Source organism: Candidatus Lernaella stagnicola (genome assembly GCA_030765525.1).
Lineage (GTDB): Bacteria > Lernaellota > Lernaellaia > Lernaellales > Lernaellaceae > Lernaella > Lernaella stagnicola.
In genome coordinates this window covers 1-115,343 of record JAVCCK010000044.1, presented here as the reverse complement: position 1 = coordinate 115,343, position 115,343 = coordinate 1, and the positions used below count along the sequence as shown (strand labels likewise).

The following is a 115,343-nucleotide window of genomic DNA, read 5'->3' as shown; positions in this document are numbered from 1 at the left end:
CACGCAAAATGGGCCGGGCGATCTAACGCGGGGCGGGGACGAGCATATGTCCACGATATTGAATTTGCCGGCCGGGCGCGCGGTGATCGGCGACGGCGCGATGGGTACCGAGCTGCTGCGGCGCGGGGCTGCGGTCAACAAACCGTTGAGCTTGCTCAATTTGGACAAGCCGGAATGGGTTCATGAAATCCATCTTGCCTACGCGCAGGCCGGCAGCGATTTGGTGATCACCAACACTTTCGGCGCATCCGACTTTACGCTGGCGAAACGAGGATTCGCCGGAAAAGCGAGGGCCGTCAACGAGGCCGCGGTTCGTATTGCGCGCGACGCGGTTGGTCCGAACATTATTGTGTTGGGCGGATTGGCGCCCGCGGGGCTAACTGTAGAGCCGTTGCGCGACGAGGAACTGTCGCTCGTGCGTGCCGGGTTCGAGGAACAGGTTGACGCGCTGGTCGCGGCGGGCGTGGACGGCCTCATTCTCGAAAGCTTCTTCGATCTGCGCGAAGCCCTGATGGCAACGGCCGTTGCAGTGGCGACGGGTTTGCCGGTGGTCGCGTCGATGACTTTCGGAATTCAAGAGGGCGAAGCGGTTACGCTCCGAGGTGAGTTCGCCGCCGATTGTGCGCGCGCCTTGACCGACGCGGGCGCGGCTCTGGTGGGCGCCAACTGCACGGTTACGGTGAACGAAATGCCGATCGTCGCCCAGGCGCTGCGGCGGGGCAGCGACCTGCCTTTGATGATGCAACCCAACGGCGGTCAACCCACAGGCATCGACGCGCGGCCCGGCTACGAGGAAACGCCGGAGCATTTCGCCGCGGGTTGCCGGACGCTCGTGGAGCAAGGTGCGCGGGTCGTGGGCGGCTGCTGCGGCATCGGGCCGTCGTTCATCCGCGAACTGAGCCGGTTGATGTTGGGCGACTAGCGACTAGTTCCGCGCCGCTTCCTTTTTTAACACCATATCCGCCGCTGCGACGCCGGAGGAAATCACCGCCGACTGCCCGCCGCCGGGGAAGGTCCAGGCACCGGCCAAAAGCAGGTTGTCGATCGGCGTTTGCTGCTTCATGCGGCGCAGGGTGCCCTGTTCGGGCGTGTTGCGCCAGCCGAAGATCGTGCCGCCCGGGTTGCCCGAGAAGGCCCAGTTGGTGACCGGCGAGCCGACTTCCAAGACTTCAATGTGGTCGCTCAATCCGGGAAGGTACTTCTCGGCGCGATCGATGAGGATCCACGCGACTTCTTCTTTGTAGTCGACGTAGTCGTCATACCCCAGCGACCATTTCCACGTGTCGCCCATGTCGAAGGGCAGGTAAGTGGTCAGCGAGATCACGTTTTTGCCTTCGGGCGCGACGGTGGGGTCGGCGGCGGAGTAGTCGGTGATGATGTACGCCGCGTTTTCGACGTCGCCGTCGTTCATCCACGCGAAGTTTTCGTCCATGTCGAAGGAGTCGTTGACCATCAATTCGTGGAAGCCTTCGAACAGGTAGGTGTAATCGTGGTCGACACCCAAAAAGACCTGCAACGTCGCGACGCCGATTTCCATGTTCTCGACGTCAGCCACGTAGTCGGCGGGCAGGTTCTCAGGCCCGACCATCTCCAGAAGCGTTTCGGGCGCGTTGGCGTTGGAGACGACGTAGCGCGTGTTGAGGCAGACGTCGTTTTCGGTTTGCACCTGCACGGCCAAGCCGTCTTCAATGACGATGCCGGTCGCCTTCGTGTTAAGCATCAACGTACCGCCGGCCGCGACGAAAGCATCCGCCAGGGATTGGGTAATCGCCTGCGAGCCACCGGTGAGGTAATAGAAACCCTCCTCGTGGTAGTTGCTCCACATGGCCTGGAAGTACACGGCCTGCAATTCCGACGGCCCATCGCCGATATAAGTGACCAGTTGCGAGAAAATGCCCATCAACTCGGGATCGCTGATGAAGCGCGTGAGCATCGTGTTCAAATCGATGAACAGGTAGGAGATCAGCCGCGCCGCTTCGGGAACATGACCCAGGATGAAGAGCAAGTCCTGCGTGTTGAATTCATCGGCGATGCGCGTTACCGCGGCGAGCAATTCGTAATCGACGTGCATCTCGGCGAAAAGCGCGTCGATGCCGTCGGCCTCTTCGGGGTAGAGTTCCTTGAGCACCGCGATGTACGCGTCTTGATCCTGCGGCACGTCAATGACGAGGCCGGGAAAGAACGAACGGTACATGGGGTCGGCGGGCAGGGGATCGATCTTGTCAATAATGCCCAACCGGCTCAGATCGTCGTAAGCACCTTTGACGCTGTCCTTCGATTGAGGCTCCAAACCGCCGATGGCGTGCAGCGACGCTTCGAATTCGTAATCGCCGCGCCGGAAGCGCGTCATGTAGCCGCCGACTTTGTAGTGCATCTCGACCAGCGCGGTCTTCAAGCCGGCCTGCTGCAACGCCGTGGCCGCCGCCACACCACCGCCCCCGGCGCCGATCACGACCGCGTCGTAGGTTTCGGTGGCGGGACAGGTCGAGCCGGGTTCGTATTTGTGGCAGGCCGTGCAATGTTTCGGTGCGACGAAGCCGACGCCCTCGTGTGATTCGGCGTGGCAGGAGAGGCAGTCGTTCGTGGCGTGGCCGGCGGCGCGTTGCGGTGCGCCGTTGTTGCCGTGACAGGTGGCGCATTCGCCGATTTGGAAAGCTTGGCGGTGCACGTCGTTGTGGCAGGCGTAGCAATCGGCCTGGGCGAAGCCGGGGTGCGAGTTGGTCAGCACTGTGTCATCGCGCGAGGGACTGGCCGAGGAGACGGCGTCGGGGGCCGTATCGTCGTCGTCACTTGGGCTTTCGTCGTCGTTGTCGTCGTCGTCGGCTGCGTCGTCGTTGTTGTCGTCGTTGTCATCATCGTCGTCATCGCCGCCGCATGCGACGCAAAGGAAGGCTGAGATCAAGATCAAAAGCAAAAGCAAAAGCGGCAACCACCAGCGTTTCATCGATACCACCTCTTATGGCGAGTGATTAATGAGAAAAACCCTAGCATGAGCCGGATAACAGTTCAAAGCTGTTGAGACCGCCGGCTGCGACACCGATTCACGTTGTATTTGTGCGCGGAACAGACGCGGACGCACCTGTCTTTAATTGACGGGACGACTCGTGCGGCGGGCAATGAACCCGAGTATCTCTACGCTTCGTTGACGACGATTACCTGTGTGTAATGAAGATAGATATCCATGTCCGTATCTTCGCCGTTATCTTCACCGCTGGCGTGGAGTTTAACCAAGTCGCCCGCCGCCGCCAAAACCTTCACCACCAGGCGTTTTTCGAAGCCCGGAATATAGGCGAGGAACTTTGCCTCCGCGGATTTGAGCGCTTGTAACCTGCCCATTAATTCACTCATCAGCTTACTCCTCCCCATCATCCGTTTCGTCGTCATCGCCGGCAGGCGTTTTGCCGGTGTCGACGCCGGTTTTCGGTGTTGGTGTTTACGGGTCCTCTGTGAAAGCGCCGTCCATAATCTCGCCGATTTTTTTACTGTCCACCCCGGCCGCCTTTGCTGCTTCAAACATCTCTTTCCACTTGTCGATCTTTTTGACTTCTTCGGCCTTTTGCTTGGTTATCTCGGCTTCGATCACCATTTTAGCGTCTTCGGCTTTTTGCGCGGTTATCTGGGCTTGGAATTCCACTTTGAGCATTTCGAGCGCGACTTGGAACATCTTATGATAAAGCTCAACGAATTCGTCGTCCGAGATACGCTTGCCCGCGGGCAACGACATGTTGTTAACGAACAGTTCGCAAAGGCCGAAGCGGGCGTCGCGCAGGAAAAGAATGGCTTGCCGTTTCTCAGCCAGTTGTTGAATCGTGGTGGAGTAGTCGACGTTGGTATTCACTTTCGTTTTCTTGGCCTCCACTTCCAGGGCGGCAGTTAAGGCTTCTTCAATCGCCGTGTCCGGCACCGGTTCGGCGCAGAACGCAAACATTGGGTCGCCCTCGTTATGGCTAGCCAAGTAAGCGCCCCGGTAGCTGGAACTATAGGTAACCAATATGCCGACATCCCTCCCGTTGAGTCTCAACGTTTTCGTACGAGGACGAGAACTCGCGCAGCCGATCGAAAGCGTCAGCAAAATCGCCAGCGCAAGTAAGAGAAGTGTCATCTTTCGCATCGTTTCACCCCTTTCCTTCTTTATTGCCGGTCTGTTGCGTTGGCACACCCACAGACGCACGCCCCCGCCGTCTCCATACGGGTGTACGTAACTAAGCGCCGTAAAATCTTGGAAGTGTTTAAGAAATAGTATTAAATTGAGATATCGTCAAGTCATAAAACGCCGATAACGACGATGTTTTGCTAGGGCGTTTTGCGCCCTTATCGGCCCAATTTGCGCAGCGTGGCGAGTTTGAAAAGCGACGGATTGACGCCGGTGTTTTGCTTTTGCGAGTGCCAGAAAAATGCCGTGGCGTGTTCGGCCTGCACGTCCACCACAAGCGACAGCGCGACCGTGGGCGGCAGGCGCGCCGGATCGCTGGAGCGGTTGGCGGCGTTGATGAGCACTTTCCACAATTGGTTTTTGCGGTCGTAGGCTTCCTTGGTCAGGATGTAGGAGGATTCGGCGTCGACCGTGAACACCATGCGGCTGTAGGGATAGCGCTTGAAGCGCGGCGTGGCTTCGAGCACGTACACCGGTCGCGGTTCCCACACGCAGCGCGGGTTCCAATGCGGGGCGCTGTCGAAATCGAAAGCCGCCTTTTCCTTGCCTTTGCCTTGTTCGATGCCCGCGTTCAGGGGCGCGAGCATGGTCGCTTTCTTGATGATCTTCCAATCCATCCACTCGGGGCTGCCGGTGTAGCCGCGCACATCTTCGTAGAGCAAATCGGTGTTGTTCCACGACTCGCCGCGCGTGCCGAAAGCGAGGCGGATCGAGCGGCGCTGGTCGGGCAGGTAAATCCACCCTTCCGGCTCTTTGGGTTCCAGGTAACCGAAATAAAGCGAACTGAATCCTTTTTTGTCCAAGGGCTGCAATGCGGTCGTCAGTGTGGCGGCGATGACGCCCTGGTTCGCCAGCGTCGGCTCGATCGGCTTGGGATCGACATCGGTGCGAAACTTCGCCCGATGAATGGAAATCGTTTTCCAGGTTTCCGTGCGTTCGACACCACGCCGCGCCGAAATCCAAAACACCTTGAATACGCTTTCGCTATCGTCGCCGTGGTAAGCCAGCGTGTAGTTCCACGCCACTTCGCGCCCGTTTTGCGGGGCGGGGAAGGGCATGCCGCCCTCGTAGTTCTCCAATTCCCGCTCATTCGCGGCGTCCCCGATAGCGCGCAAGCGGGCCGCGCCTCGGTAGCGATTTGTGGCATCGATGTAGCCGTCGCTGGGGGCGTAGGGCTCAAAATTCTTTGTCGGGAGTTGCATGCCGAATTTACTGATCATCACCTTCGCCGCGCCCGGAACCAGCGCCGCCACGGTAGACAGGTTCTCGGCGTTTATCGTCATGCCGGGCGTAAAACCGGGGATCTCCTTGACCGGCGCGAAGCCGACTGAGGCGCCCCAGTTGGCACGGGTTAATTTGTCGGCCGCCGCCGGGCCGGATCCCGGAAGGATCCACGCGAACCCGAGGCAAGCGATCAAGGCGACGATGCACGTTACGCGGCGAATCATCCAAACCTCCCGATCGACATGACAATACTTGACTATACCCTCGCGCAATCGCAACGTAGGAGCAAGCCGACGTTTCCGACAGCCGCAAGGAGAAAACATGCAAAAACAACCCAGCGGAATGCGGCCCCACATCTTGCTGCTCGGGCGGCGCAATGTGGGTAAGTCATCGCTGGTCAACGCCTTGACCGATCAACCCCTGGCGCTGGTTTCCGACGTGCCCGGCACGACCACCGATCCCGTGCGCAAAGCCTTTGAGCTCTTGCCTTTCGGCCCGGTGGTGTTTGTGGATACGGGCGGCATCGACGATGTGGGCGAACTCGGCGACTTGCGCGTGGCGCGCACGCGGCAGGAATTGGCCGTGGCCGATTTCGTGGTGTTGGTGGCCGAGGCCGGCGCGTGGACCGAGCACGAACAGACGCTGTATGACGAACTCACGCAGCGTCGCGCCGATTTTCTCGTCGTAAACAACAAAAGCGATCTCGAACCGGAATGGGAGCCGCCTGTCGAGGCTTTCCGGGTCAGCGCCCTGACCGGTGAGGGCGTCAGGGAACTGCGTGAGACGCTGGCCGAGCGCTTGCAGAAAGTTACGCGGCAGAATTTCTCGGTGATCGGCGACCTCGTGCAGGCCGGTGCGCTGGCGGTGCTCGTGGTGCCGATCGATTTGGAAGCGCCTCGGGGGAGGTTGATCCTGCCGCAGGTGATCACCATCCGCGACCTGCTGGACAATGACGCTGCCGCGCTGGTGGTCAAGGAGCGGGAGTTGCTGGCGATCCTGCGCCGCTTGGACCGCGCGCCCGATTTGGTCGTGTGCGACAGCCAGGTAATTTTGAAAGTCGCGGCCGACGTGCCGCCCGAAGTGCCGCTCACGACGTTTTCCATTTTGTTTGCCCGCTTGAAGGGCGACCTGGCGACCTTCGTACGCGGCGTGATGCAAATCGACAAACTGCGCAACGGCGACCGTATTCTGATCGCCGAAGCCTGCTCGCACCATCCGGTCGCCGACGATATCGGGCGCGTAAAGATCCCGCGATGGATTCGGCAATACACGGGCCTCGACCTGCATTTCGACAACATGCAGGGCCGTAACTACCCTGAGAACCTCGACGAATACGCGCTCGTAGTGCATTGCGGCGGGTGCATGGTCACGCCCAAGGTGATGCGCGGGCGGATGGATCAAGCCCTGTCGCACGATGTGCCGATCAGCAACTACGGCGTGACGATCTCCTTTGTGCAGGGCGTTTTGTCGCGCGTGCTGGAACCCTTCGGTGGTCTGGACAGCATGTTATGATCGCCGGGGAGGCGTGAGATGGCTCGGATCGAACACGATTTGCTCGGTGATATCCAGGTGCCCGACGGGTCGTATTACGGGGCGCACACGCAGCGCGCCGTGCTCAATTTTCCATCGACCGGACGCGACCAAGCGCCAAGCCTCGTGCGCGCACTCGCCGTAGTGAAGAAGGCCGCGGCCGCCGCCAACCTCGAAATAGGGGCGGTGGAAGAAGGCGTTGCGACCGCTTTACTGCAGGCCTGTGACGAACTCGCGGCGGGGCAATGGCGCGAGCAGATCCTCGTCGACCCGCTTGCCGGGGGTGCGGGCACGTCGCTGAACATGAACGTCAACGAGGTACTCGCCAACCGCGCGAACGAAATTCTCGGCGGCGCTCTGGGCGCCTACGCGCCGGTGCATCCCCTCGATACGGTCAACCTGCATCAATCCACCAACGACGCCTATGCGACGGCCGTGCGCGTGGCGGCGCTGTGGGAGTTGGGTAAGCTGGAAGCGTCGCTCGTGACGTTGCAGGCAGCGCTGCAGCACCTCGAGGGGGAATTTGCCGACGTGGTGATGGTTGGGCGCACGCAATTGCAGGATGCCGTGCCGATGACCGCCGGGCAGCTTTTTGGTACCTATGCCGAGGCGACGGCCCGCGATCGCTGGCGCGTTTTCAAGAGCACCGAGCGGCTGAAGGTGGTCAACCTGGGCGGCACGGCCGTGGGCACGGGGATCGGCGCACCGAAGAAGTACATTTTCCAAGTGATCGAAAACTTGCGTCGTGAGACTTCGCTGCCGCTCTCCCGCGCTGAAAACCCCGTCGAAGCGACCGCCAACCAGGACGCCTTGGTGGAAGTGGACGGCATCCTGACGGCCATGGCGGCGAACATTCTTAAAATGAGTACCGATTTGCGGATTCTCTCGGTGCCCGCGGTAGGGGAAGTCAGGCTGCCGCCGCGTCAGGCGGGGTCGTCGATCATGCCCGGGAAAGTGAACCCGGTGATCGCCGAATATGCCTCGCAGATGGCGCTGGCGACGCTGGCCGGGCACGCGGCGCTCAGTACCGCGGTGGCGTCGGGCAACCTCCAACTCTCGCAATTCTTGCCCTTGGCGGCGTGGTATCTGCTTGATAATTTGCGGCTTTTGCGCAACGCGGCGGAAGTGTTGGCGTCGAAGTGCTTCACCGGCCTGGAGGTCGATGCGGGCCGTGCCGCCGCCCACTTGGAGAAATCGCTTTCCGTGGCCGCAGCCCTCGTGCCGGTAATCGGCTACGAAAAAGCGGAGGCCGCGGTTGCCAAGGCGCAGGCCGAAGACATCTCCTTGCGGGAGGCATTGACGGCGCTCGGCGTGACGCCGTCGACCATCGACGAGGCGCTTTCGCCGTCGCGCCTGCGTCGTTTGGGCCACTAACCGGCGACTTTTCCTTACATCAACCATTTTTCGCCTCGGCATTGCCTGTGAAGCCCGACGTGTCCACGTTTAACGTCGAAAGGGCGGCAAGCCGGTAAACGTGTTCGTTGAAAGGAAACTTCGGCGTTGGCGAGCGGTATAAGATGCGCCCCTGGGTGGCGCACAATAAGGGAGCTTAGATGAGAAAAGAACTTCTTGAAGTATTAGATATCTGTCGCTCGGTTTTTGAGGTATCGGGTGTTTTTTACGATCGCTTCGCCAAATCCGTAGAGGAACCGGGCGAGGGCGAGTTCTGGGAGGCGATGGCCGCCGAGCATCGCGACCAGATGGACCGCTGGAATGAGTTGTATACCCTCGCCGAGTTCGGGATGGTGCCGGAATTGTTGGAGAATGTCACCGAAGTCAAGCGGGATTTGCGGGGCACGTTGAACGAGGCGGTGAAGCTTTTCAAACGGCACCAGCAGCGTCCGGATACGGTGGCGGCGTTTACGGCGGCGGGCAATATCACGTTGCAAATGACCGGGACCGCCACGTTGCGGCTTATTTCGTACTACAACGAGCACTTCGGCCCAGAGAACCCGTGGGATTACGGCGCCTACCTGGAGTTCCTGTTGACGGGTATGCAGCACTTCGGCGGTCGCGGCCCGGAACTTGCCTCGCTGGCCACGGCCATTCGTCGGATTGACCGCGAGGCGAGTGCGAGCGTCGCCCAAGATGTCACCGATCCGCTGACCGGGTTACGAAATCGAGCCAGCTTTGAGCGCGGCATGACCGGCGTGCTGCATTCGGCGAAGCGCGAGGGGCAACGTGTGGCGCTTTTGTTGATCGGCTTGGACGGCGTGGAGTCTTTCAACCGGCAGTTCGGGGACGCGGCGGGCGACGAGTTGCTAAAGAAAATCGCTGCCGAACTGCGGAAGCGCGCGCAGCCATCTGATTTGGTGGCGCGCTACGGTGGCGTGGCGTTCGCCATCGGGTTGCGCGACGTGTTCGTCGGTGCGCTGCCGGAAATCGCCGACAACCTACACCAGCCGATTCGGGCGTTGCTCGCCGAGAACGAGTTCGTCAAACAGGCCCTGGGTGGAAGCCATATGTTGGTGACAGGCGATGTTACGGCGTCCTGGGACGAGTTGCGCCGCAAGGCTGAACACAATATGCACCGCGCTCGGGATGAGCGAAGCGATTCGGTGGTGATGTAGGCGAGCGCCCAGCCGCTATTTCAGTTTTTCCCGCAATAGAGTCAGCAGCCAATTCGGATCGATGGGCTTTTGCAGGATGCCGTCGAGTCCCAGCGACTGTGCGTCGATGATCTGACTCATGGCGTTACCGACCGAACTGAGCATGTACAGCGGCGCGTTGTTGTCCAAGACAATCAGTTCCTTGGCGAACGCTCGTCCGGCGTCAATGGATTCCATCATCAAATCGACGATAACGAAATCGGGGCGGACCTGTTTGTACTTCTTCAAGCCCTCTTCGGCGCTGTATGCCTCTTCCATCGCGTAGCCGTTGGCTTCGATGGTCAAGCGCAGCACGTTAAGCACATCCGGATCGTCGTCGATGCACAAAATGACGTATTTGCCGTCGCGCATAGGTTCCTCCGGTACAAAACCGCCGTTCGGGTGGAGGTGGACTGTACGACGCCTTCGAACGGCGGTCAAGAGCGATGTGCCCAATGGCGGCGACGGGGCCCGGCGGAATATTTCGTCCTGTCGCGGACAGTACAATATTGAGTGAAACCGGTAAGGCGTGTGCTGTGAAATGGAAAACAGCTCCTTGAACTTTACGAAATGAAATGAAATTGGGGTTTAAACGGCAAAACGATCTCAATAATCGGCCTTTTTTGCTTGACGGCCTTCCGCAGCTTGACGTAAAATACGCTGTGAAAAAAGTAACGGTGATAATTAAGTAACGATATAACGTGTTTTCCGCCGGATTGAAGAGGTAGGAAACGGTGAAAAAGGTATCGAACAGAACCATTGGCAGACTCAGTCTCTATCGGCTGACTCTAGATAACCTATGCCAGGATGGCGCGGATCGAGTGTTCTCACACCAATTGGCAGCAGCCGCCGGGTGCAGTGCGGCCCAGGTCCGTCGGGACCTGATGGCCATCAATTACAGCGGCAGTCCGGCCCATGGCTACAACGTTGCCGAGCTCACCGAAAGCATTGACAACTTTCTCGATCACCCTGGCGGCACCCCAGTCGCCCTGGTGGGTATCGGCAACCTCGGCCGCGCCATCCTCGATTTTTTCCGGGCTCGACGACCCAAACTTTCTATCGTCGCGGCATTTGACACCAACAAGAATAAGACCGGCCGTGTGATACACGGCACCTGGTGTTATCACGTCGATCAAATGGCCGACATCGTGCGCGACAAGCACATTACCGTCGCGGTTATCACGGTGCCGGCCGCATCGGCGCAGGAAGTCGCCGACAAGCTTGTCGACGCCGGAGTGACTGGTTTGCTCAATTTCGCGCCGGTTCGATTGCGAGTACCGCGTCATGTGTACGTCGAAGACGTGGACATCACGATCAGTTTAGAAAAAGTTGCGTTTTTTTCACGGTCCAGCGGCTAGATCTGAGGAGTTAGCGCATGAACGATGATGTAGCAAAGGTTTTGGAGCGCTATCCGGACGCGGGCCGGGATTCCCTAATCCCGATCCTGCAGGAAGTACAAGAAGCGCTCGGGTATTTGTCGAAGGATGCTGTTCTTGAAATCGCTCGTCACTTGAACCTGCCGGCCAGCAAGATTTACGGCGTCGCTACTTTTTACAATCAATTTCGATTTCGGGCACCCGGGAAGCACGTGGTTCAGGTCTGCCGTGGGACGGCCTGTCACGTTAAGGGTTCGGCCAAGGTGCTAACCGCCGTGGAGCGGGCACTGGGCATCGAGGCGGGACAAACCACCCGTGACGGTATGTTCAGTTTGGAGGTCGTAGTGTGCATCGGGGTCTGCGGATTGGCGCCGGTTATCCGCGTGGATGACGACTACCACGCCCAAGTAACCCCGGACAGCATTCGAAAGATCCTGGCCGCCTATCGCCGGATGGACAAGGAAGTGGCCAATGGCTGAAGCGTTGTATCATTACTTTGGTGACAAATGTTGGCACCAGCCGGAGAAACCCTGCCCCGATTTCGTCGATTGCCTGCATCATGGGCCGGCCTGCGCCGACGAGGCCGCGCGCGAGGAATATGCCAAGCTGTTGGCTGCCCAGCGGCGGGAAGACGTAGCCAAACCAACGATTTTTGTGGGTATGGGCACCTGCGGATTAGGTGCCGGCGCGAACAAGACAGTTGCCGCGGTCAAAGCCTACGTCGACGAAAAGGGTCTCGACGTCGATCTGGTTGAGGTCGGTTGCATCGGCATGTGCAGTTCCGAGCCGATTCTCGAAGTGCAACTCCCGGAGAAAGCCCGCGTGGCCTTCGCGCACGTCACGGGCGATAAGGTTCCCGCCCTGCTCGACGAAGCCCTCGACGGCATTTTCGAGCCTAAGATGGTTATCGGCCAGCATCGCCAAGCAGGCGACGGCGAGGCGGCTTGGTCCGACACGCCGTATCTTGACGAACACGAATTTTTCGGCGGGCAGACCCGTTGGGTGCTGGCCAACTGCGGCATCATCGATCCAACCCACATCGAGGAATACGTGGCCCGCGGCGGTTATGCGGCCATGGCGAAAGTGCTTAAGGGCATGACGCCCCCCGAGGTGTGCGACGTGGTCGAAAAGAGCGGGCTGCGCGGCCGAGGCGGCGGCGGATTCCCCACCGGTACCAAGTGGAAATTCGCCATGAAAGCCAAAGGCACGCAGAAATACATCGTGTGCAATGCCGACGAAGGCGACCCCGGCGCGTTCATGGACCGGGCCGTCGTCGAGGGTGACGTACACCGCGTGCTCGAGGGCATCGTGATTGCGGCCTACGCGATCGGCGCGTCCAAGGCGTATATTTACATTCGCGCCGAGTATCCGCTGGCCATTAAGCGGCTCAAACAGGCCATCGCGCAGGCGAAGGATTACGGCCTGCTGGGCCACAACATGTTGGACAGCGGTTTTAATCTGGAAATCGTCATCAAGATGGGCGCGGGCGCTTTCGTCTGTGGAGAAGAAACAGCGTTGATACATAGCATCGAAGGCAAACGCGGTATGCCGCGTCCGCGCCCACCGTTCCCGGCGGTGCAGGGTTTGTTCGACAAGCCGACGATCATCAACAATGTGGAGACGATGGCCAATTTGGCCAACATTATCAACAACGGCGCCGACTGGTTCGCGTCGGTGGGCACTGAGGGCAGCAAGGGAACGAAGGTTTTCGCGTTGTCGGGCAAAGTGTCGCGCACCGGCCTGGTCGAGGTCGCGATGGGCACCACGATGCGTCGTATCGTAATGGACATCGGCGGCGGCTGCCCCAACGACAAGAAATTCAAGGCCGTGCAGATCGGCGGTCCTTCCGGCGGCTGCATTCCCGACAGCCAACTGGATATCGAGGTGGACTACGAGTCGCTCAAGACCGTGAGCGCGATGATGGGCTCGGGCGGCCTAGTGGTCATGGACGAAGACAACTGCATGGTCAACGTCGCCAAGTTCTTCATGGAATTCGTCCAAGCCGAAAGCTGTGGCAAATGCATCCCGTGCCGTGAGGGTACGCGGCGCATGTTGGAGATCCTCGACAGCATCACCCGGGGGCGGCGTTCGGAAAGCGGCATTCAAGCCCTGGAGCGCTTCAAAGGCGTGATGCATTTGGAAAAGCTGGCCGGAGTGATCAAAGACACGAGCTTGTGCGGCTTGGGGCAAACAGCGCCCAACCCCGTGCTCAGCACGTTGCGGTGGTTCCGCGACGAATACGAGGACCACATTTTCGAGCGGCATTGTGCCGCCGGCGTTTGCGCCGAATTGCTGACCTATACGATTGACGCCGATGCCTGCAAGGGCTGCACATTGTGCGCCGCGCAGTGCCCGGCCGAGGCGATCATGGGCAACAAGAAGGCGCCCCATTACATCTTGCAAGAAAAATGCATCGGCTGCGGCAGTTGCGTGGACGTTTGCCGCTTTAACGCCATCGTGGCGCGGTAAGGAGGCCGGACATGGTACAAATAGAAGTCAACGGAAAAACCATCGAAGCCAAGCCCGGCGAAATGCTGCTGACGACTTTGCGGCGCAACGGCATCAACGTTCCAACCCTGTGCCACATAGAAGGGTTGTTTCCCAGCGGCTCATGCCGCATGTGTGTTGTGGAAGTGGAAGGTCGGCCGGGTCTGGTGCCCAGTTGCGCGTTTCCGGTTTCGCCGGGGCTGAAGGTTAAGACTCACTCGCCCCGCGCGGTCACGGCCCGCAAGACGATCATCGAACTTTTGCTGGCCAATCACCCGGACGATTGCTTGTATTGCGCCCGTAACAACACGTGCGAACTGCAGAAGCTGGCGGCCGATCTCGGGGTGCGGCATCGGGTTTATCACGGCACGAAAAGCGAATATCACATTGATGCGTCGAGCCCGGCAATCGTGCGCGATCCGGCCAAGTGCATTCTGTGCGGCAAGTGCGTGCGGGTATGCGAGGAAGTGCAGGGCGTCTCGGCGATCGAGTTCACCCATCGCGGTTCAAAGACCATCGTCAGCACCGCTTTCGGCGAGGGGCTCAACGTGAGCGCCTGCGTCAATTGCGGCCAGTGCGTGATGGTATGCCCCACCGGCGCATTGCGCGAAAAGAGTTCCATTCGCGAAGTGCTGGCGGCGTTGGCCGACCCGGACAAGCATGTGGTTGTGCAGCATGCCCCGGCGGTTTCGGTCACCGTGGGCGAGTTGCTGGGCGTCAAGCCCGGTCGCGATATCATGGGGTTGATGACGGCTGCGTTCCGGCAGATGGGATTCGATACGGTGTTTGACACTGCCTTCGCGGCGGACCTGACAATCATGGAGGAAGGTTCGGAGCTGGTGCATCGCCTGCAAAACAATGGTCCGCTGCCGATGTTCACTTCGTGTTCGCCGGGGTGGGTTAAATTCGCCGAGCAATTCTATCCGGAATTCCTGCCGAATGTATCCACATGTAAAAGCCCCCAGCAGATGATGGGCGCGATTATCAAGTCCTTCTTCGCCGAAAAGATAGACGTGGATCCCAGCAAGATCTATTCGGTGTCGATCATGCCGTGCACCGCGAAGAAATTCGAAGCCAATCGACCCGAGATGACGCAAAGCGGTCTCTCGGATATCGACGCGGTATTAACGACGCGTGAATTGGGTGAACTGATCACGATGCAGGGCGTTGATATTCACGCGCTGGATCCGCAGAGCGCCGACACCCCGTTCGGCGAGCGCAGCAGCGCCGGCAAGCTATTCGGCGCCAGCGGCGGTGTGATGGAGGCGGCGATCCGCTCGGCACATTACTTGATTACAGGCCGCGAGTTGGAGAACTTGAAAGTGACCGCCGTGCGCGGCATGAAGGGCGTCAAGGAAGCGAAGGTAGAGATCGACGGTCTGGTTGTCGGCGTGGCGGTGGTCAGCGGATTGGGTAATGCGAGGCGGCTGCTGGACGAAATCCGCGCCGGGCGCGACGACCTGCACTTTGTGGAAATCATGACCTGCCCCGGCGGTTGCATTGGCGGCGGCGGGCAGCCCTACCACACGGACGAAGGCTCCGTGCGGGCGCGCATGAAAGCCTTGTACGATATCGATCGCGACGCCGATATGCGGGTATCGCATGGCAACAAATGGATACAGCGCCTGTATGACGAATTCCTGGGCAAGCCCCTGGGGCATAAGAGTCACGAGTTGTTGCATACGAAATACGAAAAGCGGGACGTAATCTGATAATAGGAGCGTAGAACGCGCCATGCATCAAGACGTACCGATTCCGTTGGTCACCACGATCCGCGAACGCTGCCGGAGGTGCTACACCTGCGTTCGCGAATGCCCAGCCAAGGCGATTTGCGTCTCCGACGGGCAAGCCGAGGTGATCCCGGACCGCTGCATCGGATGCGGCAATTGCGTGCGGGTATGCAGTCAGCAAGCCAAGCGCATGCTGCGATCGACCAACCGAGTCAACAATCTGCTTAGTCGCAATGAACCCGTGGTGGCCATCATTGCCCCCAGCTTCCCCGTCGATTTCAGCCATATCGAATACGAACGCTTTGTGGGTATGGTGCGCGCCCTCGGCTTTACCTACGTCAATGAAGTGGCTTTCGGCGCCGATCTGGTAGCCGATCGCTATTCCAAGTTGCTCGACGAGCGTCCGGACGAACGATTCATCGCCATCAATTGCCCGGCGGTTCTTAGCTTCGTCGAGAAGTATTACCCGGGATCGATCGGGAACTTAGCGCCAATCGTTTCGCCGATGGTTGCGACCGCGCGGGTCGTGCGGCGTTTATACGGCGAGAAATTGAGCGTCGTATTCATCGGGCCGTGTCTGGCAAAGAAAGCCGAGGCTTGGGGCGACTATTCGCCCGGGGAAGTCGACGCGGTGCTGACCTTCGGTGAGCTTGTCGAGATGTTCGAGGAACACGGCATCGAACCCGAAGGCGTCGAACCCAGCGATTTCGATGCGCCGCGCGGTGGTGTGGGCATGCTGTTTCCGATCAGTCGTGGTTTCTTGCAGGCTGCGGAAATCTCGGAAGATTTGCTGACCGGGGAAATCGTCGCGGTAGATGGGCGGCGCGATTTTGTCGAGGCGATTCGCGAGTTCGATTCAGGCGACTTGGATGTGCGCTTGTTGGAGGTGTTGGCCTGCAACGGCTGCATCATGGGTCCGGGAACCGTGACCGATGCACCGCTGTTTCGGCGTCGCGCGCGGGTCAGTCGCTATGCGCGTGCCAAACTCGAACGCACCGACATGGAGGAATGGAAAGCGGACATGGAAACGTTCGCCGACCTCAGCCTGCGACGGGAGTTCACCCAATTTTTCCGCAGCTACAATTTGTACAGCATGTTCTACAGCCCGGCGTTTTCCGATCGGGATCTACGCGGGCAATTTTCGGTGGACGACCAGGCCTCGCCGATGCCCTCCACGGATGAGATATCGAAGATCTTGGCGTCGATGGGCAAATTCGAACCCGAGGACGAACTCAATTGTGGAGCTTGTGGTTACGACACGTGCCGGCAACACGCGATTGCGATTCACAAAGGCTTGGCCGAATCGGAAATGTGTTTGCCGTATACGATCGAACAGTTGCGCAAGACAATTAAGGAACTGGACGATTCGCACGAGCAACTCGCCGATACACAGCAGATGCTGATTCAATCCGAAAAGCTGGCGAGCATGGGACAGCTTGCCGCGGGCGTGGCGCACGAGGTGAACAATCCGTTGGGCGTCGTACTGATGTACGCGCACATTTTGCTTGAGGAATGCTCGCAAGAGTCCAAGCTGTATTCGGATCTGAGTTTAATCGTGGAGCAAGCCGACCGGTGCAAGAAAATCGTGGCGAACCTGCTCGATTTCGCGCGGCAAAACCGCGTCGTGTTGTTGCCGACAGATTTGAACGCGCTGATCGAGGCAAGCTTGAAAACCTTGCGTCCGCCGGAGAACGTGAGGATTGAACTTAGGAAGGACCTGAGCGACCCGGAAGTGGAACTCGACAAGGATCAAATCAGCCAGGTTGTTACCAATTTGGTCAGCAATGCGTTCGCCGCGATGGACGCCAACGGCGGCTCGTTGGTCGTGCGCACTTGGGGCGACGATTCACGGGTGCTGATTTCGGTGAGCGACACAGGAATGGGCATTCCCAAAGGCAGTTTGCACAAAATCTTTGAGCCTTTTTATACGACCAAAAAGATGGGCAAGGGAACCGGTTTAGGACTTGCCGTCACCTACGGAATTGTCAAGATGCATCGTGGTGACATTAGGGTTGAGTCCAACAACGACCGCGAAGCCGGCCCGACCGGCACGACGATCACGGTTACTTTGCCGCGACAGCCTACCGCCGCGTAAAGCCTTCGGGCTGCGGTGTGAAATGAGAACCGAACCCGGCGAGAAAAATCGCCGTTGCAGAAGGCAGGTGGATAATGGATCGCAAAACCGTATTGATTGTTGACGACGATGTGGATTATTTGACCCAGATGAGGATCCAGCTTGAGGCGGCCGGATTTACGGTCATTGAAGCCGAGAGCGAAGCTGAAGCAAGCAAAATTCTTGCCGAACAAACGCCCGACATCGCCATCGTGGACTTGATGATGGAGAATATGGACGGCGGATTCGTGTTGTGCCACCGCATCAAAAAGCGCACTCCGCACGTGCCCGTGATTATGGTGACGGCCGTAACAAGCGAAACCGGCATGGAATTCGATACCACCGCCGAGGGTAGCGAAACGTGGCTGAAAGCTGACGCCGTGCTGACCAAGCCGGCGCGTTTTGAGCAACTCAAGCGGGAAATCGACCGACTCTTGACGAACGGGTAGGCATGGAATCACTTCACCTCCTGGTTGTGGACGACGAACTCGGCATGCGCATGGCGGTCTGCCGTGCGTTGGAAGGCTTTACCGTACACATGCCCGAGTTTCAGGGGGTGGCGACGGTCAATATCGATACGGCGGCCAGCGGTGAAGAGGCCGTCGAGAAGTTGCAGTCGCAGGCCGTGGACATCTTGTTGCTTGATTACAAGCTGCCCGGCATTTCGGGTTTGGATGTGTTGGAGAGAATCGGCAAAACCGAGATCGACTGCTTGACCGTCATGATTACCGCGTACGCGTCGTTGGAAACCGCGGTGACCGCCACCAAACGCGGCGCCTACGACTTTTTAGCCAAGCCCTTTACGCCCGGGGAATTGAAATCCGTCGTTCACAAGGCGGCTAAGCACCTTCTGCTGCGTCGCCAGGCGCGCAAGCTGGCTGAGGAAAAACGCCGCGTGCGTTTCGAGTTGACCAGTGTCGTGGCGCACGAACTCAAAGCGCCCCTCGGCGCCATTGAGGGATACCTCTACCTGTTGCGGGACCGCCCGGCGGGTAACGATATCAGTGCCTACGAGACGGCCGTCGAGCGCTCGATCGTGCGTTTGGGCGGGATGCGCAAGCTGATCAACGATCTACTGGATCTGACGCGTTTGGAATCGGGGCAAAAGAAACGCGAGTTGGTGGACGTGGACCTGGCTGAGATTGCCGAGCAAGCCATCGAAACCGTGACGCCCGAAGCGCAGCAGCGGGATATTGCCGTCGAGCTGCAGGCGTCCGGCGATCTGTCGGTCGTGGCCGATCCGGGCGAAATGGAGATTATCTTCAACAACCTGCTGACCAATGCCGTCAAATACAATCGCGACGGCGGGCGGGTCGACGTGCGGGTCGATGGCAGTGGCAAGCGTATCGTGATCGCCGTTCAAGATACGGGCATCGGCATGAGCGAGGACGAAGTGGCCAAGCTGTTCGGCGAATTCGTCCGAATCAAGAACCCCAAAACCCGCAATATCATGGGCACCGGCTTGGGCCTTTCCATCCTTAAAAAAATCGCGGCGCTCTACGGCGGACAGGTGCGTGTCGAGAGTCAGGAGAATATCGGCAGCACCTTCCACGTCACGTTGGACCGCAAGACGCGCCCGCCGGAAAGCGAACCACAGCCCGCCGAGTAGCTGGCGGCTTGCCAACCTCCGGAAAATCCCGCATCGTAAAAACCTGAATTTGGTAGCCTCCTAATAATTGTTTTTTGGACTGGTCCGTGGGGAGAGACCGGTAATGTCGGACGCCAGGAAACTAGCTTCGTTTTTGCAGGGTTTCAATTTCATCGACGACGCCGTACTCGTTTCGATGGACGAAACCGGTGTGGTTTTTTGCAACGAAGCCGCCGAAGGAATGTTGGAACGGAAGGCGGCGGACATGATCGGCCTCGGCATGCCCGAAGTCGTTCCGCTGGCCGGCGTCGACGAGTGGCAAAAAATACTGCGGCGCGTGGAGCGCACGGGGAAGTGGACCGGCGAGTATTATCTCCCGAACGGAAACGGCGCCCGTATTGCCGTGGAATGGTCCGTGAAACGGCTGTCGCCGGTCGGCTTCGAAGGGCGCGGCCATATCGTCATAGCGCGCGACATCACGACAAGAAAAAAAATCGAGCAAGCGCTGCGGGAAAGTGAATCGCGGTGCCGCTTGGTTGCCGACAAAGTCCCCGACATCATCTGGCAGGTCGATACCGACTTAAACCTCACGTTTTGCAGCCCTTCGGCAAGAAGGATGCTCGGATACACGGAGGCGGAGATCGTCGCCGGTGGGCTCGGGCTGTTCATGTCCGAGGAAGCGATCGGTGAAATGCGGCGGCACGCCGATGCGGTCATTCCGGGGACCGGAGAATCACGAAGGCGGCGAAAGGGATGGCGGGCCGAAGTCCTCCATCAGTGCAAAGACGGCCGCGTCATCCAAGTGGAACTGACCGCCAACCCGCTCTTCGATAATGAGGGCAATGTGGTCGGCGCCGTGGGTATTACGCGAGATATCACGGATCGAAAAGAGAAAGAGTCCGAACTGCGCGCGAGTGAAGAGCGTTTTCGGCAGGTCGTCGAAAGCCCAGTCGCAGGGATCGCCGTGCTCGATGACCGAGGAGATTTGATATACGCGAACGGCCGCATGGCGGAGGTGCTCGGATACGAGGTTCGGGAAATGATCGGCCGCCATCTGACCGAGTTTATTGCACCGGCTGCCCGCGAGGAGTTGTTGGAACTCTTTGGGCTGCGACACGAAGGTATCGACCCGACCGAGCGGCATGCTGCGGACGTGTTGTGCCGGGACGGCGAGATTCGCACGCTGGAATTCAGCGCAACCGAGTACAGCGAGGCCGGCGGCGACCCGTACACGCTGGTGCACACGATCGACGTCACCGAACGCCGTCGCGCCGTCTCCGCCTTGCGAGAAAGCGAATCGGCCCTGCGCACGCTACTAAACGCCACCCACGATATCGCGCTGCTGGTCGATCGCGGCGGGGCGATTGAGGCGGTCAATCGGCAATTCCTGCAACAACAAGGGGGCGACGCCAACACATACTTCGGCCGAAACCTGTTCGACTTGACACCCGCTCCGGTTGTCAAATCGCGCCGCAAGCATTTTGCCGAAGTGCTCGAAACAGGGCGACCGGTTTATTACCAAGACGAGGTCAACGGCCATTTCTACTCGCACTCCGTATATCCAGTGCGGGACGAGAAAGGCGGCGTGGTCAAAGTCGGGGTGTTCTCGCACGACGAAACCGAGCGACGCGAGGCCGAGCGCGCCATGGCGTTGAGCGAAAGACGTTTCCGCAGCATCGCCGAAAACGCCCCGGTGGGAATTATCCTCGTGTCGAACGGCGAAGTCGTATACACCAACCGCGAAGTGCAGCAGATTTCCGGCCGCACGCACGAAGAGTTGCGCGGGTTCGGCGTTCTGGCGGCGATGGTGCCCGAAGAGCACGAACGGCTCATACAATTCGTTCGGCAGGTGCGCGAAAAAGGCGAACTGCCCGCGCAATTGCTGCTTTGGGTGGAACGTAAAGACGGGGAAAAGCGATTTGTGCGATGCCAGTTCGTCTCGATGGCCGACCCCCCGGATTTGCTCAACCGCCTCGTCGTCGTTACGGATCTGACCGATATCCACCATGCGCGGCGCGCCTTGGAAGAAAGCGAAGAACGCTATCGCATGCTGATCGAGTGGTCGCCCGAGGCGATCATCGTGCACCGAAACGGCGAATTTTTGTTCGTCAATCCCGCGGCCGCAAAGCTGTACGGCGCCGAGAAGCCGCGAGATTTGTTGGGGCACAACGTGATGGACGTCGTTCATCCGGAGGATCGGGAGATCATCGCCCAACGCTGGTCCGTCATTTTCAATGAGCGCCGCAAGGTACTGCCGACCGAGACGCGGGGTGTGCGCTTGGATGGCTCGGTGATCGACGTCGAGGCCGTCGTTGTGCCGATCGACTACGAAGGCGAACCGGCGGCGCTGGCGTTGATCCGCGACATCAGCGAACGAAAATGGGCCGGCAACGAGATACGCCGCAGCCAGGAAAGGCTGCAGGCGATTTTCAACAACGCGGCCACCGCGATCTGCGTTATCGATCACGAACAGCGTTTCGTGCAGGTCAATAACAAGTGGTTGGAGGTGATGCAATACTCGCGGGATGATGTACTGCGGTTACTAATCGAAGACGTGCTGCCCGCCGAAGACCGTGAACTGGGCCGCGAGCGGGCGCAGCAACTACTGGACGGCGTGCTCGCCGATATGCGCTTAGAGCTCCGTTTCGTGCGGCGTGACGGCTGCGCGATTTGGGCTGATTTGTCAATTAACACACTGCGGAACGAACGCGGAGAGGTCGAGGCGCTCATCGGTGTCGCGGTGGATATCACCGAACGAAAGCGGGCCGAACAAGCGTTACAGCTTAGCGAAGAGCGGTACCGCATCATTTCCGAAATGACCTCCGATTACGCCTATTCTTTGCGGATTTCCGACGATGGTGAACCAGTCTTTGAATGGGTCACCGAAGCCTTCTACCGCACGACCGGCTACGCGCCGGAAGACATCTCGTTTACCGCGTCGTGGCAACGTATCGTTCACCCCGACGACGCCCACTTAGCGGTGGCCCATGCCGAGCGCTTGATGTCCGGCAACGCGGACACGACCGAATTACGCATCAAAACGAAGACGGGCGAAGTACGCTGGCTGCGATTGACCGGCCGGCCGATCATCGAGCAGAAAGAGGGGCGTGCGGTGCGCATGTACGGCGCGGCGGAGGACATCACCACACGCCGGCGTTTCGAGCAGGCGCTTCGCGATTCCGAAGCGGAGAAAGCGCTGATCCTCAGTTCGGTGTCCGAAGAGATCGTCCACTTGGACGGCGATTTGCGCGTCGTGTGGGCCAATCAAGCGGCCTTGGACCGCAATGGAATGCCGGCCGACGAGATGGTGGGCCGCCAGTGCAGTGAAATCTGGTTGGAACGCCGACATGTCTGTGATTGCTGCCCGACACGCCTGGCGCTATCGACCGGGAGGCCGCAGCGAGCCGATGTCTATTCGATGGGCGACTCCCGTGTGTGGCGTATTGAATCGAACCCGGTACTGGACGAAACGGGGGCCGTGGTGGGCGTGGTAGAGGTCGGCGACGAAATCACGCAACAACATCGCGCGGAGGAAGCGGCGCGTATGCACGAGCAGCAGATGATCCAGGCCGACAAAATGATCACCCTGGGCCATCTTGTCTCCGGCGTGGCGCACGAAATCAACAATCCGAACCAGTTTATCGTGGCCAACGTCGGCCCCTTGCGGACCATCTGTCACGATGTGCTGCCGCTGCTGGATCGCTACTGTGAAGAACACGGCGATTTTTTACTGGCGGGTCGCAACTACTCGGTGCGACGCGAACAGATGGCGATCATGTTCGTCAACATTATTGAAGGGAGCAAGCGCATCAAGGCGATTGTCGATGAATTGCGCGACTACGCCGGCGGTCGACCGAGTCAGGTCAAACAGCCGGTGGAGGTCAACGAGGTCGTCCGCTCGGCCATCGAATTGCTGCAAAACATGATCAAGAACGCCACGCACGAATTTCGCGTGGAGTACGGCGACGATTTGCCGTCGGTCCAAGGCAGTTTTCAGCGTTTGGAGCAGGTCGTGATCAATCTGCTGCAAAACGCGTGTCAGGCGGTCGCCGACGACGAAACGCCCATCGTCCTATCAACGCACGAGAATCCGAAAGGCGATATTACGATTGAAGTCAAAGACGGCGGCGTCGGCATCGCCGAGGAAGATCTGGTCCACATCATCGATCCCTTCTTCACGACCAAACGCAGCGCCGGCGGCACCGGCTTGGGGCTGTCGATCAGTGCCAAGATCGTCGCCGATCACAACGGCCGGTTGGAATTCGAAAGCAAACCGATGCGGGGGACCGTGGCGACCGTCACGCTGCCGCCGATGAAACCGGCCCACCGGAAGGGGGAAGCGTAGATGCCGCATACGGCGTATCCAAGCCTGCCGATTCTGATCGTGGATGACGAGATCGCCGCGATTAACGGATTCACATTCACGCTGGAAACAGCAGGTCTCACGCGAACGGTAGGCTGCCAAAACAGCGCCGAGGTGATGGGCCTACTGGCCGAACAGGAATACAGCGTCGTGTTGTTGGATTTGTCGATGCCGGGAAAATCGGGCGAGAAACTATTGCACGAAATCGTCGCGCAGTATGCGGACCTGCCGGTGATCGTCGTCACGGGCGTCGATGATGTCGACACGGCCGTGAAGTGCATCAAAGCCGGGGCTTTCGACTACATGGTCAAACCCGTGGAAGAGGGCCGGCTGGTCACCGGCGTGAAACGCGCCATCGAACTAAGGGAATTGCGCCGCGAATACTTGTCTTTTCGTAAGCGCGTGTTGGCCGGTGATTTGGAAAATCCAGAAGCCTTTGCCGGAATTATCTGCCGAAACGCACAGATGCAATCAATCTTCCAGTACGTGGAGACCATCGCGCAATCCTCGATGCCGGTTCTTATCACCGGCGAGACGGGCGTCGGCAAGGAACTGATCGCACGGGCCCTTCACCGGTGCAGCAAAGCCACCGGCGAGATGATTACGGTGAACGTTTCGGGTCTGGACGACAACATGTTCTCCGACACGTTATTCGGACATTTGCGGGGCTCGTATACCGGCGCCGACCGCGCCCGTGACGGCCTCGTGCAAGCGGCTGCCAAGGGCACGCTCTTCCTGGACGAGATCGGCGAATTGCGGCCGGAAAGCCAGGTCAAGTTGCTGCGCCTATTGCAGGAGCGCGAATTCTTCCCGCTGGGCGCCGACGTGCCGCGGCAGTCCAACGCCCGAATCATCGTGGCCACCAATCGCGACTTGGAGAAAATGAAAGCCGAAGGCGCGTTTCGTAGCGATCTCTTCTACCGCCTACAAACGCATCACGTTCATATCCCGCCCCTGATCGACCGGCTCGACGACCTGCCGTTGCTGGTCGACCATTTTCTCCAGAAAGCGGCGGACGAATTGAACAAACCCAAGCCGACACCGCCGCGCGAACTGAATTCACTTCTGGCCACATACCATTTTCCCGGGAATGTTCGCGAACTTGAATCGATGATCCTGGATGCCGTGAGCCGCCATAAATCGCGCATGCTGTCGATGAAACAAATCAGCGAATACATTGATAAAAGACGTAGCGCCCAAGGTGAAATGCCGCCGCCGGAAGTCGCTCAGGGGCAGAGTCCCTTCGCGCTTTTTGAACAGCTACCCACCCTTAAAAAGGCGCAGCAATTACTCATCGACGAAGCCATGCGGCGTGCCGGACAGAACCAGACTCTCGCCGCGAAATTGTTGGGAATCTCGCAACCCGGGCTGAGCAAAGCGATCAAGCGCCAGCTGGACTAGCCGCAATACTACGTGTCAAAAGGGATATGACAAAAGTTATACCTCTGCTTTCGCAATAAAAAATAACTATTGAGAACAAAATCGAATCTTGGCCACAGCTCGAGATCAATCACTTTTGTTATGAGGGTTTGATTCGAGCCGGCGTTCGCACAATCAAGAAAATAACAGGAATTATCCGACAGTTATTCTTTTGTCCCGGAACGTGGAACGGTGATTGCACAAAAAACGAGTAAATCGTATCGGACACGCGACGGCGAATTGGATTCCTGCGGTAGGAAGGCGGGGAGCAGGCGGTTACCCGTCTGCTCCCAGTTGGTCGTGGCGACACGGTCGAACGCTCTTAAAAAGAGATTCGTTTTTTGGAGAATGGGTAGAGAAGATAGGATCTTTCCCTCCATTGGACCGGTAACGGTTACCCTTTAGGAGTCAGGGGCGGGCGCGGCGTATGTCGCGTCCGTTCTGTTTTTTAAACGCGAACGAAGGCGGTACGGGGCGACCGACTCCCGCAAGAATCCCATTATCAACCATGCTGTGGAACGACCGTGAAATCGACGGCGAAATTGTGTTATCAATAGGCGGTTTGTTGGGACTCCATCCGGCACCGAAATCAGCAGAAAGGAAACGAGCTGTGCAAATCTCCGGAACCTTTACCATCGATGCCCCGGTCGAAGCCGTTATGGCCGCGATTCGCAACCCGGAAATGATCGAGGAAAGCGAAAAAAGCCGTGACGCGCTGAACGTGGAAATCAGGGATCTGATCCAAACCGACGCCGAACACGACTTCGAAATCCACGTCGACGCGTATGCCATCGGCTTGACCGGCGTGGATAAAAGCACTGTGGAACACAACCTGACCATCGTTCAGTGGAACCTGGCGACGCGTGTCGGAACCTGGGTATGGAAGGGCGGCGGCAAGCACGCGAAGCGCGTTACAATTTCCGGCGCCTATCGTCTGACCGAGAAGGGCGGCAAAACCGACATGGATCTGACCGTCGACATCGAGATTCCGATTCCGGTCGTCGGGAAAAGGATAGCGGGCAAAGTGGCCTCCGAGTTCGAAAAGCAATGGCTGCCCTACGCGGCCCGCGTCGAGCGTTGGGCGAAGAAGGCTTAGTCCGCTACACTGCATTCCGCGCCGCGAAGTGAATCGCCGACTAACGGAGGAACGACATGAACCCGATGCCTGCCGATCTAAGAGAACTCGCCGAACTCGTCGCGCCGACGCGTTCGGTGCTGACGGTGTACCTGAGCCCCGAGGGGCAGCGACGCGACCTGGAAAAGCGTCTGGCTGCCTACCGCGAACTACTGGCCGGCGAACGGCCTGAAAGCCAAGACCTAGCGGCGAACGTTGCGCGACTCGCTTCGTTCCTGGATGAACGCGCCGCCGGCACCGCGGTGCTGTTCGTGGCCGCCGCGTCCCTCGACTACTTTCGCGGCTGGACGCTTCCCCGGTTGCGGGTCCCCATGGTATGCCACGTCGATTCCACGCCGCTTATTTCCCCGCTGGCCGAGACCTTCGATGAATTCGAAAATTACGCCGTGGTCGTTGCCGATAACCGCGTCGCGCGAATTTTCCTCGTCGCCGGCGGACGTCACGTCGATGAAAGCCGCGTGCGGGGCGACATCAAAAACCACGTGCGCAAGGGCGGGTGGTCGCAGCAGCGGTACGAACGCCGCCGCGACAAGCAGATCGGCCGGTATGCCGACGAGGTCGTCGAGCATTTGCGCGCGTTGGCGCAGGCGCAGGAGTTTTCCCGTCTCGTGCTGGTGGGCGGCAAGGAAGCGGTCGCGGAAATCGACGCCGCTTTGCCCCATGAACTCGCCGGCATGGTCGTAGGCGAAAAGGCGCTTGATTTGCGCCAAAACGAAACCGTCATGGAACGCGAAATATTCGATTTGGTCACCGCCGCCGAACGAAGCGATGAAGCGGACCTATGGCGCCGCATCAAGGGCGAATACCTGCGCGGCGGTTTGGCCGTCGCGGGCGGGCGCGATGTCCTGGACGTCTTGCGCCAAGGGCGGGCGGCGGCGTTGATCGTGAATCGGGATTCTCAGCAACAAGTCAGCCGTTGCGGAGATTGCGGTGCGACTTTCTTGCCGATCGGCGAGGGGTGTCCAGCCTGCAATTCGAGCGAGGCCTTCGATGTGCCGCTGATCGAGGCCGTCACCGAACTGGCCGTGCAAACCGGCGCCGAAGTGGAATACGCCGATCCCATTCCCGCCTTGGCGAAGCTCGGCGAAGTCGCTGCCTTGCTCCGGTGGTGAGGGCCGGCGACGTTGACCGCTCACGATTGAGAAACGCCCAACGAGCCCGTATACTAGGCAAAATTCATCGCGACCGAGCCCACAAACAGAGGATACCATGCAACGAAGTGCCGCAATCGTCGTTTGTTTTGTCCTGCTCGCCGCGGGCTTTGCGGCGGCCGAACCCGACCCGCCGATCAACGGTTACTTGCACGAGGTGGACGGCACCGAGGTCCTCCACGTGTGGGGAAGCCACTACGAAATGGGGTACGCCTACGGGCACATCAAGGGCGATGAAATCATCGAGTTAATGCACGGCTACATTCTGCACCTGCTGCCGCCGATGCTATATGACATCGTCCATGAAATCGTGCCGCTGCTGTTCGTCATGCCGCAACCTTATGCCGAAGAAGTGACCGGCATGATCGATGGCATGCACGACGCCGGGGCCGACACCTTCATCCCCTCGTTGGGCAGGCAATTCGATGCCGCGGACCTGCTTTTGTGCAACGCCGTGGGCGATATCGGCGCGATGGGCTGCAGTACTCAGGTGGCTTGGGGAGACGCGACCGCCGCCGAGCCGCTGGCCGGGGGAGAAACCGTCGCGGTGCGCAACCTCGATTGGACAACCGCCGGTCCCAATCCTTTTCTGCTTCCCGAACGCACGTTGGTGGTCGTCTATTCGCCGACCGACCCGCCGGGTCAAAGCGTGGCCAGCGTTACGTTTCCAGGTTATTTCGCGTGTCTCTCCTGCATGAATGAAAGCGGCGTGACGGCCTTGGTCAATATCGCGCACAACGGCGTGCCGCTGTGGGAAAACAATTTCACGCCATGGTTCGTGCCGGTCGGCATCGCGTTGCGTGAAGCCATGCACGCCGACACCGGCGACGCCACAGAGTTGGACGAGTTGATCGCCCACGTGTCGCGTCGCCGACGCAGCGGCGCCGTGGCGATCAACCTGGCGTTTCCCTTCGATGGCGAAAACGATCCCGGTCTCGTGCTGGAAGTCGACAACGGTGGGGCGACGCCGCGTTGGGCGAGTGACGAACCGCGCCTGCCGCCCGACGTAGTGATCTCGACCAACCATTTGCGCAAACTGCGTGAAGCGGAAAAATGCCGACGCTACGAAACGATGATCGACGGCATCGATCGTCTCGACGGGCAAATGACGTTGGCGGACATGTGGGCGATCGAGGCGGCGGTCGTTCAGGACTACTTCCTGTCCACGACGGTCCAAACGATGTATTTCCTGCCCCATCGCCGCGAGATGGGAGTATCTTTCTCCGCCGACGGAGTGTATTCGCCGTTCATCGAGCCATCTGTGTTGACGTGGGATGATTTGTCGGAATTGCCGGCGGGAGTCGACATCGACGATGATGACGAGGAACCCGACGCGGTTGAGGATGAAGACGACGATGCCGATGCGGGATGCGGCGCCCCGAATTGACGCCTGCGGGCTCTTTTCTTTGCCGATTCGCGCGACTATCTTTAATGCGCGTTGACCAACCGCCGACATCCATCGGAGCCGGCGAATCGTCCGTGCGGGACTCGACGGTTGTCACGACGGAGTGCGCCACGTGGAAGAAGAGACATTACTAATCGGCCTGGGTAGCATTTTGGTGCTCGGGATTACCGCCCGCTGGCTGGCGTGGCGTCTGCACCTGCCGTCGATTCTGCTTTTGTTGCTGGTGGGCTTTCTTGCCGGCCCGGTCACCGGCTTCCTACACCCCGACGAACTGCTGGGTGAATTGCTGTTCCCCGTCGTTTCGCTGGCGGTCGCCGTCATTCTCTTCGAAGGCGGCATGAGCCTGAAGATCAAGTCGCTGCGGGAGGACGGCTTCACCATTGCGCGACTCGTGACGATCGGCGCCCTGATTACTTGGGGTCTCGGCACGTTGGCGGCGCGGTACCTTTTGAATTTTGAATGGGGTATGGCGACTTTGTTGGGCGCGATTTTAATCGTGACCGGTCCGACGGTCGTGATTCCGCTCTTGTTATACATACGCCCGGTCGGCCGCATCGGTTCCATCGCCAAATGGGAAGGGATCGTCAACGATCCCATCGGCGCGATCATCGCCGTGCTGGTTTATGAAGCGCTGATTATTGGCGCGGAGAAAGCCTCGGCTTGGTTCGTGGTGTTGGGTTTGACCAAAGCGTTCCTGTTCGGCGGCTTGCTGGGCGCAGCGGGCGCGGTGCTGATCGTCATATTGATGAAGCGGCATTGGTTGCCCGATTTGTTGCAGGAGCCGGTCGTGCTTATGACGGCCATCGGCGTGTTCATCGGCGCGAACGTCGTACAGGCCGAATCGGGTCTGCTGGCTGTCACGGTGATGGGTATTGTGCTGGCCAACCAGTCGCAAGTTTCGGTCAAACACATCATCGAATTCAAGGAACGACTGCGGGTTCTGTTGATTTCCGGCCTTTTCGTGCTGTTGGCGGCGCGGCTCCAATTCGCGCACATGAAGCTGCTGGGGTGGGGCAGCGTCGCGTTTCTGGTTTTCTTGGTGTTAATCAATCGTCCGGCGATGGTGTTCCTGTCGACCATCGGTTCGCGATTGAACTGGCGCGAAAAAATATTTCTTTCATGGATGGCGCCGCGCGGGATTGTTGCCGCTGCAGTGGCCTCGTTGTTCGCGCTGGAACTGGCTGACCGCGGCTATGCGCGGGCCGACGAATTAATGGCCCAAGTGTTCTTCGTGATCGTCGCGACGGTCATTTTGTACGGCGTTACCGCAGCGCCGCTGGCCCGACGGCTACGCCTCGCCCAGGCCATGCCGCAAGGCGTGCTGTTTGTTTCGGCTCACGATTGGGTGCGCGAAATCGCCAAAGCGATCCGCAATGAAAACATCCAAGTCGTGTTGGTGGATACCAACCAGAGCAATGTTCTGGCCGCAATGCGCGAGGGGCTCGACGCCTACCACGAAAACATCGTTTCCCTGCAGGCTATCGACAATGTGCCTCTGCACGGCGTCGGACGGCTGTTTGCGCTGACCCGCAACGACGAAGCCAACGCGCTGGCTGCGCTGCGTTTCACGGAGCTATTCGGCCGATCTGAGGTCTATCAAATCACGCCGCATACCGACTTCGACGGCAGTCCCACTACCGATTCCCCGAAACACCTTCGTGGCCGGTTGCTGTTTCATCGCGCGGCGACGTACGAGAACATCGGGCGACGCTTTGCGCACGGCGCCCGCGTCAAGACCATCCAACTGACCGAAGACTTCGACTACCAGGCCTTCCTTAACACCTATGGCGAGCATGCAATGCCCTTGGCGATCATCACGATGGATCGGAAATTGCTGCCCTTCACCGCCGTGACGCCGCCGACGCCGCAGCCGGGACAAAAGGTGCTGGCGTTAATCGATCCGGTCTAGGTTAAATCTTCTCGATATGCTCGCTGATCCAGCGGTCGACCCGCCGCCACTGTTCGAACAACCACTCGATGCGCGCCGCAGTCTCGGTGGGAATATCTTTGAATGGCACGCGCCACATATTGATGTGAATTGTGCGGCCGACCAGCGCGCCGTTGATCAGGTTGTATAAACGGTTGGCGATTTCGAAACCGACGTGCGTGCAGAAAACCGCGTCCATTCCGGGGTTGCCTTCCAGAATCGCCAGCGCACCGCCGAGCCGGGGAGGCAGCACGTGTTTCAGGGACTCGGCACGCTTTAGCGCCGCTTCGTTGCCGCGTTCTCGAAGCCGGCGCAGGATACCGTCTCGTTTCCGGTGGGAAAAACGCGTTCCCTCCGGGTAGATCATCACGCCTTCGTCCGGAGCGACATCGGCGGTCATGGCGTGGAGGATATCGGTCTCGCGCGTGGTGTTCTGGGAGTCGCGCCGCACGAAATAATTCGGCAGTCGATTGCCGCCGATATCCAGGCAGGCATCCCACAAAAGGTCGCGTTTCATCACATACCGCAGGCGCATGCGTTGCTGCACCAGGAACAACTCGGCCGGCAAAATCGTGTCCGGCATCGCCGCGTGGCGAAAGAAAACGAGTATCGGACCAGGCGTTGCAACTTCGAAGTTGTCCACGATCAGGTTCAGCCGATAAATGCGCCGACCGACTTGCCACAGCCACTTCGCCCACCATCGTTGTATCGTGTAATTCCAGTCGAGGAATTGGCGGCGATTCACCCCGGCCCACACGCCGGAAAACAACCACGCGGCGAATAGGGCAAGGATGCCGGCGAACTCGGCGCCGAAATACATGAGTAGAAAGGCGTACGCGCGCAGGGCCGACCACTTGTCGCGACGAATGAGGTCGACGATGGCGACGATCGGAATCACCACCGGCGCGATAAGCCAAATGACCACCGTGCCGACGAGGTAACCGGGGATAGTGATCGCCCGGCGGCCCCACCGCTGCCAAAACGATTCATTGTGCCATGCGGCGCGTGAGCCGACGGCAATCTCCGTGGAAGCCGGCGGGTGTTGGTCACTCATGATTAATTACTCCGCCATCGAGCCGAATCGACATGCAGTCGAAGGCTATTACAGTGCCGCAGTTCAAACCTTAGGTGAAGGGTGCGACGAGCTTGCGAAAACGCTTATCCCACCCGGCATAGGACTGCAACTTCGGAAAGTTTTCAAAATGCCGCGCCACAAGGGTCGCGCGCAAAAACGCCGCGGCATACTTACGCGCTGTCCACATCTGCCGCGACAATCGAGCCAGGGGGAGAGCCCAATCGGTGATCGGCTTCTTCACCTCATAATTGTAGAAGGTCTGACGCAAATCGTCGGCACCGAACATACCCGCGTCGTACGCGGTAATCAACTCCCGGTCGGTCAGTTTGATTAACGACAGGCCCATCGCCAGCAAAAAAGCGAATTTCGCGCCCTGGTCGGTGAAGTACCGGCGATTGATCTCCCACAGCGCGCGACGGTCCGCCCCGGCCCGCAACGCCGCGGGAGCTTCTTCGGCGGCGATCTTCGCCAGGTTCATACCCGAAGCGATGCCTTCGCCGTTGAAGGGCTTGTTTGTCGCGGCCGCGTCGCCGATCACGATGAGGCCGTCGTCAACCAAGGTGGGCGGCGGGAAGGAATAAGGAATGGTGCCGGCCACGCTGCGCTCCACTTGCGTCGAACCCGGGAAAAGGCGCGTCGTCCACTCGTAATGCGCGGCCTCAAGGGTTGTCAAAGGCACGTTATTGCCCATGCCGACGATCCAGTTATCCGGGTAACGTGCTGTCCAGGAATTGGTTCCGAGGTAGGAATGAATGCCGTCGCCGGGCTTTGTCTCGGCATCGCGCCAGTACTGCATGAACACGGTAAACGCTTTGTCACAACCCGGATAGTTCATCGCCGGCATCTTCCGGCGCGCGAAACGATGCAATCCGCTGGCGTCCACGACGATGGCCGCTCGATACTCTTCGCTTCGCTCGCCGTGCTGCACCGCGACCCCGACGACTCGACCGTTCTCCACCAACAGTCGCCGCGCTTCCCGGCCGAAGCGAAAGACAGCGCCGGCTTGCTTTGCCAAGCGTCGCAAGTCGCGGATAAACACGTTCAGGTCCAACGCCCATGTCTCGATGCCGTCTACCCAAACGTGTTTGTCGGGGTCCGGCGTGTGCACCGTGATGCCGGGGTAGGTGCAGACGAGGTCTTTCTTCTTGGGAAGCGGCACCTCCGTGCGATCAAAGGCCACGCGTTCAAAATGGAATAAGCCGATGTCGGAGGGCGGCTGTTGGGCCGTGCGTCGCTCCAAACACCGAACATGCAGCCCGGCTTGCGCCATGCGCCAAGCGGCGTATGTACCAATCGGGCCGGCTCCTATCACGAGTACGTCACTGGTTTCGGTCTTCATGATTATCTCAGTTGGTTTTACGTTGGCTGTGAAAATCGACGCAATATCATACCATAGCACCGCTGCTTGTCAGCGCCGGTTAGCGATTCTATAGTCCGCTTTTTCGCGTCCTTTCGCAAAGGAACACAAGTGGAACCGAACACCGCCACGCAAACGCCGGTCAAGGACAACGGTGTCGTCACGCCGCACTCGGGAAGCGTGCGCGAAGTGCTGCTGATGTCGGGTCCGCTGGTTGTCGCTTTTTTATCCTTTTCGCTGATGAGCATTGTCGACACGCTGATTATCGGGCGCGTCGGCACGTTACAGCAGGGCGCGGTCGGCCTGGGCGGCATGCTCGCATGGATGCTCGGCACGATCTTCACGGGCACGATGACGGTCATCAACACCCTGGTGGCGCAGGACCATGGCGCGGGCCGCTACGCGAATTTGCGACGCCACGTGCATGTGGGCTTACTTTTCATCGGACCCTTTGTCGCCCTCATCTGGCTGGTCGTGCCCTACATGCCGCAGTTGATTGAGTTGTTCGGTACCGACCCGGCCGTCGCCGGTTACGCGGATCTCTACATTTCCATCCGGTTGCTGGCGATGCCGCTGCTGCTGGCTAATTTCGCGTTTTCGAGCTTTTTGCGCGGGCTGGGAGACATGCGCATGCAGATGTTCGTCACGGTCGCGGCGAACCTCATCAACGCGGCGTTGTCGATCGTGCTCGTGTTCGGCTACTTCGGCCTGCCGCGAATGGGTGTGGCGGGCCTGGCGATCGGCAGCGTCCTGGCCGCGATGTGCGAAACCGCCATGTACATGAAGAACTACTTTAGCCGGGCGAACCACGATCGCTTCCAAACCCGCACGTGGCTGCGACCGACGCTCGCCGATATCGGGCAGTTTATGAAAATCGGCCTGCCGATCGGCCTGTCGTGGTTTTTCGACATCCTCGGCTGGACCTTTTTCACCGTGTTCGCCTCCACACTCTCGCCCGTGGACCTGGCGGCGCACACCATCGTGTTTCAACTCCTGCACCTGAGCTTCCTGCCGACCGCCGCGGTGTCCGTCGTGGCCACCACGCTCGTCGGGCAGTACCTCGGCGCCCGGCGTCTGGATCTCGCCGAACGCGCCGCGCGTCGGACGTTATGGGTGGGCGTCGGCTACATGGCGTTTGCCGGCATGATGATGATCCTGTTCCGCCGACCCTTGATCGGCCTGTTCAATCCCGATGTCGCCGTCATTGCTGTGGGCGCGAAAATCGCGATCGTCGCCGGTATCTTCCAGCCCGGCGACGGTTTGTGGATGGTCATCTCGGGCGTGTTGCGCGGCGGGGGCGACACGCGCTTTCCCATGATTGCGATTCTGCTCTCGAGTCTTTGTGTGTTCGTGCCGGCGGTGTATTTGCTCGGCTCCCACTACGGCATCCTCGGCGCGTGGTTGGGCGCGTTGGTTCACGTGTTCTTCTTCGCCGTCGTGATCAGCCTGCGCTACCGGCAAGGCCGTTGGAAAAAGGCGCTCGTCTGAAAAGCGCTTTGTCTTTTGCGTAAATTCGGCTAAGAAAATGATCATGAGCGCGCCTTCGATCGAAAAACCGCACCTCGTGCCCGTCGCCCTTGTCGCGGCGGTGGCGGCGATTTCCTTTGCGGCGATTTTCTTCCGCCTCGCCTCGCCGACCCATCCGGCGATTGCCGCGGGCGTTCGCTTGGCGGTGGCGGCGGTTCTCTTGCTGCCCTGGACCGTCCGCGCCGCGCTACGCGGCAAGCTACGGGGACCGCTTTTGACCCATGCAGTCGTGGCCGGTCTTTTTTACGGCCTGCATTTCGGGGCATGGGTGACTTCGCTGACGATGACCTCCATTGCCGCGTCGGTGACCTTGGTGACAACCACGCCGCTGCTGCTGGCCGTGGCGGGCGTCATCACCGGCCGGGACAAACCGACCGGCCGCTTGTGGCTGTTGCTTGCCTTGGCTTTCGCAGGGTTGCTGATCCTCGGCGGCGGCGACCTGCGTGTCGGTTGGACGGCGCTGGCGGGCGACGGCCTGGCCTTGGCGGGCGCGGTGGCGATGGCCGGGTACATGCTGACCAGCCGCCGGCTCGGTAAACGGTTGGATTTGTGGGCATTTTCCGGCGTGGCGACCGCCGTGGGAGCGGTAACCCTGCTGGGTGGTGCGGCCCTGTGCGGCGTACCGCTTAGCGTGCCCTCGTGGTCGGCCTTTGGGTACTTGGTCTTGGCGGCGCTGCTGCCGCAACTGGTGGGGCATACGATTATCACGTGGAGCCTGCGTTACACCAAGCCGATGGTCGTGGCGTTGGCGGTGCTCGGGGAGCCGGTGGGCGCGACGATCCTGGGCGTCCTGTGGCTCGGTGAAGCGGTCGCGCCGTGGGTGGCAGTCGGATGCGTGATAACCTTGGCGGCCGTCGGCGCGGCAATTGTCAGCCACCGGATTGAACCGGTCGCGTAATTGCGGAAAAGTGAAGCGAGCCAAAACGAAGGATGAACGATGAACAGATGGAAACCAAAGCGATACGCGTGGGTGTTGATGTTGCTTCTCGTATGCGTTCTCGGCAGTGCCTGCGGCGCTTCCGACGATGACGACAGCGACACATTCGATGTCGACGACGATGTTAACAATGACGATGACGACACCAACGACGACACGATTGGCGATGACGACGACACAATTGGTGACGACGACATTGACGACGACGATAATGACGATGATGACAACGATGATAATGACGATGATGACAACGATGATAATGACGACAATGACGACAACGATGATAACGATAATGACGACGACACCGCGCCGCCCGCTTGCGAGCAATACGCATCGCCGCAGATCTTCGGACGCCTGGGCGCAGAGGATTTGACCGAGACCTCGGGCTTTGCTGTCAGCCTGAAAAACCCCGGCGTGCTGTGGGCGCAAAACGATTCGGGCGACGGACCTTATCTCTACGCGATGGATCTGGAAGGCAACTACCTGGGTCGCGTTGAGCTCGACGGCGCCACGGCGGTCGATTGGGAAGACATGGCCGTCGGCCCTTGCGACGAGGACGAGTGCCTCTACGCGGGCGACATCGGCGACAACGGCGCGAGCCGCACCGACTGCCTGGTGTACCGCGTGGTCGAGCCGGACGTTGATCCGCTCGTGCCCTTCGGGAATATGTTGTTGGCGACTTGGGAAGCGTTCCCGTTCACGTATCCGGACGGGCCGCGCGACGCCGAAGCCCTGGCCGTGCATCCCGACGGGGATGTCTACGTGTTTTCGAAGTACCCCTTCGGCACGAGCGAGATGTACGTTTTTCCTTCGCTGGCGGCTGATGATCCGGTCGAGCTGGTTCATTTGGGCGATCTGGACAGCGGCGGCGGCATCGCTACGGTGACGGGGGGCGACATTCATCGCAACGGGCGACGCCTCTTGCTGCGCACCTATTTGACGGCGATCGAGTGGCGGCTGCCGCTCGGGGAACAATTCGACGACATCGCGCTGGTCGGCGAGCGCGACGTCGTACCCACCGGCCTGGAATTGCAGGGCGAGTCGATCGCGTTTGTGCCGACCGACGGCAACTACGTGCACGCCTCGGAAGGCAGGCATACGATCATTTATCGCATTCCTTGTCGGTAGGCGCGCGTCATTCCATAGGCAGCCACCGCCATTTCGTATACCATGAGGCAAAACGACGATAAGGTCAGGAGTGTCCGTGAACTTGCGTTGTGTAACTCCGCGAGGACTCGTCGAATTCGATGCGACGGAACTACTCGCTCGCGCGGCGGGCTACGCTTTCGTTCACCTCGACGCTGGGACCGGCGACGCCATGTTTCCCTACCGCTTAGCCCGGTCGGCCCCCGACACCTTGTGCCTCGCGTTGGACCCGGTGGCTGACAACATGAAGAAAGTGGCGTCGCGCCTCGGTCGCAAGCCGGCCCGCGGCGGCGTCGAGAACCTGGTGCTGCTGATCGGCGGTCTCGAGTACTGGCCGCCGGCCTTGTTCGGCCTGGTCGGTCGCTTGACGATCAACTTCCCGTGGGGCGCGTTGCTGCGCGGTGTCGCCGAGGCACGCCCGGAAATCATGCGCCCGGCCGCCGCCTTGCTCACTCCCGGCGGCGAATTCGACATCCTGCTCAACATGCAGGTCTTCGGCGACGACCCGTTGCGCGAACGCCTCGACTTACCGTCCCTCACCGAAGAATTTGTCGATGAGCGACTGCGCGAACGCTACGCCGCCTTCGGTTTGGAAATCACCGACCGGCGATTGATCGGCGACGAGCCGCTCCCCGCACGCACGACCTGGGGCGGTCGCTTGACCCGCGGGAGCCGCCGCGCCACGCTGCGGATTCAAGGGCATCGGAGGGACGAAAATGACTGACGAGGTCCAAAAGGCATACGGCGAAGCGACGATTGTCGTGATGCCCGAAAACCCCGACGACCTGACGGTGCGGGCGCTGGCCGTATTGCGCGCTGCGCAGATGGTCGCTGCCGCCGATTTCGAACGCGCCGCCCGGTTGCTGCGCCACCACGACATCAAGCAAATCGTGACGCGCCCGGTGCTAAAAGCGGTTTTACGCCGCCTCGCCGCCGGTGATAACGTCGCGCTGCTGTTGGCCGGTCCGGACGACCCCACAGGAGGCCTCGTCGCCTCGGTCGACGACGCCGGATACCGCGTCACCGTGCTGCCGGCCGTTTCACCCCTGGCCGGCATGCTTCCCGCCGCCGGTTACGGCACGAGCCGGGTCAACGTATTGGGCCGGTTGCCCAGCGGGGCCAAACGCCGGGCCGCCACGCTCGCGTCGTGCGCCGCCGATTTGCGTCCCTTGGCGATTTCCGTAGCCGCCGAGCGGATCGCGGACCTTGTTGAAGCGTCGCGCGAGACTTTCGGTGATCGCTTGGCATTTTTCGCCGACGCAACCGGCGCCATCACCCGCGCCAAATTGGCCGACTTGCCGGCTTCCCTCCCGCCGAATCTGAGCGGGGAGGGGCTGTTGATCGTGGCGGGACGCGACCCCGAAGACGAACGAATCGACGACTTGACGGCCATCGGCGCGCGGGCGCGGGAACTGATGCGGGACGGGCTCACCACGCCGGAGGTGGCGAAGCGCTTGGTCGCCGAGACGTGTCTGACGCGCCGGCAAGCCTACGAATTGGCGAGAGCTTCGACGACCGAAGCCGATTTCGCCGAACTCAGTTTTTCTTTTCGCGGCCACGCGGCCATTCGCGCCACGCATGACAAGACCATCGAATTCAAGCGCGAGAACGATTGCGGCCCGCGTGAAACCTGCGTCGTGGGCGTGAGCGCGGATTGGGATCCGGCGGCGCTCAAGAAGGCGCGCGGGCGTGTCACCGTGGAAATCGCGGTGGAAGAGCTAAGTTGGAAAACTGACGCCACGATCAACAAACGTTTCGCGACGCGGGATCGATTGGTGATTCGCAAGAGCCGACACGGAAGCGATGTTACGCTCGCCGTGGCGGCCGCGGCGGGGGCGGCTGAGCTTCCCCGTGAGTTGGCCGCGAGGCTTCGCGATCCACAGTGCACGGGCGTCGTTACGATACGCCCGGCGTCGTGAGGTCGTTTCGTTGAAAAGACGCGCCGCATTCTTTACACTTTGGCGACCATGCTGACCTTTCGCCGCCTGGCGCTGTACACGCTGCTGCTGTTGCCGATCGCCTACGTGATGGGCATCACGTTTGCTGAGCGCCGCATTATCTACTACCTGCTGATGGCCGTTTTGCTGGCGCCGGTGTTTTTCGTGCTGGTGGTACACGAAACCCTACGCAAGAAGTGGCCCCGCTATCAGCATTTCATCGTGCGGCGCGGCGCTTGGCTGCGAAAAATCCTGCCGATCATCGCCAAGGTGATGATCTGGTTGATCCTACTCTTGCCGACCATCATTCTCGTGCCCATCGGCATTGGCTTGAACCCCTGGGCGTTTGCCGTGTTCGGCGCCATCCTGCTGGTGCTGCTTGTCTTGCAGACTTGGCGGCGGGCCGACTACCCCGCCTGGGCCCGGTTGGACTCGCTGCTGGTGATCATCGCCGCCGTGTATCTCGCGCTGGCCGCGATGACCTTCACGTTTCTCGGCACGTCGGCAAGCGCTTGCGATCGGCTGGCGGCCTCGCCTTATCTCACGCCGCTGATTACGCGGGGCGACATCGACCGCGCCCCCGGTCTCGACGCCTGCTTCCCTTACGACGTGAAGAGCGACCCGGACGCCGACCGCCTCTTTTTTACGCTCAAGCAAAAACGATCCGGCTTCCTGAAACTATTCTTCGGCCAGGAAGTCGCCAACGACGCCATCGGCGCGATGCCCTTTACGAAGCCGGACTTCGCCGCGGCGAAGTTGATTCTGATCAAGGGCGAATCCACCGCGCGCTATCCGCAGCGCATCACGGTCAATCCGCAACGCGAAGAAATTTACGTCGTCGTGCTGGATATCAACGGTCGCCACACGATTCGCGTTATTTCCTACGCGGGGGGCCTGTTCCGCCAGCAAGAGGAACTGGTCGTCGAGTTCGAGCCGATTCGCGCCTACTTCAACAACGCACGCAACGAATTGATCGTGCTCGGGTACGAGGGCGACGTGGCGAAATACAGCCTCGACAGCCGCCGCAAGATCTTCAAACGTCACTTCGACAACCTGGGATTCATCGGCATGCTCGACACGCTGGTGCCCGACCGTTACGGGCATCGTTACTACGCGTCGGTGGTTTCGCGGTATTTTCTGCTCTTCGACGGCAACGACTTCGATATCCTCAAGCAAGTCGACGTGGGCGTGCCGACGATTGGGCTCGACTACGACCGCAAGCGCCATCGCGTGTACGCCGCCGCGACCTTCACGCGGGAGATCCTCGTGCTGGACGGCGATACGCTGGCCGTGCGCGACCGCATTCCCACGGGCACGACCGTGCGCGAACTCTACTTCGACCGCACGCGCGACGCGATCGTCACGGCCGGATACGCCGATGGTCTCTTGGATGTTTATGACGCGGAAACCTACCGGCGCTTGGGACGAACCTTTGTAGGCAAGTTGGCGCGGGGAATTCACGTTGAACAGCAAACCGGGCGCGTGTTCGTCACCTCGAGTTGCGGCTTGTTCGAAGTCGACGTCGACCGGCTGATCGCCGGGGATTAATTTCCCCAGTTCACCTGCGGCAGGTATTGCGGCATGCGATCGCTTAGAGCTTCGGCCATCGTCCGCACCACGGCCGGCGTCATGTGCTGGTGGTCGATAAACACGCCACGGCCCAAGTATCCTTCGCTTTCGGGCATGGCGAGGATGATCTCCTCCGCGTTCAGCGTCGCTAGGCCGTGCGCCGCGGCAACGTGACGCAGCAGGTCGTTCGGCCGGTCCAGCGCGCGTTCGTTGGAGGCGTCCCATTCCTTGGCCGCCAGGAATTCGGCGCGAGCCTTGTCATGCTCGCCGAGTTGGCGATAGACGCGTCCCAGTTCAAATCGCGCCGCAGCGAATGTCGGCCCCAAGGCCACCGCCTGTTCATAAGCGCGTCGCGCCCCGGCCACATCGCCGTTGTCGAGTCGACGTCGCGCATCGACCAGCAATCGCGCGAAGGTCTTGCGATCCGCCGCGCTGATTGGTTTTTGGTGCAACGACCAGAACGGGCGGATGTCGGCCTTGTTGGTCGCCACGGTGAAAAACACGCCGGCGGCGCCTCGTTGCGCGATGTCGCCGGCCATCTGCTCGAAAAGCGCCCGGTAGCTGCCTTCGATTTCGCTTTTGAGATTGGCCACGAGGTTTACGAGGCGCTCGTCATAATCCTCGGGTTGTTCCAGCGGTTTGCTGTGCGGCCCGAAGAGCGGCAGTCCACGACTGTCGAACTCGGGGTCGGTCGCTTCGATGTCACCCATGGTCGGCGCCAACTCCGGAGGCCTGCCGACCGGCGGGGGCGGGAACGGTTGTTGGGCTTCGGCGGATCGGGGCGACAACGCCTTGCGAATCGCGCGGAACAGCTTCGAGTGACCGAGCAGGCGAAGCAGGAAATATGTTTCAGGCGATTTTTCCAGGTCGCCCCGGTCTTCGACCGGCGGGGCCATAGTCGGCATGACGCCGCCGAAATACACGACGACCAAATCGGGTTGGTATTCGACCATTTCGCGCAGGCAGCGCAAGACTTCAGGCCCACCCATGCCGACGTGGGCGGCGTTGACGACTTTGGCGTTTACCTGCGGATAGCGGTCGCGCAGTTTGTCGCGCAGGTACAAGGCCAAGAGCGTGTGGTCATCTTCGCGGTTGCCGAGAAATCCCCAGATCGGCGAGGTGCCCAGCACGAAGATTCGCGTTTCGTCGGGCGGCTTTTCGCGGTTGAATTCCATCACGTCGCGCACACGCTGCCATAATGCTTCGTTGCGACCTTCCGGCGGCGGTTCCCCGGCGGGCACGCCCTCGGACTCCATTTCGCTGCGGAAGTTGTTGACCATCATCTCGGCGCCGTCGCGCGATTCGGGCACGAAGAAACGGTCTGCGAATGAATCGTCGGACCGGGTGAAAGAAGGCGGCGCGCTGCTCAGTCGCAGGATGATCTCGACGGCAACCAGCAAGCTTGCGATCACCACCGCGTGAATCAACCATCGACGCCATGTTTTTGTCTTCGCCATAAAGACATCATACCATCGGCCATGCGTCCCGTGCTATATAGGCCATGGAGGAATTTCGGCAAAAGTATGGCGACCACAAAGCGCAAACGGCGGCGAATTGTTCTCATCCTCGCGATCAACGTGGCGATTTTGGCGGCGTTGTTGACGACGGTGGAGATCGTGCTGCGCCTCACCGAAGAAACCCCGGCGGCATTGACGGGTCCGCCGCCGCCGCGCGTGTTCGAACAAGTGCAAACCGACGACGGCCACCGCGTCTGGCGCAATCGCTTAGCCGACCCGAATACTTTTCCGCGCTTCGGCATTACGCAGATGACCGCGGGCGGCGTGCATTTTCAGGTCGAAGTGCCTTTCGCGCCGGCGGAATTCCGGGTCGAAAAACAGCCGGATCAATTCCGCCTTTTCCTGTTGGGAAGTTCTCCCATTTATGCCCGTCGCAGTGAAGGAGAATTCGACGACCTGGGCGCCATCATAAGCGAGCAGTGGCACGCGGCGGGCATGCAAACGACGCTGGAGATCGCCAACTGCGCCAACAAAGCCTTCGACCAGGACACCATGCGTCTGCTTCTCGGCGAGCTTGTGGAATACGATCCAGACCTCGTGCTCGTGTACATCGGCAACGTGTCGCCCGCGATCAACTTCGGGCAGGACCGCGAACTGATTTTCCACTCCGGATTCACCAATCCGCTGATCCGCGCGATGTTCGCCACACGCCTGTTTCGCGATTTCGTTTCACCGCTGGTCTTCGGACGCGGCACGCCCGTTCAGGGGCGCGATTTGATGACCGGCGCGAGAACCTACGGCAATACCGACGCGCGCGCCTTGGCAGCCGCGAAGAAGAATCTACAGGAGATCTACCGCCACAAGACCGGCGAAACGCTGCGCGAGATGGCTGACATCGCCGAGCAAGCGGGCGTTCCGCTCGCGTTCTACACGCTGCTGTCCAACCTTTACGCGCGACCGATGCAATCCGAATTCGATCCGGCGACCATCGAACAAGAGCGGCAAACAGTCCGCCGGCTGCTCCAAGAAGCGGAACAATCCCGCGATCCCCGCTCGTTGTTGGAGGAAGCGCTGGCCATCGATGACACCTACGCGGAAACCCATTTTCGGCTCGGCATGAAACTGTACCAGGACGGAAAACAGCGGCGTGCCCGCAAGCACCTGCGCCGCGCGGTCGAGCACGATGGCGCCGCGAGTCGCTTGGATTTCATCGTCAATCCGGAATTGGAACGCCTACGAAAACGCGGCGCGATCGAACTCATCGATCTACGTTCCCGGATGGATGACAACCCGATTACGTCGCGGCGATATTTCAGCGACCAAACCCATTTCAACCATGCGGGGATGAAGTTAGTCGCCGATACGACCATCCAATGGCTGCAATCAACCGGGCGCGTCTCCCGCTGATGCTTTGATGTAGACCCGGACGCCGCCCGCGTGCTGTGGGGCGCGGGGCAGCAAGCGCAGTGCGGGCCGGTAGTCGTTTTGCACGCGCTCCATTTGCGCGAGGCAGGCCGCGAGCGCCGCTTGACCTGTGGAAGCCAACGGCGGCGGTGCCATGCCGGGGTGCTCGACACCGGCCGCGTCGGGCCGCTGCTCGACGACAATCAACGCGTCGGCCGCGGGCAAATGGCCGCAGAACTCCCGAAAGCGATACCCGAAATTGTCGTCGTGAACCGCCGCGTAAATGCGAGCCCGGGGAAACGCCAACGCCAGGTAGCTGTAGTACACCTTCGGCGGCACCGTCGTCAGGTTGCCCGCCGCGTACACGGCGATCGTCGGCGCGGCGATGTCGCGGGTCTCCTTGCCGATCGTTTCCAGAATGATTTCGCGATCCGGCCAGTCAAAGTACTGGCTGGGCGTAACCGACAGCGGGGCGCGGTTGTCGCGCACCGGCAGCAGCGACGCCGCGGCGTAGAAGGCACACGAAAGAACCACGGCGGCCAACAGCACTTTGGTCCGTTTTGCTTCCCAAGGCAGACGCGCCAAGGCAATTCCGCCCGCCAACGCAAACGCGGGGAAGGCTGCCGAAAGAAAACGCGCGAAGTCGGCCGGGCCGGAGAGGAATCCCAACGCGGGAACAATACCCCACGCCAACAACACGCCCCAGCCGGGACGCCGCCGTCGCGTCAACCCGATCATGCCGATGGCGCCAAGCAACAACACGAGCGGCGCGGCTTCGACGAGGATCTGTTGCCATACCGACGCGCCGCCCTCGGTGCGCAGCGGTTCGTAGATCTCCCAGTAGTTGCCGATTTGGTGGAAGATCGTCTCACTCAGGTGCGTGAAGTGATCGCGGTACCACAGCAGCGATACGCCGGCCGCCGCCGCCAGCGCCAACGCGGTCGTCGCCAACGCCTTGATCCAACTCGGTCGGGTTTCTCCCGGGCGGGGCCATCGTCGCGCCGCGAATAGTTCGATCCACGCGCCCAGCAGCGGCGGCAAGAAGTATAGGAACGCGACGCCTTTGACCAGCATCGCCGCGCCCGCCGCCAAGCCGAAGCCAAGCGCCCACCAGGTTTTTTGCAGTCGATCGGCGGCCAAGAGGCAGACGACGCTCAGCGTCACCAACGTCGCCAGCGGGATCTCCAAATTGTAGCTGCGTGCGCCGTGCACGATTACCGGCGTCGTGCCGAGCATCAACAGGGCCAGCCAACCCGCCCAGTCTCCGTGCAGGCGTCGTCCGGCAAACCACACGAGCGCCAGCAACCCGATGGTGAAGAAGATATTGGTGATGGCAAACGCCCAGAGGCCGCCGCCGAAAAGCAGCGGCAGGGGCATGCTCGCCCAGTGGAAGAGCGGACCGCGATACGACCCCACCGCGGCCACCGGGTCGAAGCCCACGTCCTCGACGCCTTGCAGGTAGCGGTAGTAGTGAATCGAGGCCGGGTAGAAATCCCACGAATCGACGCCGATCATCGCCGGCACATGAGCCAGCACCCACCCGGCGTTGAGCGCCGCCAGCAGCAGGATCGTCGTCGCCGCGAGCCACGCGACGCGCGTGTTGTTTCCGGCCTTCGAGATTCGATCGCGCATGCCTCTCCCGGCGCTTCACTCGTGGACACCACCATCCGCGAGGCGCTAAGATGATGCCATGTACGGCCCTAGTAAAAAAGCGCGCCGCGCAGGTGCGTTTCTGCTTATCTTGACGCTGGTTTGGCTGGGCGCTTGCTCGCGCGATACCGAGCCGCTGGCGCCGGTGGTCATCATCGGCCTGGACGGCGCTACGTGGAACGTCATCGAGCCGTTGATCAAGGACGGCAAGCTTCCCAACTTGAAAAAGCTGGTTGACCGCGGTGCGTCGGGACCTCTGGAAAGCTGTTGCGGCACGATTTCGCCCGCCGTATGGACGACCATAGTCACCGGCCGCGACGCGGACGAGCACGGCATCTTCGATTTTACGATGACCGATCCGAACACCGGGCAGATGGTCAAGGTGAATAATACCCACCGGCAGAAGAAAGCCCTGTGGGAAATTCTCAGCGACCGCGGCCTGCGCACCGGCATTATCAACCTCTTTTCGGCGTATCCCTTCGACGAGTTCAACGGCTTCGGCTATCTGATCGAGCGCGGCGAAGGCTATCCCGAAGACGTGCTTCCCGCCGCCGAACGCGTGCGGCAAGTGGAGCCGGATCCCAAGCTCACCTTCGACATCTCGCGCAAGCTGCTGGGCAACAAGTGGGATCTCTTCCTGCTTTACGACCGCACAATCGACGCCACGCAGCACCGCACGTGGATGTACTACGAACCCAAGAAGTTCGACTCGCGCAAATGGCTCTTCGACGAAAATGATGTCGCGCAACACGGCGACGACATCCCCCGCGCCTACATGCGGGTCGACGTCGAACTGGGTCGGCTGCTCGACCGCCTGCCGCCCGAAGCCGCCGTCGTGCTCGTCTCCGACCACGGTGGCAAGGCCAATACCGAGGGCAACACGTGGTATCTGCTATCGACCAACCGCCTGCTGCAAGCCGTCGGACTGATGAAGCTCGACCCCGGCTTCATGCCCGTGCCGGGCGAGTCGCCCTTGTACGTCTTGCAGGGCGGCAAGCCCGCCCTCGGCACCTTGTGGGACCGCAACAACGTCTACGCGCTGAACGTCGAAGGCGCGCGTCGCGGCTTGGGACTTGCGGCCGACGCCGACGAGACCGCCGTGTTCGACGCGGTTGTCGAGCGATTACGCTCTCTCCGCGTGGGGAAGGTCGACTTGCCCGTGTTCGAATCGGTTAGCGTGGAAACGCGGCCGTCGCCCGCGCCGCCCCCGCCCGGCGGCGAGCCGGAGCAGATCCGCGTGATCGTTGCCAAGGAACGGGCGCTGCTCGACGAAATCGAAGGTGACTTGCACACTCTTCCCGTCGGCCCCGGTGGGGTAGGCGAACCGCTGGCGACGTACGTAGTCAAAACGCCGTCCTCCGGCGTGCATGCCCGCAACGGAATCATTATCCTGTCGGGTCCGATGATTCAGCCTGGGCAGAGAATCGAAGGCGCTAGCGTGTTCGATGTCACGCCGACCGTGTTGACGCTGCTGGGTATTCCGCCGGGCAAGGACATGCGCGGCAAGGCGCTAACCCAGGTTCTGACACCCGATTTCGCCGCGAAGATTCCACGCACCCGCGTCGATACCTACGAAGACGGCAGCCGCCGCGCAGCGGTTCGCCTTGAACCTCTGCTCCGAGAAGATCAAAAACGCTTGCGAAGCCTCGGTTACTTGCGGTAAGGCGTGCCGCGCGATACGAGCGCGTCCACGGCGATGTCCGGCGGCAGCCAGGCCGGCGGAGTGTCGCGCCACGAGCGCAAAAAACCGTACAATCCCGGTACCGGTTCCAGTGGTGAGCGCGTGTCGGCACCGGGAGCGACGCGCACCGTCGCCAACCCCGGCGACGCGGCGACGGCCAATACACTTTCCAAAACCCGCGTCGTCTCGGCTTCCACGGCGACCGCTTGCCGCGGCAGTCGCCCGGCTTCCCGCAACGCCGCGAGGCAGCCTTCAACCTTACGCAATCGCAGACCGGTGAGCGTGGCGTTGATCGTCAGCAGCTTCAGCGGCGCTTCCACGTCGTTTTCGCCACCAGTCGGATTCATCACGAGCCAGGTCGATTCCGGCGGGCGGGTTTCGAGAAAATCGGCGGGCTCGCCGTCGATGCGAATCGCCAACCGCGGCGTCTCCTTAGCCTGCGTGCCGCGACGTAGCGCGAAACGCACTTCGCCCAACAGAGGGTGACGGCACACGGAATCGTCCAGCGACCACGTGTCGCGCCCCTCGTACACGGCGTCGACTCCCAGGGCGCGGCGCACCGATTCCGGCGGGCGCGCTTTTTGAGCCGCCGCGGCCAGCGCTTGCGGCAGTGTCCGAGATGTCGGCTGTGTCAAGACGGCGCGAATCTTCCTGCCCCACGGGGAGGGGGAGGGATGAGACGCGCCCAGCGAATCGACCATGAACTGCACCAGCGCCGCTTTATCGGGATAGCCGTAGGACGCTTGGAAAAGCGGTCGCGGGCGTATCAATTCAGCCAACGCCGACCAATCCTTCAGGCGCAACAATCCCGGCACATAGAGGCCGACGGCGGGGTTGTCGCGGGTCAGCGTTTCGAGCATCACCTCTTTGAGATCGCTGGCGGTGGCGCGGACTCCCGGTTCGGCCGCGCCGACGAATAGCGCCAGCACGCCGCCCATCGAATGCCCCATGACGCCCAGCCGGGCCGGGTCGACGTCTGCTCGCTGCGCCAAAACATTCAGGAACCAACGACACACTTCGACCCGCAACGCCATGAGGTTCGTGCCGGTGGCGACGGCCTCTACCGCAAGATCGTTTTCAGAAAGATTGTCCTTTCCCGAAGCGGGAAACGCCGGGGCGAGGACGACCATGCCGCGGCGGGCCAGTTCCTCGCCGGCAAAGCGACGCAGGTAGTCTTCCGGAAGATCGCTGTGCCCGTGCAGCGCCAACACACCGGGAACGCGGCCGGCGTCTTTGGCCGGAAGCAACAGGCGGGCCGAGACCGTGCCGTGCAGAGGTGTGGAGAGTATGAGCTGCTGAACCCGGTAACCGTCGGCCGTCTCGACGGGACCCGACCAGAGCTCGGCGGACAGCGCCGGCGTCGGCGGCAGCTTCAGCAAGTCGTCCAGCACGGTTTGGCGGTCGGCGCGGGTCATCGGAGCCGGAAAACGTTTGGCCCCTTCCCGCAGAATGTCGGCGAGGTAGTGCGGCCCCCGGCCTTGATGCAAGGTTTTGAGGCGCGCCAGTTCCCGGCGATTGGGGCGATACACCGCCGCGACGGTGTGTTCGTCCAAAGCCACCCGTTCCGGCGGCTGATAGAAGGTGCGCCAATGCAGCCATTCTTCCTTGATGTGGTACAGCGATTCCTCGGCGTCATCGCGTTGACGACGCCATTTTTTCTCCGTCTTGGCCGACAGTACGGGCCAGGGGTCCTCTTCGCTCGGAGCGATCACGGCCAACGCGTCGAACTTTGGCAGATGCTCCACGAAGGCCAGCATGGCGCTCAGGCCTCCATCGCGGGGCGAATACACATGAACCGCGACTTGCGGCGCGCCGGCGCGTGCGGCTTCGGCGAGACGCTCTGCGGCCGCGGCGGTAGCTCGATTCGTGGCGATGACGCCGACCAAGCGCTCGGTGTCACCGACTAGTTTCATCGCGGCGCTTTGTTCGGCTGCTGTTGGTGTCGCCGAACGGGAGCAGGCCGTCGTCACGAGCAGCAAAATCAGCACAGCGATTCGCGCGGTTCTCATACGCCCGGCTCCTTCCGCTTCCACAATACCAAGTCGAAGGGACTGCCCCATGCGTTGCGAATCGACCGGCGGTCGAGTTCTTCCATCAGCTTGCCTTGGGCCGCGATGACCTCGAAGGACTCCTCGGTTGGAATCGCGTAATCGCGTTCCTGCAGCGGGCCGCGCTGCGCGATCATTACCGCCAAATCGCTGTCACCCGGCCAACCGCCGGACTTCGGCGTCGCCAGCACCAGCACGTAATCCAGACTCGGCAACGACTGCGCGAACAACTTCAAATCGAAGGGCGTCGCGATGCGCTGACGCAATTTGATCGTGCCTTGCAGCGGCCTGACGAACGACCACAACACGGTCACCAAGGCGGGCGGCGACCCCTCGTGCTCGCCGTAGTCGATGATTCCCAACCACAAGGGCTCTTCTGCCGGGGCATGGCGTGCCAACGCGGCGACCGCGTCCGGAGAATGCGGCCAATATTGCCCTTCGACAGCCAGCGGCGCGACGCGCATCAGCTTCTGGCGCGCTTGAAACGATTCCGGCTGCCATTGCTCCAACAATATCAGGCGTCCGACGAAGGCGAATAGAACGAGCACCACCAGCAGGGCCGCCGTCAACGCGCGGGGTCGCAGGCTTCCCACGAAGGCGACGATGGCCAGCGCGATCGCCGGGTAGGTCGGAATCATGAAGCGGGCGATGTCCGCCGGGGCGATGGCGAACACGATGAAGGGAAGGGCAAACCAAAGCGCGAAATAGGCGAATCCCGGTAGACGTTTCCACAAGCCGCCGGCGAGGCTTACGAGGAACAAAACAAAAACCGCTAATGAGTTCGCGCGCCATAATTCGGCAAGAAAGAAGCGGCCTGTTTCGGTGTGCCCGGCTTGGTATTTGTTGAAGAAATCGAAGAGGTGGTACGAAAGATCGCTCGCGAGTTTCTCCAATCGCACGAGATACCACGGGCCGCAAACCAACAAGGCGCCCAGCGTGAACAGGCCCAAATACGACAGCGCCGCCTTGCGGCCTTCATCGTCTTGACGCCATCGGACCGCGACCGCCCACGCCACCGGCGCTGTAATATAGATAAACGCCGTACCGCGACTCAACATGGCCAGCCCCGCCAGCAGACCCGCGGCGACGGCGAAGTTCATTCCCGGCCGCAGCAGTAAGGCGACCGCCCAGGCCACCATCGCCATCTGCGCGATTTCCGGTGTGTGCGTCAACGATTGACCGGCTACTGTGGGCAAGCCGGCCAGCAGCGCCGCCGCCGCCAACCCCAAAGCCGCGTTTCCCACGCGTCGACCGATATCGAAAACCGCCACCATGGCCAACAGCAGAAATAGCGTGGCCGCGAGGTTGTATACCGGCAACGATTTGCCGCCGATCGCGCCGAACACGCCGCCGACCAATGGAAACAACGGCCCCTTGTAACTAACGCGGGTCAACACGCCCGGCGCGAAATGTTGCGAGGGATCGCCGGTTAAAGTGTAGGCGACCGAAACGCTTTGCAGCAGGTAGTCCGCGCAGTTCGTGCCCCCGACATACCCCGGCCTGGCCCGAAAATAATTCCAGTTCTGTACGGTAACCAAAACACACAACGCCGCGAGCCCCAGCCACATCGCGGCATTAAGACGTCTATTTGATTCGGCGGCGGTGGTCGTCTTCATGAAGTTGCATTATTCTACTCCCGGGCCTTGCCCGGCAACCGCGAACTGAACGTTCGGAGTTACAGTGCGAAAAACGATTACTCTCATCATCGGCGTAGTGATACTCGTAGTGCTCGGCGTCATTGCTTGGCGCGTGTTCGGGGCGTGGCTGTTATTGCCGCCCGCGCGCGTGCCGAACTGTCCGCCGGGTTTCGCCTATTACGAAGGCGGCCTATTTGAAGTGACCCGCACCGGTCCGCGTTGGCCCAACAACCGCTACACGTACACCGTCGATCTCGAACCCTTTTGTTTAGCGCGGTACGAAGCGTCGCGTCCCGAGGCCACGGCCGAATCGCGCGGCGAACGGCATTTCGAAAACATTTCACCGGCGCAAATTCGCCGCGGCGTCATTCCTTGGTACCGACTGACATGGCACGAAGCGCTGGCTGCGTGCAAGCAGCAAGGATGGCGTCTGCCGACTTTCGAGGAATTGCAGTACGCGGCTACGGCGGGTGATCCGGCCCGCGTGTGGACTTTCGGCGCGACGTGGGATTGCCGCTTGGCCGAACAGAGTTGGACCGAAACCTGCGAGGGCCAGCGACAGCGAGAGGCTCCCGGCGTTACCGGCGGCCCCTTCGGCCATAGCGATTACGGTCTGGGCGTGTACGACCTACTGGGCAACGTCACCGAGATAACCAGCACGCCATGGGACATGAAATGTTTCGGCGTGGAATATTTCACGCTGTTCGGCGGCGGCTACGGTAGCCGGAGCTTCATGCCCAACGATGTGCGCGTGGTTCCCGAAAAGCCCGGCTGTCTGCTGTCCAACTCCTTCGCCAAAAACGCGCACGGCGAGCACACGCATCATGCGGGCATCACGTTGCCGATGGACGACGGCTTTCGCCCCGCCGCCGATCCCGGGGAGCATTGGAACGATTGGACCCCCGCCACCGAACCCAGCCCGGTTCAGTGGCCGATGACCGTTTGGTATTACGAACCCGGAACCGGCAAGAAGAAGACGGTGGACGTTGTGCCGCTTGAGGCTCCGCCACCGCGAACGCCTGCGGAAAGCCAGGGCGATCGGATCATCACGGAAGCGCCGCCGTCGATGCCGGGTGCCGAAGGCGAGGAGTTGGTGGTACCGCTCGTGTTGCCGCCGCCCGGGCCCGCAAACCCGGAGAAGCCGTGAAGCGACTGCTGTTCACCATCGCGGCCGTCGTGTTGGGTCTGGCGCTCGTGGAAGGTGTGCTGCGCGTTGTCGACGTTTTCGCGGGCCGCGCCATGGACGTGCGTGTCTTCATGCCCGTGCCGCCGCGCGAAAGCCCCATCGATTTGGTTGAAGCCAAGAAGCTCGACCGCCCCGCCGGCGACATGCGCGGTTTGGAGAACACCGAGAACGACGATGAATGCCGGTGGCCGGTCAAAATACGGCAGAAGGATATGGCGTTGTCGGTGCGGTTGGAGCAGACGGATCCGGTGCGCGGAATCCTGCCTCTCCAGGAGCCGAAGCCCGCGGCGCGACGGGTGTTCGTCCTGGGCAGTTCCGTTGCATGGGGCGACGGTGTGGAGTATCCGGACACCTTTGCCGGGCGACTCGAGGGCGCGCTGAATGCCGATCGTCCGGTCGAGATTTTCAACGTGTCCCTGTTCGGAGCCGACTCGGGAATCGTGTTATTCACGGCGCAGGAAGTCATCCGCTGCCACTACCCGGACGTCCTTGTGATCCTCCTGGGCAGCGAATTCTTCCAATGGCAATACGAAGACAAAACCGTCCGCGCCCGGCAGTGGCACGCCGCCGCGGTACGTCGCTCGACCCTCTACCGTTACTTGACCGCCTCGCTGCGCGCCGCGATTGGTTCCCTATCCACACGGGCGCGAGCCGGCGGCGATCCGCGCGACCAGCTTACTCCCATGCAACAATGTCGAGCCGACGCCTCCTACCCGGAACCTTTCGCTTTCGACGCAGAAGCCTGGGCCGCCGATCGCCGCAACTATCTGGCCGCGATGGCGCACAATATGACCCAGATCATCGAAAAAGCGCGCGCCGCAGGTGTGGATGTCGTGCTGACGACCATCCCTTTTCGCTATCGCATGTGTCCGACGCTCTTCACATGGCAACCGATAGCCGCCGTAGCGCCCGGTGCCGAGGGCAAGCGCGCCCGCCTTGCTTTCCAGGAGGGATTGGCGCAACTGGACGCCGGCGAGTCGGCACTCGCCTATGAATCCTTTCACCGGGCTGCGCAGTCGTCGCCCGCGTCGCCTCTGCCGTGGCATTTCCTTGGTGAGGCCGCTATCCGGTTGGGCCGGGACCGAGAAGCAGACGCCGCCTTTCGCCGCGCACGGGAGCAAACGGTGGGCAATTTGGGCGCCGTGCTCTCCGCCAACGACTCGCTGCGCGATGTCGCCGAGCAAACCGACACGCCGCTGGTGGACCTCGCCGGGGCCATGGCCGGCGTTTTTGATGTCGAATGGAAATCGGATGAGTTATTCCGAGACTTCTGCCACCCCGACGCCGCCGGCCACGAATTGATCGCCCGCGAACTTAAGCCCGTCGTGCAACGGATTCTTTCCGCCCGCTAATTCGACGACATGTCCTCGTGAATTTGCGCGGCCAACGCCTGGGTGAATCGTGCCTGGAAATCCAGCGAGAGGTGGGTCAAATCGATCATGGCCCGCGCGTCCACGATGCCGTCGGGCAGGTTGTCGACCACGAACGTTTCCAAGTCGAACACCAGCGTGTCGTATTTCTCGGCAATCGCCCGCGTCGTGGCGTCCGGCGGTTCTTTGACCGTTTCGATGCTGGCGTCGTGCTCAACCGCCGCGGCCAGTTCGATCCGCGCCGCCTCGTCTTGACCAGTCTCCCGAAGCGCGCGACCGAGCAGCCAGCGCGCCCGGGCGTAGGTCGGGTCGATCCGCTTGGCCCGCTCCAGCTCGCGCGCCGCCTCGTCGGGACGGCCCGTTTTCAAAAGCTGTGCACCCTGTTCCAGATGCGCCGCGAACTTTTTCGCATCCGCCGGCGACAAGGCTCCGTCGTGGATCGAGAACAGCGGCGCCACGCACGCGACGCACGTGGGCGGAATGATCACCACCGTTCGTAGCTTTTTCTTGGCTGTGGTTTGCAGCGACGATTCCAAGAAGTGGGCGTAGGCCGAGGCTGCGGCGTGATTGAGGCGCTGCAAAAACGCGGCGAGATCGGGGTCGACCCGGCCGGGATCCTCGGTCATTTTTTCGCTCGGCCGCGCTTGCGGATTCGTGCGTTCCGGCGCCACCGAATGCAGCATGTCGCGCAGTGCTTCGTAGGTGCGCGTCGTTTCCAGCAGCGTCAAAATGCGACCGCGAACGCCGCTGTCGCCGAACAGGTTTTGTTCCATGTCAGCATAGATGACCGGCGCAGCCGCGGGCCATAACACGATCAGATCCGCCGCCAACGGGTCGATTTGATCCAGTGTCCACGCCACGTTATCGGCGAAACCCTGCGGCAGGGACGCGTCGATGACGACGTACCGCCCCGCGGGGGCCAGTCGATCCAATTCGCGCTGCAGGTAGTCGGCGGTGCTTTGGCCGGGCTGGGTGCCGCCGCGCATCGGGCTGCTGCCGACCATGACGATCCGCCGCACGTCGGCCGGCTTGGGGTGCGGCAGGTCGACGGCGATAAAACCGCGTTCGTCCGGGTCATTGGGCGCGGGTCGGAATTTTGGATTCGTGCGAATTCGTCCTTGGTCCACGACGTATAGGTGATCGCCGGCTTCCGGGCGCAACCCCAACGGTGGCGGTTGCTCGGGCGGCGGGGGTGGCGCGGTCTCGCGTAGAATCAACTCGGCTGCCGCCAGCAAGCCGGCCAGCAACACCAAGTTGATCAGCACAATGCGCAGCAATCTTTTCTTTCGCATCGGACGCCGTCCCTATCATTTGTGAACCGCGCCAAAGTGTAGCTTCGCCGGGCCCGCCCCGCAAACGAGAGCTCACGGCCGACAAGTGCGTAACGGTATGTCGTCAATTGACCGTCACGCAAATCGCCGAACTCTCCTTGACGACCGGCGGCACGCTGAACGACAATTTCAGCGCACGTTTTTACTTTTCGTATAAATCACGCCGGCCGACCAAGGAGTGCCGATGAACCGTTCCGTGTTCCGCCTCATTGCCGTATTTCTCCTGTTTTTGGCGGTCGGTGCGGCATTGACCTGGCCCGTGCTGGGTTCGTTCGGCAAGGGCACGTGGGGCACGAGCTGGGATATGCTCGGCAACCTTTGGTTCTTCGATCAGGCGCGCCACATGGTTGCCTCCGGCGATTGGTCGGTGACGACCACGCGCGTCTTCTACCCCTTCGGCTACAATCTACGCGCCGACTTGGCGCACTTCCTCTTGCCGCTGCTTTCCGTGCCGCCGCAATTGCTCTTCGCCATCCAGCCGGTGGAGCTTTACAGTATTTTTCTGCTGCTTTCCCTGGCGTTCTCCGGTTTCGCCGCATTTGTACTCGCGCGACGATTTACCGATTCCACCGTCGCCGCGTTCGCGGCCGGGATGCTCTGGCTTGCTAATCCCATCACCGCTCGGGAATTGGCCGCCGGCAGTCTTGAGGTGGCGTGCACCGGATTTTTCGTGTTGGCGTTTTGGGCATTGCTGCGCCTGGCCGACAAACCTACGGTCGGTCGCGCCGCAACGTTGGTCGTGTTTTGGCTGTTGGCCGGATTCACCAACTGGGTGATGGCCGGCATGTTCGGCCTGGTCGTGGTCGCCGCCGCGCCTTTCCTGTGGCGTCGAACGCAACCGGAGATGCGCCGCACCGGCGCCATACTGCTCGCCGCGGCGATCGTTCTTACAACGCTGGCCGCGCTGCCCTTTGTCGGGCCGTTGATCCACGGCGACGACTTGACCATCGACGAATCCGACCGCGCCCTGGCGCGTATTACGCCCGATGCCGTCCTGGCCCGCCAAATGCACGATGCTCAAGTTGGGACGACGGCGGCATTGCTCGGCGATTCCTTGGACGTCGGCGAGTTTTTCGTCGCGCAAGATGAGGCCGTACCCGCCGCGCCGCTTGCTTGGTGGGCGCTCGTCGTACTTAGCGTGTTGGGGCTGGCCGACGCCAAGCGCCGCCGCGCGTGGCTGCCCGCGTTGGCCGTGGGGTTCATCGTGCTGGCCGCGGGTCCGTATTTGCGGTGGTTCAACCATTTCAATTTCGGCAACGACCAATTCGCCGTGCCGCTGCCGGCGTGGCTCGCCTATCACCTCGTGCCGGGCTTTGACCTGTTTTACCGGCCCTATCGCTTTATGCTGCCCGCCGGGTTGTTGTTGATCGGCCCCACGGCGATAGGCGCGGCGTGGTTGATTGCCTTGGCGTCGCGACCTCGCACGCGATGGTATGCGGCGGCGGCGGTGGTGCTCATAACGGGTATTGTCGCGTTGGCCGGATACCAGGCCGGGGGCGGGGCGTTCCGCGAGGTTTTCGTTCCTGAGGAATACGAAGACGTGGTGGCCAAGTTGCCGGACGGCGCGCTGTTGGAAGTGCCCTTTTTCCCCTTGCCGATCAGCGACGTGAACGCGCAGGCCATGTTGGCTCAAACCCACCATCGTCGGCCGATATTCAACGCGACGCTCTTGCGAGGCCCGGCTTGGCGGCAAACCGCGGAATGGGCGTCCCGCAACTCGGTGATCGGCGCGCTGCTCGATCTGCAACTCCGCCGGGATGGGCCGTGGCAGGCGGCGCGGGGCGATGTCGCCGCGCTCTACGACCAGGGTTTCCGCTACGTGCTGGCGCACACCATGTTTGAAGAAAGCAACGAGGAAATCGCGCGATTCCGCCGCCTCCCCCACGAACTATATATGCTTTCCGACGCGCTTTTCGGCCCGGCCGAGAAACTGCCTTTCGCGCGCTTGTATCGCATTACCGACCGGCGCGACGGGATGGTCGCCGTGCCGCCCGACGCGGTCTCGCGACTGCGCTACGAGCGACTGTATTACCGCCCGCAAATCAACCCCACGCCCGTGGGCTACGTGTCGCTGAGCGTGGGAGCCGACGGTTGGGGCGAACCCCTGGCCATTGCCGTGCCCGCGACCGCGAACGAAGCCGACGCGCTGTGTCTCTGGGTGAGGCGCAAACAATTGGGCGTACAGGGCGGGCCGCTCTCACTGACTTTCGGCGGTGCGGAAGGTACGTGGTCGGCGCCCTTGAAGTTGCCGACAGGATACGAGTGGCGGCGGGTTTGCACGCCTTTCGGCGCGGCGGGGACACCACCGGCGTCGTCCTTTACGTGGTTGCGCATCGTTGCGGCACAAGGCGAACCCTACGTCGTCGATTTGGATGACGTCGCGTTCGTGCGGCGGGAAACGGTTTCCACGACTGATTAAAAATGCGGTGGAGGCGGAGGTGCAAGTTGGCCCGGCGGCGGCACGGGAGGCATCTCGACCCACGCCGCGCGCCCGGCGGTCGCCTGATGGATGTGGATTTCGCTGCCGCTGGGAGTCGTTAGTACGCCGCGCTTCTTGAACACCTCTTGGTATTCCGGTTTTTCCAACACAAGCCGCACCGCTTGCGCCAGCGGACAGTGGCGCTCGTGGTCGCGCAGCGGCTTGTCGCGCAGGTTGAGCAGCAAGACGTCGGAAAATCCCAGCACCTTTTTGAACTGGGCGTCGCCTTCGACCCGCAACGCGAAGTCCGCCAAGGGCTCCGCTGGTTGGGCGGGGGCTTCCGGATCATTGTCGCCGCACAGGTGATCGAACCAGTATTCGGTGCGCTTGTACTTGAAGCCGTGCCGGAAGGCATAATAGTTCAGCACCATGTCCGAGACGTAATAGTCGGCGAAAGGCACAACGGCAACCATCGGCGCTTCGACATCGGCGGTCAGTTCCTTCAAGTGGGTGACGAGCGTTTCGTAATTGGCGTCGGTGCCCGGCGCGCGTGGTTCATATAGTTGTTTTTCGAAGGGCAGGCCGTAAACGTCCAGGGTGCGGACAAACAACACGGCGAGAATCACCGCGAGACCGGCCTGGACGCCCCACATCCAGCGCCGCGGCAATCTTGCGGCCCCGGCCGCGATCACGATGGCCATCGCCGGCAAGATCGGCAGCATCACTTCCATGTTCACCACGGGCAAAAAGGAAAAAATCGTCACCGGCACCACGATCCACGAAGCGAAAAACAATATCGCCGCCCAGGACGAACGAAAGACTTCGCGACGGTAGGCCGTGTAGGCCAGTCCCGCCAGCGCCACGACCGCGGCCACCGTCGCCACCGGTCCCAGCATGAAGGCGATCAAGCGCGGGTAGTAAAGGAATTCGAATTCCGGCACGCCGCGCAACGCCTGAAAACCCAGCGTGAAAGATAGATGTCGCAGCGCCGGCACGTACCATAACGCCGCCACAGCCGCGGCGGTAACCAGGGCAAGAACGGACCCACCCAACCGTTTGGCGAACGCCGAGCGGTCGCGCGATAAGTCGCGGCCCAATTCGAACAACGTCCACAGCGCCGGCGCGACTAAAAACACCGACGCCGTGTGCTTGACCAGCAGCAACGCTCCGGCAAGCAGACCGAAAACGACGGCGCGCCCCGGACGGGCCAGGCGCTCGCTGCGCCACCAGGCCCACAGGGCGAACGTCACCACTACCGTCATGGGGTAGGCCGCGTAAAGTTGGCGTTGCAGGTAGAAGCAGCCCGGGAAGAGGGGGGCAATCGCCGCCGCGGCGGCACTGGGCACCGGTCCCAGAAAGCGCCGCGCCAGCAGGAAGGTTCCCAGAACCAGCAGCGGCAAATAGAGCATGACCGGTAGAAACGGGGCGTTGGGCAGGGCGCCGAACCAGGCGATGCTTCCCGCCACGACAAGCGACGGCAGCGGCGGATAGACGAGAAAGGCCATCAGGTACGGCGTGACGAAACTGTCGCGCCAGTAGTGAGTTTCGTATCCGAGAATGGCCGTCGTCCACGGCTTGGTTTCCCGCAGGCGTAAAAACTCCACTGCCGGATTCAGAATGGCCGTGTCTTCCTGAATCACGCCGCCGGTGTAGGTGGCCATCCAGTAGCCGTGCGCGGCCAACAGCAAGATCGTCCACACCACCAAGGCCAGTGGCAGGAAGATTTTCCGTTGAGTTTGTGCGCTCTGCGTTTTGGTCATGTCAGCCATCCGACGCGAGGCATGATACGACGAAGCCGCCGGCGAAAAAAGCGACGGCCTGCGTTGTTGTCTGTCGGCCGCTTAGCGCACCACCGGCAGCATGAGATGTGACGGCGTCGCCCCGCCGCGATAGACGCGCCACGTCGGCCTCGGTGTCGGCAGGGAACGGAAGTGGTCGATGTCTTCCCCCGCCAGCGCGAGGCGAATTCGGTGTCCCTCCCGGAACAGATGCGAGACAGGCAGCAGATCGAAACGCAGCTTTACGACTTGCCCCGGCCGCAACCATTGCGCGTCGCGCCGCAAGAACGTGTGGTAGGGCGCGGGCGTGCGGTACGGTGGCGGGCCGTCGCTGAGGCGGCGGTGTACGGCGCGCAGCATGCCTTCGGTCACGAGGGCGACGTCGCCGTGTGGCTCGACGTCCTCCAGGTAGGCGAACACCTGCGCGTCGGTTTGATCCGAACTCAAATACAGTTCGACGATCGGGTGTCCAGTGACTTCCATCGCCTCGGGCAGCGGCGCCGAATCGTAGACCAGCAGCCGCTTGTCGCGTCGTTTGCGGTCCGGATAGCGCACCGCGAGGCCGATGGCAAGGCTGTTCCAGCGCGCCACCGACCCGGTACCGGCGCGGCGATCGACACGGTACTCGTCCACGCCTTCCGTCACTGGCGCATCGTGGCGGAGCAACGATTTGGCGTCACCAAGATGGAAGCGCGTGGGCGTCGCAGGCGGCGGCCACGTGTCGGCCTCCTTCCAGCGATCCTCGACCATCGTGTAGTAATGAACGGGCGGCTCGTTTTCGATGCCGGTCTTTTCGTCTTTCAGATAGCGGTCGAAAAAGCGTAGCAACTCGCCGATGTGGTCGAACTTCGCCCGCGTCGGTTTGGCAAAGGGCCGGTAGCGGTCGTCGCCGCCGTGATCCCACGGGCCCAAAATCAACCGGCTGCCTTGGTTGCGTACGGTCAGATGACGCTTGACCGCCGCGTGGGCGTAGCCGCCGTCGAACCAACCGCTGTAGCTGTAGATCGGTATGCCCGCCGCGCGCAGGTCGTCCGCGTAGGCGTGCGGGCTGAACACGTCGGGCGTGAAACCGCCGGGGCTGACGTCGTCCCGAAACACGAGTTGACGGGCCTCTTGATGCACCTGGTAGTTGCCCCGGTGCACCCGCGCCGCTTCCGCCAGTTCCTTGCCCCACCTGTCGCGATCCACCGGCGCGACGCCGCGCAGAAACAGCCGCGCAAACCAGTAGAAAGATTGCGGCTGATTCAGGTCCATCGCGCGGTTGCCGCGCTCCCAGATTTCGGTGAACCATTCCAAGTGAATGCCGCCCGGATACGCGATGTCGGTATACGTGTCATACAGCGCAAACATCGGCGCAATGGCTTTGACGGCGGGGTGCTTGTTGATCGCCAGGAACTCGGCGGTCGTTCCTTCGTACGAACCGCCTGCCGCGCCCACCCGGCCGTTGCTCCACGGTTGCCGCACGATCCAATCGACGACTTGCGCGCCGTCCTTGGTTTCATCGGCCGTCCACGGGTGCGTTCGCGTGCCGAACGACGCGCCGGTGCCGCGCGCATCCAGACGCACGAGCGCGTAACCGCTTTGGACGATCCGCTCGATTTCCTCCGTCATTTTGAAAATCAGGCCGAAGGGCTTGTTGACTTGCAGCCGCCGCCAGTAGCGCGTTTGACTAAGGGCGGCCGGAATCTTCTCGCCGTCCGGCAAACCCTTCGGCAAGTATAGGTCCACGGCGATGCGAACGCCGTCGCGCATCGGCAGATAGAAGGAACTGCGGGTGTAGCCGGTGTACGGAAGTTCTTTTGCGACGGGCTCGTCCGTGTTTTGCCACCACGCGCGATCACCGGCCTCGTCGGCACTTTTCGCGCCGAGCAAGGGCACGACGAGAACAACCATCAGCAGCAACACGTACAAACGCCAACGCACGGTGAGCCTCCGTCGATACAAAGATTCTCGCAAGTCTAGGGAATCGCGAAAGATTGTTCAAGCAAAGGCGGGCGGCGACACGGCTATTGTTTAATGTTCTCGAATAGACGTTCCGCCAGCCGATACAAGACTGCGGTGTGTTGACAATTTGCATCCGGATCAAAGGGCTTGGTTTTTGAAAATTCGCAGAGTTGAGTTGCCGCCTCGATGATGGCCTCATCCTTCTCGAAGCGTCTTATATCCGCGAGAGCGTCCGGGAGTTTTTCGCGCCAATGCCCGGTAAGGACCCAGGCGTAGTCGGCGACGAAGAAGCGGCCGAGGCGGCGGATGTCGATGGCGTCATGATTCCTGTTCAGCAACGGCCAAAGCTTGCCCATGACGTCCGCGATACCCCACACCGCTTTCAGAAACGCCTCCCGGCGGAATCGCGCCCCCATTCGTTTCGGCGGAAGCTCGATTAGGCGATCAAGTTTTTTTTCGCCGTAAACGGAAACATAGGCCGACTCGCTGAAAGCCGAGATGCCGGTCAAAATACCGCCGCCAACCACACGCGCCAGATACTGGGAATTGACCGGCAGCACGATCATCTCGATGATTGGTTCGCCTCTCAACCGCGGCGAGTAGGGGTCGGGGTGATGGATCACCTCGCCGAAATCGCTGAAAGTTTCGTCCAACAGCTTTTTCAACAAGACGCTTTTTCTTTCGCAAATCACAAGGAAATCGATTTCGGAATCGCTTTTTCCGTTCCGTATCTCGGCTTCGCCCGAAGCACAGGTGTCCCGTGAGCCGCGCACATTGCTACCGAAAAGATACGCGCCCTTAATGGAGTTCCAGTTTTCTTGTTCGGCTAGTGTGTCGTTAATTTTCGCAAAGGGTTGATTCCATTTGTCCACGGTTCGATGTCTCCGGTTGGTTTGACGTACTAGGCCTCTGGCCCGTGAAACATTTTATGCACAAGAGCAGCGAGTTGTTCAACAAGAAACTTTTTCGGAATTTTATTTTCACGCACCTCGTTTAAAAATAGGTCGAAGTTTGTGTATCCCATGCAAGAGCCTTCTTCCGGGAAAATAAACCACTTCAGCAAATAAAATACGCCGACAGATTCGTCAAGCGTCTCGATATTTTGAAGAACTTTTTTCTCAAGTGCTGCTCGATCGTCCCGCAGGCAGAAATTGCCTTCTCGATCCAGAGCATGTGTATCGGTGCCAAAAATGCTTTTCATCGGCGGGATATACACGTTGACTAGCTCTTTTCTGTCTCCGGATTTCTTTTTGAATACTTCCGAAAAGCAATCCCAGATCTTTTTATCGTCAAGTCCCGCGAGAGTGATTCCGAATCTATGCTTCGTTGTTTCGAGATACGTGAAATTTAACACGGGCAATAAATGGCGATACAAAGGTGTTTTTTTGAACGTGTCGTGGTGCATATTTCCTTGAGAAGCCCCCATTTTTTTGCAACCGAAGTAGTAGAGAAGGTTTTTTAAAAATAGGGCGCGAAAAGATTTCTTCGATAGCAGCGTCGTTTCTAATTCGAATATAATCTTTGTATTGCCGGAATAGAGGCTCTCAAAAGACTTTTTGAAAATCTCCACTGCTTGCTTGACGCCAGCTGTAACTTCGGGTTGTTCGTCGTTTTCAAAATGGCATTCATAGTAGTAGGAATCTAAGAGTAAAACGACTATACGAAGGTTTGCTTTTGACAGCTCCCTACTTACATGTGCAAACAAAAGGTGAAGAACGTTAGGATCTGGGGTTGGCACTAAAGGACAAATGACAAAGTTGTTTTCGATTAGGTATTCAGAGTTAAAAGTGGTCCCTTTTTTTTCTACTATGAAACCAATCTTCTCAAGCGAAACTATCGTTTTGATGGGATCTAGAACTGACTCCGGTTTCGGCTGTTTCGGCTGTTTCGGCCTAAATTTCTTATACATGGCGACGGCAAAAAGAGATACCGTAATGATTGCCGCGGCAACAAAGATGAAATTTTCGAAGCGATTCCATATGTCAGTCAAAGAGAAATACATTAGTGTGTCCCCTGACTTATAAAAAGAATGTGCTTATCTTAAACAACTAACATTAACATGTAAACAAGTTATTGGTGTTAGAATTAAGAAAATTGGTTATCGTCGCCGCGATAAAAAAGAGAGGGGTACGGAAGAAATCACTTTGTCAGTGGCAACCGGCGGCGGAAGTTGGCGTTAATCAACGCGGTTTCAACTTCTTCTATTTCTTTGTGTGTGGCTTGGATTCTTTCAAGAAAAATTTTGTCGCCAGTCGATCGGAACATGTCGTACGCGTGAAGCAGCACGTCCAATCTATCGTAAGGCATGCCGGTTACATCTTCGCTATCGATGCCCGGCAGTAGGTCCGGTGACGGGGGGGCTTCGATAATGGAACTCGGCACGCGCAATGCGGCACCGATCTGTCGCACCTGTGTTTTGTAAAGGTTAAGCAAGCATTCCAAATCGCAAGCGCCGTCACCGTAAGGATCGTATTGCCCGATGAGGTATTCCGTCCGATCCGTAGTGCCGACGACAGCGAGATTATGCTTATAGGCATATTGGTAGAGCAGAATCATGCGCAGCCGGATTTTCGGCATATAAAAAGCGGAGAGAGTCTTCAGAGCGTCCGGCCGCTGGTCCGGGTGGATCCCTTGCAGCATTACGGCGCCGGTCGATTGCCGAAATCGGTCGAGTTGTTCGGAAAACCACTTTGGATTTCGGAATGAGTCGGGAAGAACTTCGTAAACGCCGAGTTTGTCCAGAATATCTGAAATGTCCCGTTGCTCGTGGTGGATGTTAAGCTGAGCGGCGAGATCAATCGCGCGACGGATGCGGGCCGGGTCGCTATCACGATCCGGAAGGATAAGCGCATATGTGCTTTTCGGAAACGCGCGAACCGCCAGCGCTGCGACAACCGCAGAATCAACGCCGCCACTTAGCCCGATCACAATGCCGTCTCTTCGTAACTCTTTGACCGCTGTGCGAAGAAACTCGACTAGCTCGGCAATGACCAACTCGGGATTCGCCAATTCAAGAACGCCGGTCACGGGGCGCCTCCATATAATGTCGCTAATCAAACGACGAAAGAAAACACGACGAGCGATAAGAAGTAAAATTCGTATCGCGTCGATGTGCCTCTATCATATAACGCGAAACGTGTACATCGGCCAACCGGCTGCCTAGCCCGTCGTGCGCAGGCCGCTGGCCAGGGCGTTGATCGAGAGCAGCACGCGCGGCAGCAGGGCCTCGGCGTCGTCGGTCTGGTCGCGGCGCAGCAGGTCGCGCCAGCGGGTCAGCAATTCGATTTGCCGTTCGTGCAGCAGCAGCAGGGCTTTCTCGCGGCGGCGCAGTGTGCCCAAAAGGCGCGGGCGGCGTGACTCGATCGTCCCGCCGAACAGACGCTCGAGCATGTTACGCGTCCGCTCGAATTCGGCGATGATGATGGCCAGGAAGCGGTCGCGCACGGTTTTATCCTCGACCAGATCGGCGTAGGCGGCCATGATGTCCGCGTCGGCCGACATCAAACTCGTTTCGATGTTCGTGAACACGTAGCGCAAAAAGCCCCAGTACTTCACTTGCTCGCCGAGGTTGAAGAAGGTTTCCGGATCGCGCCGGCCCAACTCATCCAGCGCCGTGCCCACGCCGTACCAACCGGGCACGTAGTGGCGCGATTGGTTCCAACTGAACACAAAGGGGATGGCGCGCAGGTCGTTCAGCGTGCGCTTGCCGGTGCGGCGGGAGGGCCGCGAGCCGATGCGCGATTGCTCGATGGCGTCGATCGGCGTTGCCTGGCCGTAGTAGGTCATAAAATCGGGCATGGCGATCAGTTCGGTATAGACCTCATGGCTGCGCGCGGCCAGGTCGGAGACGACGCTGTCGAGCCCGGTCTCGATTTGGATCGGCCGCTCGTGGTTCAAGCGCGTGAAGGTAACGCCCGCCAGCAACAACTCGAGATTGTACGTGGCGGTGATGAGATTCGCGTACTTCTGGCTGATCGTCTCGCCCTGCTCGGTGAGCCGGAACGCCCCGCACAGCGAACCGTGCGGCAGCGATTCGAGAAAGCGGTGTGTGGGACCCGCGCCGCGGCTGATCGTTCCGCCCCGGCCGTGGAAAAAGCGCAGCCGCACTTCGTGGTCGTGCGCGACGTCGGTCAACGCCCGCTGCGCGTGGTGCAGCGACCATTGTCCCGACAACACGCCTGCGCCCTTGGCGCTGTCGCTGTAGCCCAACATCACCTGCTGGAGCGCCGTGCCGTCGAAGCGGGGCAGACTTCGTTTGGTGATCGGGTGCGCCAGAAAGCGGTCGAGAATGCCGGGCGCGGCGACCAAGTCCTCGACCGTTTCAAACAGCGGCACGACCGGCAACATGCAAACCAGCCCCTCCGGCGTCGGCCGTACCAAACCCACTTCCCGCGCCAGCAAGTACACGGCTAACAGGTCGGCCGTCGAGCGCGTCATGCTGACGATCAACGCGCCGAGGCCTTCGTAGCCGAACTCTTCACCGTGGTCGGCCAGGACGCGATAGGCGCGAAGCACGTTTGTGGCTTCGGCGTTGAGTTCGGCCATGCCGTGCGCCAGCGGCCGCGGCGACTGCAACTCGCGCGTCAGCAGTTCCATTTTCTTTTCGAGCGGCCAGTCGGGATAGTCGGCCCCGTCGATACCCGCCGCCACGAGCAGCCCGGCGACGGCCCGGTCGTGAAACTCGCTGTTTTGCCGCACGTCGAGAACGGCCAGATGGAAACCGAACATCTCCACGGCGCGCAGGACCGGCAGGATCTCGTGATCAGCCAAACGCTTGGCGTCGATGTCGCAAAGCGACTCGTACAACAGCAGCAGGTCGGCCGCGAGCAAATCGGGCCGCCGATACTGATACGGCAGCGACTCAATCATGCACGGGTCTTGCCCCGGCAACTTGGCCCGCATGAGGTTGACGAACTGCCGCCACGGCTCTTCGGGGTTGCGTTCGATCGCCTCGCGGCCCAGATCGCCGAGTGCTTCCACGTTCGCGGCAATTGCTTCCCGCAACGCCGGCGGTGCGCCTTGCCGCAGCCGTGAAAGGCTTAGGCGTTGACCCAGCGCCTGCAGGTTTCGGCCGTGGACCGAGAGTGCCGCTTGGCGCAGTTCGCGCAGGGTTTCTTCGGTCACTTTCGCCGTGACCAAGCCGTGCCCGTCGCGGTCCCCGCCGACCCAGGTGCCGAATTGCATGCGGGGCAGTTTTCCGGGGCCGTCGATGAGCGCCGGATTGAAGCCCGCCGCTCGCCACGCGTGCCGCAACTGCCAATCCAGGCGCGGCAGAACTTGCGGGAACATGTCGCGCAAGTAATACAAGATGCCGCGGCGCTCGGTGGCCAGGTCGGGTTTTTGCAGCAGGATTTCTCCGGTGCGCCAGATGCGTTCCAAGGCGACCTTGATTTGCTCGCGAATAAAAGCCTGCTCGGTCGGCGTCCACATCTGGTTTTCGCGCTTGACCAAAAGTAGATAGAGTTCCCGGTGTTGCTCGAGAACCGACGAACGCTTCGCCTCGGTGGGGTGCGCGGTCAGTACGGGTTCGACCCAAATAGTCGGTAGCGTGTCGGCGATTTTCTCCGGTGAGAAATTCATTTCATGGAGGCGCGCGAGGTGTTTGCCCCACAGGCCGGGCTCGGCGAGCAGGCCGACCCGTTGCTCCACTTGACGGCGGGTTTGTGCGGCGGAATTTTCCTCGACCATATTCAACAACTGGAAACTCAGCGACAAAGCTTGTAGGCCCGCTTCGGTGGTGAGCACTTCGTCGTGTTTTTCCTTGTCGCCCGCCGTAGCGACCCAGGGCAGGGCGGCGGCCAGATCGTCGTCACCCAGGTCGGCCAAGATCTCCTGAAAGCACGTCATGAGCTCCCGCAGATCGCGGTCGAGTTTCTCAAAGCTGTAGGAAAGTGTTAGATCCGAACTCACCGAAAAACCTCCGCACCTCGCGTGTCGCGTGTACAGGAAAGGTTGTGACGGTATGCGCGGACGTCAAGCGGACGTCCTGATTATACGTACCTCACGATTACCGGTTTTGGGAGTCGGCAGGCCGGTCGCCGCTAGCCGATGAGCGGGTCGGTGACCTCGTCCGGGTTCGGAAAACGCCCGGTTTGGTCTTTGGAATAGACGAGCTTGCCGTCCACTTCAACGTCGAACACGCCGCCGGCGCCGGCGATCAATACGGGTTCCACGCTGAACTTTCTTTTGAATTCAGCCGCCAAACTGGCGGCTTTGGGCTGGTAGTTTCATACGCTGCAGTAAGTGATTCGCACGTTCATCTTGCGCTCCGTGTCGCTGTTGTCGTCACAAAAAGGTAGGGCGTCTAGTTGCCGAGGGCAAGGTCGTCAGCCGCCCCCAAAGGTCTTGAGCATCGCCTGAATTGCCGGCGGATCTTCCTCGCGCATGATCCTGAGCACGTCGGCGCGATTGTCGCGCTTGATGGCCGCGTACGTGCTCATCTTGAATCGACCCAACTTGTCGGCCAGCGCGACCGCCGCGCCGAGCAACTCATCTTGCGGATGCAGCGCGTCGACGTAACCCATCGCGTGGGCCTGCTCGCCGGTAAACCGGTCGGACGTGTAGGCCAGATTGCGCCACGCCTGCGGCGTCAGGATGTCTTTGAAAATCGCGCGCATACCCGGCAGGAAGGGGATGTTGATTTCCACTTCGGGCAGCCGTACGAAGCCCTTGTCGGGCGACATCAAGCGGAAGTCCATGCTGGCGGTGATGATGGCCCCCATCGCCACGCAATGGCCGTTGATCGCGGCGATCACCGGTTTGGGAAAAGCCGTAATCTCGATCATGAACTTGTTGATCATCCCGAAGAATTCAGGCACGCCCGGCGGATTCTGCATCGCTTCCTGCATGATCCACTCGAGGTGCAAGCCGGTTGAATAATATTTCTCCACGCCCGACGTGATTACGAGCGCCTTGACGTCTCGGTCGGCGGCCAACTCGGCCAAGGCCGCGACGATCTCCTTCAAAAATTCGGTGTTGAATTGATTTTGGGGGGCGCGTTGCCACACCATGATGGCGACATTGCCGTCTTTTTCGATACGTAGGTTGCTCATCGACGTTTCCTCTCAAATTCAAAACAGTGCAATGATGCTCCGAACTTGCCCCGACGGCCGCGAAAAGTCAAACCGTCGCGGTGGTCGCGAGAGGAAAAATCACCAAGATTTTCCAAGAAAGCGCTTGACATCCGACCCCTATCTTGGCGTATTTAAAAGCCTCAACAACACGCTGGCGAACCCCAAAAAACTTTGGGTTTTTCGCCCGTACTAAGTGTACGGGAATAGCCATTTTGCGGCCTCACGAGCGGTGACGGCCAAGGCGGAAAGCGGGAATAGGTCATGGCGCACGTCACCAAAACCAGGGCGGAAAAGCTCCTCGATAAAGAATTCAAGGTCCTTGACCACGGTTTCGTGCGCCTCGTGGATTATCTGGGCAGCGACGAACGCATCGTCCAATCGGCCCGGGTTTCCTACGGCAAGGGAACCAAGTCCGTGCGCCGCGACAAGGGCTTGATCGATTACCTCATGCGCCACGAACACACCTCGCCCTTCGAACAGGTCGTGTTCACGTTTCACGTAAAGATGCCGATTTTCGTCGCCCGGCAGTGGGTGCGGCACCGTACCGCGCGCATGAACGAGATCAGCGGCCGTTACAGCATCCTTACCGATGAATTCTACGTCCCCGCCGACAAGGACATTCATCAGCAGAGCACGACCAACATGCAGGGGCGAGACGAGTCCTCGCCGGCGGCGCCGTTGTTGCGCAAGGAGATTCGGCGGCGTCTGGTAGAAAGCAACCAGGAAGCCTACGGCCAATATCAAGACATGATCGAAAGCGGGATCTCGCGGGAGATCGCCCGCATCAATTTGCCGCTTTCGCTGTACACTGAGTTTTACTGGCAGATGGACCTGCACAACCTTTTTCACTTCCTGAGACTGCGGATGGATCACCACGCGCAGCTTGAGATTCGCGAGTACGCCAAGGTCGTCGCGAAAATCGTCAAGACCGTCTGTCCCTACGCGTACGAGTCCTTCGAACGTCACATCCTTGGAGGATGCCGCCTGTCGACCGAGGAAATTCAGGCAGTGAAAAACTTGATAGCAGGAAAAGCATCCGGCTTGCCCGCACGCCGCAACCGAGATTTCCGCGAAAAATTGGGGCTCGACGAACAATAGAGGATAGCGACGGCCGACAGCCGGCCCAACACCGTCTCAAAGAGGGTTCTCGATGAAAAAAGCGCTCGCCGCTGGTGATTCGATGTCTTCAGCGGCATCTATATATTGTAGTAGCGAGTTTCCCGTATACTACATCTTGTGGCCGACGTGGCGTGGTGGTATAACTACGCCCTTCGTCGGACCAAATATATTGCAGTGGAGGTTGCCAGAGAGCCGATCATGAAAATAAAGCGTCGATTCACCAGAAAAGGGAAGAGCCCTTACGAGTCCTTTCGATTCACTAAGCGGTTTAGCCAAATCAGCAATCCCGATGGCACGCCCATCGGCGATTCCATGGACGTTACCGTCCCCGAAAGTTGGTCCCAGATCGCCAGCGACATCCTGGCGCAGAAATACTTTCGTAAGACCGGCGTGCCGCAAACCGACGAGAACGGCAACGCGATGACCGGCGAAAACGGCGAGCCGTTGCTCGGCCGCGAAACCGATGCCCGGCAGGTTTTCGATCGTTTGGCCGATACGTGGACCGATTGGGGCCATCGGCACGGCTACTTCGACTCCGAGGACGATGCGCAGGCCTTCCGTGACGAAATAGCCTACATGCTCGCCGCGCAGATCGCCGCGCCCAACTCGCCGCAGTGGTTCAATACCGGTCTTTCCCATCAATACGGCATCAAGGGCCGCGCCCAGGGGCACTACTACTACGACCCGGAAACCAAGCGGGTTAAGCGCTCCGAGTCGGCCTATGAACGCCCGCAGGCTCACGCGTGTTTCATTCAGTCGGTCAGTGACGACCTGGTCAACGAGGGCGGCATCATGGATTTGTGGACCCGCGAGGCGCGGGTGTTCAAATTCGGGTCCGGCACGGGGAGCAATTTTTCGGCCCTGCGCGGCGCGGGTGAGGTTCTTTCCGGCGGCGGCCGCTCCAGCGGTTTGATGTCTTTTTTGAAGATCGGCGACCGGGCGGCGGGCGCGATTAAGTCCGGCGGCACGACGCGGCGGGCGGCCAAGATGGTGATTCTCAACATCGACCACCCGGAGATCGAAGACTTCATCATGTGGAAGGTGCGTGAAGAGGAAAAGGTTGCCGCGTTGGTGACCGGCTCGCGCATCATCAAGCTGAAGCTCACCGCGGTTTTCGCCGCTTGTCAGGCCAACGGCGCCCGTCCGAGTCCGGATCCGAAACACAACAAGAAGCTGCGTGCGGCACTCCGCGACGCTCGCCAGGCGCAGATTCCCGAAAGCTACATTCAGCGCATTCTGGGCTTTGCGCGCCAGGGTTACCGCGGCATCGAGTTTGAGGAGTTTGATGTCGATTGGAACAACGACGCGTATCAAACCGTGTCCGGGCAAAACTCCAACAACAGCGTCCGCGTGACCAATGATTTCTTTCAGGCGCTTGATAACAACGAGCAGTGGGCGCTCATCAGCCGGCTGACCGGCGAGCCCCACAAATACGTGGCCGCCAAGGAATTGTGGGAGAAAATCACGCAAGCCGCCTGGTCCAGCGCCGATCCAGGGCTGCAATTCGACACGACGATCAACGAATGGCACACCTGCGCGGCCGACGGGCGCATCAACGCCAGTAATCCATGCTCGGAGTATATGTTCCTCGACGATACCGCGTGCAACCTGGCGTCGTTGAACCTCGCCTCGTTTCTAAAGGACGACGGCGACTTCGACGTTGAGAAATTCCGCCACGCCTGCCGATTGTGGACCGTCGCGCTGGAAATCACCGTGCTCATGGCCTCGTTCCCGAGCCAGGAGATGGCCAAGCGCAGCTACGAATACCGCACCCTGGGCCTGGGATTCGCCAACTTGGGTTCGCTGCTGATGCGCCTGGGATTGCCCTACGATTCGGACAAAGGGCGGATCATCACCGCCGCCGTGACGGCCATCATGACCGGTGAAGCCTATGCGACCAGCGCCGAGATGGCCGGCGAACTCGGTCCCTTCGCGCGTTACGAAGCCAACAAGAAGCACATGCAGCGCGTCATTCACAACCACCGCCGCGCTTCCTACAACGTGCCCGCCGCCGAATACGACGGGCTGTCCACTACGCCTGTGGGCCTCGACGCCACCAAGTGCCCGACCTATTTGCTGCAAGCCGCGCGCGGCAGTTGGGACCGCGCCGTGCAGCTCGGTCAGGAGCACGGTTTCCGCAATGCGCAGGCCTCTGTGCTGGCGCCGACCGGCACGATCGGTCTGGTGATGGATTGCGACACCACGGGCATCGAACCCGATTTCGCCCTGGTGAAATTCAAGAAGCTGGCCGGCGGCGGCTATTTCAAGATCATCAACCAGGCGATTCCCGACGCCTTGCGAGGCTTGGGTTACGACGAGTCGCAGATCGAGAAGATCGTCACCTACGCGGTGGGCCGGCAAACGCTTCACGACGCACCGCACGTCAATCCTGAGGCGCTCAAACGACTGGGTTTCACCGAGGATGTCATCGACCGTATCGAGCAACGCCTGCGCTCCGCGTTTTCGCTGGAGGATGCGTTCAGCACGGTGTCGCTCGGCAAGGATTTCATCGCCAAGCGCCTCAAAATCAGCGAAGAGATGGCCATGTCGCATCAGTTCCGGCTACTACCGGCGCTGGGCTTTTCCGAAGAACAGGTTCGCGAAGCCGATCTTCACGTGTGCGGAACGATGACCGTGGAGGGCGCGCCGGAGTTAGCTGAGCAGCACGTGCCGGTGTTTGATTGCGCCAATCGCTGCGGCCGTTTCGGCAGGCGTTATATCTCGATCGGCGGGCACTTGAAGATGATGGGCGCCGTCCAGCCGTTTATTTCCGGCGCGATCAGCAAGACGATCAATATGCCGCTGGAAGCCACGCTCGAAGACGTTTCCACTGCGTACCGGGAAGCGTGGCGGTTGATGACCAAGGCGGTCGCGTTGTACCGCGACGGCAGCAAGCTCTCGCAGGTTATGACCTCCTACCGTGACGAGGCCGATTACGAAGCGGAGGAGGAGCCTGCGCCGAAGGCCGATGCCGAAATCGCCGCGCAGGCGATCACCGAACGCATGATCAAGTCGATGTCCGACCGGCGGCGTCTGCCCAGCCGTTGCTCCGGCTATCGCCAGAAGGCCAAAGTCGGCGGCCATTCGGTCTACTTACACACCGGCGAATACGAAAACGGCAGCCTCGGCGAAGTCTTCCTCGACATGCACAAAGAGGGCGCGGCATTTCGCAGCCTGATGAACAGCTTCGCCATCGCCATCAGCTTAGGGCTGCAGTATGGCGTGCCGCTGGACGAGTACGTCGACGCCTTTATTTTTACGCGGTTTGAGCCCAACGGCATTGTTGAGGGCCACCCGCACATCAAGATGAGCACGTCGATCATCGACTATATTTTCCGCGACCTGGGCATTCAGTATCTGGGCCGGAACGACTTGGCTCACGTGACCGACAACCTGCCGGACGATGACCCCAGTGATCCGCGGCCGAGCAAAATGAAGGCCAAGCCGAGTCGACAAGCCGAAGCGGCGAGCGCCGTCCCTCCGCGTTCTGAAAGCTATACCCAGATGGCGGCCGGCGGCGGAACGGTGACCACTACGGTGACCGGCGAGAGCCTCGTCGAACGGGCCAAAGCCAAGGGATACACCGGCGATATCTGCCCGTCCTGCCATTCGGTGACGATGGTGCGCAACGGCACGTGTCTGAAATGTATAACGTGCGGTGAAACTACCGGCTGCAGCTAAGAAGGAGGTCGCGATGGCCCGGGAAAGCTGGCACGAATACTTCATGAAAATCGCGCAGGAGGTCTCGACGCGGGCGACTTGCGACCGGCTGAAGGTGGGGGCGGTCATCGTGAAGGACCACCGCATCCTGACCACCGGCTACAACGGCTCGCTGCCCGGCACCCCCCACTGCGACGAAGCCGGGCACATCGTCAAAGACGGCCACTGCGTGCGCACCATCCATGCCGAGGCCAACGCGGTGCTGCAGGCGGCGAAATTCGGCATCAGCCTCGATGGCGCGACGTGCTACGTGACCTTCAAACCGTGCCTAAACTGCTTGAAAATCTTGCTGGGTTCGGGCGTGCAGAAGATCATTTACCGCGAGATTTACGGAAACGAGAAGTCGTACTTCGGCGAAGCGGAATTGCTCGACGGCCTCAACCCGTTTCAAAGCCTGGACGACGCGCTTGCCGAGGAAAAGGCCGCCCGTGCCGCATGCCACAAAGAAGCGGGCAACGAATAATCCCCCGAATCTCTGGTCCATTTCGAACCAATTCATTGGGGACAGACCCCAACCCTGATTCTATATTATTCAACTAGTTATGACACCCACCCTGGGGCCAGACCCACCCTGGGGCCAGGCACCAGCGGTTAAGGTCGTGATGTTACGAAAAGTTAGAAGGAATTAGGCGGCGGGTTGTTTTTGTTGTTCCAGAACGATACAGCTCGAGGCCGCGAGGCCGTCGGCGAGTTGTTCGGTCAGCAATCGCTTTTCAAAAAGGCCATCCAACTGGCTCTTGACCCACCCGGCCTGTACGTGTCCCAAGACCTGCCCGTTGTGCCGAATCGGGAATACATCGTAGGTGAGTTCTTCGTTAACCCGGGCCAGATGATCGCTTCGCACCCATGAAAAAGTCGACTCGCCGCGGCCCGCCGTAAACGTGATGTTGAAGGAACTGCAACCCAGCATCGAAACCACGCTGAGCAGCATGTGATTGACTTCCCAGAGCGATTCGCTTTTCTCCAAATTCGTCACCAGTTTGGCCAAAGTGCCGCGCAGCCGGCGGTTATCGCCTCGGTGACGCAGCAGCCGATCCCGGACATACGCCGGGCTGAATAACACGTAAACACCTGAAATCCATACTAAAAAACCGACTGCGGCCGAAGCGCCCAACACGCCCAGCAAGTAGGTCCACCAGTGCCCGATCAACATCAACACGCTTGCCGCCGACAACACCGAGGTGGCCGTCCACAAAATCAGCACCGTCTTCGCCTGGTCCCCAATGCGTTGGTACACCCGGTGATGAATGTGGTCGCGATCGGCTCCAAACAGGCTCATACCGGCGATAAACCGCCGCGCCATCGCCGTACTGGTGTCGAGCAGCGGAATAAAAACCGGCAAGAGAAACGACGGTGTGGCGATGCCGCCGCCACTGGTCCGAAACGCGTGAATCACGCCGGCCGCGACGCAAACACCGATCAATAGCGACCCAGCGTCACCGAAGAATATCCGCGCCGGGTGAAAATTGAACGCGATAAACGCCACCAGGGCGATCATGATCACGAAAAGACCTTTGGCCAAATTCGGTTCGCCGGCCCGCGACAGCAAAAACACGCTTGCCGCCAGCGCCGCAAAAGAAATGCCCGCCGCCAAGCCGTCCAGACCGTCAACAAGATTCATCGCGTTGATGAGCCCGATGATGAACAGCACCGTCACCGGCGCCGCCATCCAACCCAGGTGAACAACGCCCAACGCGCCGAAATCGAAAGCCGTGATCACCGTACCGGTGCCGACCATGATTTCCGCAGCCAAAATTTGGAACATGAATTTCCAGCGGTGGTTTACGTGCCGGAAATCATCCACGACACCCAGCGCGAACAGCAGTACCGCCGCCGTGCCGATACCCAGATATACCGGTAAATTCCGGCTCCGCAGCAGGTCAAAATCGCTGAGCACGAATGCCACGACAGGAATTGCCGCCGCCATCGCAATCGCAATGCCGATGCCGCCCACCCGCGGTGTGTAAGCCGTGTGTACGTTGCGAATCGTTTGTTTGTCCGCGCAGCCTAGGGCATAGCCCACACGGGTAACAAAAGATAACGATAACAGAGAGATGAGGAACACCGTTGCAATCGCCAAACCCGTAATCAACATTGGTCGTTCCGGTCCTTCGAAATGTGTTCGCAAAATCAAAATGCCGGAACACTCAAAACCGAAAAACAACCTTCGATTCGAGTTATCCAGCAGATGCAATGTCCAATGGACTCAGGTTGGCACCGCGGAATATCCAATTTCCTTTACCACTGTGGATTTCACACCCTCAGCGTTAGTTCATACCTTACAGAGTCCATCGGACGTACAAGATTCAAGCTTTAGGAAGGATAGCACGTTTTGCGAAGGAAGGGCATTAAAATTTTTTACAATCAAGCACTTATTAGCTATTTCCTTACGTAAAGTGTAAGGTTTTGTTAAACACCTCAAAAACCAAAGGATGCGTGAGCCCATGCCGAGGCGCCGCCGCTCCATGGCTCGTCATATTCAGCAGGCCTGCTGCCAAGTAGGTCTTGCGCCCACATTTGCGTGCCGAATCGTAGGCGCATACCGAACGAAGCGATCCATTCCGCCTCCAAGCCGCCGCCGAAATCACGCTGCTCCCGTTGCACGTGCCGAAAGCGCCAGCGGTGAAACGCCGGAAGGAAGGAAAGCCGCCAAGCCGGCGTTACATGCCAGCGCAAACGCCCGTCGAAGGCTTGCGCGCCATAGCCGTACGGATGGCCGAGAACAAGTCCCTCGTATGTGTACCCATCCTTGTAGACATAGTGCGTATACCAGAATCCCCGCGCGTGGGTGTCGACCCATTCGCCCACGATATCCACCGGCCCGAAATCGAGCCGCACTCCCCACAGATGGGCCGGCATGGCCGGAATCGGCACGCGCAACCCGGCAATCGTGTTCCAGTCGACGGTTTCGGTGCCGTATTCCCACCACGCCTGCAGTTGCCGAAACCTCTTCCAAAGTCGGCGTACTTCCGGAATCGTTACCCGCGCGTCGAAACCGGCCAGTTGGTTGGTGTCGCCCTGCTTCCCATAGGTGTGTTCCGAGCGCCCTATCAGGACGTCATCCAGGTTTTCCAGGCCGGGCTTGCCGCTGCCGTCGCCCCCGAATTGGATGACGCGCGTAACGCCGATTTCCACCCGATCCAGGGGCATCAGCGTCATGCGGCCGCCGATGACGTACGGATTCGGGACGTGCCGATCCTCTTCCAGTTGCGCCAGAAAAGCGGTGAGCGACATCGGACCCAGGACGCGAAAAACCCACGGCAAGCGGAACGCTTGATGCGATTGCAGCTTAACCAGATCCAGCGGCGGCGCATTGTCCGAGAGCATCAGCGCGCCGTACTGTCCCGGTCCCCACCAAAGACTGTCTCGGCCGACCGACGCCGCGACGTTGAACCACTGCAGCTTGGCGTAAGCGATGTCCATGTCGAGTTCTTGCACGTCATCCTGATGCGACGAGTCGGCGAAGGCTCCGGCAAACTCGATTTGCGGGCGCGCGAAAAGCGCCAAGTGATCTTCCAATTCCAGGGCGGCGTCGAAATAGACCACGCCGCTGAACGCACCGTAGTCGGTCGTTGGCGGCCGCTCGAAAGTCTCGTCGCGGTTGCGCAAGCCGGTGACGGGGTCGGTCAACTCTTGGTCGAAGGGGAACTGCTGCAAAAACCGACTTTGCGTGCGCGAGGCGCCGGTCGCGAGCGCCGCTTGCTGTAGCGGTGCAAAACGCGTGTCGAAATGGTCGCGATTTCCCTCCGCCCGCCGGTACGCGATATCCTTCGCCAATCGCCGCGCCAACCGCTCGTGAATAGCGGCGAACAGCGGGTCGGCGTGAAGTTGCGAAAAGTCTTTCCGATCTTCGATGGCGATGACGATACCCGCCGCCTCCAGCCGCGAGATCGGCAACGTGGCCAGGTTCGCCGTGTGCCCCGCCAGGGCCATCAGCTTCTGCAGGTCGTCATAAAGAGGGTCGTGCAACGGCACGTTGGTCAGGCCCACGCCCAGGGCGGCCGGCGCCGCGGCGAGTACGATCGCCCCCGCGAGTATCCACTTCATCCAGCGGCGCGTGATGGGTCTTGGATGGTTCAAAGCGTTGAACGCTCCGGCGTTCAATTATTTTCGATTGTGTAGATGACGGCAAAGCCCGAGAGCACCAGCGCGGCGGTGCCTGTGAGGATCGTCCAGTAGTCCTGCCAGAATTTGAACGTTTGTTCTTTTACGTAAATGGTGTCACCCGGTTGCGGGATGGTGTTCAAGTCCAAATCTTCGCGGGTGCCGTCGCGGTGTACGATCTCCGAACGCCGCATCGAGGCGCGCGTCGTGATTCCGCCGGCCAGGCCGACGTAGTGACGCGCGGCGTAGAACGGCACGTAGGGCATCGGTCCGGGGGAGACGACTTCGCCGCCGACGAACACTTTGTTTTCCAAGGTCGGCACGATGACGAAATCGCCGGCCTGCAGCGCCTTATTTTCGGAAAAATCGCGGTCGATCAAGATGCGCGTCAAATTCACGGGAATCGTCTCGTACGTACCGCCGTCGACCCGCCGGCGAATAAAAGCGTGGTCGGTGTCGGCGAAGGGCGTCACGCCTCCGGCGCGCTGAATGACGCTGTAAGCGGTTTCGCCTTCAACGAAGGGGTACACGCCGAAATGCTCGGGATTTTGGCCTTCTCCCACCGCACCGTTAACCGCCGGCGCCGGGCCGCCGTTTGCTGGTCCCGCGTGGGTTGCGGCGCCGGACAGTTCAGTTCGCGACACTGTCGATTCGATGTCCCACCGACCGCTGCCCTTCACCGCGCCCTGCACGCGGATCACTTTTTGGTAACGATCCAGCGTGGGCACGAAGATGCGGTCTTTGTCGAAAAGTTCGACACCGCCCGCGGCCATGCCGTCGATCGTGACCCGGCGCAGTTGGAATTGTGTCGAGTCCACGCGGTTGATGATTTCAATTTCGTCGCTCCGGCTCACGGCGTCGCTGAGGCCGGCGGCGTGAGTCTCGACGAGCTTTTTCAAATCGTCGCCCGGGGCCAGTTCGTATCGACCGGGCATTTTCACAGCGCCCGAGACGTCGACCAGCCGCTCCACCGGTGGGAATCTCACCAAGTCGCCGTCCAGCAGCGTGAAGTCTTTTTCGGCGCTCCAGTCGCGGACGATTTGGAGCAGGTCGACCAAGGCGTGCTGACGGCCGTCGCGCCATACTTCCACGAAGCGCTGCGAACCCAAGGGGTTGGGCCCGCCGGAGGCTGTCACGAATTTGGAGATGCGCGTCAGCGCCGTGGCCTTGTGTTCGCCCGGCCGCCTCGCGTGGCCGGCCACGTACACGATGAAGGTGCGCGCGCGGTGGAGCGATATGTCGAAGGTGACGCCGGGGTACACGGAGGCGATGCGCCAACTGATTCGTTTTTTCGCGTCACGCAGGCTCGCGCCGGCCAGGTCGCCGACCTTGCCGATGGTGGGCACGAACAGCTCGCCCTCGACATTGATCGGCGCCAGGGCGCTTAGTTCTTTTTGGCCCCACACTTGAATCGAGAACACATCGCCCACGCCGCAGAAATACTGATCGGGATCGATGGGACCGGCAACGGGAAACACTTCGAGCCATTGCGCTGCGTCGGCAGTTGCGTCCTTATCTTCCGTCTGGGTCGTCGCAGAAGTATCCACGGCCCATGCCGCGGGCGGCGCAATCACGCCCACCACGAGAACGAGGCAAAACAACTGGAAAAATCGACTGTAATTCCGCGAAATTGGCAACAGATCAGCCCTCCGTCCGCCCGTAGTATATCGATTTTTCGGAAAAAATCGAATCAAACTCAAGCAAACATAAATGGAAGTTGTGACCACGCGCAAGCTCAGGTAAAAGGAGAAGCCGTCCGAAAACTTGTTGTTTTTCCGCAAGGAGCGCCCTTTGAGCGAATCCCGCGCCGCTTACCCACCGCCGCGCCCATGGCATCTGCACGCACTGTTGGGTGTCGTATTCGCCGGAGACGCCCTGGTGTGGCAGGTGATCTACTTCGGCACCGGCGCGACAATCCGCATCGGCTGGATTTCGTTTCTGGCCATCGTCGTGCTCGTGGCGTTGCTCGCGTTGCGGCGCGACTTCGCGCGGTTAGATCGCCGCGTGCTCTTTTTGCAGGGGCTGCTCGTGCTCTACGCGCTGACCGGTTTGTGCGTCGCGTTTTTCCGCACCGGCGAGGTAACCGGTTACGCACTCTGGAAAACAACCGGCTTGCTCATCAAGGGAGTGGCGGGCATCTGGGTGATGCACCAGATGATGCGGACCTGGACCGATCTGCGGCGCGCGATCGTCGTCTTGCTGCTGTTCGGCCTTTGGGTGTGCTTGCCGAGCCTGCCCGAAATCGCGGCGGGCGACTTGCACAAGGTCATCTACTTTCACAAAGAAATTTGGCCTCGCGGCGTGTTGGGCATGCCCCTGCTCAACGGCTTCCACCTGAGCAACCGTCTCTCGCCGCTGATCTTGATGCCGATATTCGTATTGTTGCATCGCGACCGCTTTCCGCTGCCGCGGTGGCTTTCGGGGCTGTTGGCGTTGGCGGCGATCATGCTGTTTCCGTTGATCGTGTTTCTTTCCGGATCACGCACGGACTTGGCGGCGATGGTCGGCGTTATCGTGTTTTGGCAGGTCAGGCAGGGCCGATTGCGCCGCCTGGCGCTCGTCGCGTTGCTCGCGGCGATTGTGCTGGTGGGGTTTTCGCTGGCCGGAACCGGCGATTCCCAGGCGTTGGAGCGAGCCGAGACGTTGATGAGCGTTCAGTCGGTGCTGGGTGACAAGAGTTTCGCCGAGCGGCTGACGGCGTGGCGCGCCTCGACGAACATCTTTCTGGAGCATCCGTTCTTCGGCGTCGGATTCGGCGAGTTCGGCTACTTTTTAGGCTACGGCCGCGGGGCGCGAATCTATCCGCACAATATATTCTTCGAGTACGTGGTGGATATCGGGCTGCTGGGGCCGATCATCGCGGCGCTGTTGGTAACGCTTCCCTTCGCGGTGTTTTGGCGGCGCAATGACGACCTTTCGCTGGTCTTCGTCGGCTTTTTTCTCGCGGCGTTCGTGACGGCGAATTTCACCGGCGACGCCGTAAACTTCCACCGCCTGTACATGGCGGCCGGCTTAATTCCGCTGCTTGCCAATCCGCCGCCGGATGAACCCTAAACGATTTTTCGGAAGAGTCAGGCCTTGTTCGGCATCCGTACTTCCGGCCCGAACACCGGCGGGGCGGGGGGAACCGAGCGGATTTCGGAATCGGGCGCCTCGATCAACGCTTCCAGGATCGGCCGGATCTTCGCCTCCCAAGCCGCCAGCGTGAACGAGCAGTGGGCCACTTCATGAGCGGCCGCGCCGAGCCGGGCGCGCAAGTCGTGATCGGCGATCAGACGCTCGAGGGCGTCGGTCAAGTCCGGCACCGCCGGATCGATCAACAGGCCGTTGAAACCGTCGATGACCAGGTTGCCCAGGCCGCCGATGTGCGTGCTGACGATCGCCGAGCCGTGATACATCGCTTCGATGCACGAGAGCGACGTGCCCTCGGAAAAGAGCGTCGGCACAACGGTGATGTCCGCCGCGCGGTACACCTCGCCCATGCGTTCGAAGGGCAGGGATTCGACGCGTACCTGGTCGCTGGGTGCGGGCACGCCGTGGTCGTTGAGGTAGGTCAGCAGGCGGTCGGTCTCCCACCCGTCGCCGACCACGTACCAAAAACGCAGGCGGGGATATTTCTTGGCGAGCGCGGCGTGCGTCACGGCCATCAAGGAGTAGCCCCGCCGGAGCTGCGTGCGGCGCGGAAAGGCGATCAGCAGGTCGTCACGCGCTTCATGGACGTGCGGCTCGACCTGCCCGAAGTGCTCGGTGTCGGCCCAGTTGGGGATGTACAGCAGCCGCCGCAATCCGGGGCCGTCGACGTATGCCGTGCGGTAAAAGTTGATGTAATTGGTATCCACGCAAATCGTGCGGTACGTGCGCTCGGCTATCCACCGATTCTGAAACTCGAAATAGCGCCGTTTCCACCACGGCGCCTCCCCGTCCCAAAAGATGCCGTGCTGGATACCCACCGCCCGCCGGCGGCAGAACGGGAAACCCAACTCCATCGAGGCGTACACGACCGGCGCGCCGGGCGGGATGAGGCGGTTGACCTTCCAATTGAATCCGTAGTTGCCCGACGCCCGCACGTTGCCCGCCACGCCCACGACCTTGCTGCGCTCCAGCAACGGCCGCTCGAAGGGCGTCGTCGCCTTTTGCAGCACGACCGCCTCGTGCCCTTGCTCCTCGGCCAGCCGCGCGATGTTGTAGACGTAACGCTTCAGGCCGCCTTGTACGACGGCCCCGCCTTCGTAGTCCAAAAATCGCAGCGCGACGATGTACAGCGTGCTCACGGTATCGCTTCTCCGGATGTGAATTAACCAAGCCACGAGGCACGATGTGGTGACGCGCCTCGTGACTTGCGATTTCGCCTGGATCATAGGCAACGCTTCGGGCTCGGACAAGGGCGCGGCTTGACCCGCGGTCCGCCGCCGTCGATATTGTCGGGCAATGCAACCGGAAAACCCCGAACAAACACCCGCACCGCGCGGCCTACAAGGCTTAATCGCAGGTTGGCTGCGCGGGTCGGTCGTGCGCGACTTCCTGCGCGTGATGTTTGGACATTTCGCCGGACGTGCCGGGTTGGCGCTGTCGATGATCCTCATCGCGCGGTGGCTGCCGGAGGCCGAATACGGCAAGTTCATCATCGGCTACGGCTTCATGATGTTTTTCGCCAACGTCTGGAGCGGTTTCTACCAGGGGCTGATTCGCCAGCTATCCGAATTGACCGGCGCGGGCGAGCAGGGGCGCGCCGAGGGCCTTTTCTGGGCGGCGTTTCGCTTTCAGACGCTCGTCCTGACCGCCTTGCTGGTCGGCGTGCTGGTGTTCGCGCAATACGTGGCGCTCGGTTTGTACGGCAACCCGGAATTGGCCACGGCCGTGCGCTTTGGCGCGCTGGCCGGCTTCCTCGCCGCTTGGACGCAGCTTTTCGCGATTCACTACCAGACCAGCCTGCGATTCAATCGTTATGCGCTGATTTTGAACCTGCGTTACGCGGTGATTACCGTGGGCGTGGTGGCGGCCGGCGTCTCCCCATGGTTCAACCTTTACGTCGCGTTGGGGTTGATCGTCGTGGCGGGTCTCGCCCCGGCGGCCATCGCCATGTTCGACGTGCGCCGACTGGGTCGCGGCATCGAGCGCGTGGGTCTCGGCGGTCGCATCACGCAGATCGTCACCGAGCAGGTGCTGGTGATCATCTACTTCTTGTTGATCTGGCTGGGCCTCGAAATCCCGATGATGCTCGTCAGCCACATCGAGGGCGATCTGGAAACGGTCGGCACCTTCGGCATCGCGTGGCGGATTTTTCAGATCTCCTTCATGGTGCTCTCGGCGGTGTATCACGTGCTGATCCCGCGCCTCTCGCGCGACCGCGAATTCGCCTACCAGCGCCACGTGTTCAAGCGCTGGCTCACCTGGACGCCGGTTCCCGCGGCGCTGTTCGCGCTTGTGTTCTGGGTGACGATGCCCCTGGTGATACCTTGGCTCTTTGCCGGGAAGTACGACGCCGCGATCCCGCTCGTGCAGATCTTCGGCGTGCTGATCGGGTATAACTTCGTGCTCAATCCGCTTTTCATGTTGTTGGCGCAGAAGGATTTCGGCTGGCTGGTCGGTTGCGGGGTTTGGTTTTTCCTGGCCAACGCGGTGGGGGGGTATTTCCTGATCAGCGCCTTCGGCTTCATCGGGGCGGGGTTCTCGGTGGCCATCGCCTACCAGTCGAATTTGATCGGTGTGGTGCGAAGCTGGCGTAACATTCAGCGGCGGACGGCGGCTTAATCCGGTCGTGCTTCGCTCAGCGAATCTTTCACCCAATCCATGACGGGCCGGTAGTACTCGCGGAAAAACGCGACGGCCAGCGCGGCCAGCACACCGATCAAGCAGCCGAATATCATCGTGATGGATATCCGCGGTTTGAGCTTTCGGATTGGTCGCTTGGGGCGGTCGATCACGATAAACGACAGGTCCGCTTTTAACTCTTTGAGCTTGGCGAATTCGAACTCGGCTTGCAGCAGACCGTAGAGCTTGTTGAGCACCATGATGTCGCGTTGCAGTTCGTTGAAGGTTTGCAGCAGGTCGGGCATGGTCTCCAGATTGGGTAACAACGTGGCGCCGCCGTCGCGTTGCGCGAGGCGCAGTTCGTCGATTTTCTCGCGGATCACGTCGTTGCGATCCTGCAGCATCTTGATTTGCGGGTGGCTGGCCGCGGCGTACTTGGCCAGGATGCCCATCTTGATTTCATTGGCCGCCCGCTCGGCTTCCAGAGTCGTGAGCAATTCCAAGGTCTTGGCGATCTGTTCCTCGGGCACGTAGATCTGATGCTTGATTTGAAACCGCTTAAGCTTGTCCACGGCGTCGCCCAGCTCGGCATCGACACTGGTTAGGCGCGTGGTGATAAAACGACGCGTTTCCGAGGCGCGGGCGTTAATCTTTTGGCTCAGCGCTTTCTGCAGGTTCGTCAGGGTCGATTCCGCCACCGCCACGGCCGCGTCGCGGTCGGGCATCACGGCGCGAACCACGAGCTTGCCCATCACCTTGTCCTGTTCGGAAAACAACACTTGCTCGCGAAAGTGTCGCGCGGCTTTTTCCATGTTGGGTTCAAAGCCCTCGGACCATTCCTTTTTTTCCGCGTCCCACTCGTCTTCGTAGAAATAGCGCTGCAGGTAGTCGGTATCGGCGATGACCATCTCAGCCAGATCGCGACTACGCAGGATGTTCAGGATTTTCAGATTGAGTACGTCGCCCTGGCCCGAAAGCGAGGCCAACGCCGAGATCGGCATGACGTCGGTTTGGCTCAGCATGTTCAAACTGTTGTCTTGTTGCGCCATGACAACCGCGGAGGAGGCGTAGTAGCGCGGGCCGAACAGGGCGTACGCGAGGCTGACAACAAACACCACGCCGAACACCACGCCCACCGGTTTGCGGTGCCGTCCCAGCAATTGCAGCAGCCGGCGCACGTAGTCCAGGGCGGTCGGTGCGGTCGGTGCGGTCGCGGCGTGCGGCTGGGTCATGATTCGTCTCTGCCTTTCAATCGCGGAAAACACTTGAGTGTGCCCACGTATAAATCGCTTTTCGGCTCGCGACAAGTCCGGCATGAGCCGAAACGCTCACGCAGTGATCGGATCGCCGCGCACGAGGCGGTTGATCAAGAGCGCCGGCTCGACGACGATAGGGCGATGTTTGATACTCCCGACGCGTTGCTTCAACAAACCGGAAGGGCTCATGTCGTCACAACCTGACACACGCCGCGTGATCTGCTTCCTCAACCCCATCGGCCGAATCGGCGGGGCCGAGCGCAGCTTGCTGGACTTGATCGGCGCCTTGCCCGACGAGCGTTACCGCAAGGTGCTCATCGCTCCGTACGAGGGGCCGCTGACCGAGGAAATGCGGGCGCTGGGCGGCAAGGTGCATATCGTTCCTTATCCCGATTCGCTGCTGAAAGCCGGGCGCAACGCTCCGTGGCGGGTCGTCGTGATGGCTTTGTTTGCGCCCTTTTTACTCGTGCCGTTGCTTTGTCGTATAGGGCGAATTCTGCGCGCCGAAAAGGCCGACATCCTGCACGCCAACGGCGTCAAGCCGCATTTCATCTCGGCGCTGCTGGCTCCCTTCGTGTCGGTGTCGATCGTGTGGCATTGGCGGGACTTTTCGGCGAAGCGCGCGATCTGGCCGTTGTACCGATGGCTGGCACGGCGCGTACCGAAAAGAATCATTGCCGTTTCCGAAGCCGTAGCCGCGGAACTGCGGCCGCATCTGCGAAACGTGGTGGTCGTCTACAACGGCATGAACATCGCGAAGTACCAATCCGCCGGGCGACCCGCGCGCGAGGACCACGACGATTTTTTGGTCGGCATTTGCGGCATCTTGACGCCGTGGAAGGGGCACGAAGTGTTGCTGGAGGCCGTCGCCCGGCTCAAGGAGCGCGGCAGCAAGTTGCGGGTTTGGGTCGTCGGCGACGAAATCTACGACACCGCGGGGCACGGCAACTGGCGCGACCACTTGGAGGACATGAGCCGGAAACTCGGCGTCGAGGATACGGTTGAGTTTCTAGGGTACCGAAAAGACATGCCGGCGATCTTGCAGCGCCTGGATGTGCTCGTGCAGCCCTCCACCCAACCCGAGACTTTCGGGCGCACCGTCGCCGAGGGTTTGGCGGCCGGGTGCGCGGTCGTGCTTTCACGCATCGGCGGCATGCCGGAGATCGCCCGCCACGAGCAAGAGGGCCTGCAGGTCGAGCCGGGTAACGCCGAAGAACTCGCCGAGGCCATCGAGCGATACAGGCAAGACCCCGCGTTGCGCAAGCGCCTGGCCGAGGCCGGGCAGCGCCGCATCGAAGAGCACTTTTCCCTCGCCGCCACGTCCCGTCAGGTGATGGAATTGTACGACACGCTGGCGCCGCCGGCCCCGGTGTCAGCCGATGCCTAGCAGCTCTTCGTAGAGCCGCAGGTAGTCGCCCGCCAATTTGTTTTCGTCGAAAAGCTCGGCGACCCGCCGCGATCCCGCCGCCCCGTACGCCGCCAGCGTTACGTCGTCAAAGATCATTTCCCGCAGCGCCGCGGCCAAGGCGTCGGGATCCTTCGGCGCGACAACACGGCCGGTCACGCCGTCCACGTTCACGTACGGCACGCCCGAAGGTAGGTTGGTGCAGATCACCGGCGTACCGGCGACCATGGCCTCGAGTTGCACGACACCGAAGGCTTCGCTGGGTTCGACCGAAGGTAGAACGAACAGCGTGGCGGTTTTGTAGAGACTGCGAATCCGCTCCGGCGATACGCTACCGAGGAATCTGACACGTTCGGTAACGTCGCATTCGGCGGCGAGGCTCTTGAGTTCCGCTTCCTTTTCGCCCCGCCCGACGATGGCCGCGCGCGCCTCCGGCACTTTCGCCAGCGCCCGCAGCAACACGTCGACGCCCTTGTAATAAACCAACCGCCCCACGAAAAGCAGCAGCGGTTTGTCGCGCCAAGCGTCCGGCAGGGCTTCGTCCCAAGTCGCCGGAGCGTTTTGGTAGGGCGCCGGGTCGATGCCGTAATGAATAACCCGGCACTTGTCGCGGAATTCCGGCAGGATGTTCGAGAATTCGATGTGCCGCGGCGTGGCGGCCAGGATCGCGGCGCATTTCCGGTAGTATCGCCGGTTGACCGCATCGGCGGGCAGTCGCAGAAGCCGCTGGCGTACTACGTCGCTGTGGTGATGCGCGACCCACGGCACGCGCGGCCCGTCCCGCAGCAGTCGCCACGCGGCCAGCGGATTGGGCATGTGGGTGTGGATGAGGTCGGGTTGCAGTTCGGCGAGCATTTGCGTGGCGCCCGGATTGATCGGCTGCGAGCGAATCAGGATGGTGCGCGGCAGGCGGATTACGCGCACGCCGTCGATTGTCTCGTCGAGACGATCCGGACCGTCGTTGGACACCAGCGCCGTGACCTGCACGCCTTTTTGGGCCAGGTGTCGGCAGATCGACTCCGTGACGTTTTCGATGCCGCCGCGATATGGCGGGTAGTATTTGCCGAAATGCACGATGTGCATGGTGTCGCCTCGTGGGTGATGTGGCTGCGTGTTCGCTGGCACGATGCCAAAGGCCGCCGCGAGCGTCAATTCCCATTGACGCGATCGCCTGCGGGTGACTATGTTGGATGACGTTCGAAATCCATCAACCCTTGGACCCGTGAGGATGTCGTCATGAATTCCATTGAGATGATGAAATGTTTGCTTTCCAACGACGAATCAGCCGGCGACGGCGGCAACGTGCGCTACATCCCGGTCGATATTTTCGACATGTGGCGCTTTCTCATGGAGCGTGTTCACGGGTTGCAGGTCAATGACGCGCTGATCTCGATGTGGGTGCCCGAAGAGGAATTCGACACCGCCGAGCATGGCGAAAAAAAGGATGCGGTGGTTGAAGTGCAGTTCCGGTACATGGATATCGGCGAAGTGGGCCGCACCGTCACGCGTTATTTCCCGGAAGACGATTTCGACGGCATCTTCGGAACTTTCCGCCGCCATTTTCCGGACGATGACCGGATGAAGGAACTCAAACGCCGCCGTGGCTTTTTCCTGGCCGGCGCCATCGCGCGAAGCCTCGACCTGACCTAAACCGAAACGCCGCGGGCATAGCTGATGCGATAACTTCCCCAGAAACTCGGCTTCGCTCCGCGCTTCGATGAGTCCCTGTTGGTCGCGGTTGTCAGCTTCCCGGGTTGCGGATCTCGGCCAGCAGCGCGTTCTTGAATTCCTGCGTTGATAAGGGCACCACGTTCGGCAGCCAACACGCGACGTCCGCCGTCACATAGCCCTTGCCCACGACCGACCTGATCGCTTCCCACACCAGCGCCGCCGCTTCATCCCAGCCCAGGTAACGCAATAGCTCGCGGCCGGTGAGAATCAGCGACGATGGATTCGCCACGTCCTGGCATGCAATGTCCGGCGCCGTGCCGTGCACCGCCTCAAAAAGCGCCAGACCGTCGCCCAGGTTCGCCCCCGCCGCGAAACCAAGCCCGCCGATCAACGCCGCCGCGGCGTCGGATAAGTAGTCGCCGTTCAGGTTCGTGGTGGCCACGACGTCGTGCTCTTCCGGGTGCAGAATCAAGTCCTGAAACATCGCGTCGGCAATGCGTTCCTTGACCAGCACCTTGCCCGCGGGCACTTGCCCGAAATGCGCCGCTTCGCACTCTTCGAGCGTGATGACGCGGTCGCCGAACTCACGCTCAGCCAGTTCCTTACCCCAAGTGAGAAAGCCGCCCTCGGTGAACTTCATGATGTTGCCCTTGTGCACCAGCGTCACCGATTTGCGGCCGTGGTCGAGGGCGAATTGAATCGCGGCGCGCACGAGGCGCTCGCTGGCCCGCTGCGTGATGGGCTTAATACCGATGGCCGCCGCGTCCGACAAGCCGCATCCGGGCATCCACTTGGTGTTGATCAGCTCGATAATTTCCCGCGCTTCGGGTGTGCCGTCGGCCCACTCGATCCCCGCGTACACGTCCTCGGTGTTCTCGCGGAAAATCACCAGGTCGACGCGTTCCGGATTCTTCAGCGGCGAGGGCAGGCCGGGGATGAACTGCACGGGCCGCACGTTGGCGTAGAGGTCCAGCCGCTGCCGTAGCGCCACGTTGCACGAGCGGATGCCGCCGCCGACCGGCGTGGTCAGTGGCCCCTTGATGGCGACCTTGAAGTGACGAATCGCCGCAAAGGTGTCTTCCGGCAAGACGTGCCCTTCGCCGTATTTTTCGATTGCCGCATGACCGGCGAAAATTTCGAACCACGCGACGCGCCGCTTGCCGCCGTACGCTGCCTCAACCGCCGCGTCGAGCACTTCGCGCGTGGCTTCCCAAATTTCAGGACCGATGCCGTCGCCTTCGATGTACGGCACGACGGGATCGTCGGGAGTGACCACGTCGCCGTCTTGGCCAACCTGTACGATATGCCCCGTCGGCGGCGTCAGCTTGTCGAACTCTGGCACCGCGTTATCTCCGATCCAGGGGTAGGTACGGGCGGTTGTGGTCGCCGATGTACTCCTGCGCCGGACGGAAGATACGGTTCGCACTCACTTGCTCGACCCAATGGGCGCACCACCCGGCCGTGCGCGCCATGGCGAACACGCAGGTGAACAGGTCCATCGGCACGCCGAGCATTTCCAGCACGATGCCGGAATAAAAATCGACGTTCGGGTACAATTTCTTCTCCGCGAAACGTTCGGTGACCACTTCCTCGAGTTTCAACGCGGTTTCGTACAGCGAACGCCACTCTTCCCCGTTCTGGATTTCCAAAAGCCGCGGAATGAATTCCTGCATGAGCTGCGCCCGGGGGTCTTTGACCTTATAGATGCGATGCCCGATGCCCATGATCTTGTTGTTCGTCTCAATCATCTCGTCGACGAATCGGTCCACGTTGTGCGGTTTGCCGATGGAGTACAGCATACGCAGCACGCGCTCGTTGGCCCCGCCGTGCAGCGGCCCGGAAAGCGCGCCCACAGCGCCGCTGATCGACGAGTATGGGTTGCCAAGCGTCGAGGCGATGACCCGGCACGTAAACGTGCTGGCGTTGATCGTGTGCTCGGCGTGCATGATCAGCAGCTTGTCGAAAACCTCGGCCGCGACCGGATGCGGCTTCTCGCCCGTGAGCATGTACAGAAAGTTTTCCGCATGGGTGAGTTTCGTGTTCGCCGGCAGGGGCTCTTCACCGTTGCGGGCGCGGTCGAAGGCGGCTAGGAGCGCCGGCACGCGGGCGATGATGCCGATGCTGCGGCGGATATTGTGGCGCTGGGAGCCGATTTCGTCGGCGAAATAGTCTTCCCCGGCCAGCAGCGTCAGACCCGACTGGAGCGCGACCATGGGGTGCATGCCGACGGGAAATTTGGCGATCGTTTCCCGCACGCTTTGCGGTAGCGTGCGCGATTTGGCCATTAGCGTCGTAAACTGGCGCAATTCGCGGTCGTTGGGCAAGTGATTGTAAAGTAACAGAAAACAGGTTTCCTCGAAGGTGCTGTGTGCCACGAGATCCGTGATGGGCGTGCCGCGGTATTCGAGCAATCCCTTTTGTCCGTCCACGAAGCTGATTGCCGAACGCGTGGCGATAACGCCCTCCAATCCCGGCCGGAAATCGACCGTGTCCTCCGGTGGCTCCGCTTGTTCACTAGGAATAATCTTGTCACTCATAAATCAACCTTTCACGCCGGGCGCGAGTTGCCGAAGCAAAATTGTGGTGTGTTGTTCGGATACGCAAATACAATTACTTCCAAAAATATAATAAGGAACCATTGCCTCCGCAAATGGCGCCTTGATTTTTCCTGAATCGGCCGCCTGCCGACCCGACGATAAGGATCTCGTGTGGTTGCGCTACAAGGTGTTGAAAGCGACCTGACGCGACCGGCCTAGAAGAAAAACCAGATCGGATCGATCAAATTCATCAGCAGCGGATTGAAATCTTTGTCGATCGCTTGAAATTCCTCGCGCTCGTACCAATAGGCGGTCGATGCCTGCCAGAGGTATTTGTAGTCGTAGGAAGTCAAGCTGCGCTCCCACCCAATCGAATACTGGAGAGGGTAGCGGTACTTCGCCTCGCGGCGGCGTAGCGTGCGAAGATACTGCTGCGTCTCCGCCTTCGCGGCATGGAAATTCTCTTGCGCCACCGCTTCCCCATTTTCGGCCACGCCCAGTTCGGACAGCCGCCGCGCCGCCACGCCCGCGAAAAGGTAGTACACATGATTGGCGCGACGCAGGTTGATTTCCAAGCCGTCGACCAGTTCGTCGTACCACGGCTTTGCCGCCGCCGGCACCAGGGGCGCCACGCCCCGGGCATCGCCGAGCAATGCCGCGTAAAAATCGCGGATCTCGGCGAAAGCCGCGACCAGCGTATCCTCGACCTCGTAAATTCCCTGCTCGTCCATCTCGTACATTTCGCGGAAAACAACGGGCGTGAAGTGCGTGTCGGTGCCGAAGGCGTGACCGATCTCGTCGAAGGGATCCAGCGCCGAGAGATAGCTGGCCAGTTCCTCGTCGATCAAGGTCTGGTTTTGATTCTCGGTCAGGTCGGTGATGACCTTCTGCAGCGTCGGCGCGGCCTCGCCGAAAATGCCGGTGAACTCCGCCAGATAATCCCGCCATCCCTTGTCGCTATCCCAGATCGAGCGGGAAATGTGCCAATCGTTCAGCCAGTACAACCATTCGTGCCCGCTGGTAAAGGTCACGTGGCCGTCCAAGCCTTTGTCTTTGAGCAGGTCGATATCTTCCCAGCGCTTCATCACATACAGCGGCAGAAACAGCGGCACGTCGATGTCGAACGACACCCAATAGGCGCTTTCCGGGTAGTAATACACCTGGCGCGTGCCGACGATCGACAGCAGCCATTCAAGCAACGCGTCGAAATTCTCGTTACCGTAGGCCGGGGCCGGGCCGACAAAGCCGTAGTACATCACCGTGTGCGGGTAGGCGCCCATGCGCGGATCGGCTTCCTGCACGAGGTAGTTGAAATTGATGTCGCCGAAATGCTCCGCCGTCTGGCCCGTCGAGCAGTGCACTTTCACCGAGGCGTCGGTTCCGGGGTACGTCTCGTCCACATAGGCGGCCATGTTGTTGATCCAGGCCAGTTGATCCAGGTCGGAGACCGGCGTGAACTCCGTGCTGCCCATCTCCATGTTGATGTGGTCCCACGGCGCCTGCATAACGTAATCCAGACCTGCTTCCATGACGTCTTTCTGCTCGCCGCCGAACTGCGAGGGCATCAGCTTCCACGCTTTCTGCTGCTGAAACACCCAGGAGATCACCACGCCCGCATTTACATGGCGCGTATGCGAGTACGCGATCAAATCCGAATAGAAACCGACCAGGTTGTCGTAGTCGGCGGTGCGCAGCAGTTCGAACTGCCAGTAGTTTTGTTTGTTGCGCGCCAGCCAGTCGATCAGCCGTTTGGCCCACACGCGATGCTGCGGCGTGTCCCGCATCAAGAACTCGCTGGCCTCGATGGGGTGCATCGTGTGGATGTGAAATCCCCGGCGATCCCAATCCGGCGCTTCGAACACGTCGGCGTCGGCACACCACGCCACGGAACATTCAGGCGGCGTGTAGGTTTGTTCCGGATGGAAAAAACGGAAGCCGAAGCGCTCGAGCACTTCGTACACCCCGTACTGCAGACCGGCCGCGTCGGCTGCGGCGATGGCCAGCACCGTCTTGCCGTCTACCTGCGCGCCGCGCAAGCGAAACGACTCCGCCGGCAGCGTCGCCAGTTCCGAAACGGTGAAAACTTCGCCCGCGATCTCCTCATCGCCGATCACGATATTCAGCGTTGCCGCGTCGCCGGAAAGATAGTCGCCGGTGGTCACCGTGATGCCGTCGATTTCGCGCAGCAGCCCGATGGCGTCCTCGACGGCTAGTACCGCGGCGGGCGGCGAACCGGCGGGCTGCAGGAAATGCAGGCGTTGGCGATCGCGCACGGCGTCTTCGTCGTCGTCGCCGACCACGTCGTCGTCGGCTTCGTTGTCAGCCGCATCGTCATCGTCATCATCGCCGCCCTCACAGGCGACGAAGGCGATCGTGACCAAAAGCAAGAAAATGAAGGCTAAAAAGCCAAGGCGAGCCCATCCGGACATTGTTACCCCCTCGGGAAACCCTGCATGATTCGCATACGCCAAGCCGGCGTACACGCGGCAAAATACCAGCGACCAAACGCTATTTCAATCTCACGACGCCGCGAAAGCGCGGTCGAAAACGAGAATACCCTAGAAAATATGCGCTGCGATCATCGTGTATTGCACTGCCGCCACACCCGCCACATAGGTGGGCGCCAGCCACGCGCCGCGCTGCTGCCGGGACAAGCGCGCCAGGTGCGGTGCGGCCAAAAGCAACAACGGCCCAAGCAAGTGCGAGTAATAGCGCGACCAATACGGGCCGCGCACCGCCGTCACCGACAACAGAAAAAGCACCGGATACGCCGCCAGCGCCACTCGGTTGGCGTCCCAGCGTTGCTCGCCGAAGACCAGCGGCAGATAGGGGCACACGAGAAATCCCGTGGCGAACGCGAAGCGTGTCAGCGAGAAGTCCAGTTCGTTCCACCCCGAACCCATCAGCTCGACTTGCGTGCCGAAGTTGCGCCCGACGCCCAATAGCAGCAGATAGCCGCCGAACAGTGCGGCGGGAAGGGCGGCCGTCGCTAGGCCGATGCGCAGCCACTCCAGCCACCGCCGGCGCCCGGCGCGCCAATCGTCGTACACGGCCGCGAGGAAAGGGATAGCCAGCAAAGGAAAGAGCGTCGTCTTTTGCATGACCGCCGCGATGAGAAAAACGACCAGCGCCGTCAGACGGTTTTGTGTCGGCTCGTCGCGCCAGCGAAACCACAACCAATAGAACGCCAACACGAAAAAGGAACTGATGGCGTCGAGTTGAATAAACAGCGAATTGCGCATCGTCGCCGCGTGGGTCAAGAACAGCGCGCCGAGCAGCCACGTCGGCACATCCGGCGCCAGGCGGCGTCCGAGTGAGCGCACCAGCGCCAGCGAGCCGATTGTCGCGCCGAAACTGAGCATCTGCAGCCAGCGCAGCGGGTCGTCGTACACGACCATCAACACGCTGATGACCACCGGCGTCAACGGGCTGGGCGAGTGCGGGAACTCCGCCACCCATTTTTGCAGCGTAAACCAGGTTTCCGCGCCGGGATGCGTCCAGAAATCATGCAGTACGCGGGCGAAAAGCCAATAGTTATCCCACTTCGGGCGACCCCAATACTCCCAGTGGCGCAGCGATAAGTACCCGGCTGCAACAAGCAGAGCCGCGTAAATCAGGAACTCCACGGGTACCGAGATGCGTAGCCGCGACGAATCGTTTTCGACGGTGCGTCCGGCCGTTCGCCATACCACGAGGGCCAGCGCCGCCAGCGCCGCGCCGGTCACCCACAGCACGAGGGGGAAGTCGATCAGCAGGCGGTTGTAGTTTTCAAGAAAGACTTGAAACGGGTAGGGCACGGCCAGGCGTTTCAAGAACCAATCCGGCCGTTGCATCCACACCGCGGCCAAACTCCCGGCCGCCACCGCGCCTGCGGCCAGGAACATTGCGTGCCTCGTGTGGCGATAGCCCGCCAGCGTGGAACCTTTTGTGCGCAACCGCAGTCTCCCTTTTTGTTTGCCGCTACCATGCCGCCCGCGTCGGTTCGTGACAAGTCCAGGCCGTGACAAGCCCCGTCGCGCGTGGCATAAACATGACAATCACGTGACGTAAGATTGCCGGTGGCGCTTCGATGTCGATCAGCGCGGAACCGCCCCTGCAACGACAGGTTGGGAGGCTGCCGTGGACGAAAGTTGCTTGGTGATCTTTCTGGCGATCGTTAACCTTGTGGTGATTGCCTTCGCAGCCTTCGGGTTCGCCGCGTTTATCATGAACATGCGCCGCCGCGACGACGGGCGAAAACTCGAAACCCGCCTGCGCGTACTCGAACGCCAACTACGGATTTTCGCCGAATCGCGCGCGACACCACCGGTTGCTGAAACGTCTCCCGACAAGCCGCCCCCCGCCCAGACAGTCGACGCGCCAAGCCCGGTGGAGTTTGCGCCGAAACCGCAACCCTCGGCCGCATCTCCGTCGCTGCCCACTGCTCCACCCGCGCCGCCGACTGCGCCGCCGCCTCCCGCTACGCCGCCGAGCCGCCCCGCATCGGAAAATTGGGAAGAGATAATCGGCAAGCGTTGGATGACCTACGCCGGCGCGCTCGTGCTCTTTCTCGCGGCGGGATTTTTCATCAAATACGCCTTCGACAGCGGCTACGTCGGCCCCACCGCCCGCGTGTTGCTGGGTTTGGTGGCCGGTATCGCCGTGATCGTGGCGGGTGATCGCTTCATTCGCCGCTCGATGCCGATCTTGGGGCAGGGGATGCTCGGCCTTGGCCTGGCCGTGATTTTTCTCTCTACGTTTGCCGCGCACGGTCTCTACGATTTGGTGCCGCGGGAACTGGCTTTCGTCGGTTTGATCGGCGCGGTCGCACTGGGCATGACCTTGGCCGTACTGCACGAGGCCGTCGTTATTGCCTTCCTCGCCGTCCTCGGCGGCTTGTTGACTCCCGTGTTGCTTTCCACCGGCGTCAACTCGCGCGACGCCCTCTACGCGTACCTGATCCTGCTGGATCTGGCGGTGCTCGGTGTCGCCTTCTTTCGCCGCTGGCGGGCGCTGGACGTGCTGGCGTTCGTGGGCACTTACGCGTTGTTCTTCGGTTGGTATTTGCGCTATTACGACGAGCCGCAACGCTGGGCGACCTTGGCTTGGCTCGCCGCCTTCTACCTCGTGTTCCTGATCCTGCCCTTCGTCAACCATTTTCGCCACGGCACCAAGATCAAGGTGGAACGTTTCATCATGGCCATGGCCAACGCGGTGATCGCCTTTGTTTTCGCCTACGCGATTTTGCATCCCGAGCACGATTTCACCCTCGGCTTCGTCGTCCTGGTCATGGCCGCGTGCTACCTGGCCCTCGGCATACTGACCCGCCGCCGGATCGCCGGTGACCCCGCGGCGCTTTTCGGCTTCGTCGCCCTGGCGGTCGTTTTCCTGACGATGACGGTGCCGCTGCATCTGCGCCTGAACGGCATCACCCTGGCCTGGGCAGTGGAAGGGCCGGTGCTGATTTACCTCGGCTACCGTTTCCGATATCTCCCCGCGCGACTCGGCGGCGCGGCGGTATTCCTGGTGGCGGCCGGGCGCTTGCTCTTCACGCATTCGACGTTGCACACGGCGTATTTCACGCTTTTCCTAAACGCCAAGTTCGGCAGCGCGCTGATAGTAGTGGCTTCCGCTTTCGCCCTGGCTATCGTGCATCGCGCCTTCCGCTCGCAGGCGGAGCCGGTTGATACCGTCGTGGAAAAGGGCGGCCTCATCGCGGGCGGCCTCATCGCAGCGGCGCTCGTTGGCGAGGAAATCGCCCAATTCATCGAGTTTTTCGACCAACCCTTCGTCGTCGAAACACATCGCAGCAGTTGGCCGGCCAGGTCGCTTGTGTGGGCGGTCGCCGCGGCGCTGTACACCCAACTCGGTTGGCTTCGCCGCGACGTCGTGGCGCGCGTCTTCGGCTTGGTTTTGATCGCTGTGGCTGCGGTCTTGGCCTACCGATGCTACTTCATCGATTGGCCCAAAGGCTTCATCGTGTTCGCGAATCTGCGTTTTTTGCCCAACTTCGTCGCACTGTTCGTGTTCGGCTGGTATTTGCATATCGCCCGCCGTCGACCGAAGGAAGAGGTTGAACTCGGGGCGCTGCCGTGGCTGTTCGGCGTATTCCTGTTATGGCTTCTGGTGATTCTCAGCACGGAGATCTATCGCTTCACCGGCGATACCATTACCGACACATCCCTCTCGCTGCGCGCCGGGCAACTTTCGTTGACGATTACTTGGGCCGCCTACGCCATCGCTTTGCTGGTCGTGGGGTTCTGGAAACGATGGCGACCGCTACGTCTGGCGGCGCTGGGCTTGTTCGGCGTCACGCTCGCCAAGCTCGTGCTGGTGGACATGGCCGGGCTGACGGCGCTCTACCGCATCCTCGCCTTCTTCTGCGTCGGCGTGTTGATGATGGGCGCTTCCTACCTGTACCATCTCGTGGAAAAACGATTGAACGACAATCCGGGAGAAGCATAGTGAAAATTCGCGCTTTCGTTTTGGCCCTGGCGGTTGCGCTGAGCGTCACGCTTGCCGCCGCCGCGCCGACTTTCGACACCAAGCCCTTTTCCCATATGGCCGACGTGGAAGCGGCGCGCGACAACACGATGTTTCGTCAACTCGTGCTGCCGCCCGCCGTGCTCGACATCGCCGATCCCTCGCTGGCCGACTTGCGATTGGTCAACGCCGCCGGCGACATTGAACCCTACGTCGTAAAGACCTTGCGGCGCGAAAAGGTTGTGTCCAAGTACACCGCCACGCTAACCAACCGCACATACGACCCCGGCCGATCCGTGCGGGTCGACGCGACCTTCCATGGGCGGGCCGAGAAAAACGTTCTCGAAATCAAAACCAACAGCCAGGTTTACAAGCGGCGCGCGCTCATTGAGAGTTCGGCCGACGGTCGCCATTGGCGATACGTGACCGAAGGCTATTTGTTCGATGTGCGCGGCGGGTCCGGCGACGGCTTCGTGAAGAACCGCATCGCCATTCCCACCCACACCGACGACCACTTCCGCATCACCGTGTTCCACGATGTCGACGACGCGTCGCGTGTTGACATCAGCAGCGTGGCGGCCTTTCGGCAGAGCACGCAGGGCGTGGAGCCGCAGGCAATCATTCCGATTCTGCAAAAGCGGGTGGAAGTGGAAAAAGAGCGCGAAACCCACTTATACCTCGACTTGCGCCACGCCAACCTCGCTTGGCGCGAAATCGTGCTTGACGTCCTCGAGGGTGAATTCTCGCGGCGCTGCACGGTGCTCGGGCGGTCCACCGAAATCATGACCGTCACGCGCCGCGGCGAAGACGGCTACGAGAAAAAGGTCGAGAAAGAAACACCGTGGCAAACCGTTTACCAAGGGGCGCTGTACCGCCTGCCGCGCCGCGAAGGTTCAGAGGAACATCTGGCACTGCCGCTGAGTGGCCGCCAATTTCGATACCTGCTGATCAAAATCGAAAACCGAGATGACAAGCCGCTGGCCGTCACGCCGGCCGAGGCTCGATTCTCGCCGATTGCCATCCGATTCAAGGGGCAATCCGGTGAAGCCTTCCAGTTGTATTTCGGTTGGCCCGCCGGCAAGACTCCCCGCTACGATCTAAGCAAATATGCCGACTCGCTGGCCGAAAAAGGTCTCGGTGAGGCCGTGCTTGCCAACGTGCGCGCCAATCCGCAATACGAAGCGGAGCCCAAGCCGGCCTTGGACTGGCACGAACGATACCGGGTGCTGATCTGGTTGGCGTTGCTGGCGGCATTGGGCGTGCTGGCGTTTTTGACGCTGCAGCAGGTGCGTCGAGCCAAAGCCGACTCGTGAAATCAACCAAAAGGTTTTCCTTCCCGGCCCAAACGTGCTAAACGAAAAGCAGGAACAACCTGGGGGCGACGGAGTCAAGCATGCCGAAGCAAATCGCGGCGTTCTTGTTAATAGCCACTCTGGCCCTCGCGCCCGCCGTCTTTGCCAATCCCCTGCCGGATGAAACCGTGGACCTGCCGTGCCGTTGGGAAGGCGAAACGCTGTGTGTCGGCGTGGAGTTCTTACGCGTACTCACGAATCTCGATGGCGATTCCGTTGACGATTTCGAGAGCGAGCGGGCCGTTCGCATGGCCGACGGTCTTGATGTTTGGTTCGGCCCGCGTGAAGTGCTGCCGACCGCGGCGGGCGGTGCGTTGGGATTGACGCGCGAATGCTTCCCCATCGAGTCCCCGTCGTTATGCGATACCGAGCCGGAGCGTTGCGTCGACTGCAATGCCAATCCGGGTGCCGAGTGCCCGGGAACCTGCCTTGAGACCTACTACTTCTCCTTGCCCGCCCTCTGTCTGCCGCACGGTAATTTCCAGATGGAAGTGCAGCAGCAAGAAGGCGACAACTGGGAGTATCTCGGCCAGTGCGACGAAATAAAATTCACCCAAGACGAGAATTGCGACGACACCGAGCAGAGTGTTTGCAACGAGGCCTTTTGGACCGACGAAATCCTTTTGCCAGTGCCCGCCGACGATGACGACGACGATAATGACACCTACCCCACCGACGAAAACGATGACGACGATGACAACGACAACAACGATAGCGGCGGCTGCGCCACCCATCGCTCGCCGACGATCCCGATGCTCGCGTTGATGCTCGGCGTGGGGTTGCTTGCTCTCGCGTTGCGACGGCGTCGGTAGGCGCGCCGCGCATGTTCGAATTCTCAGAATTCACCGTCCGCTGGTTTAAAGCCTACCTATTCACCTTTGCCATCGAGGTGCCGATCTTCATCTTCTTCGCCCGGCGCTACGCCAAGGCGTGGCAGTTGGCGATCGCGGGAGCCGCCGGCACGGCCTACACGCATCCTTTGTTGTGGTTCGTCTGGCGCGACGTCGTCTACTCGTGGTTTTTTCACTGCGGCGGGCGCGAGATCATCCGCAGCCCCTATACCGCCTATCTCGTTTCCGGCGAACTGCTGGTTTGCGTGCTGGAAACCTTCACCTTTTGGGCCGTCCCGCGCGCCTTCGGCCGCCGCATTCCTTTCTCCCTGGCCGTCGCCGCCTCCTTCATCGCCAACGCCGCCAGCTTCGGCGTCGGACAGTTGATGAATGCGCTGGGCTGGGGGTTTTAGGACGCTCTGTAGCGACTACTCGATTTCCTAACAGGTTCCGACCGGTACGGTAAAGGTTGACAAAGCCTTGTCGTAAGGTTGACAATGAGCGCGGTGCGGTTGACAATGTCGGTTGCCGGGTAAGGCAAGAAAAAAGGAGTTTCCGGGTCATGGCAAAGGTTCGTGAACGCGGCGAGAAGATCCGCCGTTTCATTCTGGAAAATGTCGAATCGCACCCAAGCGATATCAGCAACGTCACTGCGGAACGCTTTGGGATTTCGCGCCAGGCCGTCAACAAGCATTTGCAGCGGCTGGCCGGCGAGCAAGCGCTCGTCGTTTCGGGAAAGACGCGGAACCGGCGATACGAACTCGCTCCCGCAGAAGCTTGGTTGAAAAGATACGCGATCACGCCGGACTTGGCCGAAGACCGGGTCTGGGCAACCGACCTTCGCCCGGTTTTCGACAACTTGCCTGAGAACGTCAGAAGCATCTGGCAATATGCGTTCACCGAGATATTCAACAACGCGCTCGAACACTCCGAGGGTTCCGATGTAACCGTCGTAATAAGAAAATGGCCGCAACGATCCACGATCGTCATTGGCGACAACGGCGTGGGGATTTTCAAGAAAATTCAAAAAGCCTTGGGTTTACTGGATGAACGTCATGCGGTGTTGGAACTGGCCAAAGGGAAGATGACGACCGATCCGCAACGCCATACAGGCGAAGGCGTGTTTTTTACATCACGCATGATGGACCGTTTCCATATCTTGTCCGGTGACGTTTTTTTCAGTCACGAGTTTGGGAAACCGGAAGACTGGATCGAACAATTGCGGCCATCGAGGCAAGGAACTTTTGTCGTCATGGAATTGAGCAACCACTCGGCCCGTACGACGAAAAAAGTTTTCGATCGATTTGCCTCAGGCGACGATTACAGCTTCTCCAGAACCATCGTTCCCGTACGCATGGCGCAATACGGCGACGACGAACTCATTTCCCGTTCCCAAGCCAAAAGGCTTCTGGCCAGAATCGACCTGTTCAAAACCGTAATGTTCGATTTCACCGGCGTTCACATGATCGGCCAGGCTTTCGCCGACGAGATTTTCCGCGTGTTCGCGCACTCGCACCCGCGAATCGAATTGCTGGTGACAAGAGCGAATTCGGCGGTGAAAAGAATGATTGCCAGAGCGAAATCTGTTTCGTCATAGCAGCTTTCTGTGATTCGTGCGCCTCAGTTCTTTCACCCCGAGTCACCCCTCGACGAGTGGGGCGGAATCATCTACAGTTCGGGCGGAAACGGTGCTTGACTTTGAATGTGTGTTCAAATACTCCTAACACGATGACGGCATTTGTAATGCGTAAAAATTACCCTCTGCGAAGGAGAGGACAATGAGCGAATTAGCGATCAATGGCGGACCGAAAGTCAGAACCAAGCCGTGGCCGGTCTGGCCGCCGTCGAGCGAAATGGAAAAAGAGCAACTGCTCGACGTGCTCGAAAGCCGGTCGTGGGGCGGGTATCCCTCACCCAACCGCAAGGCGAAGGAGTTTGGCGAAAAGTTCGCTGCCTACACCGGAGCCAAATACGGAGTCTGTTGCGCCAACGGCACCGTCTCCCTTGAGATGTGCTTGCGCGCCGCCGGGCTCAAGTACGGCGACGAAGTCATCGTGCCGCCCTATACCTGGGTCGCCACCGCCACCGCAGTGGTCACGACCAACGGCGTGCCGGTGTTCGCTGACGTGAAGGCCGAGGACTACACGCTCGACCCCGACATCGTCGAGGCCAAAATCACCGACAAAACCAAGGCGATCATTCCCGTGCACCTGGGTAGCTCCGCCGCCGACATGGACCGCTTCATGGAGATCGCGGCCAAGCACAACCTGATCATCATTGAAGACTGCGCCCACGCGCACGGTGCCAAATGGAACGGAGTCGGGCTGGGCTCGATCGGCCATTTCGGCTCGTTCTCGTTCCAGTCCAGCAAGCTGATGACCTCCGGCGAAGGCGGCCTCGTGCTGACCAACGACGAAGAGTTCAACATGAAGCTGCACAGTCTGGTCAATTGCGGGCGCAAAGAATCCGGTTACAGCAAATTCGACGGCTGGCTGGTCGGCTGGAATTACCGCATCGGCGAATTTCAGGCCGGTGTGCTGTTGGCGCAATTGGCGGCGCTGGATGAACGCACGCGGCTGCGGATGGAGAACGCCGCCTATTTCACCGAACAACTCCGTCAGATCGACGGCATCGAAGTCATCGAGCGCGACCCGCGCCTGACGCCGCAGCATCACTACCAATACATTTTCAAATTCCATCCCGAAGGCTTCAAGGGCTTGCACCGCAATCAGTTCCTGCAAGCGCTTTACGCCGAGGGCGTCGAGTTTGACGGTCCCTTCTACGAGGCGATTCCCGGCCGCGATGAATTCCCGGTGACCGCCGATTACTACCCGGCGATCCGCGAGCGCTACGGCGAGGCGATCACCGAGGCGCACGCCGCCGATTGCCCCGTAACGCAAAAAGCGACCTTCGACGAAGCCGTTTGGGTGCACTATCCGTACTTGATGGGCACCAAGCAGGACATCGACGACATCATCACCGCAATTCGCAAGATTCAGGAAAACGTCGACGAACTGCTCTAAGCACGTGACTCCGCGAGAACCGGGCCCATTCGTTTCGCCGACGAATGGGCCTTTTTAGCAAGAGGGAATCATGAACTTCAAAGCGATGGTCGAGCAGCGTTTTCCCCAAACCGTGGCGTGGCGGCGGCATTTTCATCAGCATCCCGAAACGTCGTGGGACGAACATGAGACCAGCGACTTCTTGGCCGCGCGCCTGAGCGAAATGGGTTTGGCGCCGCGCCGAGTCTCCGAAACCGGCCTGCTGGCCGATATCGTCGGCGGCAAGCCGGGCGGCACCGTCGCGATGCGCGCCGACATCGACGCGTTACCGATTCACGAGCAGACAGGGGTACCCTATCAATCCGAAAAACCCGGCAAAATGCACGCCTGCGGTCACGACGTCCATGCGGCCATGCTCCTGGCGGCCGCCGCCGGGTTCGTGGAACACCGCGACGAACTGCCGGGTACCGTGCGCCTCATCTTTCAACCCGCCGAAGAAACACCACCGCCGGAAGCCGACCAACGAGACGAAACCGGCTCGGTGGCCATGGTCCGCGGCGGCGCGATGAAGGGCGTCGATCGCGTGGTCGGGCTGCACATTTTCAGCGACGTTCCTCTCGGGGTGATCGGTCTGGTGCCCGGGCCGATCTTGGCCGGGTCACTCACCTTCGACATCGCCGTCACCGGGCAGGGCGGACACGCCGGCATGCCGGTCGGCACTGTCGACGCCTTGGCCGTGGCGGCCCATGCCGTCGTGGCGCTGCGCAGCGCCGCTTCCTTGGGCGCCGATCCTAACGAACCGCTGATCCTGCACGTCGGGCGCTTATGGGCGGGCGACGCTCGCACCGCCGTGGCCGCCGAGGCCAACATGGAAGGAACAATTCGCTTCGTGAACCCCGAGGCGTTGGATGAAATCCGCGAACGCGTCACCCGCACCGTGGGCGGTGTCGCGCGAGCTTTCGGCGCCGCGGCCGACATCACCTTCGGCGAACACGTCAACCATCCCGTCGTCAACGACCCGGACACCGTGGCGGCTCTCGCGCCGCTTTGCCGCGAGATCGTCGGCGAACAACAGGTAGTGAGCGGCAAACCTGGTATGGCCTCCGAGGACTTCTGGGCTTACCTGCACGAGGCGCCGGGCGCGTTCGTGCTCATCGGCGGCGGCAACCCGGCCAAGGGAATCACCGCTGGACACCACAGCCCCTTTTTCAACATCGATGAAGACGGCATGAAAACGGGCTTGGAGTTCTGGCTGCGTCTGGGCTTTGCGGGATTGTTCTAAGTCGACGAGGTTCGACGCACGCGGTCGCCACGCCCGCGGCCGGGTGCCCGGTCGATGGCCGCCAATTGATCCAGAAGCTGTAGGTGAAACGACGCCGCGTCCGGCTGGGCCAACGATTTCTCCGGATAAATATCGTACAGCGCGCGGAAGTGGGGCGGCGTCAGGTTGGGCATCACAACGTTCGCGCCGCGCTGCAGGCCGCTGGTTCGCCCGCTTTCTCGATTGATGGTTTCCAGCGCCGTCGTGCTGGGCAGGTTGGCTTCCGGGCAAACGATTCGCGTCAGGGCGACGACCCGGCACGCCATCGTTTCGGTGGAGGGAACTTGGTCGGCATCCTCGATCTTCACTTCGATCTCGCCCCGGCCCAGCGGCGTTTCCGGGTGGGCGATAAACGGCCCCACGCCGATCATGTCCAGGTCCATTTCGCGGAAGGTTTCGATGTCGCGCGCCAGTGAGGCGAAGCTTTGTCCCGGTAGGCCGACCATCACGCCCCCGCCGTTCTCGTAGCCGAGTTCCCGCAAACGGCGCAACTGAAGACGGCGGTCGGTATCGCCGCCCGGTCGCGGCGGGTGAATGCGCCCGTAGAGTTCCTCGTCGGAGGTTTCGAACTTGAGCAAGTAGCGATCGGCGCCCACCTCACGCCACGCCGCCCAATCCGCCTCGGGCCGCTCGCCGAGACTCAACGTGACCGCCAGGCCGGTCTTTGCTTTCATTTGCCGGATGATTTCGGCCAGCCAGGCGGTTTCGATTCCGTAATCCTCGCCCGACTGCAACACCACCGTACCGTAGCCGAACTCGCGCGCCTGCCCGGCGGCGTCGAGTATCTCCGCGGCGGTCATGCGATACCGCGACAGCCCGCGATTGGGCCCGCGGATGCCGCAGTACGCGCATTCGCGGACGCAGTAATTGGAAATTTCCACCAAGCCGCGCAGGTGCACATCGTCGCCGACCCACTCGCGCCGCGTGCGGTCGGCTGCGGCCCACAGCAGCGCCAGTTGTTCCGGATCCGTTTCACGCAGCCATGTCTCGACGGCCTCGCGCGGCATGTCTCGGGTAAGGGGCGGATTCATCACGACAGAAGTTCGCGCTCGATCAAATCCACCAGCGGCGTCAAATCCGCCGGGCCGACGATCGGCGCAAAGTGTTCGGTGAGCCGGTCGGTCACGATGGCGAGGCAATCCTCGTCCGGCCCCAGCAGCGGCGTATCGTGCGCATCGGTGAGGAAGGCCTCGACCTTCGGCCCCGGCAACCGCTTGCCGCCTTCGACCACGATGATGTCCAGCGTCGCCATCCATTCCCGCAGGCGCGCGAAGTTGGCCTGCTCGTCCGTCTCGTCGCCGAAAACCGCAAAGCCGCTCGGGGTGAGAAAGGCCGCCAAGTGCGCCCCGGCTTCGCGGTGCCGATGCGAATCGGTGCCGGGCTCGTCACGCGGGTGATCGTGCGCCGCGTGCTTGATCGTCCCCACGGCAAAGCCGCGCGCCGTCAGCAATTCCACGAGTTGTACGACGAGCGTCGTTTTGCCGCTTTTCTTCTTGCCGACCACCAAAAGCGTCGGCGGTTTGGTTTGCCTTTCCATCACGAATGCGACTTTAGGCAACATGATTCGCGCTGGCAACCTGACTGTGGTCCAAAAAAAAGGGACGCCGAATCGGCGCCCCTTGCTCGACGAAACGTGCTGGATGGGTCAGCACGGATCTTTTGTCGAAGGCATCCCTTTTTCGGCCCACACGTCGAAGCCGCCGTCCATGTTGGTGACGTTCGTGTAGCCGATCATTTTCAACGCGCCGGCCGACAGACCGCCACGCGCGCCGTGCTTGCAGTACAGCAAAATGGGTGCGTCTTTGGGCACGTCGGCGAGCTTGGCGCCGATTTTGAACTCGAGCACGCCGCGCGGGATATTCACCGCGCCCGGCAGGTGACCTTCGGCCACTTCGCCCGGCTCGCGCACGTCGATGATCGCCTTGAACTTGCCCGCCTCGATCATCGTTTTGGCCTCGTCGACACTCACGGTTTTCGCAGCTTGTTTCTTCGCCCACGCTTTGTACTCAGGGATTGTGGCGAATACCTTCGCCGCAGGCGCGGCCGTTGGTGGGGGCGGTGGAGCCGCAGCGACCGGCGTGGGGCCCACGGCGGATTTGTCGGCGCCGCCGCAGGCGAACATGCCCAGACTCAGCAGGGCGATTACGATAATCAGAACAACTTGTTTTTTCATTTTCTTTTCTCCATAGCGTGCCGTGTTACCGGCGGATAAAGGGTCAACATCCAGAATCTTCGAACGCCGCGCCTTTTTTATTGCCCGCCGGCGCCGACGGGGTTGGTGATGGTGGTGGTGGAGGCGCAGCCTTGCCGGGCTGCAGCGTCGGGCTTGCGCCGCCGGATTGGTGCAACGCGTAGGCGTCCAACCCCCCGGCCAGCGCGTAGGCCTCGATTTCGTTAGCGCGCAACAGCGGCAGCAATTGGAAAGCCTTGCTGCCGTTTTGGTCGTACAACACGATCGGTCTTTTGATCCGCTTCAATTCGGCGATTTGCTCAGCGGTGCGCAACTGCCGCGCGTCGATGTGTACCGCGCCGGGCAGCGCACCCGTTTTCAGTTCGGCGCGCGAGCGCACGTCGACCAGATAATGCGGCCGCAAGCCGCCGTTGATCATCTCTTCCAACTGCCCCGGCTCGACCGCGTAACCGCCTTCGGGCATGAAGGCGAAATACGATTGAAAATCTTTCCCCACGAATTCCGATTCCGAACGATCGCCCGGCAGGTATGAGAAACCGGCGAGACCGGCCATCAATCCGACAACGACCGTCGCGGCGGCCAGCCACCGCCCGGCACCCGCGAACTGTTTGACCAACACCGGTTCTTCACCGTCGCGGTATTCGCCGAAGCGCCGTTCCACCCAGCCGAGCAAGGCGAACATCACCACCGCCGCGACCGCCAGCGCCGCCGTCAGATACCCGGCGGATACGCCCAAGGTTTGCATCAACGTCACGTTGCCCACGCGGGTGGCGTAATACACTTTCTCCACGACCGGCATGGCGAAGCCGAAGGACGCCACGCCCACGAAGATCCCGGCCAACGCCGCCATCGCGTCCAGTCGGCCGATACTCACCGATGTCAGCGCGGTGCCGGGGCAAAAACCGGTGGTCGCCATGCCGACTCCGACGAGCAAACCGCCGAGCAAGTGGGGCAGAATGTAGGTTGTGTTGACCGTCAGCAGCGAGGCGTCGACCAAACCGAACGCACTGGCTAACAGCAAACCTGCCGCCGCCGTCACGATCGCGGTAAACATCACGCGCGGTACCGCCATGTTGCGACCGTAGAAAAACGCCGCGACACGTCGCGCGGACGAGAAACCCGCCTGTTCGATCACCAATCCGAACGAAAGGCCGATCACAAACGCGCCGATGATGTCCAAGTTGCCGCCGATCACACCCGTTAAAGCCAGTGGTCCGTTCATGATCGCCCCCTATATCCACTGCCGGCGTACGAAATATGCCGCCGCGAATGCGCCCGCGAACAGGGCCAACAGGAAAAGCCAACTACCCGAAGCGAACACCGCCGCGCCCGAAAGGCCCTGGCCGCTTGCGCAGCCCCGCGCCAGACGCGCGCCGAACCCCATCACAATGCCGCCGACAAAAGCCAGCAGCAGGCGACTTCGCGCGCTGATGTTCGGTCCCCTTTCAAGGTCTTTGCGAACCCGGCCGGAGAAGATTCCGGAAAGGAAGCCGCCGACCAATACGCCGAAGAAAAGAAAGACCTTCCAAGCGTTGGCATGGCCGTCGGTGGCTTTGTCGAAATATTTGCCGAAATAAGGATGGGCTTCGGCGAAAGTGGGAGCCACAGCGTGAACGCCGGAGGCGATGATTGTCGATACTCCGCCCGACGCTCCGAGGCCTCTGCCGGAAAGGAAAAACGACAAGAGAATCACCAAGCCGAGCAAGATGCCCGCGAGGTAGGGATTCAAGTACGGTTTTTGCTGCATGGTCGCGTCCTCGCGTTTGCTAGAAGGCCAGAGTGCAAATGACTTCCTGGCCGGTAATCACCATCAGAAAGCGCAGAATCAGTCCGCCCGAGAGCACCAGAAGCGGCGCCACCCAAAAGGCGCGGACGTTGCCGGTGAAGTTGTTGAACACTTCCAGCACCAACGGCACCAGCAGGCCGAGGCCCACCAGCCCGATCCAAAAAATATGCGCCACGCCATCAGTGAGCAAGAACTGCGCCGCGCATCGGTTGCCGCCGCAACCGGCCAACAGGTCGATCACCAGCAGTAACAGCAACGCCAGTTCGACGAGGATCAGACCCGAATCCGCTGCGCCCAATTGGTGCTTTTCACGATGGCCGCGTTCGAACAGCACGGCCAGCGCCGCGGCGGTCGAGAGCCCCGAGATAAGAAACAGTGGGCCCATCAGCGCCGAATTCCAGAGACGGATCGCCACGAGGCTCGAAAGAAACACGCCCGTGTAGATCCCCACGCCCAGGCCGAGCGCCAAGTTGATCACCGCCAGCGGCGTTTTGTAGGTAAGGACGACGGCGCGCAGTTTGTCGTACCAACCGGTGATTTTCTGCGGTACGAAATCCGGCAACTTCCACAGCATAACCAGAAAGAGCAGGTTGGCCGGATACACCAACACTAACAGCCAAGCGCCCCACGACAGAGCCGACATCGGTTTGAAGGCCGTGTAGAAGCGAAATACGTGCAGTTTGCTAGAGAGGTCCCAGAATAAGCAGGCCATACCCAGCGATAAAAACGCCGGCGCCAATAGCGCCCCCCACTTCGTGCTGAAGGGGAAATCCTGCTCGCGTTTCAGCAACACCAATAACGCCGAAAGGATCAGCAGCCCGGCGCACAGACCGCCGAGGAACAGATACAACGGCACCTGCCACTCCCAGATTTCCAGGTGCGGATCGATCAGCGGGTTGTTACGAGTCAGCAGTTTCTCAATCATTGCAGTCGCTCCTCACGTCGCCCAAGGCGAAGGTCAACATCCCGAATCCTCAAACGCCGCATCGCCCTTTTTCTCCCCGGCTGGTTTCGCCGCCGGGGCCGGTGGAGGTGCTGGGGCGGTCGTCGTCGCCGCCGCCGCGCCGCTACCGGTGGACGCAAAATCATCCGGTGTGTCCAACCAACCGCGCGTGCCGCCGTGAACCAGAAAATAAAGCTGCGGTTCGGTGCCCAATTCCGGACGCAGGCGCTTGTACTCGTTGGTTTCGATCAAACGCCGCACCTCGCTTTCCGGATCGGCGATATCCCCGAAGTGCAAACACTCGGTGGGGCAAACCGACACGCAGGCGGGCAGGTCGCCACGGCTCGTGCGGTGCGTGCAGAAAGTGCACTTGTCGGCGTAGCCCGCCGGGTTGGTGAACCGCGCGAAATAGGGACAGGCCGCCACGCAGGCCTTGCAGCCGGTGCACAGTGCGGGGTCCACCAGCACAACGCCGTCGTCGTTTTTGTAGCTGGCGCCGGTGGGGCAGACCGTCACGCATGGCGGGCGGTCGCAATGATGGCAGCGTTCGCTGCGGATCTCTGTGCGCAATTTGGGGAAGCGGCCCTCGGTGACCGTGGCGATCCAATCGCGATGGAAACCCTCGGGCACGTTGTTTTCGGTCTGGCAGGCGATGACACAGTCCATGCAGCCCACACACCGGCGGGTGTCGATCACCATGGCGAGACGCTTTTTCATTTTCTATCTCCTGCCGTGTTAAATGATGTTGATCTGACTGCCCTTGCCCCCGCCGCCCTTGAGCCCGCGGATGGGGCCTTCCTCTTGCAGGCTGTCGCAGTCGCGGCGCAGGTGTTGGGGTACGCGTTTTTCGGTCTTGACCAGTTTCACGTCGTTCATCCCCATGCCCGTCGCGCCCATCACTGGGTCGATTTTCACGTTGGTAATCAATTCGTTGTCGTTGACGCCTCGGCCGTAAGCCCTGCTCAAGCGCTTGGATCGGCTGCCCCAGCCATGCACCATGTAGACGCAGTCGGGGCGGATGCGCTCGGTGAGGCGCACGCGAATCTTGGAACTCGAACGTTTGCCCGACTGATTCTCCAGGTAGACGTAATCGCCCTCAGCCACGGTGTGGATTTTTGCCGCGCTGGGGTGAATCCACAGTTCGTTGTCGTTTTCCAAATCGTGGGTAAGCGGGTTGTTCGCCGAGCGCGAGAACGATTTGATCGGGCTGCGGCCGAACAGCAGGCGCAGGTAACCATCCTTGATCGGTTCGGGCGGACGGTAATAGGGAAGGGGCTCGCCGCCGAAGGATTCCAGCGTCGTCCCGTATAGTTCGATCTTCCCGGTCGGCCCGAATTTCGGCACGCGGCCCTCTTCGATATACAGCGGCCCGGGGCTAAACTCGACGACGCCCTGCTGCTTCACTTTTTCCGGCGACAGACCGGCGCGACGCAGTTGATCGTCGTTGTGCAGTTCGGCGTTGAGGAAGGGGTAGTAATCGCCCAGGCCCATTTTTTCGGCCAGCTTCTTGGCGATCCACCAACCCGGTTTCGAGTCGAACATCGGCTCGACCAACGGCTGCCGGATCGACAAAAACGAGGGCTTGAAGCCCTTCGCGTTGATCGGATCGTGTCGCTCCATGTACGTGCACTCCGGCAACACGACGTCCGCGTAGGCGGTCGGCTCGGTTGGCAGGACGTCGCACACGATCAGTGCGTCGAGCTGCCCCAGCGCCATTTTCATGTAGTAGTGATGCGGCACCGACTGGAAGAAATTCGTACCGACCACGACCCACGCCTTGATCGGGTACGGCTGCCGGTTGATCGTGGCGTTGATGATGTCCTGCATGACCGGCGATCCGCTGGGAACCTGGTACTTGCCCGTGCTGACGTGCGGCCTCTCCGATTTCGGATAGGGCGGATGCGAAGGCTTCGCAAGCTGCGGCCCGTCGGCAAGGAAAATACCGCCCTTGCGACCGTAACTACCCAGTAGTGCGTTAAGAATCGCCGAGGCCCGTGCCCGTTGCGTGTCGTTGCCGTCACGCGCGTTGAAGCGGCCGGGATGGATCAGCACATGCGGCGCGGCCGCCGCCAAAGCGTGCACGATCTCTCGCGTCACCGCCGGCTTGATGCCCGTTTCGCGGTATGCCCATTCGGGGGTGTAGGCTTTGACGTGTTCGCGAAGCTGCTCGAGGCCCGCGGCGTATTTCTCGACGTAGGCGTGGTCGTACAGCGGCTTCTCGTTTTCTTCGTGCAACATCACATGCATCATCGCCAGCATCAGCGCCAGGTCGGTATTGGGCTTGATCGGCAGATAGCGCCACGCCTTGCCCGCCGCGACCGAAAAACGCGGATCGGCGACGATCAACTTGGCCTTGCCCTCGATGGTCTTGGCCACGAATCGCGAAAACTCGCGCACCTGGCTCACGTGCATGTTCTCGCCCAAATGCGTACCGAAAAGCATCAGCACGCGCGAGTTCTCGATGTCGAGCGGCTCCGGCGATCCCATGCCCTGGCCGTACGTGAGAAAATAGCCCACGTCGCGGGAACCACGGCACTGCGCCGCGCTGGGTTTGCCGATGTTCGGCGTGCCGATGGCCTTGGCCAAAGGCTTGAACCATTCGCCCGACTGCCCGTGCACCAGCAGCGCCACGCTCTCGGGACCGTATTTGTCGATCACCCCCTGCAATAGTTCCGCCGCGCGCGCGAGCGCCGTGTCCCACGCGGCCGTTTCATACTGCTGCTCGCCGCCGTTTTCCGTGCGGATCAGCGGCGCTTGGAGGCGGTCAGGATCGTAGAGCATGCCGACACCGGAGGTACCGCGCCCGCAGAGCCTACCGCGGCTGAGGGGGTCTTTCGGATTGCCGGTGAGCTTCCACAATTTGCCGTCGACTACGTGGCCCAGCAGGCCGCATTTCCAGTAGCACATGGAGCAGTAGGAGGGGATGACTTTCGCATCGGCGCCGTATCCAAAACGCGGGTCGCGGGGGTCGGATCCATCCACGACTTGGTTCCACACGCCGCAGCCGGATGCGGTAAGGCCGGCAAAGGTCGCGCTGGAAATTTTCAAGAAATCACGACGGGTTACTTTCACGTCAGGATCCTTTCCGATGTCAGGTGTCCAAAATGGCGATACCCTTGTCGTCCGCGTCTTGCTCCGGCTCCAACGTCGCGCGCGCCTCACGGGCCAACTCGCCCGAGCGCTCGAGGTTGTCCAGCAGCATTTCGCGCATCAGATAAAAGACTCTGCGAATTCTGGAGTCGGCGAGGCTGTGGTGCACGATGTTACCGTCGCGCTGGCTCACCACGATGTTACGCTCGCGCATCATCGAAAGAGCCTGCGACACGTTGACCTGGGAGACTTTGAGCATCTCCGCCAGTTCGCTGGTTGTGCGATCCTGTTCGACCAACTCTTCGATGATGCGTATACGAAGCGGATTGCCGAACACCTTGCAGACGTCGGCGTGCCGCTTACAAATGGTTTTTTTCAACATCCGGTTCTCCTCCATCAAATGATGTCAATACAGCAGTTAAGCAGTTGCGAAATATTATATATTCGTAATATCGAACTTTTGAAAACCTGTCAACAGAAAAATGATTATGCAGCGTGATTCATAATAGAAAAGCGGCTTTCAAACACCGATGCAAAACGCAATGAGCAATTAAATCAAGTGGATAGGCGGCATATGGCGAAGCGTCGTTGGTTGAAATCTAAGGCGGCAACGTGTCCGACCGCGGAGCCTCCTCCGCCGGCAACCGATTATTGCGACTGGTTGTTTTCAAGGGGAAACCCACGTTCGGGCACAGTCTCCGAGCACCTGATTTAACACTCTGATTTCAACGAAATACCCGCCATCGGGCTTTTCGCTCGGAGAAGGCTGTGATGCAAAAATTCGCAATGAATACAGGTGGTTATCAAGTATTTCGTCGAGCCTCAAGCGAATATTCGGCGTTGATTTCAGAATTCTGACAAGCTGCTTGTTTCGGCCTTCGCCGGTACATCGGCAAGCCTGGCGGGCATCCTGTTGATTTCTCGCGCGAATTGAACGCCTCGCCGCAATTGGCACTATCCGTGCAGTTCTCGGGGGCGAGTGATTGAGGCGAAAACGACGGAAGATTCGTCCGCAAGTAAATAAACCGAACGAACAACCGATCAACTCTCTTTGGCAGGCTGTAGTTCGCGAGACCCGGCGCGAGGTGGTCTGCCAAAAGTTGGCGGCCAAATCCGATGTCGTTTATCGATACCGGTTGTGACCATTCCACTTAATGGTCTTTCCGATACCGACTCATTTCCCTCAACTGGATTCGTTTCCGCGAGGAAAGCGAATCATGCATTGTTGGGCCCCATGTGGGGCCTATTTTTTTTGCCTGCCGCCTCAGGTAGCATACCGGCAACCACAACCCGGAGTAGGTGTGCGAAAAAAACGGCTTTGGTGGCTCGTCCCCCTGGGGCTGCTTCTGGTGGCTGAAATCGCCTTGCGCGTGACCGGCCGCGAGGTGCCGCCGCCATCCTTTTGCCCGAACGGAGCCCCGCGAGGCGACTTCCGCTACGAGCCGCGCGAGGTGCTCGAGACTGCCGGCGGGCAGGTCATCCTTTGTCTTGGAGACGGTTGGACCTATGGCGTGGGCGTCACAAACCGAGAAAAGTGGCCGCATTTGGTGACCGATTTGCTTCCGAACGGACGTAAAAAAACGACCGTTGCGACACTTTCGACGTCCGATTGGACCACCGCGGACGCCGATGGCGTGCTGCCGTCGGCTCTGGAAAAGTGGTCGCCGGCGTGGATTGTGGTGTTCGTCGGGGTGCAGGATGCGATGCCTTTGGAGCTGCTCAAGGAGTATCCGCAAGGCGATCCGCAGACCGCCGAAACCTGCCCGCGACCGACACTCCGCACGTGGCACTGGTGGCAGCGTCGCCGCCTGGCATTTCGGTTGTGGCGCGAGGATCCCGACCGACCCGACAACAAGGAATTCCTGCCCCGGCGCGATACGGTGGCGGGCACTCAAAAAGCGCTCCGGAGCATCGTGTCCTTGGCAACGGACCACGACGCGCAACTCGTTTTCGTCACCTATCCGAAACTGCCGCGCGCGAAATTCGGACCGCCCTGGCTGCCGCTGGAGAGTCGCTACAACTTTCTGATTCGCGCCGCCGCGACCGAAGCCGCTGCGCCGGTTGTCGATCTCGAAGCCCGCTGGGGTGACGCAACGGCTCAGTACTTGCTGCCTTGGATGATGTGGCCGCATCCCAACGCCGCCGGGCACGCCGACATCGCCGCGGGTGTCGCCGAGGCGATACGAGCCACTTCGCGATAGTTTCTATTCGGTACTTATTCCATCAGACAGTCGTGTTCTCGGGAGTCGTATTCGGAAGGATAATCCGGAAGGACGACTTCGACGAGGTGAAAGATGCGTCCGATAATTAAGTATGGTGAAACGATAACCGCGTAGTTAGTGGCACTCGAAAAGATTGAAGTGATTGTTTCGTCAACAAACGATCAACAATCTAAGAAGCGCCCCATGTACTACGCGGGTATCGACTTGCATCGTAGCAACATTGTCGTATCTTTTGAAGACCGGGACGGCCTGGTGGACAAGCCACGGCGGTTTGCTTGCTTTGAGCCCAAAGTCATTCGGTGGAACTCGGTGCGAATGGGTATTAAGTGCTTGCACGCACAACATAGAAGAGGTTTTCGAGGAAGCACCTTGACTCACGTGGGTATGGGTGTCCCAAAAGTTTTTTCTTTACACGGTATTCTTTTTCGTGGTAAACTGTAACTGTTGGTGGTAAACAGTAAACATTCTTGGTAAGAAGTATACACCAACCGTATGTGCATTGGCGTAACTGATAATTGACTTGGAGGGCTGGGAGAATGGCACGCACAAAGGACCCGAAAAAAGGAAAAGTGAACGTGGAGTGGAGAGCGCCGCTTCTCAGGATTTTGGATGGGTACGACGATTTGTTGCGCGAGACATCGACGTTCCCGAACCTGGGAAAGCTCCCTCCCTTGGGGCGAGTTTCCGACTTGGAAAAAATCAACGTCGACCCCGACAGCTTCGCGGGAGCAGGTGCCGCTATTGTCGTTGTTGTTGTTTGTGTGGCCGTGGCCGCACGTCCCGGCGGCATGATCAACGAAGATTTTCTGCGGGCGAAGTTGCTGGATTCGTTATTGCCGAGAGAGCGCAGGGCGCTGCGCGAGGCGATTGAGCTTGTCCGCGGAAACCCGGACATCGTGAAAGGTTCGCTTGGAATCGCGCACACCGAATTGGGCCCCAATTTCATGGGGAATCTGGAGATCGTCGCCAAGGTGTTGGACTGATTCCATGATAATCGAATGAATGTCACGGTGAAGCGGTCGCTGGATGCCACTCCGCGCCGCACAAACGAGTGCTGCCTCGGCGACATTGATCGCGGCGAGAGAATCTCGGTCTATGGTTTTCGCTACCTCCTGTGCCTCGAGGGAACGGCCCTTCGAATCTGGCAGTTGATCGACGGAACACACACGATTAATGAGATTATCGACCAATTGGCCGGCGAGTTCGCTGTTCCGAATCGGGCCGCGATGGAGTATGAAGTCGTTTCCTACTTCGATCGCCTCGAAAAAATCGGACTGGTGGCGTGGCGCTTGCGGCCGCTATTCGAAGAGGTTCAACTCGATGGGACTTAACGGCCGCGTTCTTTTGTTACAGGCACCGGTTCCCGGGTCGCACAATCGTCTCGTGGCCAAACCGTCGGCGATTCCACCGCTCGGAATAGGATACTTGGCTTCCGTGTTGATCCGCGACGGGTTCGATGTGAGGCTGCACGACATGGATGTGGAGGACATCGATGTCGAGCCACTCCGTGCGATCCTGGCCGATTTTCAACCAGCTGTCGTCGGCATCTCCACCACCACGCTGACTTTCAAAAACGGCTTGCGTGTCGCGAAAGTGGTGAAAGAGCAACTTCGCACAAGCGTGGTTTGCCTGGGGGGGCCCCACGTTTCGGTGCGTCCGCAGGATGCGTTGCAAAACGCCTTCGTGGACCTTGTCATTTGCGGGGAAGGCGAGAGGTCGTTTCAGGAACTCTGCCGGGCCGTTGCCGCAAAAAAACCTTTGCCTGCCGAAATTCCCGGCACCGTGTGGAAAGTTGGGCCGAAAACAAAAACGATGCCGAAACGAGAGCGAATCCGTGACCTCGACGCCCTGCCATTTCCCGCTCGACACTTGATGCCGTTGGATCGGTACAACATCCCGGGAACGGTGCTGACCAGCAGGGGCTGCCCGTTCAACTGTGGATTCTGCGCAGGACCGGTTGTCCTGGGCCGAGCCTACATCGAGCGATCCGCCGAACGGGTTGTCGACGAAGTCCAACTGTGCATTGACATGTTCGGTTTGACCTCTTTCTATTTCGTTGACGACACGATGACGCACAACATCGCGCGCCTCGGTCGAATCTGCGACGGTTTGACCAAAATCCGTGTTCCCGAAAAGCTGGGGCGCAAATTGAAATGGACATGCGAATCGCGCGCGGATGTCATCTCGGCGGAAATACTGCAGAGGATGCGGGATGCCGGCTGCACCACGATTCAATTCGGCATGGAATCCGGGTCCCAGGACTTATTGAACAAACTCGGAAAAAAAATCACTCTCCAACAGGTCGAAAACGCCGTGAAATGGTCGGTCGACGCGGGGATCAGCCCGGTTTTGAGCATGGTTTTTCCTCACCCCGATGAGACACGGCAGACGATGGAACAATCCTTCGATTTTGTTCGCAAACTTTACGACTTGGGCGTTGAGAAAATCATCCCGGCGCTTCTAACGTTGTTCCCTGGGACGCGTTTCATGGACCAGAAAGAAGAACTTGGGCTCACGCTGCTTACCGACGACACCGATGAATACAACTTGGGCACACCCATTCTCACCACGCGTCACATGACCCGAGAGGACATTTCCAACGGATACACCCAATTGTTGATGCTGACTCAACTCAACGGTCGCGATCTCGTCGGCGGAATCTCCCTGAAACCGTCGTGACGTCCAATGGCTCGCGCGGTGGTTCTGCGCCCGGCTGTCGCTCGCCAAAACTCATCCGGCAATGAAATCAACGTGCTGCAAAAATAGCTAACAGCTTGGGATCCGTTTCGACATCCACGGCAGCATCCATGATCAATGCGTTGATGGGATTTCCGGGGACACTCATAACCGCGTGAGTCAAGAACCTTCCTCGAAAACTTCTTCTATGTTGTGTGTGCGTGCACGTAACGCCCATTCGCACCGAGTTCCATCGCGTGGAATCGTGCATAAAACGGTTCGCGAGGCGAGACGCCCATTCACCATAACGGCGCAAGCGACGGATCGTCCGCTAGTCACCTGGGTCGGGCCGCGCTCACCTCCAACGCACGCCGATATCTGTCCTTTTAGGCCACCCGCGCCAGATGCCAGCGCATCAGGCGCAGCCAGCAAATCACCGCCAGTTTTTGCGCCACCGCCACCCGGGCGACCTTGGCGCTGGACCGCTTACGGATCGGCGTGTACATCAGTCGCAGCTCGACATCGCCGCGGGTGTTGCCGAGGCGATACGAGCCACTTCGCGATAGTTTCTATTCGGTGGGTATTCCCCCCGAAGCAGCAGGCGCAGAATGCCCTGGTCGTCGCCATTGCCCGCGCCCATATTTGGAGGGACCTGCTGGAATCCGGGGAAGTCAAAAACATCGCCGAGATCGCCCGAGCCAACAAGGTGGACGGTTCTTACGTGAGCCGCATCCGCCGATGCTCTGGGAAGACCGCCGCCGGGGATATGGGTTTACCAAGCTAGGATAACGATACAAATCACTTGGCGACACTCGCATTTACCAGCATGAGTACGGCCGCAATGAGCGTAGTGACGGCAAAAAGTAATTTGAGATATTTTGGGTTTGATTTAAGAGCGATTTTGCCTCCTAAAATACCGCCAAAAATCGTTATTCCGGCAATGGGTATAGCCCAAGTAGGATTGAAGTTTCCATGTAGGGCATGCCCCATGAAGCCAGCAAATGCAGTGGCTGCTACCATTGCTGAAGCTGTTCCTACCGCGATGCGCATGGGTACGCCGCATGCTATTACCATCAGTGGGACTAGAAATGATCCTCCCGAAACACCGACCATTCCCGCAAAAAAGCCTGTAGCCATTGCAAGGGGCACAGCCAACCACAGATTTATGACAAAAAGCTCCTTGCCTGTTT

General features: G+C 60.4%; 87 protein-coding genes (1 of these 87 running past the window's edge). 47 read left to right on the top strand and 40 right to left on the bottom strand.

Features of this window, described 5'->3' with window-relative positions; translation table 11 throughout:
- Together P9L99_21035 and P9L99_21030 are read left to right on the top strand one after the other, a co-directional pair.
- On the top strand, positions 1 to 26 hold the end of the coding sequence (locus P9L99_21035) for a hypothetical protein (GenBank protein ID MDP8225859.1). Its footprint begins 2,146 nt before the window's first position; only the last 26 of its 2,172 coding nucleotides appear in the window; its start codon lies beyond the left edge, outside the window; the stop codon is at positions 24 to 26.
- Positions 27 to 46: 20 nt separating this feature from the next.
- Entirely contained in the window at positions 47 to 922 is an 876-nt protein-coding gene (locus tag P9L99_21030) for a homocysteine S-methyltransferase family protein (protein MDP8225858.1), read from the top strand.
- Positions 923 to 925: 3 nt separating this feature from the next.
- Here P9L99_21030 and P9L99_21025 read toward each other — a convergent pair whose 3' ends face one another.
- The 4 genes from P9L99_21025 to P9L99_21010 form a co-directional block, all read right to left on the bottom strand.
- On the bottom strand, positions 926 to 2,944 hold the full coding sequence (locus P9L99_21025; protein ID MDP8225857.1) for an FAD-dependent oxidoreductase: 2,019 nt from the start codon (positions 2,942 to 2,944) through the stop codon (positions 926 to 928).
- A gap of 188 nt (positions 2,945 to 3,132) precedes the next feature.
- Complete coding sequence (locus P9L99_21020) at positions 3,133 to 3,348, bottom strand: hypothetical protein (GenBank protein ID MDP8225856.1); 216 nt, start codon at positions 3,346 to 3,348, stop codon at positions 3,133 to 3,135.
- An 85-nt stretch (positions 3,349 to 3,433) separates the two neighbouring features.
- Entirely contained in the window at positions 3,434 to 4,171 is a 738-nt protein-coding gene (locus P9L99_21015; GenBank protein ID MDP8225855.1) for a hypothetical protein, read from the bottom strand.
- Positions 4,172 to 4,311: 140 nt separating this feature from the next.
- On the bottom strand, positions 4,312 to 5,601 hold the full coding sequence (locus P9L99_21010) for a DUF1329 domain-containing protein (GenBank protein MDP8225854.1): 1,290 nt from the start codon (positions 5,599 to 5,601) through the stop codon (positions 4,312 to 4,314).
- A gap of 97 nt (positions 5,602 to 5,698) precedes the next feature.
- Here P9L99_21010 and hydF point away from each other — a divergent pair, with 97 nt between their 5' ends.
- The 3 genes from hydF to P9L99_20995 all read left to right on the top strand — a co-directional run bounded on the left by hydF (position 5,699) and on the right by P9L99_20995 (position 9,477).
- Positions 5,699 to 6,889 carry a [FeFe] hydrogenase H-cluster maturation GTPase HydF gene (gene hydF / locus P9L99_21005; GenBank protein MDP8225853.1) on the top strand — a complete coding sequence of 397 codons (1,191 nt, stop codon included), beginning with the start codon at positions 5,699 to 5,701 and terminating at the stop codon, positions 6,887 to 6,889.
- Between the two features lie 18 nt (positions 6,890 to 6,907).
- Entirely contained in the window at positions 6,908 to 8,281 is a 1,374-nt protein-coding gene (locus P9L99_21000) for an aspartate ammonia-lyase (GenBank protein MDP8225852.1), read from the top strand.
- A 179-nt stretch (positions 8,282 to 8,460) separates the two neighbouring features.
- Positions 8,461 to 9,477: a GGDEF domain-containing protein gene (locus tag P9L99_20995; protein MDP8225851.1), complete on the top strand. Its 1,017-nt coding sequence runs from the start codon at positions 8,461 to 8,463 to the stop codon at positions 9,475 to 9,477.
- 15 nt (positions 9,478 to 9,492) lie between these two features.
- On the opposite strand, the gene P9L99_20990 is transcribed toward P9L99_20995, so the two are convergent.
- Entirely contained in the window at positions 9,493 to 9,867 is a 375-nt protein-coding gene (locus P9L99_20990; GenBank protein MDP8225850.1) for a response regulator, read from the bottom strand.
- A gap of 362 nt (positions 9,868 to 10,229) precedes the next feature.
- Here P9L99_20990 and P9L99_20985 point away from each other — a divergent pair, with 362 nt between their 5' ends.
- The 13 genes from P9L99_20985 (at position 10,230) to P9L99_20925 (ending at position 30,171) form a co-directional block, all read left to right on the top strand.
- A complete protein-coding gene (locus P9L99_20985; GenBank protein ID MDP8225849.1) occupies positions 10,230 to 10,853 on the top strand; it encodes a redox-sensing transcriptional repressor Rex in 624 nt (207 codons plus the stop codon).
- A gap of 17 nt (positions 10,854 to 10,870) precedes the next feature.
- A complete protein-coding gene (gene nuoE / locus P9L99_20980) occupies positions 10,871 to 11,350 on the top strand; it encodes an NADH-quinone oxidoreductase subunit NuoE (protein MDP8225848.1) in 480 nt (159 codons plus the stop codon).
- Positions 11,343 to 13,340, top strand: coding sequence for an NADH-quinone oxidoreductase subunit NuoF (locus tag P9L99_20975; protein MDP8225847.1), 1,998 nt, complete (start codon positions 11,343 to 11,345; stop codon positions 13,338 to 13,340). Before nuoE ends, P9L99_20975 begins: the two co-directional genes overlap by 8 nt.
- Before the next feature lie 11 nt (positions 13,341 to 13,351).
- Positions 13,352 to 15,070: an NADH-dependent [FeFe] hydrogenase, group A6 gene (locus P9L99_20970; GenBank protein ID MDP8225846.1), complete on the top strand. Its 1,719-nt coding sequence runs from the start codon at positions 13,352 to 13,354 to the stop codon at positions 15,068 to 15,070.
- A 22-nt stretch (positions 15,071 to 15,092) separates the two neighbouring features.
- Positions 15,093 to 17,183 (top strand): [Fe-Fe] hydrogenase large subunit C-terminal domain-containing protein, encoded by a 2,091-nt coding sequence (locus P9L99_20965; GenBank protein MDP8225845.1) that lies wholly within the window; start codon positions 15,093 to 15,095, stop codon positions 17,181 to 17,183.
- A gap of 74 nt (positions 17,184 to 17,257) precedes the next feature.
- Positions 17,258 to 17,650 carry a response regulator gene (locus P9L99_20960; protein ID MDP8225844.1) on the top strand — a complete coding sequence of 131 codons (393 nt, stop codon included), beginning with the start codon at positions 17,258 to 17,260 and terminating at the stop codon, positions 17,648 to 17,650.
- Positions 17,651 to 17,652: 2 nt separating this feature from the next.
- Positions 17,653 to 18,810 (top strand): ATP-binding protein, encoded by a 1,158-nt coding sequence (locus tag P9L99_20955; GenBank protein MDP8225843.1) that lies wholly within the window; start codon positions 17,653 to 17,655, stop codon positions 18,808 to 18,810.
- A gap of 103 nt (positions 18,811 to 18,913) precedes the next feature.
- A complete protein-coding gene (locus P9L99_20950) occupies positions 18,914 to 23,134 on the top strand; it encodes a PAS domain S-box protein (protein MDP8225842.1) in 4,221 nt (1,406 codons plus the stop codon).
- Entirely contained in the window at positions 23,135 to 24,553 is a 1,419-nt protein-coding gene (locus tag P9L99_20945; GenBank protein MDP8225841.1) for a sigma-54 dependent transcriptional regulator, read from the top strand. It abuts the gene before it with no gap.
- Positions 24,554 to 25,181: 628 nt separating this feature from the next.
- Positions 25,182 to 25,667 (top strand): DUF2505 family protein, encoded by a 486-nt coding sequence (locus P9L99_20940; GenBank protein ID MDP8225840.1) that lies wholly within the window; start codon positions 25,182 to 25,184, stop codon positions 25,665 to 25,667.
- 56 nt (positions 25,668 to 25,723) lie between these two features.
- Positions 25,724 to 26,818: a Vms1/Ankzf1 family peptidyl-tRNA hydrolase gene (locus P9L99_20935; GenBank protein ID MDP8225839.1), complete on the top strand. Its 1,095-nt coding sequence runs from the start codon at positions 25,724 to 25,726 to the stop codon at positions 26,816 to 26,818.
- A gap of 97 nt (positions 26,819 to 26,915) precedes the next feature.
- The gene (locus P9L99_20930; protein MDP8225838.1) at positions 26,916 to 28,244 is read left to right on the top strand and encodes a C45 family autoproteolytic acyltransferase/hydrolase; all 1,329 of its coding nucleotides are present in this window, start codon (positions 26,916 to 26,918) and stop codon (positions 28,242 to 28,244) included.
- A gap of 130 nt (positions 28,245 to 28,374) precedes the next feature.
- Positions 28,375 to 30,171: a sodium:proton antiporter gene (locus tag P9L99_20925; protein MDP8225837.1), complete on the top strand. Its 1,797-nt coding sequence runs from the start codon at positions 28,375 to 28,377 to the stop codon at positions 30,169 to 30,171.
- Position 30,172: 1 nt separating this feature from the next.
- On the opposite strand, the gene P9L99_20920 is transcribed toward P9L99_20925, so the two are convergent.
- Positions 30,173 to 31,243 carry a 1-acyl-sn-glycerol-3-phosphate acyltransferase gene (locus P9L99_20920; protein MDP8225836.1) on the bottom strand — a complete coding sequence of 357 codons (1,071 nt, stop codon included), beginning with the start codon at positions 31,241 to 31,243 and terminating at the stop codon, positions 30,173 to 30,175.
- Between the two features lie 70 nt (positions 31,244 to 31,313).
- The gene (locus P9L99_20915; GenBank protein ID MDP8225835.1) at positions 31,314 to 32,603 is read right to left on the bottom strand and encodes an NAD(P)/FAD-dependent oxidoreductase; all 1,290 of its coding nucleotides are present in this window, start codon (positions 32,601 to 32,603) and stop codon (positions 31,314 to 31,316) included.
- 129 nt (positions 32,604 to 32,732) lie between these two features.
- Between P9L99_20915 and P9L99_20910 the strand changes: the two genes are divergently transcribed.
- From P9L99_20910 to P9L99_20885, 6 genes are all read left to right on the top strand, one after another.
- Positions 32,733 to 34,109, top strand: coding sequence for an MATE family efflux transporter (locus P9L99_20910; protein ID MDP8225834.1), 1,377 nt, complete (start codon positions 32,733 to 32,735; stop codon positions 34,107 to 34,109).
- Between the two features lie 43 nt (positions 34,110 to 34,152).
- Positions 34,153 to 35,046, top strand: coding sequence for a DMT family transporter (locus P9L99_20905; GenBank protein ID MDP8225833.1), 894 nt, complete (start codon positions 34,153 to 34,155; stop codon positions 35,044 to 35,046).
- Positions 35,047 to 35,085: 39 nt separating this feature from the next.
- Complete coding sequence (locus tag P9L99_20900) at positions 35,086 to 36,213, top strand: hypothetical protein (protein MDP8225832.1); 1,128 nt, start codon at positions 35,086 to 35,088, stop codon at positions 36,211 to 36,213.
- A gap of 76 nt (positions 36,214 to 36,289) precedes the next feature.
- A complete protein-coding gene (locus tag P9L99_20895; protein MDP8225831.1) occupies positions 36,290 to 36,955 on the top strand; it encodes a hypothetical protein in 666 nt (221 codons plus the stop codon).
- Complete coding sequence (locus P9L99_20890; GenBank protein ID MDP8225830.1) at positions 36,948 to 38,150, top strand: DUF371 domain-containing protein; 1,203 nt, start codon at positions 36,948 to 36,950, stop codon at positions 38,148 to 38,150. Before P9L99_20895 ends, P9L99_20890 begins: the two co-directional genes overlap by 8 nt.
- Before the next feature lie 48 nt (positions 38,151 to 38,198).
- Complete coding sequence (locus tag P9L99_20885) at positions 38,199 to 39,716, top strand: hypothetical protein (GenBank protein MDP8225829.1); 1,518 nt, start codon at positions 38,199 to 38,201, stop codon at positions 39,714 to 39,716.
- On the opposite strand, the gene P9L99_20880 is transcribed toward P9L99_20885, so the two are convergent.
- Positions 39,713 to 41,194: a tetratricopeptide repeat protein gene (locus P9L99_20880; protein ID MDP8225828.1), complete on the bottom strand. Its 1,482-nt coding sequence runs from the start codon at positions 41,192 to 41,194 to the stop codon at positions 39,713 to 39,715. The two genes, P9L99_20885 and P9L99_20880, sit on opposite strands and share 4 nt — an antisense overlap.
- 66 nt (positions 41,195 to 41,260) lie before the next feature.
- Here P9L99_20880 and P9L99_20875 point away from each other — a divergent pair, with 66 nt between their 5' ends.
- Positions 41,261 to 42,601 carry a tetratricopeptide repeat protein gene (locus P9L99_20875; GenBank protein MDP8225827.1) on the top strand — a complete coding sequence of 447 codons (1,341 nt, stop codon included), beginning with the start codon at positions 41,261 to 41,263 and terminating at the stop codon, positions 42,599 to 42,601.
- Here P9L99_20875 and P9L99_20870 read toward each other — a convergent pair.
- A complete protein-coding gene (locus tag P9L99_20870; GenBank protein MDP8225826.1) occupies positions 42,578 to 44,230 on the bottom strand; it encodes a glycosyltransferase family 39 protein in 1,653 nt (550 codons plus the stop codon). The genes P9L99_20875 and P9L99_20870 overlap by 24 nt on opposite strands.
- Positions 44,231 to 44,288: 58 nt before the next feature.
- Here P9L99_20870 and P9L99_20865 point away from each other — a divergent pair, with 58 nt between their 5' ends.
- Positions 44,289 to 45,911, top strand: a complete 1,623-nt coding sequence (locus P9L99_20865) for an alkaline phosphatase family protein (protein ID MDP8225825.1) — start codon at positions 44,289 to 44,291, stop codon at positions 45,909 to 45,911.
- Here P9L99_20865 and P9L99_20860 read toward each other — a convergent pair.
- Together P9L99_20860 and P9L99_20855 are read right to left on the bottom strand one after the other, a co-directional pair.
- Entirely contained in the window at positions 45,899 to 47,938 is a 2,040-nt protein-coding gene (locus P9L99_20860) for an alpha/beta fold hydrolase (protein ID MDP8225824.1), read from the bottom strand. The two genes, P9L99_20865 and P9L99_20860, sit on opposite strands and share 13 nt — an antisense overlap.
- On the bottom strand, positions 47,935 to 49,593 hold the full coding sequence (locus P9L99_20855; GenBank protein MDP8225823.1) for a glycosyltransferase family 39 protein: 1,659 nt from the start codon (positions 49,591 to 49,593) through the stop codon (positions 47,935 to 47,937). The genes P9L99_20860 and P9L99_20855 overlap by 4 nt, the downstream gene beginning before the upstream one ends.
- A gap of 64 nt (positions 49,594 to 49,657) precedes the next feature.
- Here P9L99_20855 and P9L99_20850 point away from each other — a divergent pair, with 64 nt between their 5' ends.
- On the top strand, positions 49,658 to 50,761 hold the full coding sequence (locus P9L99_20850) for an SUMF1/EgtB/PvdO family nonheme iron enzyme (protein ID MDP8225822.1): 1,104 nt from the start codon (positions 49,658 to 49,660) through the stop codon (positions 50,759 to 50,761).
- Positions 50,758 to 52,152 (top strand): hypothetical protein, encoded by a 1,395-nt coding sequence (locus P9L99_20845; GenBank protein ID MDP8225821.1) that lies wholly within the window; start codon positions 50,758 to 50,760, stop codon positions 52,150 to 52,152. The genes P9L99_20850 and P9L99_20845 overlap by 4 nt, the downstream gene beginning before the upstream one ends.
- Here the strand turns inward: P9L99_20845 and P9L99_20840 are convergent.
- Positions 52,149 to 53,462, bottom strand: a complete 1,314-nt coding sequence (locus P9L99_20840) for a tetratricopeptide repeat protein (GenBank protein ID MDP8225820.1) — start codon at positions 53,460 to 53,462, stop codon at positions 52,149 to 52,151. The genes P9L99_20845 and P9L99_20840 overlap by 4 nt on opposite strands.
- Before the next feature lie 223 nt (positions 53,463 to 53,685).
- Between P9L99_20840 and P9L99_20835 the strand changes: the two genes are divergently transcribed.
- Positions 53,686 to 55,920 carry a hypothetical protein gene (locus P9L99_20835; protein ID MDP8225819.1) on the top strand — a complete coding sequence of 745 codons (2,235 nt, stop codon included), beginning with the start codon at positions 53,686 to 53,688 and terminating at the stop codon, positions 55,918 to 55,920.
- Here P9L99_20835 and P9L99_20830 read toward each other — a convergent pair.
- From P9L99_20830 to P9L99_20795, 8 genes are all read right to left on the bottom strand, one after another.
- Positions 55,917 to 57,680, bottom strand: a complete 1,764-nt coding sequence (locus P9L99_20830) for a glycosyltransferase family 39 protein (GenBank protein ID MDP8225818.1) — start codon at positions 57,678 to 57,680, stop codon at positions 55,917 to 55,919. The two genes, P9L99_20835 and P9L99_20830, sit on opposite strands and share 4 nt — an antisense overlap.
- An 81-nt stretch (positions 57,681 to 57,761) precedes the next feature.
- On the bottom strand, positions 57,762 to 59,621 hold the full coding sequence (locus P9L99_20825) for a CocE/NonD family hydrolase (GenBank protein ID MDP8225817.1): 1,860 nt from the start codon (positions 59,619 to 59,621) through the stop codon (positions 57,762 to 57,764).
- A gap of 83 nt (positions 59,622 to 59,704) precedes the next feature.
- Positions 59,705 to 60,310, bottom strand: a complete 606-nt coding sequence (locus tag P9L99_20820) for a hypothetical protein (protein ID MDP8225816.1) — start codon at positions 60,308 to 60,310, stop codon at positions 59,705 to 59,707.
- 233 nt (positions 60,311 to 60,543) lie between these two features.
- The gene (locus tag P9L99_20815; GenBank protein MDP8225815.1) at positions 60,544 to 61,644 is read right to left on the bottom strand and encodes a hypothetical protein; all 1,101 of its coding nucleotides are present in this window, start codon (positions 61,642 to 61,644) and stop codon (positions 60,544 to 60,546) included.
- A 137-nt stretch (positions 61,645 to 61,781) separates the two neighbouring features.
- Positions 61,782 to 62,669 (bottom strand): NAD(+) synthase, encoded by an 888-nt coding sequence (gene nadE, locus P9L99_20810; protein MDP8225814.1) that lies wholly within the window; start codon positions 62,667 to 62,669, stop codon positions 61,782 to 61,784.
- A gap of 132 nt (positions 62,670 to 62,801) precedes the next feature.
- Positions 62,802 to 65,552, bottom strand: a complete 2,751-nt coding sequence (locus P9L99_20805; GenBank protein ID MDP8225813.1) for a phosphoenolpyruvate carboxylase — start codon at positions 65,550 to 65,552, stop codon at positions 62,802 to 62,804.
- 131 nt (positions 65,553 to 65,683) lie between these two features.
- Entirely contained in the window at positions 65,684 to 65,902 is a 219-nt protein-coding gene (locus P9L99_20800) for a SelT/SelW/SelH family (seleno)protein (GenBank protein MDP8225812.1), read from the bottom strand.
- A gap of 66 nt (positions 65,903 to 65,968) precedes the next feature.
- Positions 65,969 to 66,694: an enoyl-CoA hydratase/isomerase family protein gene (locus tag P9L99_20795; protein ID MDP8225811.1), complete on the bottom strand. Its 726-nt coding sequence runs from the start codon at positions 66,692 to 66,694 to the stop codon at positions 65,969 to 65,971.
- Between the two features lie 282 nt (positions 66,695 to 66,976).
- Here P9L99_20795 and thyX point away from each other — a divergent pair, with 282 nt between their 5' ends.
- From thyX to P9L99_20780, 3 genes are all read left to right on the top strand, one after another.
- The gene (gene thyX / locus P9L99_20790; protein ID MDP8225810.1) at positions 66,977 to 67,813 is read left to right on the top strand and encodes an FAD-dependent thymidylate synthase; all 837 of its coding nucleotides are present in this window, start codon (positions 66,977 to 66,979) and stop codon (positions 67,811 to 67,813) included.
- 219 nt (positions 67,814 to 68,032) lie between these two features.
- Positions 68,033 to 71,515, top strand: a complete 3,483-nt coding sequence (locus tag P9L99_20785; protein ID MDP8225809.1) for a vitamin B12-dependent ribonucleotide reductase — start codon at positions 68,033 to 68,035, stop codon at positions 71,513 to 71,515.
- A gap of 13 nt (positions 71,516 to 71,528) precedes the next feature.
- A complete protein-coding gene (locus tag P9L99_20780) occupies positions 71,529 to 72,017 on the top strand; it encodes a dCMP deaminase family protein (protein ID MDP8225808.1) in 489 nt (162 codons plus the stop codon).
- 162 nt (positions 72,018 to 72,179) lie between these two features.
- Here P9L99_20780 and P9L99_20775 read toward each other — a convergent pair whose 3' ends face one another.
- The 3 genes from P9L99_20775 to P9L99_20765 form a co-directional block, all read right to left on the bottom strand.
- A complete protein-coding gene (locus P9L99_20775) occupies positions 72,180 to 73,649 on the bottom strand; it encodes an MraY family glycosyltransferase (protein ID MDP8225807.1) in 1,470 nt (489 codons plus the stop codon).
- Positions 73,650 to 73,972: 323 nt separating this feature from the next.
- Complete coding sequence (locus tag P9L99_20770) at positions 73,973 to 75,634, bottom strand: capsule assembly Wzi family protein (protein MDP8225806.1); 1,662 nt, start codon at positions 75,632 to 75,634, stop codon at positions 73,973 to 73,975.
- A 20-nt stretch (positions 75,635 to 75,654) separates the two neighbouring features.
- Positions 75,655 to 77,295, bottom strand: coding sequence for an SLBB domain-containing protein (locus P9L99_20765; GenBank protein MDP8225805.1), 1,641 nt, complete (start codon positions 77,293 to 77,295; stop codon positions 75,655 to 75,657).
- 154 nt (positions 77,296 to 77,449) lie between these two features.
- Here P9L99_20765 and P9L99_20760 point away from each other — a divergent pair, with 154 nt between their 5' ends.
- Complete coding sequence (locus P9L99_20760) at positions 77,450 to 78,712, top strand: O-antigen ligase family protein (GenBank protein ID MDP8225804.1); 1,263 nt, start codon at positions 77,450 to 77,452, stop codon at positions 78,710 to 78,712.
- Positions 78,713 to 78,729: 17 nt separating this feature from the next.
- On the opposite strand, the gene P9L99_20755 is transcribed toward P9L99_20760, so the two are convergent.
- Positions 78,730 to 79,929 carry a glycosyltransferase family 4 protein gene (locus tag P9L99_20755; protein MDP8225803.1) on the bottom strand — a complete coding sequence of 400 codons (1,200 nt, stop codon included), beginning with the start codon at positions 79,927 to 79,929 and terminating at the stop codon, positions 78,730 to 78,732.
- 157 nt (positions 79,930 to 80,086) lie between these two features.
- On the opposite strand from P9L99_20755, the gene P9L99_20750 reads away from it, so the two are divergent.
- On the top strand, positions 80,087 to 81,409 hold the full coding sequence (locus P9L99_20750; protein ID MDP8225802.1) for a lipopolysaccharide biosynthesis protein: 1,323 nt from the start codon (positions 80,087 to 80,089) through the stop codon (positions 81,407 to 81,409).
- Here the strand turns inward: P9L99_20750 and P9L99_20745 are convergent.
- Complete coding sequence (locus P9L99_20745) at positions 81,406 to 82,641, bottom strand: hypothetical protein (protein MDP8225801.1); 1,236 nt, start codon at positions 82,639 to 82,641, stop codon at positions 81,406 to 81,408. The two genes, P9L99_20750 and P9L99_20745, sit on opposite strands and share 4 nt — an antisense overlap.
- Positions 82,642 to 82,852: 211 nt before the next feature.
- On the opposite strand from P9L99_20745, the gene P9L99_20740 reads away from it, so the two are divergent.
- Positions 82,853 to 84,052 (top strand): glycosyltransferase family 4 protein, encoded by a 1,200-nt coding sequence (locus P9L99_20740; GenBank protein ID MDP8225800.1) that lies wholly within the window; start codon positions 82,853 to 82,855, stop codon positions 84,050 to 84,052.
- Here P9L99_20740 and P9L99_20735 read toward each other — a convergent pair.
- Positions 84,038 to 85,153, bottom strand: a complete 1,116-nt coding sequence (locus P9L99_20735; GenBank protein MDP8225799.1) for a glycosyltransferase — start codon at positions 85,151 to 85,153, stop codon at positions 84,038 to 84,040. The genes P9L99_20740 and P9L99_20735 overlap by 15 nt on opposite strands.
- A 153-nt stretch (positions 85,154 to 85,306) precedes the next feature.
- On the opposite strand from P9L99_20735, the gene P9L99_20730 reads away from it, so the two are divergent.
- Positions 85,307 to 85,720, top strand: a complete 414-nt coding sequence (locus P9L99_20730; GenBank protein MDP8225798.1) for a hypothetical protein — start codon at positions 85,307 to 85,309, stop codon at positions 85,718 to 85,720.
- A 91-nt stretch (positions 85,721 to 85,811) separates the two neighbouring features.
- Here P9L99_20730 and icd read toward each other — a convergent pair whose 3' ends face one another.
- From icd to P9L99_20710, 4 genes are all read right to left on the bottom strand, one after another.
- Positions 85,812 to 87,083 carry an NADP-dependent isocitrate dehydrogenase gene (icd, locus tag P9L99_20725; GenBank protein MDP8225797.1) on the bottom strand — a complete coding sequence of 424 codons (1,272 nt, stop codon included), beginning with the start codon at positions 87,081 to 87,083 and terminating at the stop codon, positions 85,812 to 85,814.
- Between the two features lie 4 nt (positions 87,084 to 87,087).
- Positions 87,088 to 88,278 carry a citrate/2-methylcitrate synthase gene (locus P9L99_20720; protein MDP8225796.1) on the bottom strand — a complete coding sequence of 397 codons (1,191 nt, stop codon included), beginning with the start codon at positions 88,276 to 88,278 and terminating at the stop codon, positions 87,088 to 87,090.
- A 215-nt stretch (positions 88,279 to 88,493) separates the two neighbouring features.
- Positions 88,494 to 90,707: a hypothetical protein gene (locus P9L99_20715; protein MDP8225795.1), complete on the bottom strand. Its 2,214-nt coding sequence runs from the start codon at positions 90,705 to 90,707 to the stop codon at positions 88,494 to 88,496.
- Between the two features lie 129 nt (positions 90,708 to 90,836).
- On the bottom strand, positions 90,837 to 92,213 hold the full coding sequence (locus tag P9L99_20710) for a hypothetical protein (GenBank protein ID MDP8225794.1): 1,377 nt from the start codon (positions 92,211 to 92,213) through the stop codon (positions 90,837 to 90,839).
- 184 nt (positions 92,214 to 92,397) lie between these two features.
- Between P9L99_20710 and P9L99_20705 the strand changes: the two genes are divergently transcribed.
- The 7 genes from P9L99_20705 (at position 92,398) to P9L99_20675 (ending at position 101,206) form a co-directional block, all read left to right on the top strand.
- Complete coding sequence (locus P9L99_20705) at positions 92,398 to 94,722, top strand: DUF2339 domain-containing protein (protein ID MDP8225793.1); 2,325 nt, start codon at positions 92,398 to 92,400, stop codon at positions 94,720 to 94,722.
- On the top strand, positions 94,722 to 96,053 hold the full coding sequence (locus tag P9L99_20700; protein ID MDP8225792.1) for a DUF3999 family protein: 1,332 nt from the start codon (positions 94,722 to 94,724) through the stop codon (positions 96,051 to 96,053). The genes P9L99_20705 and P9L99_20700 overlap by 1 nt, the downstream gene beginning before the upstream one ends.
- A gap of 80 nt (positions 96,054 to 96,133) precedes the next feature.
- A complete protein-coding gene (locus tag P9L99_20695; GenBank protein MDP8225791.1) occupies positions 96,134 to 96,904 on the top strand; it encodes a hypothetical protein in 771 nt (256 codons plus the stop codon).
- 11 nt (positions 96,905 to 96,915) lie between these two features.
- Complete coding sequence (locus P9L99_20690) at positions 96,916 to 97,335, top strand: hypothetical protein (protein MDP8225790.1); 420 nt, start codon at positions 96,916 to 96,918, stop codon at positions 97,333 to 97,335.
- 149 nt (positions 97,336 to 97,484) lie between these two features.
- Positions 97,485 to 98,519, top strand: coding sequence for a DUF4325 domain-containing protein (locus P9L99_20685; GenBank protein MDP8225789.1), 1,035 nt, complete (start codon positions 97,485 to 97,487; stop codon positions 98,517 to 98,519).
- Between the two features lie 181 nt (positions 98,520 to 98,700).
- On the top strand, positions 98,701 to 99,945 hold the full coding sequence (locus P9L99_20680) for a DegT/DnrJ/EryC1/StrS family aminotransferase (protein ID MDP8225788.1): 1,245 nt from the start codon (positions 98,701 to 98,703) through the stop codon (positions 99,943 to 99,945).
- A 70-nt stretch (positions 99,946 to 100,015) separates the two neighbouring features.
- A complete protein-coding gene (locus P9L99_20675) occupies positions 100,016 to 101,206 on the top strand; it encodes an amidohydrolase (GenBank protein ID MDP8225787.1) in 1,191 nt (396 codons plus the stop codon).
- Here P9L99_20675 and hydE read toward each other — a convergent pair.
- The 9 genes from hydE to P9L99_20630 all read right to left on the bottom strand — a co-directional run bounded on the left by hydE (position 101,203) and on the right by P9L99_20630 (position 109,637).
- Positions 101,203 to 102,252, bottom strand: coding sequence for a [FeFe] hydrogenase H-cluster radical SAM maturase HydE (hydE, locus tag P9L99_20670; protein ID MDP8225786.1), 1,050 nt, complete (start codon positions 102,250 to 102,252; stop codon positions 101,203 to 101,205). The genes P9L99_20675 and hydE overlap by 4 nt on opposite strands.
- 23 nt (positions 102,253 to 102,275) lie before the next feature.
- Entirely contained in the window at positions 102,276 to 102,806 is a 531-nt protein-coding gene (gene mobB / locus P9L99_20665; GenBank protein ID MDP8225785.1) for a molybdopterin-guanine dinucleotide biosynthesis protein B, read from the bottom strand.
- An 84-nt stretch (positions 102,807 to 102,890) separates the two neighbouring features.
- A complete protein-coding gene (locus tag P9L99_20660) occupies positions 102,891 to 103,418 on the bottom strand; it encodes a rhodanese-like domain-containing protein (GenBank protein MDP8225784.1) in 528 nt (175 codons plus the stop codon).
- A gap of 43 nt (positions 103,419 to 103,461) precedes the next feature.
- Complete coding sequence (locus P9L99_20655) at positions 103,462 to 104,658, bottom strand: rhodanese-like domain-containing protein (GenBank protein ID MDP8225783.1); 1,197 nt, start codon at positions 104,656 to 104,658, stop codon at positions 103,462 to 103,464.
- Between the two features lie 9 nt (positions 104,659 to 104,667).
- On the bottom strand, positions 104,668 to 105,183 hold the full coding sequence (locus tag P9L99_20650; protein MDP8225782.1) for a YeeE/YedE thiosulfate transporter family protein: 516 nt from the start codon (positions 105,181 to 105,183) through the stop codon (positions 104,668 to 104,670).
- A 19-nt stretch (positions 105,184 to 105,202) separates the two neighbouring features.
- On the bottom strand, positions 105,203 to 106,147 hold the full coding sequence (gene nrfD / locus P9L99_20645) for an NrfD/PsrC family molybdoenzyme membrane anchor subunit (protein MDP8225781.1): 945 nt from the start codon (positions 106,145 to 106,147) through the stop codon (positions 105,203 to 105,205).
- 33 nt (positions 106,148 to 106,180) lie between these two features.
- Entirely contained in the window at positions 106,181 to 106,882 is a 702-nt protein-coding gene (locus P9L99_20640; protein ID MDP8225780.1) for a 4Fe-4S dicluster domain-containing protein, read from the bottom strand.
- Positions 106,883 to 106,900: 18 nt separating this feature from the next.
- Complete coding sequence (locus tag P9L99_20635) at positions 106,901 to 109,237, bottom strand: molybdopterin-dependent oxidoreductase (protein MDP8225779.1); 2,337 nt, start codon at positions 109,235 to 109,237, stop codon at positions 106,901 to 106,903.
- Positions 109,238 to 109,256: 19 nt separating this feature from the next.
- Positions 109,257 to 109,637 carry a metalloregulator ArsR/SmtB family transcription factor gene (locus tag P9L99_20630; protein ID MDP8225778.1) on the bottom strand — a complete coding sequence of 127 codons (381 nt, stop codon included), beginning with the start codon at positions 109,635 to 109,637 and terminating at the stop codon, positions 109,257 to 109,259.
- Positions 109,638 to 110,556: 919 nt separating this feature from the next.
- Here P9L99_20630 and P9L99_20625 point away from each other — a divergent pair.
- From P9L99_20625 to P9L99_20610, 4 genes are all read left to right on the top strand, one after another.
- Positions 110,557 to 111,456: an SGNH/GDSL hydrolase family protein gene (locus P9L99_20625; protein ID MDP8225777.1), complete on the top strand. Its 900-nt coding sequence runs from the start codon at positions 110,557 to 110,559 to the stop codon at positions 111,454 to 111,456.
- A gap of 710 nt (positions 111,457 to 112,166) precedes the next feature.
- On the top strand, positions 112,167 to 112,460 hold the full coding sequence (locus P9L99_20620; GenBank protein ID MDP8225776.1) for a hypothetical protein: 294 nt from the start codon (positions 112,167 to 112,169) through the stop codon (positions 112,458 to 112,460).
- 15 nt (positions 112,461 to 112,475) lie between these two features.
- Entirely contained in the window at positions 112,476 to 112,808 is a 333-nt protein-coding gene (locus tag P9L99_20615) for a PqqD family protein (protein ID MDP8225775.1), read from the top strand.
- A complete protein-coding gene (locus P9L99_20610) occupies positions 112,798 to 114,156 on the top strand; it encodes a radical SAM protein (protein ID MDP8225774.1) in 1,359 nt (452 codons plus the stop codon). The genes P9L99_20615 and P9L99_20610 overlap by 11 nt, the downstream gene beginning before the upstream one ends.
- 795 nt (positions 114,157 to 114,951) lie before the next feature.
- Here the strand turns inward: P9L99_20610 and P9L99_20605 are convergent.
- The coding region (locus P9L99_20605) for a sulfite exporter TauE/SafE family protein (protein ID MDP8225773.1) at positions 114,952 to 115,343 on the bottom strand (392 nt) is incomplete at its 5' end.

What these genes read in the sequence shown, in the direction of transcription:
- P9L99_20995 (MDP8225851.1), top strand. Translation starts at nt 8,461, where the DNA reads ATGAGAAAAGAACTTCTTGAAGTATTAGATATCTGTCGCTCGGTTTTT.
- P9L99_20970 (MDP8225846.1), top strand. Translation starts at nt 13,352, where the DNA reads ATGGTACAAATAGAAGTCAACGGAAAAACCATCGAAGCCAAGCCCGGC.
- P9L99_20930 (MDP8225838.1), top strand. Translation starts at nt 26,916, where the DNA reads ATGCAACGAAGTGCCGCAATCGTCGTTTGTTTTGTCCTGCTCGCCGCG.
- P9L99_20975 (MDP8225847.1), top strand. Translation starts at nt 11,343, where the DNA reads ATGGCTGAAGCGTTGTATCATTACTTTGGTGACAAATGTTGGCACCAG.
- P9L99_20920 (MDP8225836.1), bottom strand. Translation starts at nt 31,243, where the DNA reads ATGAGTGACCAACACCCGCCGGCTTCCACGGAGATTGCCGTCGGCTCA.
- P9L99_20870 (MDP8225826.1), bottom strand. Translation starts at nt 44,230, where the DNA reads ATGCGCGATCGAATCTCGAAGGCCGGAAACAACACGCGCGTCGCGTGG.
- P9L99_20950 (MDP8225842.1), top strand. Translation starts at nt 18,914, where the DNA reads ATGTCGGACGCCAGGAAACTAGCTTCGTTTTTGCAGGGTTTCAATTTC.
- P9L99_20855 (MDP8225823.1), bottom strand. Translation starts at nt 49,593, where the DNA reads ATGAAGACGACCACCGCCGCCGAATCAAATAGACGTCTTAATGCCGCG.
- P9L99_21020 (MDP8225856.1), bottom strand. Translation starts at nt 3,348, where the DNA reads ATGAGTGAATTAATGGGCAGGTTACAAGCGCTCAAATCCGCGGAGGCA.
- mobB (MDP8225785.1), bottom strand. Translation starts at nt 102,806, where the DNA reads ATGTTGCCTAAAGTCGCATTCGTGATGGAAAGGCAAACCAAACCGCCG.
- P9L99_20660 (MDP8225784.1), bottom strand. Translation starts at nt 103,418, where the DNA reads ATGAAAAAACAAGTTGTTCTGATTATCGTAATCGCCCTGCTGAGTCTG.
- P9L99_20615 (MDP8225775.1), top strand. Translation starts at nt 112,476, where the DNA reads ATGAATGTCACGGTGAAGCGGTCGCTGGATGCCACTCCGCGCCGCACA.
- P9L99_20890 (MDP8225830.1), top strand. Translation starts at nt 36,948, where the DNA reads ATGACTGACGAGGTCCAAAAGGCATACGGCGAAGCGACGATTGTCGTG.
- P9L99_20780 (MDP8225808.1), top strand. Translation starts at nt 71,529, where the DNA reads ATGGCCCGGGAAAGCTGGCACGAATACTTCATGAAAATCGCGCAGGAG.
- P9L99_20860 (MDP8225824.1), bottom strand. Translation starts at nt 47,938, where the DNA reads ATGAGAACCGCGCGAATCGCTGTGCTGATTTTGCTGCTCGTGACGACG.
- P9L99_20795 (MDP8225811.1), bottom strand. Translation starts at nt 66,694, where the DNA reads ATGAGCAACCTACGTATCGAAAAAGACGGCAATGTCGCCATCATGGTG.
- P9L99_20835 (MDP8225819.1), top strand. Translation starts at nt 53,686, where the DNA reads ATGAACCGTTCCGTGTTCCGCCTCATTGCCGTATTTCTCCTGTTTTTG.
- P9L99_20715 (MDP8225795.1), bottom strand. Translation starts at nt 90,707, where the DNA reads ATGTCCGGATGGGCTCGCCTTGGCTTTTTAGCCTTCATTTTCTTGCTT.
- P9L99_20695 (MDP8225791.1), top strand. Translation starts at nt 96,134, where the DNA reads ATGCCGAAGCAAATCGCGGCGTTCTTGTTAATAGCCACTCTGGCCCTC.
- P9L99_20730 (MDP8225798.1), top strand. Translation starts at nt 85,307, where the DNA reads ATGAATTCCATTGAGATGATGAAATGTTTGCTTTCCAACGACGAATCA.
- P9L99_20775 (MDP8225807.1), bottom strand. Translation starts at nt 73,649, where the DNA reads ATGTTGATTACGGGTTTGGCGATTGCAACGGTGTTCCTCATCTCTCTG.
- P9L99_20815 (MDP8225815.1), bottom strand. Translation starts at nt 61,644, where the DNA reads ATGTATTTCTCTTTGACTGACATATGGAATCGCTTCGAAAATTTCATC.
- P9L99_20875 (MDP8225827.1), top strand. Translation starts at nt 41,261, where the DNA reads ATGGCGACCACAAAGCGCAAACGGCGGCGAATTGTTCTCATCCTCGCG.
- P9L99_20865 (MDP8225825.1), top strand. Translation starts at nt 44,289, where the DNA reads ATGTACGGCCCTAGTAAAAAAGCGCGCCGCGCAGGTGCGTTTCTGCTT.
- P9L99_20650 (MDP8225782.1), bottom strand. Translation starts at nt 105,183, where the DNA reads ATGCAGCAAAAACCGTACTTGAATCCCTACCTCGCGGGCATCTTGCTC.
- P9L99_20720 (MDP8225796.1), bottom strand. Translation starts at nt 88,278, where the DNA reads ATGAGTGACAAGATTATTCCTAGTGAACAAGCGGAGCCACCGGAGGAC.
- P9L99_20745 (MDP8225801.1), bottom strand. Translation starts at nt 82,641, where the DNA reads ATGACCCAGCCGCACGCCGCGACCGCACCGACCGCACCGACCGCCCTG.
- P9L99_20965 (MDP8225845.1), top strand. Translation starts at nt 15,093, where the DNA reads ATGCATCAAGACGTACCGATTCCGTTGGTCACCACGATCCGCGAACGC.
- P9L99_21010 (MDP8225854.1), bottom strand. Translation starts at nt 5,601, where the DNA reads ATGATTCGCCGCGTAACGTGCATCGTCGCCTTGATCGCTTGCCTCGGG.
- P9L99_21000 (MDP8225852.1), top strand. Translation starts at nt 6,908, where the DNA reads ATGGCTCGGATCGAACACGATTTGCTCGGTGATATCCAGGTGCCCGAC.
- P9L99_20690 (MDP8225790.1), top strand. Translation starts at nt 96,916, where the DNA reads ATGTTCGAATTCTCAGAATTCACCGTCCGCTGGTTTAAAGCCTACCTA.
- P9L99_20740 (MDP8225800.1), top strand. Translation starts at nt 82,853, where the DNA reads ATGTCGTCACAACCTGACACACGCCGCGTGATCTGCTTCCTCAACCCC.
- P9L99_20960 (MDP8225844.1), top strand. Translation starts at nt 17,258, where the DNA reads ATGGATCGCAAAACCGTATTGATTGTTGACGACGATGTGGATTATTTG.
- P9L99_20880 (MDP8225828.1), bottom strand. Translation starts at nt 41,194, where the DNA reads ATGGCGAAGACAAAAACATGGCGTCGATGGTTGATTCACGCGGTGGTG.
- P9L99_20990 (MDP8225850.1), bottom strand. Translation starts at nt 9,867, where the DNA reads ATGCGCGACGGCAAATACGTCATTTTGTGCATCGACGACGATCCGGAT.
- P9L99_20785 (MDP8225809.1), top strand. Translation starts at nt 68,033, where the DNA reads ATGAAAATAAAGCGTCGATTCACCAGAAAAGGGAAGAGCCCTTACGAG.
- P9L99_20945 (MDP8225841.1), top strand. Translation starts at nt 23,135, where the DNA reads ATGCCGCATACGGCGTATCCAAGCCTGCCGATTCTGATCGTGGATGAC.
- P9L99_20630 (MDP8225778.1), bottom strand. Translation starts at nt 109,637, where the DNA reads ATGTTGAAAAAAACCATTTGTAAGCGGCACGCCGACGTCTGCAAGGTG.
- P9L99_20900 (MDP8225832.1), top strand. Translation starts at nt 35,086, where the DNA reads ATGAACAGATGGAAACCAAAGCGATACGCGTGGGTGTTGATGTTGCTT.
- P9L99_20840 (MDP8225820.1), bottom strand. Translation starts at nt 53,462, where the DNA reads ATGCGAAAGAAAAGATTGCTGCGCATTGTGCTGATCAACTTGGTGTTG.
- hydF (MDP8225853.1), top strand. Translation starts at nt 5,699, where the DNA reads ATGCAAAAACAACCCAGCGGAATGCGGCCCCACATCTTGCTGCTCGGG.
- P9L99_20685 (MDP8225789.1), top strand. Translation starts at nt 97,485, where the DNA reads ATGGCAAAGGTTCGTGAACGCGGCGAGAAGATCCGCCGTTTCATTCTG.
- nrfD (MDP8225781.1), bottom strand. Translation starts at nt 106,147, where the DNA reads ATGATTGAGAAACTGCTGACTCGTAACAACCCGCTGATCGATCCGCAC.
- nuoE (MDP8225848.1), top strand. Translation starts at nt 10,871, where the DNA reads ATGAACGATGATGTAGCAAAGGTTTTGGAGCGCTATCCGGACGCGGGC.
- thyX (MDP8225810.1), top strand. Translation starts at nt 66,977, where the DNA reads ATGGCGCACGTCACCAAAACCAGGGCGGAAAAGCTCCTCGATAAAGAA.
- P9L99_20610 (MDP8225774.1), top strand. Translation starts at nt 112,798, where the DNA reads ATGGGACTTAACGGCCGCGTTCTTTTGTTACAGGCACCGGTTCCCGGG.
- P9L99_20885 (MDP8225829.1), top strand. Translation starts at nt 38,199, where the DNA reads ATGCTGACCTTTCGCCGCCTGGCGCTGTACACGCTGCTGCTGTTGCCG.
- P9L99_20750 (MDP8225802.1), top strand. Translation starts at nt 80,087, where the DNA reads ATGCAACCGGAAAACCCCGAACAAACACCCGCACCGCGCGGCCTACAA.
- P9L99_20935 (MDP8225839.1), top strand. Translation starts at nt 25,724, where the DNA reads ATGAACCCGATGCCTGCCGATCTAAGAGAACTCGCCGAACTCGTCGCG.
- P9L99_20675 (MDP8225787.1), top strand. Translation starts at nt 100,016, where the DNA reads ATGAACTTCAAAGCGATGGTCGAGCAGCGTTTTCCCCAAACCGTGGCG.
- P9L99_20640 (MDP8225780.1), bottom strand. Translation starts at nt 106,882, where the DNA reads ATGAAAAAGCGTCTCGCCATGGTGATCGACACCCGCCGGTGTGTGGGC.
- P9L99_21030 (MDP8225858.1), top strand. Translation starts at nt 47, where the DNA reads ATGTCCACGATATTGAATTTGCCGGCCGGGCGCGCGGTGATCGGCGAC.
- P9L99_20955 (MDP8225843.1), top strand. Translation starts at nt 17,653, where the DNA reads ATGGAATCACTTCACCTCCTGGTTGTGGACGACGAACTCGGCATGCGC.
- P9L99_20680 (MDP8225788.1), top strand. Translation starts at nt 98,701, where the DNA reads ATGAGCGAATTAGCGATCAATGGCGGACCGAAAGTCAGAACCAAGCCG.
- P9L99_21025 (MDP8225857.1), bottom strand. Translation starts at nt 2,944, where the DNA reads ATGAAACGCTGGTGGTTGCCGCTTTTGCTTTTGCTTTTGATCTTGATC.
- P9L99_20735 (MDP8225799.1), bottom strand. Translation starts at nt 85,153, where the DNA reads ATGCACATCGTGCATTTCGGCAAATACTACCCGCCATATCGCGGCGGC.
- P9L99_20905 (MDP8225833.1), top strand. Translation starts at nt 34,153, where the DNA reads ATGAGCGCGCCTTCGATCGAAAAACCGCACCTCGTGCCCGTCGCCCTT.
- P9L99_20830 (MDP8225818.1), bottom strand. Translation starts at nt 57,680, where the DNA reads ATGACCAAAACGCAGAGCGCACAAACTCAACGGAAAATCTTCCTGCCA.
- hydE (MDP8225786.1), bottom strand. Translation starts at nt 102,252, where the DNA reads ATGCCGCGCGAGGCCGTCGAGACATGGCTGCGTGAAACGGATCCGGAA.
- P9L99_20655 (MDP8225783.1), bottom strand. Translation starts at nt 104,658, where the DNA reads ATGAACGGACCACTGGCTTTAACGGGTGTGATCGGCGGCAACTTGGAC.
- P9L99_20915 (MDP8225835.1), bottom strand. Translation starts at nt 32,603, where the DNA reads ATGAAGACCGAAACCAGTGACGTACTCGTGATAGGAGCCGGCCCGATT.